General features: G+C 71.7%; 108 protein-coding genes and 1 tRNA gene (2 of these 109 cut by a window edge). 72 read left to right on the forward strand and 37 right to left on the reverse strand.

Going from position 1 to position 113,407, the window contains the following annotated elements:
* Positions 1–328 carry the 3' portion of a hypothetical protein gene (locus AB5J73_RS12685; RefSeq protein ID WP_370973118.1) on the forward strand. The gene continues 278 nt to the left of window position 1, outside the view, so only the last 328 of its 606 coding nucleotides appear in the window; its start codon lies beyond the left edge, outside the window; its stop codon occupies positions 326–328.
* 69 nt (positions 329–397) lie between these two features.
* Complete coding sequence (locus AB5J73_RS12690; RefSeq protein ID WP_370969908.1) at positions 398–1,918, forward strand: serine/threonine-protein kinase; 1,521 nt, start codon at positions 398–400, stop codon at positions 1,916–1,918.
* On the opposite strand, the gene AB5J73_RS12695 is transcribed toward AB5J73_RS12690, so the two are convergent.
* Positions 1,903–2,574, reverse strand: a complete 672-nt coding sequence (locus AB5J73_RS12695; protein WP_370969909.1) for an alpha/beta fold hydrolase — start codon at positions 2,572–2,574, stop codon at positions 1,903–1,905. The genes AB5J73_RS12690 and AB5J73_RS12695 overlap by 16 nt on opposite strands.
* A 134-nt stretch (positions 2,575–2,708) precedes the next feature.
* Between AB5J73_RS12695 and AB5J73_RS12700 the strand changes: the two genes are divergently transcribed.
* From AB5J73_RS12700 to AB5J73_RS12710, 3 genes are all read left to right on the forward strand, one after another.
* On the forward strand, positions 2,709–3,248 hold the full coding sequence (locus AB5J73_RS12700; protein ID WP_370969910.1) for a DUF2716 domain-containing protein: 540 nt from the start codon (positions 2,709–2,711) through the stop codon (positions 3,246–3,248).
* A gap of 33 nt (positions 3,249–3,281) precedes the next feature.
* Complete coding sequence (locus AB5J73_RS12705) at positions 3,282–3,680, forward strand: Imm7 family immunity protein (protein ID WP_370969912.1); 399 nt, start codon at positions 3,282–3,284, stop codon at positions 3,678–3,680.
* 68 nt (positions 3,681–3,748) lie between these two features.
* Positions 3,749–4,042, forward strand: coding sequence for a YiaA/YiaB family inner membrane protein (locus AB5J73_RS12710; protein ID WP_370969913.1), 294 nt, complete (start codon positions 3,749–3,751; stop codon positions 4,040–4,042).
* A 92-nt stretch (positions 4,043–4,134) separates the two neighbouring features.
* Here AB5J73_RS12710 and AB5J73_RS12715 read toward each other — a convergent pair.
* Positions 4,135–4,207: transfer RNA gene (locus AB5J73_RS12715), tRNA-Gly, on the reverse strand.
* 188 nt (positions 4,208–4,395) lie between these two features.
* On the opposite strand from AB5J73_RS12715, the gene AB5J73_RS12720 reads away from it, so the two are divergent.
* From AB5J73_RS12720 to AB5J73_RS12785, 14 genes are all read left to right on the forward strand, one after another.
* Entirely contained in the window at positions 4,396–5,925 is a 1,530-nt protein-coding gene (locus AB5J73_RS12720; protein WP_370969915.1) for a sigma factor, read from the forward strand.
* Between the two features lie 103 nt (positions 5,926–6,028).
* On the forward strand, positions 6,029–6,469 hold the full coding sequence (locus tag AB5J73_RS12725) for a DUF983 domain-containing protein (RefSeq protein WP_370969916.1): 441 nt from the start codon (positions 6,029–6,031) through the stop codon (positions 6,467–6,469).
* A gap of 39 nt (positions 6,470–6,508) precedes the next feature.
* Positions 6,509–7,369, forward strand: a complete 861-nt coding sequence (locus tag AB5J73_RS12730; protein WP_370969918.1) for an Fpg/Nei family DNA glycosylase — start codon at positions 6,509–6,511, stop codon at positions 7,367–7,369.
* A 247-nt stretch (positions 7,370–7,616) separates the two neighbouring features.
* Positions 7,617–8,930, forward strand: coding sequence for a histidine kinase (locus AB5J73_RS12735; protein ID WP_370969920.1), 1,314 nt, complete (start codon positions 7,617–7,619; stop codon positions 8,928–8,930).
* Between the two features lie 20 nt (positions 8,931–8,950).
* Entirely contained in the window at positions 8,951–9,796 is an 846-nt protein-coding gene (locus tag AB5J73_RS12740; protein WP_370969922.1) for a S49 family peptidase, read from the forward strand.
* A gap of 43 nt (positions 9,797–9,839) precedes the next feature.
* A complete protein-coding gene (locus AB5J73_RS12745; protein WP_370969924.1) occupies positions 9,840–10,295 on the forward strand; it encodes a hypothetical protein in 456 nt (151 codons plus the stop codon).
* Positions 10,296–10,762: 467 nt separating this feature from the next.
* Entirely contained in the window at positions 10,763–12,148 is a 1,386-nt protein-coding gene (locus AB5J73_RS12750) for a carbohydrate-binding protein (protein ID WP_370969925.1), read from the forward strand.
* Positions 12,149–12,236: 88 nt separating this feature from the next.
* Positions 12,237–13,070 (forward strand): LytTR family DNA-binding domain-containing protein, encoded by an 834-nt coding sequence (locus AB5J73_RS12755; RefSeq protein ID WP_163046789.1) that lies wholly within the window; start codon positions 12,237–12,239, stop codon positions 13,068–13,070.
* Positions 13,071–13,083: 13 nt separating this feature from the next.
* The gene (locus AB5J73_RS12760) at positions 13,084–13,614 is read left to right on the forward strand and encodes a hypothetical protein (protein ID WP_370969926.1); all 531 of its coding nucleotides are present in this window, start codon (positions 13,084–13,086) and stop codon (positions 13,612–13,614) included.
* Between the two features lie 30 nt (positions 13,615–13,644).
* Positions 13,645–15,435, forward strand: coding sequence for a cation acetate symporter (locus AB5J73_RS12765; protein ID WP_370969927.1), 1,791 nt, complete (start codon positions 13,645–13,647; stop codon positions 15,433–15,435).
* A gap of 116 nt (positions 15,436–15,551) precedes the next feature.
* A complete protein-coding gene (locus AB5J73_RS12770) occupies positions 15,552–15,902 on the forward strand; it encodes a DUF485 domain-containing protein (RefSeq protein WP_370969928.1) in 351 nt (116 codons plus the stop codon).
* Positions 15,899–17,527, forward strand: a complete 1,629-nt coding sequence (locus tag AB5J73_RS12775; protein ID WP_370969929.1) for a cation acetate symporter — start codon at positions 15,899–15,901, stop codon at positions 17,525–17,527. The genes AB5J73_RS12770 and AB5J73_RS12775 overlap by 4 nt, the downstream gene beginning before the upstream one ends.
* Before the next feature lie 53 nt (positions 17,528–17,580).
* Complete coding sequence (locus AB5J73_RS12780; protein WP_370969930.1) at positions 17,581–17,940, forward strand: rhodanese-like domain-containing protein; 360 nt, start codon at positions 17,581–17,583, stop codon at positions 17,938–17,940.
* 2 nt (positions 17,941–17,942) lie between these two features.
* Complete coding sequence (locus tag AB5J73_RS12785; protein WP_370969931.1) at positions 17,943–18,965, forward strand: DUF4328 domain-containing protein; 1,023 nt, start codon at positions 17,943–17,945, stop codon at positions 18,963–18,965.
* Here AB5J73_RS12785 and AB5J73_RS12790 read toward each other — a convergent pair.
* A complete protein-coding gene (locus AB5J73_RS12790) occupies positions 18,962–19,552 on the reverse strand; it encodes a TetR/AcrR family transcriptional regulator (protein ID WP_370969932.1) in 591 nt (196 codons plus the stop codon). The genes AB5J73_RS12785 and AB5J73_RS12790 overlap by 4 nt on opposite strands.
* A 96-nt stretch (positions 19,553–19,648) precedes the next feature.
* On the opposite strand from AB5J73_RS12790, the gene AB5J73_RS12795 reads away from it, so the two are divergent.
* Together AB5J73_RS12795 and mca are read left to right on the forward strand one after the other, a co-directional pair.
* Positions 19,649–20,995, forward strand: a complete 1,347-nt coding sequence (locus AB5J73_RS12795) for an MDR family MFS transporter (RefSeq protein WP_370969933.1) — start codon at positions 19,649–19,651, stop codon at positions 20,993–20,995.
* The gene (gene mca / locus AB5J73_RS12800; protein WP_370969934.1) at positions 20,992–21,837 is read left to right on the forward strand and encodes a mycothiol conjugate amidase Mca; all 846 of its coding nucleotides are present in this window, start codon (positions 20,992–20,994) and stop codon (positions 21,835–21,837) included. Before AB5J73_RS12795 ends, mca begins: the two co-directional genes overlap by 4 nt.
* A 510-nt stretch (positions 21,838–22,347) precedes the next feature.
* Here mca and AB5J73_RS12805 read toward each other — a convergent pair.
* Positions 22,348–23,514 carry a cytochrome P450 gene (locus tag AB5J73_RS12805; RefSeq protein WP_370969935.1) on the reverse strand — a complete coding sequence of 389 codons (1,167 nt, stop codon included), beginning with the start codon at positions 23,512–23,514 and terminating at the stop codon, positions 22,348–22,350.
* Between the two features lie 53 nt (positions 23,515–23,567).
* Between AB5J73_RS12805 and AB5J73_RS12810 the strand changes: the two genes are divergently transcribed.
* The 4 genes from AB5J73_RS12810 to AB5J73_RS12825 all read left to right on the forward strand — a co-directional run bounded on the left by AB5J73_RS12810 (position 23,568) and on the right by AB5J73_RS12825 (position 26,438).
* On the forward strand, positions 23,568–24,449 hold the full coding sequence (locus AB5J73_RS12810) for a DUF5926 family protein (protein ID WP_370969936.1): 882 nt from the start codon (positions 23,568–23,570) through the stop codon (positions 24,447–24,449).
* Positions 24,450–24,552: 103 nt separating this feature from the next.
* Positions 24,553–24,906, forward strand: coding sequence for a DUF952 domain-containing protein (locus AB5J73_RS12815; RefSeq protein WP_370969937.1), 354 nt, complete (start codon positions 24,553–24,555; stop codon positions 24,904–24,906).
* A gap of 198 nt (positions 24,907–25,104) precedes the next feature.
* On the forward strand, positions 25,105–25,617 hold the full coding sequence (locus AB5J73_RS12820) for a SigE family RNA polymerase sigma factor (RefSeq protein ID WP_370973121.1): 513 nt from the start codon (positions 25,105–25,107) through the stop codon (positions 25,615–25,617).
* Positions 25,614–26,438, forward strand: coding sequence for a hypothetical protein (locus AB5J73_RS12825; protein ID WP_370969938.1), 825 nt, complete (start codon positions 25,614–25,616; stop codon positions 26,436–26,438). The genes AB5J73_RS12820 and AB5J73_RS12825 overlap by 4 nt, the downstream gene beginning before the upstream one ends.
* Before the next feature lie 83 nt (positions 26,439–26,521).
* Here AB5J73_RS12825 and AB5J73_RS12830 read toward each other — a convergent pair whose 3' ends face one another.
* From AB5J73_RS12830 to AB5J73_RS12840, 3 genes are all read right to left on the reverse strand, one after another.
* Positions 26,522–27,076, reverse strand: a complete 555-nt coding sequence (locus tag AB5J73_RS12830; RefSeq protein ID WP_370969939.1) for a ferritin — start codon at positions 27,074–27,076, stop codon at positions 26,522–26,524.
* Positions 27,077–27,225: 149 nt separating this feature from the next.
* On the reverse strand, positions 27,226–28,413 hold the full coding sequence (locus AB5J73_RS12835; RefSeq protein WP_370973123.1) for an arginine deiminase: 1,188 nt from the start codon (positions 28,411–28,413) through the stop codon (positions 27,226–27,228).
* Between the two features lie 40 nt (positions 28,414–28,453).
* Positions 28,454–29,266, reverse strand: a complete 813-nt coding sequence (locus AB5J73_RS12840) for a CPBP family intramembrane glutamic endopeptidase (protein ID WP_370969940.1) — start codon at positions 29,264–29,266, stop codon at positions 28,454–28,456.
* A 22-nt stretch (positions 29,267–29,288) separates the two neighbouring features.
* Between AB5J73_RS12840 and AB5J73_RS12845 the strand changes: the two genes are divergently transcribed.
* A complete protein-coding gene (locus tag AB5J73_RS12845; RefSeq protein ID WP_370969941.1) occupies positions 29,289–29,750 on the forward strand; it encodes a PPOX class F420-dependent oxidoreductase in 462 nt (153 codons plus the stop codon).
* Here AB5J73_RS12845 and AB5J73_RS12850 read toward each other — a convergent pair.
* Entirely contained in the window at positions 29,742–30,536 is a 795-nt protein-coding gene (locus tag AB5J73_RS12850) for a DUF2470 domain-containing protein (protein ID WP_370969942.1), read from the reverse strand. The two genes, AB5J73_RS12845 and AB5J73_RS12850, sit on opposite strands and share 9 nt — an antisense overlap.
* A 156-nt stretch (positions 30,537–30,692) precedes the next feature.
* On the opposite strand from AB5J73_RS12850, the gene AB5J73_RS12855 reads away from it, so the two are divergent.
* Positions 30,693–31,715: a hypothetical protein gene (locus AB5J73_RS12855; protein WP_370969943.1), complete on the forward strand. Its 1,023-nt coding sequence runs from the start codon at positions 30,693–30,695 to the stop codon at positions 31,713–31,715.
* Positions 31,716–31,762: 47 nt separating this feature from the next.
* Here AB5J73_RS12855 and AB5J73_RS12860 read toward each other — a convergent pair whose 3' ends face one another.
* The gene (locus tag AB5J73_RS12860) at positions 31,763–32,680 is read right to left on the reverse strand and encodes a LysR family transcriptional regulator (protein WP_370969944.1); all 918 of its coding nucleotides are present in this window, start codon (positions 32,678–32,680) and stop codon (positions 31,763–31,765) included.
* 92 nt (positions 32,681–32,772) lie between these two features.
* Between AB5J73_RS12860 and AB5J73_RS12865 the strand changes: the two genes are divergently transcribed.
* Positions 32,773–33,984, forward strand: a complete 1,212-nt coding sequence (locus AB5J73_RS12865; RefSeq protein ID WP_370969945.1) for an MFS transporter — start codon at positions 32,773–32,775, stop codon at positions 33,982–33,984.
* On the opposite strand, the gene AB5J73_RS12870 is transcribed toward AB5J73_RS12865, so the two are convergent.
* The 3 genes from AB5J73_RS12870 to AB5J73_RS12880 all read right to left on the reverse strand — a co-directional run bounded on the left by AB5J73_RS12870 (position 33,981) and on the right by AB5J73_RS12880 (position 37,976).
* Positions 33,981–34,718 carry a hypothetical protein gene (locus tag AB5J73_RS12870; protein WP_370969946.1) on the reverse strand — a complete coding sequence of 246 codons (738 nt, stop codon included), beginning with the start codon at positions 34,716–34,718 and terminating at the stop codon, positions 33,981–33,983. The two genes, AB5J73_RS12865 and AB5J73_RS12870, sit on opposite strands and share 4 nt — an antisense overlap.
* Before the next feature lie 13 nt (positions 34,719–34,731).
* Positions 34,732–36,540: a substrate-binding and VWA domain-containing protein gene (locus AB5J73_RS12875; protein ID WP_370969947.1), complete on the reverse strand. Its 1,809-nt coding sequence runs from the start codon at positions 36,538–36,540 to the stop codon at positions 34,732–34,734.
* Between the two features lie 137 nt (positions 36,541–36,677).
* Positions 36,678–37,976, reverse strand: a complete 1,299-nt coding sequence (locus tag AB5J73_RS12880; protein WP_370969948.1) for a hypothetical protein — start codon at positions 37,974–37,976, stop codon at positions 36,678–36,680.
* 280 nt (positions 37,977–38,256) lie between these two features.
* Between AB5J73_RS12880 and AB5J73_RS12885 the strand changes: the two genes are divergently transcribed.
* Positions 38,257–38,619, forward strand: a complete 363-nt coding sequence (locus tag AB5J73_RS12885) for a hypothetical protein (protein WP_370969949.1) — start codon at positions 38,257–38,259, stop codon at positions 38,617–38,619.
* 49 nt (positions 38,620–38,668) lie between these two features.
* On the opposite strand, the gene AB5J73_RS12890 is transcribed toward AB5J73_RS12885, so the two are convergent.
* Entirely contained in the window at positions 38,669–39,841 is a 1,173-nt protein-coding gene (locus tag AB5J73_RS12890) for a homogentisate 1,2-dioxygenase (RefSeq protein WP_370969950.1), read from the reverse strand.
* A gap of 86 nt (positions 39,842–39,927) precedes the next feature.
* Here AB5J73_RS12890 and AB5J73_RS12895 point away from each other — a divergent pair, with 86 nt between their 5' ends.
* Positions 39,928–40,782 (forward strand): hypothetical protein, encoded by an 855-nt coding sequence (locus AB5J73_RS12895; protein WP_370973125.1) that lies wholly within the window; start codon positions 39,928–39,930, stop codon positions 40,780–40,782.
* The gene (locus tag AB5J73_RS12900; RefSeq protein WP_370969951.1) at positions 40,779–41,420 is read left to right on the forward strand and encodes an IclR family transcriptional regulator; all 642 of its coding nucleotides are present in this window, start codon (positions 40,779–40,781) and stop codon (positions 41,418–41,420) included. The genes AB5J73_RS12895 and AB5J73_RS12900 overlap by 4 nt, the downstream gene beginning before the upstream one ends.
* On the opposite strand, the gene AB5J73_RS12905 is transcribed toward AB5J73_RS12900, so the two are convergent.
* Positions 41,417–42,064, reverse strand: coding sequence for a DUF998 domain-containing protein (locus tag AB5J73_RS12905; protein WP_370969952.1), 648 nt, complete (start codon positions 42,062–42,064; stop codon positions 41,417–41,419). The two genes, AB5J73_RS12900 and AB5J73_RS12905, sit on opposite strands and share 4 nt — an antisense overlap.
* A gap of 56 nt (positions 42,065–42,120) precedes the next feature.
* The gene (locus AB5J73_RS12910; protein ID WP_370973127.1) at positions 42,121–42,708 is read right to left on the reverse strand and encodes a TMEM165/GDT1 family protein; all 588 of its coding nucleotides are present in this window, start codon (positions 42,706–42,708) and stop codon (positions 42,121–42,123) included.
* Positions 42,709–42,894: 186 nt separating this feature from the next.
* Here AB5J73_RS12910 and AB5J73_RS12915 point away from each other — a divergent pair, with 186 nt between their 5' ends.
* From AB5J73_RS12915 to AB5J73_RS12935, 5 genes are all read left to right on the forward strand, one after another.
* Complete coding sequence (locus AB5J73_RS12915) at positions 42,895–43,887, forward strand: S41 family peptidase (protein WP_370969953.1); 993 nt, start codon at positions 42,895–42,897, stop codon at positions 43,885–43,887.
* Positions 43,888–43,925: 38 nt separating this feature from the next.
* Positions 43,926–45,398: a cytochrome ubiquinol oxidase subunit I gene (locus AB5J73_RS12920; protein WP_370969954.1), complete on the forward strand. Its 1,473-nt coding sequence runs from the start codon at positions 43,926–43,928 to the stop codon at positions 45,396–45,398.
* 114 nt (positions 45,399–45,512) lie between these two features.
* Entirely contained in the window at positions 45,513–46,520 is a 1,008-nt protein-coding gene (gene cydB, locus AB5J73_RS12925; RefSeq protein ID WP_370969955.1) for a cytochrome d ubiquinol oxidase subunit II, read from the forward strand.
* On the forward strand, positions 46,517–49,738 hold the full coding sequence (gene cydD, locus AB5J73_RS12930; protein ID WP_370969956.1) for a thiol reductant ABC exporter subunit CydD: 3,222 nt from the start codon (positions 46,517–46,519) through the stop codon (positions 49,736–49,738). Before cydB ends, cydD begins: the two co-directional genes overlap by 4 nt.
* A 38-nt stretch (positions 49,739–49,776) precedes the next feature.
* Complete coding sequence (locus AB5J73_RS12935; protein ID WP_370969957.1) at positions 49,777–51,219, forward strand: GAF domain-containing protein; 1,443 nt, start codon at positions 49,777–49,779, stop codon at positions 51,217–51,219.
* Positions 51,220–51,427: 208 nt separating this feature from the next.
* Here AB5J73_RS12935 and AB5J73_RS12940 read toward each other — a convergent pair whose 3' ends face one another.
* On the reverse strand, positions 51,428–52,054 hold the full coding sequence (locus tag AB5J73_RS12940) for a response regulator (RefSeq protein ID WP_370969958.1): 627 nt from the start codon (positions 52,052–52,054) through the stop codon (positions 51,428–51,430).
* Positions 52,055–52,338: 284 nt separating this feature from the next.
* Between AB5J73_RS12940 and AB5J73_RS12945 the strand changes: the two genes are divergently transcribed.
* Complete coding sequence (locus AB5J73_RS12945) at positions 52,339–52,830, forward strand: excalibur calcium-binding domain-containing protein (protein WP_370969959.1); 492 nt, start codon at positions 52,339–52,341, stop codon at positions 52,828–52,830.
* On the forward strand, positions 52,827–53,477 hold the full coding sequence (locus tag AB5J73_RS12950) for a class F sortase (protein WP_370969960.1): 651 nt from the start codon (positions 52,827–52,829) through the stop codon (positions 53,475–53,477). Before AB5J73_RS12945 ends, AB5J73_RS12950 begins: the two co-directional genes overlap by 4 nt.
* Here AB5J73_RS12950 and AB5J73_RS12955 read toward each other — a convergent pair.
* The 4 genes from AB5J73_RS12955 to AB5J73_RS12970 are packed head-to-tail and all read right to left on the reverse strand — an operon-like array spanning position 53,447 to position 60,780.
* A complete protein-coding gene (locus AB5J73_RS12955; RefSeq protein ID WP_370969961.1) occupies positions 53,447–55,705 on the reverse strand; it encodes a helicase-associated domain-containing protein in 2,259 nt (752 codons plus the stop codon). The two genes, AB5J73_RS12950 and AB5J73_RS12955, sit on opposite strands and share 31 nt — an antisense overlap.
* Before the next feature lie 40 nt (positions 55,706–55,745).
* On the reverse strand, positions 55,746–56,957 hold the full coding sequence (locus AB5J73_RS12960) for an McrC family protein (RefSeq protein WP_370969962.1): 1,212 nt from the start codon (positions 56,955–56,957) through the stop codon (positions 55,746–55,748).
* A complete protein-coding gene (locus tag AB5J73_RS12965) occupies positions 56,944–59,043 on the reverse strand; it encodes an AAA family ATPase (RefSeq protein WP_370969963.1) in 2,100 nt (699 codons plus the stop codon). Before AB5J73_RS12965 ends, AB5J73_RS12960 begins: the two co-directional genes overlap by 14 nt.
* Before the next feature lie 36 nt (positions 59,044–59,079).
* Entirely contained in the window at positions 59,080–60,780 is a 1,701-nt protein-coding gene (locus AB5J73_RS12970; RefSeq protein ID WP_370969964.1) for a DNA/RNA helicase domain-containing protein, read from the reverse strand.
* Between the two features lie 334 nt (positions 60,781–61,114).
* Here AB5J73_RS12970 and AB5J73_RS12975 point away from each other — a divergent pair, with 334 nt between their 5' ends.
* Together AB5J73_RS12975 and AB5J73_RS12980 are read left to right on the forward strand one after the other, a co-directional pair.
* Positions 61,115–61,666, forward strand: a complete 552-nt coding sequence (locus AB5J73_RS12975; RefSeq protein ID WP_370969965.1) for an AAA family ATPase — start codon at positions 61,115–61,117, stop codon at positions 61,664–61,666.
* Between the two features lie 23 nt (positions 61,667–61,689).
* A complete protein-coding gene (locus AB5J73_RS12980; protein ID WP_370969966.1) occupies positions 61,690–61,992 on the forward strand; it encodes a DUF3024 domain-containing protein in 303 nt (100 codons plus the stop codon).
* Here AB5J73_RS12980 and AB5J73_RS12985 read toward each other — a convergent pair.
* Entirely contained in the window at positions 61,989–62,306 is a 318-nt protein-coding gene (locus tag AB5J73_RS12985; RefSeq protein ID WP_086857376.1) for a nucleotide pyrophosphohydrolase, read from the reverse strand. The genes AB5J73_RS12980 and AB5J73_RS12985 overlap by 4 nt on opposite strands.
* Positions 62,307–62,440: 134 nt before the next feature.
* On the opposite strand from AB5J73_RS12985, the gene AB5J73_RS12990 reads away from it, so the two are divergent.
* From AB5J73_RS12990 to AB5J73_RS13000, 3 genes are all read left to right on the forward strand, one after another.
* Entirely contained in the window at positions 62,441–63,361 is a 921-nt protein-coding gene (locus AB5J73_RS12990; RefSeq protein ID WP_370969967.1) for a nitrate- and nitrite sensing domain-containing protein, read from the forward strand.
* A gap of 88 nt (positions 63,362–63,449) precedes the next feature.
* Positions 63,450–64,772, forward strand: a complete 1,323-nt coding sequence (locus tag AB5J73_RS12995) for a hypothetical protein (RefSeq protein WP_370969968.1) — start codon at positions 63,450–63,452, stop codon at positions 64,770–64,772.
* A gap of 186 nt (positions 64,773–64,958) precedes the next feature.
* Entirely contained in the window at positions 64,959–66,467 is a 1,509-nt protein-coding gene (locus AB5J73_RS13000) for a hypothetical protein (RefSeq protein WP_370969969.1), read from the forward strand.
* Positions 66,468–66,470: 3 nt separating this feature from the next.
* On the opposite strand, the gene AB5J73_RS13005 is transcribed toward AB5J73_RS13000, so the two are convergent.
* From AB5J73_RS13005 to AB5J73_RS13015, 3 genes are all read right to left on the reverse strand, one after another.
* A complete protein-coding gene (locus AB5J73_RS13005; protein WP_370969970.1) occupies positions 66,471–66,629 on the reverse strand; it encodes a hypothetical protein in 159 nt (52 codons plus the stop codon).
* A 167-nt stretch (positions 66,630–66,796) separates the two neighbouring features.
* Positions 66,797–67,729 (reverse strand): type I pantothenate kinase, encoded by a 933-nt coding sequence (coaA, locus tag AB5J73_RS13010; protein ID WP_125306249.1) that lies wholly within the window; start codon positions 67,727–67,729, stop codon positions 66,797–66,799.
* A gap of 115 nt (positions 67,730–67,844) precedes the next feature.
* Positions 67,845–68,465 (reverse strand): macro domain-containing protein, encoded by a 621-nt coding sequence (locus AB5J73_RS13015; RefSeq protein WP_370969971.1) that lies wholly within the window; start codon positions 68,463–68,465, stop codon positions 67,845–67,847.
* A gap of 99 nt (positions 68,466–68,564) precedes the next feature.
* Between AB5J73_RS13015 and pheA the strand changes: the two genes are divergently transcribed.
* The 3 genes from pheA (at position 68,565) to AB5J73_RS13030 (ending at position 70,852) form a co-directional block, all read left to right on the forward strand.
* Entirely contained in the window at positions 68,565–69,473 is a 909-nt protein-coding gene (pheA, locus tag AB5J73_RS13020) for a prephenate dehydratase (protein WP_370969972.1), read from the forward strand.
* Positions 69,470–70,087 carry a histidine phosphatase family protein gene (locus AB5J73_RS13025; protein ID WP_370969973.1) on the forward strand — a complete coding sequence of 206 codons (618 nt, stop codon included), beginning with the start codon at positions 69,470–69,472 and terminating at the stop codon, positions 70,085–70,087. Before pheA ends, AB5J73_RS13025 begins: the two co-directional genes overlap by 4 nt.
* A gap of 123 nt (positions 70,088–70,210) precedes the next feature.
* Positions 70,211–70,852, forward strand: a complete 642-nt coding sequence (locus AB5J73_RS13030; RefSeq protein WP_370969974.1) for a DUF4232 domain-containing protein — start codon at positions 70,211–70,213, stop codon at positions 70,850–70,852.
* On the opposite strand, the gene AB5J73_RS13035 is transcribed toward AB5J73_RS13030, so the two are convergent.
* From AB5J73_RS13035 to AB5J73_RS13050, 4 genes are all read right to left on the reverse strand, one after another.
* Positions 70,849–71,337 (reverse strand): hypothetical protein, encoded by a 489-nt coding sequence (locus AB5J73_RS13035; RefSeq protein WP_370969975.1) that lies wholly within the window; start codon positions 71,335–71,337, stop codon positions 70,849–70,851. The genes AB5J73_RS13030 and AB5J73_RS13035 overlap by 4 nt on opposite strands.
* Before the next feature lie 45 nt (positions 71,338–71,382).
* The gene (locus tag AB5J73_RS13040) at positions 71,383–72,618 is read right to left on the reverse strand and encodes an MFS transporter (RefSeq protein ID WP_370969976.1); all 1,236 of its coding nucleotides are present in this window, start codon (positions 72,616–72,618) and stop codon (positions 71,383–71,385) included.
* Between the two features lie 87 nt (positions 72,619–72,705).
* Complete coding sequence (locus tag AB5J73_RS13045) at positions 72,706–73,056, reverse strand: metallopeptidase family protein (RefSeq protein WP_370969977.1); 351 nt, start codon at positions 73,054–73,056, stop codon at positions 72,706–72,708.
* Complete coding sequence (locus AB5J73_RS13050) at positions 73,056–74,084, reverse strand: septum formation family protein (RefSeq protein ID WP_370969978.1); 1,029 nt, start codon at positions 74,082–74,084, stop codon at positions 73,056–73,058. Before AB5J73_RS13050 ends, AB5J73_RS13045 begins: the two co-directional genes overlap by 1 nt.
* 154 nt (positions 74,085–74,238) lie before the next feature.
* On the opposite strand from AB5J73_RS13050, the gene AB5J73_RS13055 reads away from it, so the two are divergent.
* The 4 genes from AB5J73_RS13055 (at position 74,239) to AB5J73_RS13070 (ending at position 77,438) form a co-directional block, all read left to right on the forward strand.
* Entirely contained in the window at positions 74,239–74,790 is a 552-nt protein-coding gene (locus tag AB5J73_RS13055; protein ID WP_370969979.1) for a hypothetical protein, read from the forward strand.
* Positions 74,791–75,957 (forward strand): glutathionylspermidine synthase family protein, encoded by a 1,167-nt coding sequence (locus AB5J73_RS13060; protein ID WP_370969980.1) that lies wholly within the window; start codon positions 74,791–74,793, stop codon positions 75,955–75,957.
* A 45-nt stretch (positions 75,958–76,002) separates the two neighbouring features.
* A complete protein-coding gene (locus AB5J73_RS13065) occupies positions 76,003–76,455 on the forward strand; it encodes a DUF350 domain-containing protein (protein WP_370969981.1) in 453 nt (150 codons plus the stop codon).
* A 68-nt stretch (positions 76,456–76,523) separates the two neighbouring features.
* Positions 76,524–77,438 carry a haloalkane dehalogenase gene (locus AB5J73_RS13070; protein ID WP_370969982.1) on the forward strand — a complete coding sequence of 305 codons (915 nt, stop codon included), beginning with the start codon at positions 76,524–76,526 and terminating at the stop codon, positions 77,436–77,438.
* Positions 77,439–77,800: 362 nt separating this feature from the next.
* On the opposite strand, the gene AB5J73_RS13075 is transcribed toward AB5J73_RS13070, so the two are convergent.
* A complete protein-coding gene (locus AB5J73_RS13075) occupies positions 77,801–79,090 on the reverse strand; it encodes an aspartate aminotransferase family protein (protein WP_370969983.1) in 1,290 nt (429 codons plus the stop codon).
* A gap of 119 nt (positions 79,091–79,209) precedes the next feature.
* Here AB5J73_RS13075 and serS point away from each other — a divergent pair, with 119 nt between their 5' ends.
* Both serS and AB5J73_RS13085 read left to right on the forward strand, forming a co-directional pair.
* Positions 79,210–80,472 carry a serine--tRNA ligase gene (gene serS, locus AB5J73_RS13080; protein ID WP_370969984.1) on the forward strand — a complete coding sequence of 421 codons (1,263 nt, stop codon included), beginning with the start codon at positions 79,210–79,212 and terminating at the stop codon, positions 80,470–80,472.
* 70 nt (positions 80,473–80,542) lie between these two features.
* On the forward strand, positions 80,543–81,538 hold the full coding sequence (locus AB5J73_RS13085) for a DUF3558 family protein (protein WP_370969985.1): 996 nt from the start codon (positions 80,543–80,545) through the stop codon (positions 81,536–81,538).
* Here AB5J73_RS13085 and lhgO read toward each other — a convergent pair.
* On the reverse strand, positions 81,535–82,722 hold the full coding sequence (lhgO, locus tag AB5J73_RS13090; RefSeq protein WP_370969986.1) for an L-2-hydroxyglutarate oxidase: 1,188 nt from the start codon (positions 82,720–82,722) through the stop codon (positions 81,535–81,537). The two genes, AB5J73_RS13085 and lhgO, sit on opposite strands and share 4 nt — an antisense overlap.
* Positions 82,723–82,833: 111 nt before the next feature.
* Positions 82,834–85,923, reverse strand: a complete 3,090-nt coding sequence (locus tag AB5J73_RS13095; RefSeq protein WP_370969987.1) for a BTAD domain-containing putative transcriptional regulator — start codon at positions 85,921–85,923, stop codon at positions 82,834–82,836.
* 127 nt (positions 85,924–86,050) lie between these two features.
* Between AB5J73_RS13095 and AB5J73_RS13100 the strand changes: the two genes are divergently transcribed.
* Genes AB5J73_RS13100 through AB5J73_RS13115 form a run of 4 tightly spaced genes read left to right on the forward strand, consistent with a single transcriptional unit; the run spans position 86,051 to position 89,980 of the window.
* Positions 86,051–87,184, forward strand: coding sequence for a DegT/DnrJ/EryC1/StrS family aminotransferase (locus AB5J73_RS13100; protein ID WP_370969988.1), 1,134 nt, complete (start codon positions 86,051–86,053; stop codon positions 87,182–87,184).
* Between the two features lie 24 nt (positions 87,185–87,208).
* Entirely contained in the window at positions 87,209–88,138 is a 930-nt protein-coding gene (locus tag AB5J73_RS13105) for an NAD-dependent epimerase/dehydratase family protein (RefSeq protein ID WP_370969989.1), read from the forward strand.
* A gap of 32 nt (positions 88,139–88,170) precedes the next feature.
* Complete coding sequence (locus AB5J73_RS13110) at positions 88,171–89,367, forward strand: glycosyltransferase family 4 protein (protein ID WP_370969990.1); 1,197 nt, start codon at positions 88,171–88,173, stop codon at positions 89,365–89,367.
* On the forward strand, positions 89,354–89,980 hold the full coding sequence (locus AB5J73_RS13115; RefSeq protein ID WP_370969991.1) for a DapH/DapD/GlmU-related protein: 627 nt from the start codon (positions 89,354–89,356) through the stop codon (positions 89,978–89,980). Before AB5J73_RS13110 ends, AB5J73_RS13115 begins: the two co-directional genes overlap by 14 nt.
* A gap of 169 nt (positions 89,981–90,149) precedes the next feature.
* Here AB5J73_RS13115 and AB5J73_RS13120 read toward each other — a convergent pair whose 3' ends face one another.
* Positions 90,150–90,737 (reverse strand): hypothetical protein, encoded by a 588-nt coding sequence (locus tag AB5J73_RS13120; RefSeq protein ID WP_370969992.1) that lies wholly within the window; start codon positions 90,735–90,737, stop codon positions 90,150–90,152.
* 92 nt (positions 90,738–90,829) lie between these two features.
* On the opposite strand from AB5J73_RS13120, the gene AB5J73_RS13125 reads away from it, so the two are divergent.
* From AB5J73_RS13125 to AB5J73_RS13140, 4 genes are read left to right on the forward strand one after another with little or no spacing between them, the layout of a single operon-like run.
* Positions 90,830–91,339, forward strand: coding sequence for a SigE family RNA polymerase sigma factor (locus AB5J73_RS13125; protein ID WP_370969993.1), 510 nt, complete (start codon positions 90,830–90,832; stop codon positions 91,337–91,339).
* A complete protein-coding gene (locus AB5J73_RS13130; protein WP_370969994.1) occupies positions 91,336–92,055 on the forward strand; it encodes a hypothetical protein in 720 nt (239 codons plus the stop codon). The genes AB5J73_RS13125 and AB5J73_RS13130 overlap by 4 nt, the downstream gene beginning before the upstream one ends.
* A 40-nt stretch (positions 92,056–92,095) precedes the next feature.
* Positions 92,096–93,484 (forward strand): M20/M25/M40 family metallo-hydrolase, encoded by a 1,389-nt coding sequence (locus AB5J73_RS13135; RefSeq protein ID WP_370969995.1) that lies wholly within the window; start codon positions 92,096–92,098, stop codon positions 93,482–93,484.
* A 32-nt stretch (positions 93,485–93,516) separates the two neighbouring features.
* The gene (locus tag AB5J73_RS13140; protein WP_370969996.1) at positions 93,517–94,458 is read left to right on the forward strand and encodes a PH domain-containing protein; all 942 of its coding nucleotides are present in this window, start codon (positions 93,517–93,519) and stop codon (positions 94,456–94,458) included.
* Here AB5J73_RS13140 and AB5J73_RS13145 read toward each other — a convergent pair.
* Both AB5J73_RS13145 and AB5J73_RS13150 read right to left on the reverse strand, forming a co-directional pair.
* Positions 94,439–95,395, reverse strand: coding sequence for a Gfo/Idh/MocA family protein (locus AB5J73_RS13145; RefSeq protein ID WP_370969997.1), 957 nt, complete (start codon positions 95,393–95,395; stop codon positions 94,439–94,441). The genes AB5J73_RS13140 and AB5J73_RS13145 overlap by 20 nt on opposite strands.
* Entirely contained in the window at positions 95,392–96,498 is a 1,107-nt protein-coding gene (locus AB5J73_RS13150) for a DegT/DnrJ/EryC1/StrS family aminotransferase (protein WP_370969998.1), read from the reverse strand. The genes AB5J73_RS13145 and AB5J73_RS13150 overlap by 4 nt, the downstream gene beginning before the upstream one ends.
* Before the next feature lie 149 nt (positions 96,499–96,647).
* Here AB5J73_RS13150 and AB5J73_RS13155 point away from each other — a divergent pair, with 149 nt between their 5' ends.
* The 8 genes from AB5J73_RS13155 to AB5J73_RS13190 all read left to right on the forward strand — a co-directional run bounded on the left by AB5J73_RS13155 (position 96,648) and on the right by AB5J73_RS13190 (position 103,623).
* Positions 96,648–97,367 carry a UDP-N-acetylglucosamine acyltransferase gene (locus tag AB5J73_RS13155; protein WP_370969999.1) on the forward strand — a complete coding sequence of 240 codons (720 nt, stop codon included), beginning with the start codon at positions 96,648–96,650 and terminating at the stop codon, positions 97,365–97,367.
* A gap of 10 nt (positions 97,368–97,377) precedes the next feature.
* Positions 97,378–97,623, forward strand: a complete 246-nt coding sequence (locus AB5J73_RS13160) for an acyl carrier protein (protein WP_206784047.1) — start codon at positions 97,378–97,380, stop codon at positions 97,621–97,623.
* Positions 97,616–98,347 (forward strand): SDR family NAD(P)-dependent oxidoreductase, encoded by a 732-nt coding sequence (locus AB5J73_RS13165; protein ID WP_370970000.1) that lies wholly within the window; start codon positions 97,616–97,618, stop codon positions 98,345–98,347. Before AB5J73_RS13160 ends, AB5J73_RS13165 begins: the two co-directional genes overlap by 8 nt.
* The gene (locus tag AB5J73_RS13170; RefSeq protein WP_370970001.1) at positions 98,344–99,738 is read left to right on the forward strand and encodes an AMP-binding protein; all 1,395 of its coding nucleotides are present in this window, start codon (positions 98,344–98,346) and stop codon (positions 99,736–99,738) included. The genes AB5J73_RS13165 and AB5J73_RS13170 overlap by 4 nt, the downstream gene beginning before the upstream one ends.
* The gene (locus tag AB5J73_RS13175; protein ID WP_370970002.1) at positions 99,735–100,787 is read left to right on the forward strand and encodes an acyl-protein synthetase; all 1,053 of its coding nucleotides are present in this window, start codon (positions 99,735–99,737) and stop codon (positions 100,785–100,787) included. The genes AB5J73_RS13170 and AB5J73_RS13175 overlap by 4 nt, the downstream gene beginning before the upstream one ends.
* Positions 100,784–102,028, forward strand: coding sequence for an acyl-CoA reductase (locus tag AB5J73_RS13180; RefSeq protein ID WP_370970003.1), 1,245 nt, complete (start codon positions 100,784–100,786; stop codon positions 102,026–102,028). The genes AB5J73_RS13175 and AB5J73_RS13180 overlap by 4 nt, the downstream gene beginning before the upstream one ends.
* 12 nt (positions 102,029–102,040) lie before the next feature.
* Positions 102,041–103,009, forward strand: coding sequence for a lysylphosphatidylglycerol synthase transmembrane domain-containing protein (locus AB5J73_RS13185; protein WP_370970004.1), 969 nt, complete (start codon positions 102,041–102,043; stop codon positions 103,007–103,009).
* A 128-nt stretch (positions 103,010–103,137) separates the two neighbouring features.
* The gene (locus tag AB5J73_RS13190; protein WP_370970005.1) at positions 103,138–103,623 is read left to right on the forward strand and encodes a GNAT family N-acetyltransferase; all 486 of its coding nucleotides are present in this window, start codon (positions 103,138–103,140) and stop codon (positions 103,621–103,623) included.
* Here AB5J73_RS13190 and AB5J73_RS13195 read toward each other — a convergent pair.
* On the reverse strand, positions 103,605–105,491 hold the full coding sequence (locus AB5J73_RS13195; protein ID WP_370970006.1) for a DUF6541 family protein: 1,887 nt from the start codon (positions 105,489–105,491) through the stop codon (positions 103,605–103,607). The genes AB5J73_RS13190 and AB5J73_RS13195 overlap by 19 nt on opposite strands.
* A 277-nt stretch (positions 105,492–105,768) precedes the next feature.
* Between AB5J73_RS13195 and AB5J73_RS13200 the strand changes: the two genes are divergently transcribed.
* From AB5J73_RS13200 to AB5J73_RS13210, 3 genes are all read left to right on the forward strand, one after another.
* Positions 105,769–107,427 (forward strand): hypothetical protein, encoded by a 1,659-nt coding sequence (locus AB5J73_RS13200; RefSeq protein WP_370970007.1) that lies wholly within the window; start codon positions 105,769–105,771, stop codon positions 107,425–107,427.
* Positions 107,424–108,860: a hypothetical protein gene (locus tag AB5J73_RS13205; RefSeq protein WP_370970008.1), complete on the forward strand. Its 1,437-nt coding sequence runs from the start codon at positions 107,424–107,426 to the stop codon at positions 108,858–108,860. Before AB5J73_RS13200 ends, AB5J73_RS13205 begins: the two co-directional genes overlap by 4 nt.
* A 69-nt stretch (positions 108,861–108,929) precedes the next feature.
* Entirely contained in the window at positions 108,930–109,670 is a 741-nt protein-coding gene (locus AB5J73_RS13210) for a lysophospholipid acyltransferase family protein (protein ID WP_370970009.1), read from the forward strand.
* On the opposite strand, the gene AB5J73_RS13215 is transcribed toward AB5J73_RS13210, so the two are convergent.
* Positions 109,667–110,467, reverse strand: coding sequence for an HAD family hydrolase (locus AB5J73_RS13215; protein ID WP_370973130.1), 801 nt, complete (start codon positions 110,465–110,467; stop codon positions 109,667–109,669). The two genes, AB5J73_RS13210 and AB5J73_RS13215, sit on opposite strands and share 4 nt — an antisense overlap.
* Positions 110,468–110,563: 96 nt before the next feature.
* Between AB5J73_RS13215 and AB5J73_RS13220 the strand changes: the two genes are divergently transcribed.
* Positions 110,564–111,445, forward strand: coding sequence for an LLM class flavin-dependent oxidoreductase (locus tag AB5J73_RS13220; RefSeq protein WP_370970010.1), 882 nt, complete (start codon positions 110,564–110,566; stop codon positions 111,443–111,445).
* Between the two features lie 138 nt (positions 111,446–111,583).
* Here AB5J73_RS13220 and AB5J73_RS13225 read toward each other — a convergent pair whose 3' ends face one another.
* Positions 111,584–113,407 carry the 3' portion of a DUF6541 family protein gene (locus AB5J73_RS13225; protein WP_370970011.1) on the reverse strand. The gene runs 186 nt beyond the window's last position, so the window shows 1,824 of its 2,010 coding nt (coding positions 187–2,010); its start codon lies beyond the right edge, outside the window; the stop codon is at positions 111,584–111,586.

Raw genomic sequence — 113,407 nt, forward strand, 5'->3', positions numbered from 1 at the left:
GAGGCTGGTCGAGGTCGGCCGCGGCCGCTGCCGGATCGGCGAGCTGGAGATCGGCGTGAGCCCGCAGATGGGGCTGCGCAAGAGCGACGGCCGCCGCTACGCGACCTGGCTCTACTTCAAGGAGGAGCCGTTGACGAAGTCCTCGGCCCAGCTCGCGCTGTGGGTGCTGGAGCAGGCGATGCCCGACGTCCTGCCCGGCGGCGAGGCGCTGGTGATCGACGTCCGCCGCGCGAAGGAGTACCAGCTCTCCGCCCGTGATCGCGAGCGGCTGAGGCCGTGGGCGCGCAGCGAAGCCTCGGCGTTCCTCACGCTCTGGGACGCCGCCTGAGCCAGGGGAGGCGCCGGGTCGACCCGGCGCCTCCCCTAGCATCGCCCCCGAGCTTTCAGGGGGGCGACGATGAGGGTGGTCGCGGGGCGGTACGCGATCTCGGCCGAGCTCGGCCGCGGCGGGATGGGCGTGGTCTGGCGCGCCGAAGACCGGGTGCTCGGGCGCCCGGTCGCGCTGAAGGAACTGGCCACGCCGCCGGGCACCAGCCTCGACCGCGTCATGCGCGAGGCCCGGACCGCGGGCCGGCTGAACGACCCCGCCGTCGTCACGGTGTACGACGTCGTCAGCGAACAGGGCGCCACGTTCATCGTCATGGAGCTCGTCGTCGCGCCCACGCTCGCCGACGTCGTGGGCCGCGAAGGGGCGCTGGCGAACGACCGCGTCGCCGCGCTCGGCCTGCAGGTGCTCGGCGCGCTCGAAAGCGCGCACCGGGCCGGGATCGTGCACCGGGACGTCAAGCCCAGCAACATCATGGTGCTGCCCGGCGACCGCGTGAAGCTCGCCGACTTCGGCATCGCGCGGGCGATGGACGACCCGGGCCTGACCCAGACCGGCGGCGTCATGGGCTCGCCCGGCTACATGGCGCCCGAGCTGTTCGCCGGCGCCGGCCCGGCACCGGCGTCGGACCTCTGGTCGCTCGGCGCGACGCTGTTCCACGCCGCCGAAGGCCGCGCGCCCTTCCAGCGCACCACCACGGCCGCGACGCTGCACGCGATCATGTACGACCAGCCGGTGCTGGAACGCTGCCGCGGCCCGCTCGCCGAGGCCGTCCGCGGCCTGCTCACGCAGTCCACATCGGACCGGCTGACCGCGGCCGGCGCGCGGCGCCTGCTGGAAACCGCGCGCACGGCGATCACCGACTCGCCGACGCAGGCGGTCGACCCGGCGTCGCTGCCGACGATCGTCTTCGAACCGGTGACCGCGAAGGTCGCCGCGCCGTCACCGACCACAGTGGACTGGGACCGGCCGCGCAAGAAGCGCTTCCCGCTGGTGCTGGCCGGCGTCGCGGCGGCCGTGGTCGCCGCGCTCGGCGCGATCTTCCTCCTCAAGCCGACGGCCTCGACCCCGGTGGCGGACGCGGGCGTGACCTCGGAACCGGCGGCCACCTCGGCGCCGTCGAAAACCGCGTCGCCGAGTCACAAGAAGTCTTCGTCCCCGAGCGCGTCCGCGACCACCACACCGACCACGAGCACCGCGGCGAAGCCCGACCCGGCGAAGGTGCCGCTGATCCGCTTCCACCAGAAGGACGGCGGTCACTTCAGCGGCACGAAGAAGGTCGGCCCGCCGGGCGGCTTCACCAAGGAAGGCATCTTCGGTTCGCTCGTCGCGACGGCCGAGCCGGGGACGCGGAAGTTGTTCGCCTGCAAGGTGAAGGACCAGAAGGACTGGTTCACCTCGCCCGACCAGAGCGGGAAGTGCGAGGGCCAGCAGGCACTCGGCCTGCTGGGGAACATCTACGCCGACCCGCCGTCCGGGGCGAGCGCGCGGGCGCTGTACCGCTGCAACGCGGGCGCGAGCCACTTCGACTCCCTCGACGCCGGCTGCGAGGGCAAGAAGAAGGAGTTCCTGATGGGCTACCTCGTCCTCTGAAGCAGCACGTCGGCGACGAGCTCGGGCCGCGTGACGAACGGGTGGTGCGCCACCGGCAGCTCGACGACCTCGGTCGCCCGCGCGGCGTGCTCCCGCTGCTTCTCGGGCGGTGTCGCGAGATCGTCCCCGCAGACGACGTAGGTCGACGGCTTCCCACGCCACGCCGCCTCGGTGGTCCGCTGGCCGAACACGACCTTGTTCTGTGCGGCGAGCCTCGCCGCGGCCGCCGCGTAGGTGGCGTCGTCGAAGTCCTGGGCGAAGAGCGGCCGCACGAGTTCTTCCCGGACGCTCGCGGTGCCGTCGCCGTGGCTGACGTGCCGCGGCTCGCCGCCGCCGAAGTCCGCGAGCGCTTCGCCGACGTCCGGCAGGAACGACGTCACGTAGACCAGCCGGCGGACCGCGGGGTGGCGGCCGGCCTGTGTGATCACCATCCCGCCGTAGGAATGCCCGACCAGCAGCGCGGGCTCATCGGCGGCGTCGAGCAGCGCGCGAACGGCCGCGACGTCGTCGAAGAGATCACCCCGCGGCTCGGCCTCGCAACTCGGTAAAACGGCCGCTGAGCTGCGCAAACCCCGCCGCGCGAGGAGGTCCGCCGTCGGCCGCCACCACCAGGCGCCGTCCCGGACGAAGGCGCCGTGGACGAAGACGATTCGCATGGTGACAACCTGACAGACTCCACCCGGTCGAGTGACACAGTTCGCGGCGAGCGGACGGGGACTGGACAAACCAGGGGCCGAACACGAAGCTTTCGCGTGTTCTTCTCGCCTGGCCAAACTTCGAGGTCGTAAAAGTGAATGCTGCCTGGGAAGCCGTCTCCCGCGTCGCCGACGAGCCCGCCTGGTACTGGGTGTACGACAAGCTGGCGTTCTGGCCGAGCACCTACGCCCACGCCTGGCCGGGCTTCCGCGAGCCGGCGCCGTCGCGCACCTGGGACCTCTCGCCCGGCGACCTGGACCGCGCTTCGGCCGAGTTCCGCCTCGGCCCGTACGCGGTCGAGGAGCACCAGGTGGCCGCCATCGCGCTGGCCGCGTTCCGCGAGGTCTGCGGCCCGGACGACTGGCTGTGGGCGCTGCACTGGCAGCACCAGTCCTACCGCGTCCGCCCGCACCTGATGACCGACGGCGCCCGCTGGCCGGTGCCGGCCTTCCCGCGCGCGGACTACCACCTGTTCCTGGCCGCCGACTTCTCGTTCGGCACGCTCGGCCACCCGTGGGAGCGCACGCTCTGCGTCTTCGGCGAGAAGCTGGTGCCGGCGTTCGAGCGCCACGGCGAAGGCGTGCTGACCAACGTCCTGCGCCGCGACGGGAAGCCGTCCGCGCTGGCCCGCTGAACCCGGCGTTGATCTCTTGCTACCGTTCTCCGGGTGTTCGAATTCCACGGCTGGGTGACCATCCAGGCGACCGCGAGCGGCGACGACGACGCGGCCCTCCTGGAGCGCCTGGTCGACCGCGTCCACCGCGCGATCCGCGATGCGGGCGACTTCGACCTGATCGACCTCCGCTGGAGCGGGGGCATGCCCATGCTCCACATCGCGGGCTTCGACAAGCACGGCGGCCGCGGCCTGGAACTCCTCGACCTCTTCACGAGGGTCAGTGAACTGGCGGCGGGCTCGTACGGCCTGCTCCACGTCTGGGACGACCAGGACACCGAGCACGACAACGAATTCCGCGTCTACCGCATGGCCCGTGGCCAGGTGACGGAACGCGAAGACCCCCACCTGACCCCGGTCGCCCCGACGGTCCTGGACGTCTACGAGCTGTAGCCACATCGAAACCGCGCCTGAGTAGTACTGCTCAAGACGCCGCGGCCGCCGGACGAGACCGTGGTCACATGACCAAATCCGGAACCACGTCCCCCACCACGACGGCCTTCTACATCCAGGCGGCGCTTTCGTTCGGCCTGGCGCTGGCGGCGGTCGCCGGCGGGATCGCGTACCTCCCGGTCGACGGCTGGGTCCGCGGCTTCCTCGCCCTCGGCATGCTCTACCTGGTCACCTCGACGTTCACGCTCGCCAAGTGCGTCCGGGACAGACAGGACGAGACCTCCGTGGTCTCGCGCGTCGACCAGGCCCGGCTCGACAAGCTCCTCGCCGAGCACGACCCCTACCAAACCCACGCCGTGTGACCCGGGGACGGCGGCCTGTGACAGCGATCACGACCCACGAAAGACTGAAGGCCGCCTCCCCGGGTGAACCTGGGAAACGGCCTTCGATCTTGAGCGGATGACGGGATTCGAACCCGCGACCCTCACCTTGGCAAGGTGATGCGCTACCAGCTGCGCTACATCCGCACTGCCTTGCTGATGGATATAACTCTATACCCTCCCTTCAGTGGGCCGAACGCCGGGTCCCCCGGTGCCCTGACCCGGTGCTTCGGTGTCACAGCTGGCGTACAAGGGGTGACGACGGCTGATTCCCTCCGTATGGTGTCCCCATTCGACCGAATGGGGAGACCTTCGGGGAGGAGGTGCCGGGCCGGATGACCGAGCTGGGCACGGTGCCGCCACCAGCGGCCTCGGAATCCGACGAGCAGGCACTGCTGCAACGGCTCCGCAACGGCGAAGACGCCGCGTTCGGGGAGCTGTTCGAGCTGCACGCCGCCGCCGTCCGCCGGCTCGCGCAGAGCCTGGCCGCCGACCGGTCCGAGGCCGAGGACATCACCGCGGAGACCTTCTTCCGCGTGCTGCAGGCCCTCCGCCGCGGCGCCGGACCCCGCGACTACGTCCGCGCCTACCTGCTCACCGTCGCCCGCCGCGTTTCGTGGGAGTGGCACGGGGCCCGCCGGGACGTCCCGGTCTCCGACGACGAACTCACCTTCCGCGCCGGGGCGGGCGCCGACACGCACGCCCGCGCCGCGGAGCACACGCTGATCACCACCGCGTTCACCAGCCTGCCGGAGCGCTGGCGGACGGTGCTGTGGCAGACCGAGGTCGAGGGCGAGCAGCCCGCCATGGTCGCGCCGCACTTCGGGTTGAGCGCGAACGCCACCGCGGCGCTGGCCCGCCGGGCGCGCCAGGGGCTGCGCGCGGCTTACCTGCAGGCACACCTTTCGGTGAACCGCGGGCCGGACTCGTGCCGCGCGGTCGTCGAGAAGCTCGGCGGGTTCACCGCGGGCAGCGTCACCGGTGCCGAGGCCGAGCGGATCAAGGCGCACCTGCACGGCTGCTCGTCGTGCCGCGCCACCCAGGACGAGCTCCGCGACGTCTGTTCGTCGCTGCGCGCGCACGCCGGCGTGCTGGTGCTGCTGGTGCCCGCCGCCGCGTCGGTCGGCGGCAGCGGGGTGCTGGCCGGGATCGGCACGACGATCAAGGGTGTCCTGGTCGGTTCGAAGGTCAAGATCGGGCTCGCGCTGGCGTCGACCGCCGCCGTGGGTGCGGTCGGGGTCGCGGCCGGTCCGGTGCTGTTCGGGCCGGCGGCGGTCCAGGACGTCGGGCTGACCGGCGGCGCGCCGGAGCTCGTGGTGGTGCCGCCGACCGAGACGCACCACCAGCCGCCACCGCAGCCGCAGCCCGATCCCCGGATCGGCATCGGCGTGCTCAACGGCCGCGGCACGGGGGTCGCCGTGCCGATCCGGCCGCGCGCCGGCGCCGGCGCCCGGCAGCTCGGCGCGAACGAGGTGCCGTCCGTGCCCGCGGGCGACGTCCCGGCCGGGGAAGTCGGCGGCAGCGCTGGCGACGGGCTGACCCCGCGCGAAGACCTCACGTCGTCGACCTTCAGCGCGCCCGACCACCCGGCGACTTCGCCGCGGCTCGACACGACGACGACCCCGGACCTGACGATGACCACCGAATCGAGCGACTCGCCGGAGAGCGCCGAGGTGCCCGAGCTGTCGCCGACCGACGGGTCGACGTTGTCGAAGGACAAGCCGACCGACAGCACCACCGGCACGGCCGAACCGACGACGACGGTGACGCCGACGTCCGGAAAACCGTGCCCGAGCAGCACCTCCGACGTCACTGGTTCGGGCGAACCCGCGGAATCGACGCCGACCGGCTCCGAACAGCCGTGATCCACTTCGCCGGGTGGGATGTCCGATTCCTCCCTCGCGCGGTCGCGGTCGCGCACGGTACCGTTGTGCTGCTCACCCTGCGGGCGGCCCTGGAGGCAACTGAATGAACCGGCTGGTGCGCGGCGAAGACGGCCGCGACTGGGTGGTCCGTGCCCAGATGGAATGGCGTGCGCCGGCGACGGCCGACGACTTCGAGCACGACGTCGCGGGCAGCTACGGCCCCGGCATCGCGATGATCGTGGTGACCGTGCTGCTGGCCGTCATCCTCGTCGTGTGGACGCCGGACCAGGTCAACATCCCCGCGTGGGTGCTGCTCGCGCTGCTGCTGGTGGTGCTGTTCTTCCCCCTGCGGTGGATCCTGCGCCGGCCGTGGACGGTCGTCGCGGAGACCGAGGGCGACGTGACCGGCGACCGGCCGTCCGAGCGCTGGGTCGGCACCATCCGCGGCATGTTCACCGTGCAGGGCGAGGTCAAGAAGATCTCCAAGACCATCCAGCGGCACTCGCTGCCGGACTTCGACGGGCCGCTGCACCCGGTCGAATAGCCAGTACCGGAATTCGGCCGAAGGGGTGAAACTGGGGGCATGCCCGAGCTACCCGAGGTCGAAGCGCTGGCCCACCACCTGCGCGAGAACGCGGTCGGCCAGACGATCTTCCGCATCGATGTCGCATCGCTGAGCGTGCTGAAGACGGCGACCCCGCCGTGGACGGACCTGCACGGCCGCGAGATCACCGGCGCGACCCGGCACGGCAAGCACCTCGACGTCGTCGCCGGCGACCTGCACCTGGTCGTCCACCTGGCGCGCGCGGGCTGGCTGCGCTGGTCCGACGGCCTCGCCGCGGCGCCGCTGAAGCCGGGCAAGGGGCCCATCTCGCTGCGCGTGCACCTCGAGTCCGCGACCGGGCCCGGGTTCGACCTCACCGAAGCGGGCACCAAGAAGGGTCTCGCGGTGTGGATCGTCAAGGACCCCCAGGAGATCGCGAGCGTGGCGCGCCTCGGCCCGGACGCCCTCTCCCTCGACGCGACCCAGCTGCGTGAGCTGTTCGCCGGCAAGAACACCCGCCTGAAGTGGGCGCTCACCGACCAGTCGCTGATCGCCGGGATCGGCAACGCCTACTCCGACGAGATCATGCACCGCGCGAAGCTCTCGCCGTACGCGACGATCGGCAAGCTCGACGACGGCGCGCTGGAGACCCTTGCCGAAGCGATCGTCGAGATCGAGTCCGACGCGGTCAAGCGCTCGGTCGGCCAGAAGGCCGCGCGGCTGAAGGGCGAGAAGCGGTCTGGCCTGCGGGTCCACGCGCGGACCGGCCTGCCGTGCCCGGTCTGCGGCGACACGATCCGCGAGATCTCGTTCGCCGACAAGTCGTTCCAGTACTGCCCGACCTGCCAGACCGGCGGCAAGCCGCTCGCCGACCGCCGGATGTCGCGGCTCCTCAAGTAGCAGATTCGCCCGTTCGGCCGCAGGTGCTGCGCCGGGCGTCGCCGACCGCGGGGCCGAAGGCGGCGAAACCGCGTCCTTCCTGCTGCTTTCGCCGGAAGGGGTGGAACAGGCGCCGCCTCCCGCGTGTTGCGGACAGTGACCGCGAGGGCTCGGTTCCGACTCTCGGTAGGGTCCCATCAACCCTCGGTCATCACAGTTGGACAGAAAGTGGGAACAGGCCTTGCACCCGGTTGGTCGAGCGCAGAGCATGGACGCCGTGTCCGGGTTTCCGCTTGCGCAGATCATCCCGTGGGGTGTCGCGGTACTGCTCCTCGTCGTGGTGATCGTGCTGCTCGTGAAACAGCGCAAGCCGGCCAGCGTGGTGGAGGACGCCATGCTGCAGGCCGTCCACCGGATGTCGAAGGCGGCGCCGAACCTCCGCTCCGGCCTGGACGAGGACGCCGCCGACAAGATCACCACGCAGCTGCTGCAGATGCTCGACTGCGTCGCCGTCGGCATCACCGACAGCGAAGGCACGCTGCTGTCCTGGGACGGCGAGGCCAACGAGCACTACGTCGACCTCGTCGACGCCATCGGCGCGGCCATCCGCAAGCACCGCCGCGAGGTCGTCGCGCACGACCGGATGCCGTGCAACCACCGCGGCACCTGCCGGATGAAGACCGCGGTCATCGTGCCGCTGCTGGTCGAGGGCGAGACCGAGGCGGCGCTGATCGTCGTCGGCCGCACCCGCGGGCGCCTGGTGCAGATGGCCGACGCGGTCGCGCAGTTCGTCTGCACGCAGTTCGAGCTGTCCCGGCTCGACGAGTCGAAGCAGCAGCTCCAGCAGGCCGAGATCAAGGCGCTGCGCGCGCAGATCTCGCCGCACTTCGTCTACAACGCGCTGAACACGATCTCCGCGCTGATCCGCACGGACCCCGAAGAGGCGCGAGAGCTGCTTCAGGACTTCGCCGACTTCACGCGCTACTCGTTCCGGTCGTCGGGCATGTTCACCTCGCTCGCCGAGGAACTGCGCAACATCGACCGCTACCTGACCATCGAGAACGCCCGCTTCGGCGGCCGGCTCGAGGTGCGGATGAAGATCGCGCCCGAGGTGCTCAGCGTCGTCGTGCCGTTTCTGATCATCCAGCCGCTGGTGGAGAACGCGGTCAAGCACGGCCTGGCCAGCAAGCCCAGCGGCGGCTGCGTCACGGTGATCGCGCAGGACCACGGCACCGAGGCGCTGATCAGCGTCGAGGACGACGGCATCGGCATGGACCCGCGGCGGCTCAACGACGTCAAGAACGCGCACAGCACCGGCGCGCACGTCGGGCTCGGCAACATCAGCCAGCGCATGCAACAGGTCTTCGGCAACGACTACGCGGTGATGGTCGAGACCGCGCCCGGCGCCGGCATGAAGGTGACGCTGCGGGTGCCGAAGTTCGTCCCGGGCGTCCGCCCGAACATGCCGGACTACAGCTCGGAGGACGCCGACGTCCCGGCGCAGAGCGGCCCGGCCCAGCTGAACGGCGCCGACAGCGGCGGGGTCAACGGCTCGCGTTCGGGCATCCTCCCCATGGGCTGAGTCCCGGCTAGCCTGGCTTCATGAGCGTTACGAACAAACTGGCTTCGCGGATCCCGGTGCTCGCCGACCGGGTCGAGCGCAAGGACGTCGTGGCCGTGGTGAAGCTGCACGGCGTGATCACGCCGTCGCCGTCGCCGCTGGCCAGGGGCGCGATCAACCTGAACGCCGTCGAGTCGGCCTTGACCAGGGCGTTCGGCCACGAGCGGCTGAAGGCGGTCGCGCTGCTGGTGAACTCGCCCGGCGGCGCGCCGACGCAGTCCGGGCTGGTCGCCGAGCGCGTCCGCCAGCTGGCCGACGAGAAGCAGGTCCCGGTGCTGGCGTTCTGCGAAGACGTCGCCGCGTCCGGCGGCTACTGGCTGGCCTGCGCGGCCGACGAGATCTACGCCCACCGCACGTCCATGGTCGGCTCGATCGGCGTGATCAGCGGCGGCTTCGGCTTCACGGGCCTGCTGGAACGCTTCGGCATCGAGCGCCGCCTGCACACGGCGGGCGCCAACAAGTCGCGCCTCGACCCCTTCTCGCCGGAGAAGCCGGAAGACGTCGAGTGGCTGAAGAAGATGCACACCCAGCTCCACGACCTGTTCGTCGGCTGGGTCAAGGAACGCCGCGGCGACCGCCTGACGGCCGCGGAGGACCTGTTCACCGGAGACGTCTGGCTCGGCGCGAAGGCGCTGGAGCTCGGCCTGATCGACGGCCTCGGCAGCCTCCGCCAGGTCCTCACCGAGCGCTACCCCGACGCGGAGATCTCGGTGGCCGAGCCGAAGCGCCCCTTCCTGGCCCGCCTCGGCGTCGGCGCCCCGGCCGCGGCCTCGGCGGTCCTGGAGGCGGTCACGCAGAAGGCGGCGTGGTCCCGCTTCGGCCTCTGACGAGTGACTTGCGCACACTTCTGAAAAAGTTCGGAATAGTTCCATGGCCACCGAGGTGCAGTGGAGCGAGTTGCAGCGCGATCCCAAGGGTGTCGCTGCGCTCGCCGACGAGGGCGGCGTCCGAGTTCGTCGCCGTGACGGTGCTGCCCTGCTGTTGACCAGGGAGGACAGGGCGCACTCGGCGTCGGAAGGCTCGGTGGCCGCGGCGCGTGCGCTGCGCAACGTGCTGGCTCACCTGCCGTCGGACGTGGCGGCGGCGCTCCTCGACGAGTTCCCCTGGGTCGATGTTCTGCCGGCGGCGGAACAGACGCAGTTCGTCCGCGACTTCGCGCGTGCGTTCCAGGCTTCCGCGGAACCGGGGCAGTGGTCGGTCCTCGCGCAGACGATCACGGAATGGCGCAGCACCGCTGCCATTCACGCTGATCCGGTACTCGCCGGCAAGCTCGGTGGTCCGATCGACGAGGACTTCGGTCCGGTGCCGGGTCCCGCGGAGGCGTGAACGCTGCCCGCAAAACGTGGCGACCGCATCGCGCCGCCCGCGCGGACCGGCGGCTGGGAGGCGCGCTTCGCGACTTCCGAGGCGGCGAAGGGGCGGGAGGCCCTGTGTCAGGCCGCGAGGTCGAACACGTGGGAGGTATGGATCGTCCTACCGAACGGCCGACGGCTCCGGAGAACCCCGCGCGTCAGCACAGGCTGAAGGGTTCTTTCGCCACACGCGAAGTCGGTGGGCGAATGCTTGAGCAGTGGCAGTACGAGGTCACTGGGGGCGGTCGGATCTGGTACTGCCCGGATCCGGCCAGGCCTCTGAACACCGCTGTCCGGTTTGGGTACTTCCGGGCAGAATTTGTGACCTGCATCACCCTTCCCTCGTAACGCCTCTGGCTCCGGGGTGGGGCGTCGGGTCTCCTTGTCGACGGGCTTTGTTGCGATCGGCAACAAATCCGGACGACGAGGAGGTCGTACCCGATGCCCCACTCCCGAAGACTCGCCATCGGTGCCGCGTTCGGCGCCGCGCTCATCGCCATCCCGCTGACCATTCCCGCCGCGGCGTCGATCCCGCCGCCGGAGTCGGGCTGGACCACCGTCTTCGCCGACGACTTCACCGGCAGCTCCGGCGCACTCCCCGCGAGCGCGAACTGGATCATCGACACCGGCCACAGCTACCCCGGCGGGCCCGCCAACTGGGGCACCGGCGAGATCCAGAACTACACCGCCAACCCCGGCAACGTCTCCCTCGACGGCGGCGGCAACCTCCGCATCACGCCGCTGCGCGACGGGTCGGGCAACTGGACGTCGGCGCGGATCGAAACGCAGCGCACGAACTTCAAGCCGCCGGCGGGCGGGGTCATGCGGATCGAGAGCCGGATCCAGATGCCGAACGTCACCGGCGCCGCCGCGCTCGGGTACTGGCCCGCGTTCTGGGCGCTCGGCGGCCCGTACCGCGGCAACTGGTGGAACTGGCCCGCCGTCGGCGAGTTCGACATCATGGAGAACGTCAACGGGATCAACTCCGTCTGGGGCGTCCTGCACTGCGGCGTCAACCCCGGCGGCCCGTGCAACGAGACCACCGGCATCGTCGCCAACCGGGCGTGCCCCGGCAGCAGCTGCCAGTCGGCCTTCCACACCTACCGCTTCGAATGGGACGCGAGCACCAGCCCGCAGGTGTTCCGCTGGTTCGTCGACGGCCAGCAGTTCCACTCGGTGAGCCAGAACCAGGTCGATGCCACGACCTGGGCGAACATGACCACTCACCAGGGCTACTTCGTGTTGCTGAACGTCGCCATCGGCGGCGCGTTCCCGAACAACAACTCCGGCACCACGACGCCGGGGCCGGGGATCGTGCCCGGGCACCCGATGGTCGTCGACTACGTCACCGTCACCACGCGCGGCGGGAGCACGACCACGACCCCGCCGACCACGACCACGCCGCCCGGGAACGGCGGCAGCGCGTACAGCACCATCCAGGCCGAGGCGTACAGCCAGCAGAACGGCCTCGCGAAGCAGACGACCACCGACACCGGTGGCGGCCAGAACATCGGGCCCGCGGGCAACGGCGACTGGGCGCTCTACCCGAACGTCGACTTCGGCGGCTCCGCCGCGACCAACTTCCAGGCGCGGGTGGCGTCCGGCGCCGCGAACGGCGTCAGCGGATTGGTGGAAGTGCGGCTGGACAGCCTCGCCAACGCGCCCATCGGCAGCTTCGCCGTCGGCAACACCGGCGGCTGGCAGAGCTGGCGGACCGTCCCCGCCAACATCAGCGCGGTCACCGGGGTGCACAACGTGTACGTGACGTTCACGAGCGGCCAGCCCGCCGACTTCGTGAACCTCAACTGGTTCACGTTCGTGCACTGAGACAGGAGGGACCCGCGGGCGGGGCCGTCCGCGGGTCGTCCCACTTCAGGCAGACGGGGGCTGGACATTGCACTCGGCAATGGGCAGGATGCGTTTCACTGTGAGTGCTCACGATGACACCCGGAAACTCGTGGTCCTGGCTGTGGACGACGAGCCGAACGGTCTTGACGAACTCGTCCACTGCCTGCGCAACAGCCCGCACGTGGCGAAGGTGTTCCCGGCGATCGACGCCTCCGAGGCGCTTCGGTTGCTGTCCACCGACGACCCGCGGCTGCGCGAGCGCAAGGACCGCGGCCTGCCGATCGTCGACGCCGTCTTCGCGGACATCGACATGCCCGGCCTGTCCGGCATGGAGATGTCCCGCGTGTTCGCCGCGCTCCGGCCGTCGCCCGCGCTGGTCTTCGTCACCGGGCACGCCGAAGAAGCGGTCAACGCCTTCGACCTCGGTGCGCTCGACTACGTGCTCAAGCCGTACCAGCAGGACCGGCTCGACCGCGCCATCACGCGCGTGATCGACAAGCTGGCCTCCGCCGCGGCGCCCCCGCCCGGCGCGCTGGGCGGCGAGCCGGTGAAGAACGACGACGAGGTCATCCCGGTCGAGCTGGCCGGCACCACCAAGCTCATCCCGCGCTCGTCGGTCCGCTGGGTCGAGGCGCAGGGCGACTACGCGCGGCTGTTCACGACCGAAGGCAGCCACCTGGTCCGCATCCCGCTGGCGCAGCTCGAGGAACGCTGGGAGAAGGCCGGCTTCGTCCGGATCCACCGGTCGTTCCTGGTCGCGCTGCCGCTGATCACCGAACTGCGCATGGGCCAGGGTGGCTACCAGGTCGTGATCGGCAACGAGGAGAAGGTGCTCCCGGTGAGCCGGCGGCACACCCGCGCGCTGAAGGACCGGCTGGTCGGTTCGGGCCGGAACGGCTGACCAGGGCCCGGTCATGACCGACGACTTCTACGAGCGCCGCGCGAACGGCGTCCGCGAACCGGATCCGACGCTCGGCAGGCGGGCCCGCCAGCGGCCCCTGCCGCAGCCCACCGAGCGGGCCGTCGTCGAATCCCTGCCGCCCGCGCCGGAACCGGAGAAGCAACCGAAGCCGGAGCACCACGCGAAACCCAAGCGGGAGCGGGTGATCCTGGCCGACCCCCGGCGCGCCGGCGGCACCCTGCGCGCCCGCGTCGAGCTGGAAGAGCAGACCAGCTGGGGGAAGCTGCTCGTCCGCGACCACCTGGTGAAGGTACAGCTGCGGACAGCGGTGCTGCTGGCCCTGCTGGTCGTCGCCGTGTTCGGTTCCCTGCCGGTGCTGTTCTACCTGGTTCCCGGGTTTTCCCGGGCGAGCCTGGGCGGCATCCCGGTGGCCTGGCTGATCCTCGGCGTGCTGCCGTTCCCGTTCTTGTTCGGCGTCGGAATCTGGTACAACCGGCTGGCCGAACGCAACGAGCGCGCGTTCGTGGACATGATCGAGAACTAGTTCCGCACCGAGTCGTGCGAGGATTCCCCCGTGCAGCTGAACCCGTGGGCCTTGACCGGCATCGTGCTGGTCGCCGTGGTGACGTTCTTCATCGGGCACCGCTCCGCGCGTTCGGCCACGAGCACGCACGACTTCCTGGTCGCCCGCCGCACCGTGCGGTCCCGCCGCAACGCCGCCGCGATCTCCGGCGAATACCTGTCGGCGGCGTCGTTCCTCGGCATCGCCGGGATCGTGCTCAAGGACGGCGCCGACGCGCTGTGGTTCCCGATCGGCTTCACCGCGGGCTACCTCGCCCTGATGCTCTTCGTCGCGGCGCCCCTGCGGCGCTCCGGTGCGTACACGCTGCCTGACTTCGTCGAAATGCGGCTCGGCTCGAAGGGCCTGCGCCGGTTCTCGACGGCGTTCGTCGTGTTCATCGGGATCCTCTACATGGTCCCGCAGCTGCAGGGCGCCGGCCTGACGCTGGCGACGATCCTCCCGGTGCCGGTCTGGGCGGGCGCGATCGCGGTGATGGTCGTGGTGGCGATCAACGTGATCGCCGGCGGCATGCGCGCGATCACCGTCGTCCAGGCCTTCCAGTACTGGCTCAAGCTGTTCGCCATCGCGGTGCCCGCGTTCGTGCTGTGCATGGTCTTCTTCGCCGGCGGTGGCCCGGACGGCTTCCGCCCGCTCGGCGCGGCCGCGCCGCCGGTGTTCACCAGCGACACCACGGTGTCCGTGCAGACCGACGTCACGCTGCACGTCACGTCGGACACCTTCCTGTACGCCTACGGGCGCACCGACAACGGGCCGGCGGCCGGGCCGACGCACTGGACCCCGCTGGCCCCGCACGTCGTTTCCGAAGGCACGACGCTGAAGTTCCTGGCCGGCACGCCGGTGCCGGTGGTCAGCGATTCGGTCGCGGAGAACGCGAACTGGCTGCACCCGGGGTCGGGCAGCCTCACCGACCTGCTCCAGACGTACTCGCTGATGTTCGCGACGTTCCTCGGCACGATGGGCCTGCCGCACGTGCTGGTCCGCTTCTACACCAACCCCGACGGCAAGGCCGCGCGCCGCACCACCGTCCACGTCCTGCTGCTGCTGGGCCTGTTCTACCTGTTCCCGACGCTACTGGGCGCGCTGTCCCGGATGTACGTCCCGGAGCTGCTCGTCACCGGCAAGACGGACGCGGCGATCCTGCGGCTGCCGTCGGCGATCCTGCCGGGTGTCGGCGGGCAGATCCTCGGCGCGGTCACCGCGGCCGGCGCGTTCGCCGCGTTCCTCTCCAGCACGTCCGGGCTGCTGGTGAGCGTCGCCGGGGTGGTGTCGACCGACCTGCTGCCCGGCCGGGTGCGCGACTTCCGCGTGGCGACCGGGCTGGTCGCGCTGTTCCCGATCGCGCTGGCGCTCGCGCTGCGGTCGGAGGACATCTCGCTGTCGATCGGGCTGACGTTCGCGCTCGCCGCGTCGACGTTCAGCCCGCTGCTGGTGCTGGGCATCTGGTGGCGCAAGCTGTCCTGGCCCGGCGCGCTGGCCGGGATGTTCGTCGGCGGCGGGCTGGTGGTGGCCGCGCTGGTCGTCAACGTCGTGAGTGGCTACACCGGCGGCTGGGCACCGTGGTTCGTCAACCAGCCGGCGCTGATCACGGTCCCGGCCGCGTTCGTCACGACGTACTTCGTCAGCCGCGCGACCGGCTACGGCCGCCCGGAGCACGTCCACGACATCATGCTGCGGCTGCACGCGCCCGATCCGCTCGGCTTCATGCGGGACAGGGCGGTCGCGCGATTCGGACAAGCCGAAGAAAAGACGCGAATCGCCGGCCGGGGACGGCATCGCAAGTAATGCGCTGACAGTCAGTAAGAAATTGATACCCGATCGAGGGATTACGAACTACACGGTCGACCCATACGTTCCGTTGGTTTCTACCAGCAAGAAATATGGGAAGGTGGAGATCCGCCGTGGGCAGCACCGAACAAGACGTCGGTGGCGCGGAGCCGCAGACCGACTGGGAGCAGATCCAGGGGAGTCCCGAATTCACGGACCTGCGCCGCCGGTTGCGGGTGTTCGTGTTCCCGATGACCGCGCTGTTCCTGCTCTGGTACCTGCTGTACGTGCTTCTCGCGGACTACGCGCACGGGTTCATGAGCACCAAGCTGTTCGGGAACATCACCGTCGGCCTGGTCTTCGGCCTGCTGCAGTTCGTCTCGACGTTCGTCATCACGGGCTTGTACGTGCGCTACGCCAACCGGAAGCTCGACCCGGTCGCCGACGGGATCCGCGCCGAAATCGAAGGGGAACCGCGCCGATGAACCTCGCGGCGGGCGTGGAGGGCAGCAACTCCACCCTCAACATCATCATCTTCCTGGTCTTCGTCGCGATCACGCTGGTGATCGTGTTCCGGGCCAGCCGGAACACCAAGACGGCGTCGGACTACTACGCCGCCGGGCGCGCCTTCACCGGCCCGCAGAACGGCATCGCGATTTCCGGCGACTACCTTTCGGCGGCGTCGTTCCTCGGCATCGCCGGCGCCATCGCGATCAACGGGTACGACGGCTTCCTCTATTCGATCGGTTTCCTGGTCGCGTGGCTGGTCGCGTTGCTGCTGGTCGCGGAACTGCTGCGCAACACCGGCAAGTTCACGATGGGCGACGTGCTCGCGTTCCGCATGAAGCAGACGCCGGTGCGCGCGGCGGCCGCCGTTTCGACGCTGGCGGTTTCGTTCTTCTACCTGCTGGCGCAGATGGCCGGGGCCGGTGGTCTGGTCAACCTGCTGCTCGGCATCGAAGGCGAGGCCGGGCAGGACGTCGTGATCGCCGTCGTCGGCGTGATCATGATCCTGTACGTGCTGATCGGCGGGATGAAGGGCACCACCTGGGTGCAGATCATCAAGGCCGCGCTGCTGATCGTCGGCGCGTTCGCGATGACGCTGTGGGTGCTCGGCAAGTACGGCTTCAACCTGTCCGACCTGTTCCAGGCCGCCGTGGACAAGGGCGGCAAGGGCGGGGCGGCGCTGCTCGACCCGGGCAAGCAGTACGGCAAGACGGGCACGACCAAGCTCGACTTCCTGTCGCTGGGCATCGCGCTCGTCCTCGGCACCGCCGGCCTGCCGCACGTCCTGATGCGCTTCTACACCGTGCCGACCGCCCGCGACGCGCGCCGCTCGGTGGTCTGGGCGATCGTGCTGATCGGCGTGTTCTACCTGTTCACGCTGGTACTCGGCTACGGCGCGGGCGCGCTCGTCGGGCCGGACAAGATCTCGAAGGCACCCGGCACGACGAACTCGGCGGCGCCGCTGCTGGCGCTCGAACTGGGCGGCCCGGTGCTGCTCGGGTTCATCTCCGCGGTCGCGTTCGCGACGATCCTCGCGGTGGTGGCCGGCCTGACCATCACGGCGTCGGCGTCGTTCGCGCACGACGTCTACGCCAACGTGATCAAGAAGGGCCAGGTCTCCACCGGCGGCGAGGTGAAGGTCGCCCGGATCACCGCGCTGGTGATCGGCGCGCTGGCCATCGCGGGCGGCATCCTCGCGAAGAGCCAGAACGTGGCGTTCCTCGTGGCGCTCGCGTTCGCCGTGGCGGCGTCGGCGAACCTGCCGACGATCCTGTACTCGCTGTTCTGGAAGCGGTTCAACACCCAGGGCGCGCTGTGGTCGATCTACGGCGGCCTGCTCGTCACGATCGTGCTGATCGTCTTCTCGCCCGCGGTGTCCGGCAAGCCGGTGGACGCCAAGACGGGCAAGAGCGCGTCGATGATCCAGGGCGTCGACTTCCACTGGTTCCCGCTCGACAACCCGGGTCTCGTCTCGATCCCGGCCGCGTTCCTGCTCGGCTGGCTGGGCACGGTGCTGTCGAAGGAGCGCAACCCGAAGAAGTACGCGGAGATGGAGGTGCGCGCGCTGACCGGCGCGGGTGCCGAGAAGGCCGTTACGCACTGACCGCTTTGCGGGGGCGTCCACCTCACGCGCGGGCAACGCCCCCGCATGGCAGCATGGAGATCGTGGTGAGCCCTGCTGAACTGCCGACCGCCGAGGTCCGCGACCTGCCCAAGGACGGCCTCGTGCTGCTCGACGTCCGCGAAGACGACGAGTGGGCCGCGGGGCACGCGCCCGGCGCCGTGCACATCCCGATGGGGGAGCTGCCCGCCCGCGTCGGCGAGCTGACCGACCTCCCCGACGACCAGCCGATCCACGTGATCTGCCGCAGCGGCGGCCGGTCCGCTCGCGCGGCCGCGTGGCTCAACCAGAGCGGCTGGGACGCGGTGAACGTCGCCGGCGGCATGGGGGCGTGGCAGCGGGAAGGCCGGCCGATGGTCGGCGAGCACCCCGGCATCGAACCCGAAGTGATCTAGCCTTGCAGCCGGGTCCGCCTCCCCCTCCTGGGTACTGGCCTCGCCAGGCCCCGCCGCCGTCCGCCCAGCAGCTGCAGGGCCGGACGCTGGCCGCCCAGCCGGAGCCGTACCCGTACCACCGCCGCCCGTCCCACCGGCCGAAGCTGCGCTGGGTGGCCACCCCGCCGCCCGGCGCGTGGCCGCGGCGTCGCGTGGTGGTGCCCGAGCGGTACCTCGGCCCGCCGTCGTACCCCGTCCCGCCGCGCTGGGGCTTCCCGAACCTGGTCTGGCGCCGCCCGACGTCGGTGCCCGGCACGGCGTCCGACGAGATCCGCCCGATCGACCGCGTGCCGGTGCTCAGCCGCAGCCTGCTCGCCGTCCTGTTCGGGTTCGCCGCGCTCGCCGTGGTCGCCGCCGGCGCGGAGATCTGGCGGTACGTGCTGCTCGTGCAGGGGCGCGAAGCCGCGCTGTCCCGCTCGGTGGTGGCGTTCTCCGACGGGTTCGTGCTCACCGCGGGCCTGCTGGCCTCGATCCTCGCGCTGCTGCCGGCCGGCCTGTCGCTGTGGTGGCTGCTGGTCGCGCGCCAAGCGGCGGCCGACGTCTCGGGCGACGACCCGCCGCGCCCGGTGTGGCAGGTGCTCGTCGGCGTGCTCGTGCCGGTGGCGAACCTGCCGATGGCGCTGTCGGTCGTCGGCGAGCTGGAGCACGCGGTGCTGGGCCGCTCGCGTGACGTCCGCCCGAAGCCGTCGCGCCAGGTGCTGGTGTGGTGGGGCGGCTGGCTCCTGAACTGGGTGCTGCTCGGCGTGTCGATCGTGTGGCGCTTCCGCGACGACGTGCAGTCGATGGCCGACAGCGTCGTGCTGGTCGCGCTGACCGACCTGGCCGCGGCCGCGCTCGCCGTGGTGACCGCGCTGGTGGTCCGGCGGTTCACGGCCCTGCTGGCGCCGTCGGACGCGCGGGCCGTGCGCTCGATGCGCGTGCTCAAGGTGGCCGGCGCGCCCGAGCCCGAGCTGCGGACCGCGCGGCCGGCCGGGGCGGCGCGCTAGTAGCCGCCGAAGACCGGTTCCAGCTGGTCGAAGGCCTGTTCCGCGACCGGCCACAGCTCGTCGACGATCGCTTCCCCGTTCTCCAGCGTCCGGTCGAGCACCTCCTGGAAGAGCACGCGCAGCAGGGTGGTGAGGTGCGCGGCGGCGAGCACCGGGGGCAGGTCCTCGCCGGGGTGGCGGCGGACCAGCAGGTCGGCGAGGTTCGCTTCGCGCTCGCGGTGCATTTCGTGCAGCGCGTTCGTCAGGACCGGGCTCTCCTTGATCATCCGCACGAAGCCCGGCCCGGAGAAGCCGACCAGTGCGTGCCGGGCGCCCAGTGCTTCGAAGTAGAGCTCGCGGGTGTCGTGGAAGGCGCTGTCGCGGATCAGCGACGACGGCCACGCCGTGAAGTCCGCCCGGATGTCGAAGACCAGGTCTTCCTTGCGCGGGAAGTGGTTCGTGACGGTCATCTTGGCCACGCGCGCCTCGGTGGCGATCTCGGCGATCGTCACGTCCTCGAAGCCGTTGCGGATGAACAGCCGGGTGGCCACGTCCGAGATGGTCTTCCTGGTCTCGTGCTTCTTCTGGGCACGGAGTCCCTCGCTCATGCCCGTCACCCTACTGGGTCGGACCCAAGATTGTGCTTGACCCAACGAGTGGGTCGGACCTAATCTGAGGTTCGACCTAACGAAGGGGGGGTGGGCATGACGACGGCAGTCCGGCCGGACGCGGCGCTGTGGCGGCTCGGCGGGGTCCTGATCATGGGCGCGGTGCTGTCGATCCTGGACGCGACGATCGTGACCGTCGGGATCGACTCGATCGCCCGTGACCTGGAGAGCCCGCTGACCACGGTGCAGTGGGTGGCGAGCGCGTACCTGCTGGCGGCGTCGGTGGCGATCCCGCTGTCGGGCTGGCTGACCGACCGCTTCGGCGGCCGCGCGGTGTGGCTGACCGCGGTGGCCCTCTTCACGGCCGGCACGCTGCTGTGCGGCTTCGCCTGGTCGGCGCCGGCGCTGATCGCGTTCCGGGTGCTCCACGGACTGGGCGGCGGGCTGATGCAGCCGGTCGGCCAGGCGGTGTTCGCGCAGGCCGCGGGCCCGGCGCTGGGCCGGATGATCGGCGTGATCACCCTCCCGGCGACGGTGGCCCCGGTACTGGGCCCGATGCTCGGCGGTGCCCTGGTGGCGGACTTCGGCTGGCGCTGGATGTTCTTCGGCATCGTCCCGCTGGGCGTGGCGACGTTCCTGTTCGCCCGCCGGCTGCTCCCGGCCCCGGAGCCCGGCGGCGTCCGCGCACCGCTCGACGTGGTCGGCATCGTGCTGCTGTCGCCGGGTCTCGGCGCGCTGGTCTACGGCTTGTCCGAGGGCGTCCTCGTGGCCGCGGCGGCGGGCGCGGTGCTGTTGCTGGCGTACGGCGTCCACGCGGCCCGGACGCCGTCGCCGGTGCTCGACCTGACGCTGTTCCGGAACCGCGGGTTCGCGGTGGCGAGCGCGAGCACGTTCCTGCTCGGGGCGTCGCTGTACAGCTCGATGCTGCTCTTGCCGCTGTACTACCAGCAGGTCGAGCAGGCGAGCGCGTTGCGCGCCGGCCTGCTGCTGGCACCCCAGGCCCTGGGCTCGGCGGCGGTGATGCTCGCGGGCGGGCGCCTCTTGGCCCGCTTCGGCCCCCGCCGGATGATGCTGACCGGCATCGGGCTGTCGGTGCTGGGCACGATCGCGTTCACGCAGCTCGGCGCCGAGCCGGGCGGCCTCCTCCTGACGGCGTCCCTCCTGATCCGCGGCGCCGGCCTGGGCGCGGCGACGACCCCGGGCATGACAACCCTGTACGGCTCGCTGGAGCGCTCCCGCATCCCGCGCGCGGCCAGCGCGTTCAACGTGGTCAACCGCATCGGCGGCTCCCTCGGCACGGCCCTGCTGGCCGCGATCCTGCACCACGCACTGACCGCGTCGGCACCCCCGGCGGCGTTCGGCACGACGTTCACGTGGGCGTTGGCGCTGTCGGTCCTGACCCTGATCCCCGCCGCCTTCTTCCCCCGGAGGAGCCCCCGATGAAGCTTCGCCTCCTGGCCGTCCACGCCCACCCCGACGACGAATCCAGCAAGGGCGCGGCCACCTTGGCCCGCTACGCCGCCGAAGGCGTCGACGTCCTGGTGGCCACCTGCACCGGCGGCGAGCGCGGCGACGTCCTGAACCCGGCCGTCGACACCGAGGAGACCCGCGCGAACCTCCCGGCGATCCGCCGCCGCGAAATGGCGGCCGCCGCCGAGATCCTCGGCGTCCGCCACCGCTTCCTCGGCTTGACCGACTCCGGCCTGCCGGCCGAAGGCGAGCCCTTGCCCGAAGGCAGCTTCGCGGCCCTCCCCCTGGCGGAGGCGGCGGCCCCGCTGGTCGCGCTGATCCGCGAGTTCCGCCCCCACGTACTGATCACGTACGACGAAACAGGCGGCTACCCCCACCCGGACCACATCCGCACCCACGAGGCGACCGTCGAAGCCTTCACCGCCGCGGCCGACCCCGCCCGCTACCCGGGCACGGGAGCCCCGTGGCAACCGCAGAAGCTGTACTACCAGGCAACCTTGAGCCGAGCGTGGTTCGTCGCCCTCCACGAGGCCACCCTGGCCGCCGGCCTCGAGTCCCCGATGACCGAGGTCCTGGCGGAACTCCCACCCGAGGACACCCTGACGGTGACAACCCGAATCCGCTGCGAGGCCCACTTCGCCACCCGCGACAAAGCCCTCCTGTCCCACACCACCCAGGTCGACCCGGCCCACCCGTTCTTCGCCCACTCACGCGAGATCGAGCGAGAAGCCTGGCCGTACGAGGACTACCACCTGGCCCACCCCACCCCAGGCCCCGAACCGGAGGACGACCTCTTCGCAGGAGTCACCCCATGACCGCGGCCCCTCCCAGCTCAGCCACCCGCGCCCGCCCCGGGCTCGCCTCCGCCGGCCAAGCGCAGGCCCGCCGGCCCCGGCCCCAGCACCTTCGGCCGCTGCTCGGCCTGGTCTCGTGCGCCACCCCGGCTTGCTTCAGCCGGCCAACTGTGGGCCCGTCGGTTGCGGTTCCCGCGCCGTCGGCCGCTGCTCGGCCTGGTCTCGTGCGCCGCTCCGGCTTGCTTCAGCCGGCCAAGCGCAGGCCTGCCGGCTCCGGCCCCGGACACCGTCGATCGCCGCCCTGCCCAGCCCAGGGGCCGGCTTCGGCTCCCGCCGTGTCGATCGCTGCCGGGCCCGGTTTCGCGTGCGCCGCCCCGGCTCGCGTCGAGCGGCTCGGTCAGGCGCGGGCCCACCGGCTCCCGGCACCGTCGGCAGCTGCCCGGCCCGCCCGGTCCGACCTGCCCCGCTTCAGCCGACCAACCGCAGGCCCGCCGGTTCCGGTTCCCGCACCCTCGGCCGCCGCACCTCAGCTCACACCGTGACCCGCAGCTCCTTCAACCCGCGAATCACGAACTCCGGCCGCCGCGGCGGTGCCTCCACCAACCGCAACCCCGGCAGCTTCTCCGCCAAAGCACTCAGCGCGGCCGCGATCTCCACCCGAGCCAACGGAGCCCCCACGCAATAGTGAATCCCCAGCCCGAAACCCAAATGGGCATTCGGCGTCCGCCCGATGTCCAGCCGGTCCGGCTCGTCGAACACCTCCGGGTCCCGCGCCGCGGCGCCCAGCAGCGCCCCGATCTTCTGGCCCTCCGAAACGGCGTACCCGCGGATCGTCACGTCCTCGGTGGCCGTCCGCTCGAACAGCTGCAGCGGAGCGTCGAACCGGATCAGCTCCTCCACGCACGAATCCAGAAGGGACGGTGAGGCCAGCAGGCGCTCCCACTCCGCCCGGTGCGTCAGCAGCGCCGTGATGCCGTTGCCGAGGACGTTCACCGTCGCTTCGTGGCCCGCCATCAGCAGCAGCACCGCGGTGGCCACCAGCTCGTCGGGCGTCAGCTCGCTGCGCAGGAGGTCGCTGATGATGCCGTCGCCCGGGGCCGAAGCGCGGGCCGAAGCCACCGACCGGACGTACTCGACGAACTCGGCGGAGGCCTGCTCGGCGGCGTCGCGGTCCGACTCCGGGCGCCCGAACTCGTACATCTTCACGATGGCGTTGGACAGCTCGACCATCCGCGGGCCGTCCGACCCGGGCACGCCGAGCAGCTCGGCGATCACCGCGACCGGCAGGGGCTGGGCCAGGTGCTCGAGCAGGTCCGCGCTGCCGTCGGCGGCGATCGCGGCGGCCAGGTCGTCGACCATGTCGGCGGCCAGCGAAGCGACCATCGGGCGCAGGCGCTGGACGTGGCCGCGGCCGAAGGCGCCCGCGATCAGGCGGCGGAGACGGGTGTGCGCGGGCGGCTCGTTCTCCAGCAGGGAGTTGCGGTGCAGGAGGTTGAACGACGCGAACCGCTCCAACGGCTGGGCGTCCTGCCAGATCCGGCCCAGGCCGCGGTGGCGCAGGACCGCCGACGAAGCCGCGTGCGACACCGCGACGGCCATGCCGAGGCCCTCGTGGAAATGGACGTCGCCTTGGGTGCGGAGGGCGGCGAAGGCCGGGTACGGGTCTTCGAGGAACTCGGGATCGCGGGGGTCGAACACGTCGCGAGACTAACCCTTCGATAGCGTTCCAGGCCGAGCCAGAGGAGGCAGCAGTGGGCAAGGGCGCGCGCAAGAAGGGTCCCAAGCAGGCGTCGGACCGCAAGCCGAAGGTGCGCGACGTCTTCGTCGGTCAGCCGTTCGAGGGGCTGGCGGCGGAGCCCGAGCTGATCGCGCTGCGCGAGTTCGTGCCGTCCGCGACCGCCAAGCTGACCCTCGCCGACGGCGGGGACGTCACGCTCGGCACGGTGCTGCCGATGGCGGCCGCCGCGTTCGTGCGGTCGGACGGGGAGCGCTACCTCGGCCTGCAGGTCCAGACCCGCTCCTCCGACATCAGCCGTGACCTCGGCCGGTCGCTGAAGTGGCTGCTCGACGCCAAGGAGGGCGACGTCCTCGGGGTGCCGGACACGACCACGCCGCCGGCCGCCGACGAGCACGCGCGGCTGCAGGACCTGCTGGCGCCGGGTGCCGAACTGGACGTCACGCTGCACACCGACTTCGCGTGGTGGCTGCCCGAGGACGCCGACGCCACCGGGGACGTCGCGGTGTCGCTCGAGCGCGCGAACGCCGCGATCATGCCCACCGAGCGGCTCGGCGCGGGTGCCTACTGGGTCCTCGCCGGCGAGAAGGCGCACCTGCGCTGGGTGCGTCCGGAGCCGGAGAACCTGCTGCTCCAGGCGCTGGCGCGGCTGTCCGCGGCCGGTGAGCTCGGGCTCGGCGAGGGCACGCGGTACGCGGGCTCCTTCCGGGCGCACGGCCTGCTGGTCCCGGTGTGGGACCTCGACCCCGAGGCCCACGCCCGTGAGTGGGCCGAGGCGAAGGACGCCCTCGGTGCCCGGCTCGAGACGGCGCTCAAGTCGCTCGACGACGAGCCGCTGAACGCCGCCGAGCGTCGGGCGCGCGACGGGCTCATCGGCCGTCAGCTCACCCTGCGCTGACCGGCGCTCACCGGGTGGTCGACCACTCGGTGAGCGTTCAACCAGGGCTTTTGTGGCGCACGAGACACCGCCGACCGAACGCGCCGGTGGGACGATTCTCGGCGTGATACTCCACATCTGCGGGGCGGCCGACTGGGCCGAAGTGGGCGAGGGCGGGGAGTACCGGCCGCCGTCGCTGGACGACGTCGGGTTCATCCACTGCTCCGACTTCGGCACGGCGCACCTGCCGGCCAACGCGCTCTACCGGGGCCGCACCGACCTGGTGCTGCTCGAGATCGACCCGGGGAAGGTCGGCGTCCCGGTCCGCTGGGAGGACGGCGAGCCGCCGCACCCGGCCGGGGTCTGGTTCCCGCACGTGTACGGTCCGCTGCCGCACGCCGCGGTCGTCGGTGTGCACGAGTTCGGCGAGGTGGACGGCGGCGGTTTCCGGCTGCCGTCCTCGCTCGCGCACCGCTGACGTGGGCAGATCGAACCGCCCGGATTCGGGCGGCAACGCAGGCAACCTGAGGGGGCTGTGATGCGTGTTGGGGGAGAAAGCGACTCGGCTTCTGGCTATCCGACCCCGATGGGAGGCGATACGGTGACCGCTGCGGCACCAGTCCTCACCGGGGGAGAGACCTGGGTGACCAGCGCAGGCCGAGGGAGGGCCGCGACGTTGGCGGGCGAGTTCACCGACTTCGGCGACTTCGTGCAGGCCACCCTGCCGGGGCTGCTGCGGTACGGCCACGCGCTCACCGGCAACCCGCACGACGCGGCCGACCTCGTGCAGACCGTGCTGGAGAAGATCGGCTCGCGCTGGCACCACGTGCACGAGAAGACCGGTGACCCGCTGGCCTACGTCCGCCGGTCGATGGCGAACGCGCACGTCAGCCGCTGGCGTCGGACGCGCCGCGAGAACCTGGTTGCCGACCTGCCGGACACCACGCCGCACGTGCCGGCCGACCCGTTCGAGCACGAGCCGCTGTGGCGTGCCTTACGGACGCTGCCGCCGCGACAACGCGCGGTGATGGTGCTGCGTTACTACGAAGGTCTCTCGGAAGCGGAGATCGCCGGGGCCCTCGGCGTCACGCAGGGCACCGTCAAGAGCCAGGCCAGCAAGGCGATCACGTCGCTGCGGACGAAACTCAAGGCGACCGGCAACGAAGGCGAAGGGAGTGACGCGGGTTGAACATCTCCGAGGAGGAGCTGGAACAGCGCCTGCGCGCGATGTTCGCCGATGAGCGGCTGGACCTGCCGCCGCCGGCGGAAGCGGGCGCGGCCATCGTCGCCGGTGCGGGACGCCGTCGGCGCCGGCGCCGGAACCTGCAGGCCGTCACCGGTGTCGCCGCGGCCGTGGTCGTCGTCTCGGCCGGGCTGACCATGGTGCGGATCCACACCGAGGACGGCACCGCGGTGATGTCCGCCGACGGGACCGACATCAGCGTCAAACCGCCCGAGAACCTGACCCAGGGACATCCGGCGCAGCCGCCGGCCCCGGCGCCGACCGGCACCCAGAGCATCGAGGTTTCCGTGCCGCCGGGCACGCCGACGTCGACGCCGTCGCGATCGTCGTCCTCACGCCCGCCGACGGCCTTGCCGAGCGTCTCGACCGGTCCGCTGCTCGCGGCCGACGGCTTCGGCCGGCTCAAGCTCGGCATGTCGGAGGCCGAGGTCACCGCGCAGGCCGTCACGCTCAGCGAGGCGCAGGCCGGGGCGAGCTGCACCGTCTACAAGGCGGATGGCGGCGGGGTCCCCGCCACCGCGAGCGTCGTCATTTCGAAGGCGGTCGGGCTGGTCGTCGTCACCCCGGACGTCGTCGCGCACACCGCCGAAGGCATCGGCGCCGGAGCCACCAAGGAGCAGGTGCTCGCTGCCTACCCGGCGGCCAAGGACGAGACCGGTGGCGTCGTCGCCCCGGCGAGCGCGACGGCCGACTACCACTTCCTGCTCGGTGCCGCCGGAGTCGCCCAGACGAGCTTGATGAGCGTCAACCAGGACTGCGCCGGCTGATCGGCCGGCCGCATGCGGAAGCCCGGGCTATCCACAGGGGGAGAGCCCGGGCTTCCGGTTTTCTCGTGGTGGGAGCGAAGCTCTTAGAGCGCGCCGCCGGCCACGGGCGGCATCTGCGCGTCGGCGCCGCTGTCACCGACCGACTCGCGGTGGAGGTGGTTCTCGACCTCGAACAGGTTGCCGTTCGCGCGCTTGACGACGTTCAGCAGCGTGCTCATCTGGGAGATCTCTTCGACCTGTTCCTTGAGGAACCACTGCGTGAACTGCTCGCTGATGTAGTCCTCTTCGGCGCGCGCCGCCTTGGCCATCGCGGAGATGTCGACGGCGACCTCCTTCTCCTGCGCCAGTGCCAGCTCGATGAGCTCGGTGACGCCCGAGAAGTCGTTGCGCACCTCGCCGGTGCCGGGGATTTCGACGTGGTGGTCGCGGTCGAGCATGTACTGCACGAGCGCCATCGCGTGGTTGCGCTCTTCGACGGACTGCTTGTAGAAGTGCTTCGCCAGCTGCGGCAGGTCCTCGGCGTCGAACCACACCGCGAGCGCGATGTACTGCTGTGACGCGTTGAACTCGTTGTGGATCTGCGCCTGCAGCAGTTCGAAGAACTTCGAGCGCGGTTCTTTCTTCTTGGTGAGGGCCATGGAGATCAGAATAGATCAAGATTGTCGAAAATGCCAATCGGGACTGGTGATCCGCCCCCTATTAGGGTTACCATTCCTAAAGAAGACGAACCTAATTTAAGTAAGCCTTCCCTAAATTGTCGCGCGCATTTAGGGAAGGCTTACTTCATTTATCGCAACGGTTCGCGGCGGATCGGGCAGGACATGCAGCGCGGCCCGCCGCGGCCGGAGCCCAGCTCCGAGCCCGCGATCGGCAGCACCTCGATGCCCGCCGCCTCCAGCCGCTCGTTCGTCTCGACGTTCCGCTCGTAGCCGACGACGACGCCCGGGGCCAGCGCGAGCGTGTTGTTGCCGTCGTCCCACTGCTCGCGCTCGGCGGTCACCGGGTCGAGGCCGGTGTCGATGACCCGCAGCCGGTCGATTTCCATCGCTTCGGCCGCGGCCACCAGGAACGGGGCCGGGCCGGCCACCTTCACGCCGCCGTCGCCGGTCGGGCGGAGCGTGAACGCCGTCAGGGAGTCGCGCGCCAGCGGGTACATCACGACCGCGTCGGCGTCGACCATCGTGCACACCGTGTCCAGATGCATGGTCGCGCGGGACTGCTCGATCGGCACCGCCAGCACGGTGTGCGCGATGCCGTCGGCGAACACCGAGCGGGCGAGGGACTCGGCGCCGGCCGCCGTCGTCCGCTCGCCGACGCCGATGGCCAGCACGCCCGGGGCCAGCAGCATGACGTCGCCGCCTTCGATCGGCGCGGAATGCGCGCCGTACGCGCGCGCGGCGTGCCGGAACCGCGGGTGGTAGGCGTAGATCAGGTCCAGCACCGCGGTTTCCCGGCGGCGCGCGGGCATGGTCAGCGACGAGACCGCCACCCGGTCGGCGATCCACGCCGACGAGTCGCGGGTGAACAGCAGGTTCGGCAGCGGGTCGACGGCGAAGTCGTGCGGGTGGTTCATCATCCGCACCAGCGACGCGCCCTCCGCGGACGGCAGCTCCTCGAACGTCATCCCGGCCATCAGCACCTCGGCGAGGCCGGGCGCGCTGACGCCGGACAGGTGCGACCGCAGCGAGTCGGCCAGGTCGCCGCCGAGCCGCCGGTCGTCGACGGCCGCGTGGACGCCCGCCGCGTGGGCGCGGTCGTCCTCCAACGCCGTGCGGAGCGCGTCGGCCAGCAGCAGGACCTCGACGCCGCGGCTGCGCAGCACTTCGGCGAACGCGTCGTGCTCGGCCTGGGCCCGGTCGACCCACGGGATCGAGTCGAACAGCAGCTGGTCGTTGTTGCGGGGCGTCAGCCTTTTGAGCTCGTTGCCGGGCCGGTGCAGCAGCACCGCGCGCAGGGGTCCGACTTCGCTGTCCACCCGGGGAGGTGTCGTTTCGTCGCTCACCACCCGATCCTATTCACGGCAGCCAGGAAACGTGACCTTTGAGCAGCGAATACCCGACGAACGACACGAAGTCGAACAGCGTGTGCGCGGCCACGAGCGGCCACAGCCGGTTCGTCTTCTGCCACAGCCGCCCGAACACCAGCCCCATCACGAAGTTGCCGACGAACCCGCCGAAGCCCTGGTACAGGTGGTACGACCCGCGCAGCACGGCGGCGCCGAACGCGGCGTTGTTCTCGCGCACGCCGAGCTGCCGCAGCCGGGTCAGCAGGTAGCCGACGACCAGGACTTCCTCGGCGAAGGCGTTGCCGAACGCCGACAGCGTCAGCGTGACCGGCCGCCACCACGTGTCGTTCAAAGTGGACGGTTGTACCGCCAGGCTGAAGCCGAGGTGGTAGGAGATGAAGTAGAGCGCCAGGCCGGGGATCCCGATCAGCGCGGCCAGCCCGAGCGTCAGCAGGGCGTCGCGGCCGGGGGCGCGGCGGTCCAGCCCGACCTGCGCGACCTTGATCCCGGCGCGCCACAGGAAGTACAGCCCGAGCGCGCCCCAGCCGACCAGCTGGGCGGCCGAGAGCAGCTGTTTGAGCAGGTCGATCAGGCTCGCCGCGGCCTGGGGCACGTTGAGCTGGACCTGCTGCTGGGCCAGCGGCGTCGGCTGCAGCAGCGAGTCCACAAGGGACAGCAGGCTGCGCACGCCGGACAGGCCGAGCGTGATCCCGAAGACGATCACCAGCTCGACCTTGATCGCGCGGCGCTCCGCCGGGTCCTCGATCGTCCCGGGGAACTCGGGGCGGGCCGGGGCCAGCCACGATCGCGCGGTGAACGTCATGTGCGCACGCTACCTTCGGGGTATGCCGAGGAGCATCGCCACCAACGAAACCGTCGACCGCGCCGAGCTGGTCGAGTTCCTGTCCACCCGCCACCGCGCGATCCTGCTGACCACGAAGGCCGACGGCGGGCCGCAGCTGTCGCCGGTCACCTGCGGGGTCGACGCCGAGGGCAGGCTGGTCATCTCGACCTACCCGAAGCGCGCCAAGATCGTGAACATCAAGCGGAACCCGCGGGTCTCGGCCTGCATCCTGTCCGACGAGTGGAACGACCGGTGGGTGCAGCTCAACGGCACCGCCGAGGTCCTCGACATCCCGGATTCGGTCGAGCCGCTCGTCGAGTACTTCCGGGCCATTTCCGGCGAGCACCCGGACTGGGACGAATACCGCGAAGCCATGGTCAAGCAGGGCAAGAGCATCATCCGGGTGACCATCGAGAGCTGGGGCCCGCTCGCCAAGGGCGGCTTCCCCGCCGAACTAGCCTGACGCGCCCCGCAGGAACGGGCAGCCGACCAGCCGCCGCAGCTCCATCGCGAGCTGCGGCGGGCTGTCGACGGACTTCGAGAACGCCAGCCGGACGTCGTGGTCGCCCGCCTCGGACTCGACGCGCAGCCGCAGCCCGAACCGGTCGAGGCCGAGCGGGCGGATCCGGCCGCCGCGCAGGTCCGCCGGCAGGTGCTTCGCCAGCTGGTCGACGACGTCGGAGTGGTCGCTCTCCAGGTGCCGCAGCCACTGGGCCTCGTAGTCGTGGAACGGGTCCGGCGGCGCGGCGCTGAACATGTGCGGGCGCAGCGAGTGCGTGCCCTCGGCGTCGGCGAGCACGAGCGACGCCGGGGTGAGCCGCAGCAGCGTGACGCCGTGGCCGACGTCGAGCAGCCGCTCGTCCGGCCGCGCCTCGGCGATCGCGACCGCCCGGGCCCGGGCCGACACCGGCGAGAGCGGCCGCAGCCAGCCGGTGATCCACAGCAGCCCGCGGATCGGCTCCCGCAGGGCGACCGGCGCCTGGTCGGCGAGCTCGACCATCACGGCCAGCTCGCCGCGCTGGGTCTGCTTCGCCGCGGTGACCATCGGGTGGTCGTCGGCCAGCAGCACGCTCACGCTGCCGCTGTGGTGCACGTGGTGCAGGACCGGGACGACGCGCTCGCCGTCGAGACCGGCGCGTTCGCAGGTGGGCAGCAAGGACGCGGGACCGTTGCGGGTCGCGATCGTCTTGGCGCGCTCGGCGGGGTTCGGCGCCGGCGGGCGGCGGATGGATGCGGGTGCCTGGGTCACGGCTCACCTCCTACTTAGGTGAGCCTAACCTGAATTCGACGGTCTGGGTAGTCACCCGGGTCACGTGGCCGTTCCGCTGAACGGAGTATCCGGTAACGCCGGTGACCGGTTCACCGAAAAGGCCGTAGACCAAAGCCGACACGGTGGGGGCCCAGCGTGCAGATCGTCCCGGTTCCCGAACGCGTGCCGGCGTTCGAACTCGACCCCGCGATGCCGTCCGGGGCCCTGCCGATCTTCGGCGAGTACCTCGACCGCATCGGCCGGAGCACCGCCGACCAGCGGCTGCTGTCCTGGCTGTTCCTGGTGTTCGGGGTCGCCCAGTTCTTCACCGGCGCTGGTGTCGCGCTGCCGGTGGGCACGCTCGCGCTGGCCGGCTCGGTCGAGGCGTGGTGGCTCTACCGCGCGTACGTGAGGGTGCCCGAAACGCGGCTGAAGCGGGAAGCGTTCCGGCAGGTGGACGTCACCGCCTTGGTCGCCGCCGGACGGACCGTCGGCGTCCGCCTGCCGGACGGCCGCTGGCTGCGCGTCCGCCTCGACGAGGCCCACCGGCTGCTGCTGGCCGGCCACCGGCGGGTCTGGCTGCTGGGACGCGGCCCGAAGGTCTTCGTCGGCTTCTCCGGGCTGGTCCGGGTCCGCCGCGCCCGGGTCCACGAGACGCCGCCGCCGGGCGCGGTCCCGGTCCCGGTACCGGCCGGCTCGGGGTCGCCGCGGCTCGACCCGGTGCTCACCGCGCACCGCCGCCAGCTCGCCCGAGAGCTGCGCACGACGGCGGCCTTCCTGCTGGTCCTGGCCGGCTTCGCGCTGTGGGTCCGGCTCGACTTCCCGGTCCTGGGCTGGATCGCGTCGGCGTTCGCGACCGGCGCGCTGCTGGGCGCGCTCGCGGCGGGGCTGCGCTCGATCGCCCACGGCCGCCCGCTGCCGGCCGACCACTGGACGGAACTGCGCGCGGTCCTGGACGGCCCGGTCCGCATGGGCCGCCGCGGCACCGCCCGCCTGAGCGGCCTGACGATGCTGGCCGACGGCACGGTGGTCGCCTTCCGCCTGCCCAAGGCGGACCCGTCGATGGCCGCGAACATCGCGGCGACGGGCCGCCTGTGGATCGCGGGCGTCCCGAGGCCGGGCGCGGCTCGCACCGGCCTGCCGGGCTACCCGGTGCTGGGCACGGTCTGGCTGGGCTGACCGACCCACCCCGGCCGCCTTCGCTGAACCGCCGGAACCCGCTCGGGCTACCCGGCGCTCGGGACGGTCTGCGCGGCCCATTCCGGCCGCCAAGCGCCGGCGACGCCTCGGCCGGGACGCAGGTAGCCGGTCAGCGTCCCCAGGGCGGGGTGTGGGTCGTCCCGGCGCCAGACGAGCGAGTGCGGGTACACCGGCACCGGCCGTTCGATCTTCACCCGCCGCAGGTCGTACTCCGCCGGCCAGCGCAGCCGGGCGCCCGTCGGGAGCAGCGTCGCCACCTCCGCCGACTCCGCGATCGTGTCCAGCACCACCTCGGTGCCGAAGTTCGGTCCGGCCGCGTCGATCGACAGCCCGAACGCGGTCGCGAACGCGGCGTAGTACGCGCCCCACTCGGTTCCGGGCACCACGCCGGGCAGCCAGAGCCGGTGCCCGGCCAGCTCGGGCGGAGCCACCGAAGCCGCTCCGGCCAGCGGGTGCCGGGGGCCGCAGAGCAGCTCGATGGGCTCGTCGAACACCCACTGCGCGTCGAGGTCCGCCGGCCGCTCGACGAGCGCGCGGAACGAGGCGTCGATCGAGCCGTTCCGGAGCGCGGCGACCGCGGTGTCGAAGAGGGTCACCACCTCCAGGGCGACCTCCGGATGCGCCTCGTGGAACCCGCGAAGCAACATCGCCGGGCACAACCGCCGGCCGATGACGTCGACCCGCAGCGGGCCGGTGCGGACCGACGCGAGCGCTCGCGCCTCCGCCGACAGCAGCTCCCTGGCGTGCGGCAGGAACGCTTCGCCCTCGGCGGTGAGCCGGGCGCCGCGGGCCGTGCGCGTGAACAACCGAGCCCCGAGCGCCTTCTCCAGCACCGCGATGCGCTTCGAGACCGCCTGCTGCGTGATCGAAAGTTCCACCGCGGCGTCCTGGAACCGGCCCGCCGCCACGGCGGCCACGAAGGTGCGCACTGCCTCGAGGTCCACGGCGACCGACTCTAAGTCCACAACCCCGCGTTGTGGCTCGCCGACGCGTCGGTTGTTTGCTTCGCCGGGCCCTTCCTCGCTTTGATCTCCCGGTGATGCGGAGGCGGCTCGGGCGGCGGTTCAGGTGGCTTTGGTCGGCGTACGCCGTGAGCGCGTTCGGCACCTGGCTCGGGTTCGGTGCCTTCCCCATGCTCGCCATCCTCGTGCTGCACGCCGGACCGGCGGCGGTGTCGGCGCTCGCCGCGGCCGGGCCGGCCGTCGGGGCGCTCGTGGCCGTGCCGCTGGGGCCGTGGGTCGACCGGCGCCGCAAGCGGCCGGTCATGGTGGCCATGGACCTGGTCCGGTTCGGCGCGCTGCTCAGCGTGCCCGCCTGCTACGCGCTCGGCCTGCTGAGCTTCGTCCAGCTCCTGGCCGTCTCGGTGGTCGTCGCCGCGGCGGACATCACCTTCACGTCGGCGAGCGGCGCTTTCCTGAAGGGGCTCGTGGCGCCGGAAGACCTGCTCGTGGCCAACGGCCGGTTCGAATCGACGAACTGGACGGCCACCGCGCTCGGGCCGCCGCTCGGCGGGGCCGCGTTCGCGGTGCTCGGGCCGGTGACGTCGGTGGCCGCCAACGCCGCCAGCTTCCTGCTCTCCGCGCTCGGGATCCGGGCGATCGGCGGGACCGAACCGCGTCCGCGGACCACCGAACGGCCGCGCGCGCGGGACTTGGCGAACGGGTGGCGCTTCCTGCTGGCCCACCCCGGGCTGCGGCCCCTCCTGCTCAACGCCATGGTCTTCAACGGCTTGGTGATGGCGACCGAGCCGCTGCTCGCGGTGCTGATGCTCGGCGAGCTCGGGCTCACGCCGTGGCAGTACGGGCTCGCGTTCGCGGTGCCGTGCCTCGGCGGGCTGGCCGGTTCGCGGCTGACCCCGCGGCTCGTCGCCCGGTTCGGGCGGCACCCGGTGCTGCTGACGTCGGGCGCGGTCCGGGCGTGCTGGCTCCTCGCGCTCGCCTTCCTGCCCGGCGGCACGCGCGGGCTGGTCTTCGTCATGGTCGTCGAGCTGGGCCTGATCGTCAGCTGCAGCGTGTTCAACCCCGTGCTGGCCACCTACCGGCTGGAACAGCTGCCGGTGGACCGCGCCGCCCGCACGCTCTCGGCGTGGTCGGTCAGCACGAAAGCGGCGATCGCCGCGCTGACCGCGGTGTGGGGCGGGCTCGCCGGCTTCGCCGGCCCGCGGGTCGCGATCGGGATCGCCGGGGTCCTCGTGCTGGCGACGCCGCTGCTGCTGCCCCGGCGCGACCGGACGCCGGTCGCCGTCTAACCCAGCGACTTCCGCGTCGCCTGCTCGGTCTCCAGCACGCCCTGCCGGATGCCTTCCAGCTGGTCGCTCAGCTCCCGCACGGCGCCGGTGTCCACGGCGACGTCCGTCGTCGCGGCCGTCAGCTCCGCGACCCGCGCCACCAGGCTGTCCAGGCCGAGCGCACCGGACTGCAGCTGCGCCAGCAGCTTGTCGCGCGCGCCGGAGAGCCGGGCGTGCACGTCGGCTTGGGCCTGCACCGCCGTCAACGCCTGCTCGAGGTCGCCGTGCACCGCCGCGCTCGCCGAGCGCAGCTCGCGTTCCAGCCGGCGTCGCTCCTTCGCGACCGCGTCGAGGTCCACGCGGGAGAGGGCTTTCCCGGTCGCCGACGCGCGCCCGGCCAGCCGCTGCAGCGTCACCAGCGTCTCCTGGACCACCGGCTCCATGTCCGCGACGCGGTCGGCGAGCGGCCCCGAGCCGAGGGAGTCGCTGAGCGAGCCGAAGCCTTCGGCGGCGCTTTCGGCCCGGCGCAGCCAGTTCTCCTCGGCCGACCCGGCCACGACGTCGAGCACCCGCGCCTCACGTCGTTCCGGCTCCTTCTCGCGGGTCGCGACGGCGACGCCCGCCCGCGCGGCGAGCACCGCCACCCCGACCCCGATGGCGGCGGCGACCGGCAGCTGCACGGCCCACGCCACCCCGGCCGAGGTGGCGGCGAACAGCAGCCCCCACGGTTCGGCGAGCTCACGCGCGAACTTCATGACCGCCAGGATCTCAGAAATTCGAGATCACGGAGGTGAAGACCTGGTTGATCGAGTCCGGTTTGGACGAGTCGTACTCCGATCCCTCGGTCGCTTCCGCGATCTGCTTCAGCACGTCCTGGTCGGCGTCCGAGCCGTAGGCGATGGTGAACAGCCGGACCGTCTCCGCGTTGCCCTCCGGTCGCAGCTGCGGGACCAGGTGCTCGAGGTCGACGCCGTCGGGGTCCTCGTTGCGGCCGTCGGTCAGCACCACGACCGCGTTGATCGCCGCCGGGTCGACGCGGCCCTTCATGTACTCGTACGCGGCCAGCGAGGAGTCGTACAGCCCGGTGCCCGCCTGCGGCGTCAGCCCGCTCAGCCGCATGGCGAGCGTTTCCTTGCCGGCGGTGCCGAGCGCCTGCACCGGGAGCAGCTCCTGGTAGTCCTTGTCGCCGTCGAGGCGGGTCGAGAACTGCCAGAGCCCGACCTGGTCGCGCGGCACGAACTGGCCGAGCGCGTCGATCGCGGCCTGCTTGGCCAGGTCGATCTTGCTCTTGCCGGTGCCCTTGACCTCGTCGCCCATCGAGCCCGAGACGTCCACGACGAGCAGCACGTTCGCCTTCTTGCGCAGCTCGGTCCAGGTGGTCAGCAGCTTCGAGAGCACCGTCGGCGACGGCGGCCGGATGAAGTTGATCTTCGCGTCCGGCTGGACGCCGTTCGCGGTGGTCGCCTGCGGGCCGGGCTTGCCGTCGAACGACCGGAAGCCGAGCGCGGCGAACCGCTGCTGCGTCTCCGGGCCGCGCAGGTAGCCGAGGAAGTCCGCGGCGATCTGCTTGCGCGTCGGGTCGGCCCAGTTCAGCGTGACGAACGGGTGGTCGGAGTTGAGCGTGCCGTCGGCCGGGTAGATCGCGACGATCGGCACCTTCGGCGGCGCGTGCTGGCCGACCTTCGCCGGGTCGTTCGTCGGGTTGCCCTGGTTGTAGCCGATCAGCGAGCTCTCCTCGACGGTCACCGCCGAGATGTAGGACAGCGCCGCGCCGCGGTCGTCGGCCTTCTGCAGGTTCGTCAGGAAGGTGAGCGTGTTGTCGCCGTAGTGCACGATCGCCTGCTCGATGTTCGAGACGAACTGCTTGGCCTCGGGCTTCTCGAGCGCGGCCGCGGTGAGGTCGGACGACGTGCCGGTGGCCGCGTAGTAGGCGCCGATGGTGGCGTTCAGGCCCGCGGTGGAGATGTTCGGGTTCGTCTTGCCGAGCCGGAACTTGCCCCACTCGGGGTGGCCGTACTTCGCCCAGCCCGCCGGGTCGGTCGCCAGCGTGGCGAGGTCCTTCCAGCCGATCGGCTTGGCCGGCCAGCCCAGCGCCTCGGCCATCGGCTTCGGCATCGCGACGGTCAGCGGCGAGTTCGCGATCGACTGCGGGTCGCCGTCCGGCACGATCGACGCCGAGTCGCCCTTCGCGTTGACGCGCAGCAGGTTGACCCAGCCGCTCGCGGCCGGCGTCCAGACGTCCGGGCGCGGGCCGTCGGTGGCTTCGTTCCAGCCGTTGGCCAGCGCCTGCATCGCGATGCCCGACGACTTCGACTTCACGGCGACGTCGACGCAGTGCCCGGCGACGGTCCGTCCGGAGTAGGCCTTGGCGGCTTCCTGGACGATGCCGACCTTCTCCGGTGACGACGCGACGTTGAGCGAGACGGCGTCCGAGCCGGTGCACTTCGGCTCGTCACCGTCGCCGCCCGAGTCGCTGGTCCAGGCCCGGATCCCGATGATCAGCCCGGCGGCGACCACGATCGCGGCCAGGAAGGGGAGAATTTTTCTCTTTCGCCGCGTTGGTTGGGAATTGATCATCGAACCCTCCCCGTTCCGCCAGTCCGACCATTATCCGGTGGGAGCGTGGTGGCCGGGGGTACGTTGCCGAACCGTTGCCCAGTGCGGCGGGGGCTGACGGCCGAAATGCCGCCATGGAATTTGTTTTGGTCCGGCAATCATTTTCTGGTCGAAAACCTCGATCGCCGGCCGCGGTGGTGCTGCAGAACTGCCGTCACCGCCGAGGCCGCGGCGACCACGGTGGAAACGGCGGTGGCCGCGGAAAGGCGCCGTCGCCGGATCGCCGTCCGGCGGCGCGCTGTTTCTTCGGTCTCCCGGTGCCGCAACCCGGCGTCCAGGAACCGGCGCTCCCGCGCGTTCGGCCGGGCGTCCGGCCGCCGGGCCCAGTCCGCCGCCTCGGTCAGCCGGACGCCCCGGTACAGCGCGGCCGGTTCGCGCTTCGCCGCCTCCCACAGCCGGGTGGCTTCGGTGAGCCGGCGCTGGACGTCCAGTGCCTCCCGGTCCTCCGCCAGCCAGGTGCGCAGCCGTGGCCAGCCACCGATCAGCCCGTCGTGCGCGAGTTCCAGCCCGGTCCGGTCGGCGGTGATCAGCCGGGCCCGGACGAACCGCTCGGCCACGGCCGCCGCGTCCAGCTCGCCGTGGGGCAGCCGCCGCCGGGTGTCCGCGGTGTGGTCGCCGAAGGTGACCAGGCGGAGGAACAGGTCCCTGACCACGGCCCGCTCGGCCGCGGGGAGCCGCCCGTAGACCGCTTCGGCGGTGCCGGCCAGCACGGCGGGGATGCCGCCGGTGGCGTCGTACCCGGCGAGCGTCAGGCCGCCGGCCCGCCAGGTCCGGCGCAACGCCTCCGTGGCGAACGGCAGCGCTCCCGGCTGCCGGACGACCTCGGCCGTGAGCGTCGCGAGCAACGCGTGCTCCAGCCCGCGCCCGGCGTCCGCCGCGGGCCTGCCGAGCGCGGCCCGCACCTGCTCGGCGGTCAACGGCCCCAGTGCGATCCGCGGGGCCGCGGCCAGTTCCGGGTACTGGCTCAGCGCGCCGAGGAAGTCGTCGCGCACGCCGACGGCGACCCGCGGCGAGTCCAGCACCGCCCGAGCCACGCCGCCGGTCAGGACGTCTTCGAACCGGTCGACGACCACCAGCGGCTCGCAGCGCTCCCGAACCGCTTGCAGCACCGACGTTTTCCCGCTCCCCGACGGGCCCGTGAGCACCACCAGCCGCTCGGTGGCGAGGCGCTTCAGCACGAGTTCGACGACGGCCTCCCGGCCGAAGAACCGCCCCGCGTCCCCCGGGCCGAACGCGGCCAAGCCGCGGTAGGGCGGCTCCGCGACGGAGCGGCGTAGCTCTTTCTCGGCCTGGTGCCACCGCTCGTCCCACGCGGAGACGGGTCCGTCGCACGCACGGACGTAGGCCAATGCGACGGCGCGCGTCGGCAGTTTCCGGCCGCTCGCCGCGTCGGACAATGTGCCCGCCGAGTAATGCGCCCGTTTCCCCAGTTCCCGATAAGGCGGACTCCCCGCGTGCTCCCGCAATCGCCGCAAATCCGCGGCGAACTGTGACAACACTTCTACGTCTGTATCGATCGGTCGTTCCCCACGCGACATCGTGCCACCCCCTTGGCACATTCCATTGTTCGGATTTTGTCGTTCGCTGTCCACAGAACCGGACAGAACATCGCCCGCGCACTAGACCGGAAGGTGCCGGATCGACCGGTCCGGCGACGGGGGAACACTGGAGGGATCGATGGACAGCAGCACGATGAAACGGGCCGGAGCCGCGGTGCTCGGGGCGGGCGCCCTGCTCGCCATCGGACTGGCCGGGGCCACCCCGGCCTCGGCCGACGAGCTCCCCAAGGGCGTGCACTCGGCGCTCGGCAGCACCGGCGGAGCGCAGGCGGACCACGTCCAGACCTGGGTGACCACCCACATCGACAGCGACGACTGGACGGCCAACGTGCGGATCGACTACGGCCGCAGCGGCGCCTGGACGCACTGTTCGGACGGCTCCGACATCCACGGGCCGCTGCAGGGGCCGGGCTACTGGGCCTTCGGCGGCAACTGCTACGGCCACGGGACGATCACCAACTACGGCTGGTACGACGGCTGATCCCGCGGCCGGGCCCTCCCTCGCGGAAGCGGGGGAGGGCCCGTTGCCGTCAGCCGGCCGGACCGCGCCGCGACCACGTCCACGCGTAACCGGGGTCCTCGGACGCGTCGGCGGCCTCGCCGAGCTCCAGCGGCGCGAACGTGTCGACCATGACCGCGGTCTCGTCGAAGAACTCCGCGCCGATCGACGCCTCCGCCGCGCCCGGCTGCGGGCCGTGCGTGAAACCGGACGGGTGCAGCGACAGCGAGCCGACGCCGATGCCCGAGCCCTTCCGGGCTTCGTAGTTGCCGCGCACGTAGAACATCAGCTCGTCGGAGTCGACGTTCGCGTGGTTGTACGGCACCGGGATCGAGTCCTCGTGGTAGTCGACCTTCCGCGGGCAGAAGGAGCAGACGACGAAGTTCGGGCCCTCGAACGTCTGGTGCACCGGCGGCGGCTGGTGCACGCGGCCGGTGATCGGCTCGAAGTCGTCGATGTTGAACGCCCACGGGTACAGGCAGCCGTCCCAGCCGACGACGTCGAACGGGTGCGTCGCGTAGGTGTAGCGCGTGAGGCCCGCGCGGTGCCGCACGAGCACCTCGACGTCCTCGCCGTCCACCACCAGCGGCGCCGACGGCCCGCGGATGTCGCGCTCGCAGTACGGCGCGTGCTCCAGGAACTGGCCCTTCGCCGACAGGTACCGCTTCGGCGGGCCGATGTGGCCGCGCGCCTCCAGCGTGAAGAGGTTGACCTCGCCGTGGGGGACGACCCGGTAGGTGCACGACGTCGGGATCACGAGGTAGTCGCCGTCGCCGACGTCGATGCTGCCGTAGATCGTCTCGACGGTCGCGGAGCCGCCGTGGACGTAGAAGAGCTCGTCGCCGGCCGCGTTGCGGTACAGCGGGCTGGGCGCGGTCGCGGTGACGAAGCCGATGGTGACGTCGGCGTTGCCGAACAGCCGGCGCCGGTCGGTCACGGCGTCGGTCTCGCCGCCGAACTTGAGGTCCTGGGTCTTGAAGGCCCGCGGCTTGAGCGGCAGGTTCGGCGTGAGCGACCCGCGGTCCTCCTCGACCGTGACGGCGTCGACGATCGCCGTCGGCAGGCCGCGGTGGTAGAGCAGGGCGGAGTCGGCCGAGAAGCCCTCGACCCCCATCAGCTCCTCCGCGTAGAGGCCGCCGTCCGGCTTGCGGAACGCGGTGTGCCGCTTGTGCGGGATCTCGCCTACTCGCCGGTAGTAAGGCATCGGCGTGCCCTCCTGAACGTGTCCGCTGTGCGGACGATTTTGTCCTCATGTCGTACGCTACTAGCGTGTCAGTCGTGTCAAGCGCTGTGGAACTCACGCCCCCCGGCCCCCGTGGGATTCCTCCCCTGTTCGCGAGGCTCGTCGACGACTCGGCGCTGTTCCCTCCGGGCGATGCGGCCATGCCCGAAGCCCTGCGCGCGCATTTCGCGAGCCGGGAGTCCGAACACGCCGGTGTCCTGGGGGTTTTTCTCTGTCAGGCCTCCCGGTTGCCGGAACTGATCACCGAGTTGATCAAGATCAAGCCGAAGCAGCCGCTGCCGCTGTCGCTGATCATCGACACCGGTCTCGGCGGCGTCCCGAAGGCCATCTCGATCGTCGAGTCGCGCAGTGAGCTGCTGGCGCTGCGGATGGTCGAGATGCCCGCGCCGTCGGACGTCGACGAGGTGTGGCTGGAGCGCGTCTCGGAGTTCGTCCCCGAAGACGTCATCCGCGTGGTCGAGCCGCGGCGCGGCGTCGGCTGGCTGGACGGCGTGCGCAAGGTGATCGAGCACGGCAGCTGGCCGAAGATCCGCTGCGGCGGCAAGGCGGGGGAGAACTTCCCCAACGTCGACGAGGTCGCGGACTTCCTCGCCGTGGTCTCCGGGTCCAGCGGGGCCTCGTTCAAGGCGACGAACAGCCTGCACCGCGCGGTCCGGCACACGGACCCGGACACCGGCTTCGTGCACCACGGCTTCCTCAACCTGCTCGTGGCGTCCGCGCGCAGCCTCGCCGGCGGGGACGTCCGGGCGGCGCTGGAGTCGACCGACGCCCAGGCGCTGGCCGACGAAGCCCGTGCGCTGTCCGAACCGGCCGCGAAGGCCGTGCGGGCGCTCTTCGCGTCCTACGCGGCGGCGTCGTTCGAGGAGCCGGTCGCCGACCTGGGCGAACTCGGCTTGCTGTGACCAGCCGGGAGGGGTCGCTGACGCTCGACCGCGGGTTGGCGCTGCTGCAGGCAGTGGCCGACGCCGGCGGCGACGCGGCGACCATCTCCGAGCTGGCGGTCACCATCGGGGCCAGCCGCGCGGCCGTCTACCGGCTGCTCGTGCCGCTGTCGGAGCGCGGGCTGGTCTGGCGCGACGGCACCAAGGTCCGGCTCGGCGTCGGGCTGCTGCGGCTGGCCGGGCAGGTGCTCCCGCAGCTGCGGGACGCGGCCGGCCCGGTGTTGCGCGAGCTGGCCGAGAAGGTCGGCGCGACCGCGCACCTGTCGGTCGCGCAGGGGACGCAAGCGCTTGCGGTGGCCGTCGTCGAGCCGTCCTGGACGAGCTTCCACGTCGCCTACCGGGTCGGGAGCCGGCACTCGCTGACGGCCGGCGCGGCGGGCAAGGCGATGTCGTTGCGGCCCGGCGGCGAGGGCTGGGTGACTTCGGCGGGCGAGCTGGAGGCGGGCGCGTCCGGCGTCGCGGCGCCGGTCCGCGGGGTACCGGGGCTGAAGGCGAGCGTCGGCGTCGTCTCGATGGAGCCCTTGAAGGCCGCCGAGGTGGGTCCGCAGGTCGTCGCGGCCGCGCTCCGGCTGGCCGACATCCTGAAGACCGACGGCTAACGCAGCGGCCGGACCATCGTCAGCAGCAGCGTGACGTCGACGGTGAACAGCAGCCGCTCGAACAGGCCGAGCGTGACCTCCTGGTTCGCCGGACCGAGCACGAGCGTGAGGACGAACCCGCCGAGCACCACGCCGACGCTGGCGAAGCTCGCCGTGGCCAGGCGCCGGATCGTCGTCCGGCGCGGCTCCCACGGGCAGCGCTCGCGCCCCTTCTTCGTCAGCACGAACGCGGCCGCGGGCAGCGCGACGAACGCCGTGAGCGCGGCGAGGTTGTGGACCTGCCCGGCCAGCGAGCGCGCCTGCCCGTCGGGGTCGACGGGCACGAGCCCGCACACGAGCAGCCCGGCCGACCACACGCCGAGCAGCACGCAGACGGCGGTGGTGCCCGGTCGGTGCGCTTTCGCGATGCCGGCGAGCAGGGCGACCGAGCCGAGCGAGAGCGCCAGGCACATCACGCTGAACAGCGGCGCCGCCGACGCCGAGCCGAGCTTGCCGTAGACGTACTCCGAGAGCGTCTGCCAGATCGGGCTGACCTGGCCGGAGAGCCGCAGGTGCAGGTCGATCGAGATGGCCACGGCGAGGCCGATGCCGCCGAGCGCGATCCGGCCGTGCAGCGGCGAGACCGCAGGCAGGGGCTTGTTCACCTGGCTTCCACCCTTTCGTTTCCGAAAGGTTACCCGGTGAACCTGTGAGGCAGCGGTCAGAAGGCCAGCTGGAGCAGGGCGAACGCCGAGAAGCCGGCGAAGACGAACCCGGCGCAGCGCTGGATCAGCTTCGGCTTGATCCGGCTGCGGATCTTCGCGCCGATGAACACGGCCAGCCCGGCGACGACGACGAGCGCGGCGAAGGCGCCGACGCCGACGGCGACCGGGTTGCCGATCCGGGCGGCGAGACTGGCGGTGGCGAGCTGGGAGGCGTCACCCCACTCGGCGGCGAAGAGCACGCCGAACGACGTCATCGCGGAGCGCAGGAAGGACAGCGGCGCCGGGCCGACGCGCGAAGCGTCTTCCCCGGCTTCGTCCGCTTCGCTGAATCCCTCGCGAAGGAGCATGAAAGAACCGAGGCCGAACATCGCCGCGACGACGAGGGAAAGAACGACGTCCGGCAACAGCGTCAGGAAGCTGCCGAACGCGACCGCGATGACGCATTGCACGGCGAACGCGGCGCACACGCCGGCGAATACCGGACCACCGCGGAAACGGGTGGTCAGGACCAGGGTCGCGACCAGTGTCTTGTCCGGCAGCTCCACGGCGAGGACCAGGCCGAACGCGCTGATCAGCGCCACCATCGCGGAAGTCATGTGATTTCTTCGCCCCTTTCACTGCAACGATAAAGGGGAGATTCAGAGAGCCGCAAGCTGATGGCGAACGCGAAATCGGCTGATCGGTGGTCATGAATTTGTCATCCTGGCCGGGCGCACAATTTTTTTCGGCGTGCCGAATTTTTGTTTGCGGGCTGCGGTAGGTTGGTGGGCATGGGGTCTGAGGCGCGTGCTGCGCAGGTCAACGAGGTCATCCGCCGGCTGGAAGCGCACTACGTGTTCCCCGACGTCGCCGCGAAGCTGGCGGACGCGCTCCGCGGTCGGCTTGGTGACGGTGCGTATGCGGACGTCGACGACGCCGAGTTCGCGACGCTCGTCACAGCCGACCTCCAGTCGGTCAACGGCGACCCGCACCTGCGCCTGCGCCACCACGCCGACCCGGTCGCCGACGACGGCGACGCGGCGATGAACTCCGAGGACTTCCGGATCGAGGCCGAGCTCGAGGGCTTCGGCGTCGCGGCGGTCCAGCGGCTGGCCGGCAACGTCGGCTACCTCGACACGACGATGCTGTACCCGGCGGAGCTGGCCGGTCCCGCGATCTCGGCCGCGATGACGCTGCTCGCGACGACCGACGCGCTGCTGCTGGACGTGCGCCGCAACCGCGGCGGCAGCCCCGGGACCAGCGCGCTGCTCCAGACCTACCTGGTCGACGAGCAGGTGCACTACCTCGACATCTACGAGCGCGAGGGCGACCGGACGACCCAGATGTGGACGCTGCCGTACGTACCGGGCCCGCGGTTCGGCGGCACGAAACCGATCTGGGTGCTGACCGGCCCGCGGACGTTCTCCGGCGGCGAGGACCTGGCGTTCTCGCTCCAGCAGCAGGGCCGCGCGAAGACGGTCGGCGAGGCCACCCGCGGCGGAGCGCACCCGCGTGAGCAGTACAAAGTGGACACCTACCTCGACGTGACGGTGTCGATCGCGCGCTCGCTCCACCCCGAGACGGGGGAGAACTGGGAAGGCACCGGCGTCCGCCCGGACCTCCCGGTGGCGGCGGACGAGGCGTTCGACACCGCGTACGAGCTGGCGCTGCGCCACGTCCTGGAACTGGGGGACGATGGCCCGCGCCGCGCGGTGGCGGACGAGGCCCGGCGGACGCTCGACCAGGTGAAGGACGTTGGTCCTGGGGTGGACAGGACCGTTTGATCTAGCTGCCCCGCCGGCGCCGGAGCACGCTGGACCACGTGGAGGTCCTTGAGCTAGCGCGGTGGCAGTTCGGCATCACCACCGTCTACCACTTCCTGATGGTCCCGCTGACCATCGGGCTGTCGATCCTGGTCGCGGCGATGCAGACCGCCTGGGTCCGCACCGGCGAGCTGCGGCACCTGAAGATGACGAAGTTCTGGGGCAAGCTGCTGCTGGTCAACTTCGCGATGGGCGTCGTGACCGGCATCGTGCAGGAGTTCCAGTTCGGGATGAACTGGAGCGCGTACTCCCGCTTCGTCGGCGACGTCTTCGGCGCGCCGCTCGCGATGGAGGGGCTCGTCGCGTTCTTCGTCGAGTCGACGTTCCTCGGCCTGTGGATCTTCGGCTGGGACCGGCTGCCGAAGAAGGTGCACCTGGCCTGCGCGTGGGCGTTTTCGCTGGCCACGATGGCCTCGGCGTACTTCATCCTCGCGGCGAACTCCTGGATGCAGCACCCGGTCGGCGTGACGTTCGAGAACGGCAAGCCGACGATGAACTCGATCTGGGCGGTGCTGACGAACAACACGGCGCTGGCCGCGATCCCGCACACCCTGGCGGGCGCGTTCTCGGTGGCGGCGGCGTTCCTGGTCGGCGTCGCGGGCTGGCACCTCTGGCGCAAGCGCGGCCACCTCGACGTGTGGCGCTCGTCGCTGCGCCTCGGCGGCTGGGTCGGCGTGGCCGCGTTCGCGGTCCTCGCGATCACCGGCGACGCGCAGGGCAAGCTGATGTTCGAGCAGCAGCCGATGAAGATGGCGTCGGCGGAAGCGCTGTGCCACACGGAGAAACCGGCGAGCTTCTCGATCATCGCGATCGGCGACGTCGCGGGGTCGAACTGCGAGGACGTCAAGACGTTCAACGTGCCGGCGCTGCTGTCCTTCCTGGCGCACAACGACTTCAAGACCGAGGTCAAGGGTGTCGAGGACCTGATCACGGAGTACCAGGCGAAGTACGGCACGAACTACCCGGACGACCCGGACCTCGGCTCGCTGGCCGGCAAGCCGATCGACTACGTGCCCAACCTCCCGGTGACGTACTGGGGCTTCCGCATGATGATCGGCTTCGGCGCGGTCTCGGCGGGCATCGGGCTCCTGGCCCTGTGGCTGACCCGCCGCGACCGGATCCCGACCGGCCGTTGGTTCCCGCTCCTGGTTCTGGGCGGCATCGCGACGCCGTTCCTCGGCAACAGCGCGGGCTGGATCTTCACGGAGATGGGCCGTCAGCCGTTCGTGGTCGCCCCGAACCCGTCGGGCGTCGACGGGGTGTGGATGTTCACGGCCCAGGCGGTGTCGCGGTTGACGACCGGCGAGGTCTGGACGTCGCTGATCGCCCTGACCACGGTGTACGCGGCCCTCGGCCTGGTCGAGCTGTACCTGATGCGCAAGTACGTCCGCGGCGGCGTCGAAGCGGTGATGCCGCCGGAAAAGAAGGATTCCGACAAACCGGGCGAGGACACGCTCGCCTTCGCCTACTGAGGTGCTGACGATGAGTGTCGATCCGATCACCCTCGTGGGTTACCCACAGCCAGCCTGTGGACAACTCCCCAGGCTGTGGACAACTCAGGGCAACCGTGTGGGAGGAGTGGCCCGATGACCCTCGAAGTCGTCTGGTTCGTCGTCATCGCCTTCTTCTGGCTCGGCTACCTGTTCCTCGAAGGCTTCGACTTCGGCGTCGGCATGCTGCTGCCGATCCTCGCCCGCGACAACACCGAGCGGCGCGTCATGGTCAACACCATCGGGCCGGTCTGGGACGGCAACGAGGTCTGGCTCATCGTCGCCGGCGGCGCGATGTTCGCGGCGTTCCCCGGCTGGTACGCGAGTCTCTTCTCGGCCGCCTACCTGCCGCTCCTGCTCCTGCTGCTCGCCCTCATCGGCCGCGGCGTCGCCTTCGAGTACCGCGGCAAGGTCGACTCCGACCGCTGGCGGCGCACCTGGGACCGCGTCATCGTGGCCGGCTCGTGGATCCCGCCGCTGGGTGTCGGGCTGGTGCTCGCGACCAGCGTCCTCGGCCTGCCGCTCGACGCCGAGGGCAACCGCGTCGGCTCCGCGTTCGCCGCCGTCCGCTGGGACACCCTGCTCGGCGCGGTCGCCATCACCGCCTTCTCGATCACGCACGGCGCCGCGTTCCTCGCCCTCAAGACCACGGGTGAGCTGCGGGAACGCGCCCGCAAGCTGGCGATCCGGCTGCTGCCGCTCGCGATGGTGCCGATCGTCGCGTTCCTGGCGGTCGTCCAGTGGCGCAATGGCACGCTGTGGACGCTGCTCGCGTTCGGCGTCGCCGCCATCGCCGCGGTCGTGGCCTGGTTCCGGCTGCGCGCGGACCGCGACGGCCAGGCGTTCGCGGCGCTCGGGGTGACGATCGCCGCGGCGGCCGTCGTGCTCTTCGGTTCGCTCTTCCCGAACGTCCTGCCCTCGACCCTCGACGCCGCCAACGACCTCACCATCGCGGGCACCGCGTCGAGCCCGTACACGCTGACCGTGATGACCTGGGTCGCCGTCTTCGGCGCCCCGGCCGTGCTGATCTACCAGGGCTGGACGTACTGGGTGTTCCGCAAGCGGATCGGCACCCAGCACATTCCGGCGGTCCACGCACCATGAACAAGCTTCCCGGGCGCGCAACCCTTCTCGCCTCGGAGTCCACAGTGGACTCGGCGCGGCCGGGAAAGGGCCCGCTCGGCGCATTGCCGGCCCTCGTGCCGGCCGTGCGCCGAGCGCTGGCCCTGGTGGGGTTCCTCTCGTTCCTCCACGCCGCCGCGCTGGTGGCACAGGCGTTCCTGCTCGCCGACGTCCTCGCGGCGATCGTCGGAGCGGGGTCCGGGGGACGCACCGCCCAGCTGGCCGCGCTGCTCGCGCTCGTCGCGACGCGCGCGTCGACCGGCTGGGCGGTGCGCACGGTCTCGGCCCGCGCCGCCGCGACCGCCCAACGCGAGCTGCGCGCCCGAGCCGTCGACCACGCGCTGCGCCTCGGCCCCGAGTGGATCGCCCGGCGCGGCCACGGCGAGCTGACCGCGCTCACCACCCGCGGCCTCGACGCGCTCGACGCCTACTTCCGCGAATACCTGCCCGCCCTGGTGACGGCGGCCGTCGTCCCGCTCGGCGCCGGCGCGGCGATCCTGTTCGCCGACTGGCCGTCCGGCGTGATCATCGCGCTGACCGTGCCGCTGCTCCCGATGTTCGCGATCCTCGTCGGCAAGTACACGGCCGGCCGGGTCGCCGGCGCGACCGACGCGACGCACCGGATGTCCGAGCGCCTGCTGGAGCTCGTGCGCGTGCTCCCGGTGCTGACCGCGTTCCGCCGCGCCGCCGCCCAGGCCGAGACGGTTCGTCGGCTGTCCGAACGCCACCGCCGCGCGACGCTCAAGACGTTGAAGGTCGCCTTCTCCTCGGCGTTCGTCCTCGAGCTTGCCGCGACGCTGTCGGTGGCGCTGGTCGCGGTCGTCATCGGCGTCCGGCTCGCCGGCGGTCACCTGCCGCTGGCCATCGGGCTCGGCGTGCTGATCCTCGCGCCGGAGTGCTACCAGCCGCTGCGCGCGGTCGGCGCCGCCTTCCACGCCAGCGAGGACGGCGTCGAAGCGGTCCGGCGCGTCGCCGACCTGCTGGCCACGCCGGCCCCCACGCCCGGCACGGAGATCCCCGCGCGTGACGAGCTTCGGGTGTCTTCGCTCCGGGTGGCGCGCCGCGGCGGGTTCGCCCCGGACGGCGAGACGTTCACGGTCCGCCCGGGCGAGACGGTCTGGCTCCGCGCCCCGAGCGGCGGCGGCAAGTCGACGACGCTCTCGGCCCTGCTCGGCTTCGTCCCGGCCCACGACGGCGCCATCACGGTCGGCGCGGTCGACCTCGCCGACGCCGACCTCGCGCGCTGGCGCGAGCAGGTCGCGTGGGTCCCGCAGTCGCCCGTGTTCACCGGCGGCACGGTCCGCGACGAGGTGGGCTCGGAAGCCCCGCTCGACGAACTCGGCCTGACCGGGCTCGCGGACCGCCCGGTCGCGAAGCTGTCGCTGGGCCAGCGTCAGCGCGTCGCCGTGGCCCGCGCGCTGGCCCGGGTCGAACGCGGCGCCTGGCTGCTGCTGCTCGACGAGCCGACGGCGCACCTCGACGAAGCCACCGCACGCCTGGTCCTCGACGCGGTCCAGCGCGCGGTCGACAACGGCGCCGCGGCCGTCATCGCGGCCCACGAGCGCACGGCCGCCGTCGACTTGCCACCCGGCACCGGCCCGGCGCTTGAAGTGTCCACAAAGGACTCGCAGGGTGAGCCGCTGAGCTGGCGCGCGCTCCTCGACGGCCGCTTGTTCGGCGGCGCCGTGCTGGGCGCGGTGGCGCTGCTGGCCGGGGTAGCGCTGACCGCGACGTCGGGCTGGCTCATCGCCAAGGCGTCGCAGCAGCCGCCGATCCTGACCCTGACGGTCGCGGTCGTCGGCGTCCGCGCGTTCGGTCTGGGCCGCGCCGGGCTGCGGTACGTCGAACGCCTGGCCACGCACGACGCCGCGTTCCGCATCGCCGGCCGGTTGCGGGTCCGGCTCTGGAATTCGCTGGTCCGCCTCGGCCCCGCGCGCGGACTGCGCGCGGGCGAGGGGCAACGCCGCCTGGTCGCCGACGTCGACACCGTGCGCGACCTCCTGCCCAGGGTGGTTTCGCCGCCGCTGGTGGTGGCGCTGGTCGCGGCGGGCGCGATCGCCGTCCAGACGTGGGTCCTGCCCGCGGCCGGCCTGACCCTCGCGGCGGCGGTCGCCGTCGGGCTGTGCGCACCGTGGGTCGCGCTGCGCACCGAACGCCGGGCGACGTCCGCGCTGGCGACAGGCCGCCGCGACGTGGCTTCGCGAGTCCTGGTCCTGTTCGAGGCGGCAGCCGAACTCCTCGCCTTCGGCACGGCCCGCGACCACCGCCGTGCCCTCGCGGATGCCGATACCCGCCTGGCCGCCCAGGCCCGCCGTCAAGCTTTCGGCGCGGGCGCGGCGGAAGCACTGGTGACGCTGGCCTGCGGGACGGCCACGGTCGTCAGCACGGCGTTCGCCGCTTCGGCGGTCACGTCCGGCCGGCTCGACCCGGTCCTGGCGCCCCTGCTGGCACTGGTCCCGCTCGCGCTGGCGGAGGTCCTCGCGCTGCTGCCGCCGGTGGCGCAGCACTGGGACACGCTGCAGCGCGCCCGCCGTCGCCTCGCCGACGCGCCCCCATCGCCGCCTCGCGCCGAGCACCCCGGAGCGGGCGTCCAGCTGCGGGGCGCGGACCTCGGCTGGCCGAACGGCCCGGTCGTCCTCCACGACGTCGACCTCGACCTCCCACCGGGCACGTACGCCGCGGTGGTCGGGCCGAGCGGCGCCGGCAAGTCGACGCTCGTCGCCGCGCTGCTGGGCTTCCTCGCACCGCGCGAGGGCGTGGTCACGGTCCCGGACGGGGTCGCGTGGGCACCGCAGGAGCCGATGCTCGCGGCCACGACGGTCGCCGAGAACCTCCGCCTCGCCCGCCCCACGGCAACCGAGGACGACCTCCGCCAGGCGCTCCACCAGGCCGCCCTCGACGACGTCGACCCGGCCACCCTGCTCGGCAGCGGCGGCACCGGCCTCTCCGGCGGCCAAGCCCAGCGAGTCGCACTGGCCCGCGCACTGCTCGGCGCGCCGACGGCGGGGCTCGTCCTGCTGGACGAACCGACCGCGCACCTCGACGAACCGACGGCCCAGGCCGTACGCGCCCATCTGCGCGAAGCCCTGACCGGCCGCACGGTGCTGCACGTGACCCACCGAGCCGACGAAGCCACCGACGCGGACGTGGTCCTCGAGGTCCGCGACGGCCGGGTCGTGACCCGCGTACCGGTGCCGTGATCGCACCCCCGCTGCGCCGCGCGATAATGGCGGAACTCATGGATCCGACGCTTGCCGCGCGGGCACTGTCCGCCGCCACCGAGATCACGAGCACCGCCCTGTCCGGCGACGACCCGGGAGCGGTGCTCGACACGGTCGTCGCCCGAGCAGCCGAACTCGCCGACGCCGACCTCGGCCTCGCGATGGTGAGCGCCGACGACGGCCGAGTGGTGGTCGAGGCCGCCCACTACGCGACGGCGCACCCCAGCGCGCACCCGACCGCGGGGTCGGGCAGCGGTGGCCTGGGCACCGGCGGCCAGGAGGTCGGTACCCGCACCGCCGACCCAGCCGCCTCGCATGGCGAGCGGAGCGCGAGCGCCAGCACGCCACAGGCCGACACGGGCGCCGCCTCCATCGCCGGCCAGGGCGCCGATCGCGCGGGCACCCGAGGCGCCGGTCCCGTGGTCAGCCAAGGCACCGACGCGTCGGTCGGCCAGGGCGCCGATGCACCAGCCGGCCGGAGCGCCGGTCCCGCGGTCAGCCGAGGCGCCGATGCGTCAGCCGGGGAATCCCTGCGAGGCCTCGCCCTGCCCGCCGACTCCGCGGCCGGGCACGTCGCTCGCGGTGGTGAACCGGTGGCCAGTGATGACTTCACCGTCGATCCGCGGACCGCGCCCTACGTTCCCGCCGAGCTTCACGGCTATGGGCCGTTCGCGGCGGCGCCGTTCGGGTCCGGGGGGCGGGTGCTGGGTGCGCTGACCGTCTACCGGAAGCGGGGCCGGGAGCCGTTCTCCGCGGGGACCGTCGAGATGCTCGTCGCCTTCGCCGCGCAGGCCGGGGTCGTGCTCGCGCTCGCCGAGGGAGCCAACGCGCGGCACCGGGTCGCGCTGTACGAGGAGCGCGAGCGCATCGCCCGCGAGCTCCACGACGTCATCGTCCAACGGCTCTACGGCGCCGGCATGCAGCTGGACCGGGTCCGGCGCAACATGCGCAAGCGGTTCGCCCAGGCCGACGGGGCTCGCCTCTCCGACGCGATCGACCAGCTCGACCAGACCATCGAGGAGATCCGCGGCACCGTGCGCGCGCTGCGGTCGCCGGAGCCTCGCCACGACACCGGCACGCCCACCGACCTCGCCGAGTCGGCGCGCGGCGAGGTCCGCATCGCCGGGGAGCTGCTCGGCTACCCGCCGACCCTGGAGCTGTCCGGCGAATTCGCCGACATCCCAGCGGAACGCGCCGACCACATCCGAGCCGCGCTGCGCGAAGCACTGTCCAATGTGGTCAGACACTCCGGTGCGAGCGAAACTCGTGTGACGCTGGCCAGGGACTCCGACGGTGTCAAACTCCGCGTCCGGGACAACGGTTCCGGTGTTCCCCAGGGCGTCGCCACCCGCGGTCTGCGTCATCTCGCCGAACGCGCGGACGCCGCGGGCGGCAAGTTCTTCCTGAACTCCTCACCCAGTCTCGGCACGCTCGTCGCGTTCGACCTCCCACTTGACTGACCGGTTCTCCTGCGGACTCAACCTTCTCGGGTCATCCAGCCTCCCTTCCACGCCCTCGAAATGATCGTACCGCTTGATCGAACACACATTCGACTCACGTTCGAGTGAATCTTGTGCGGCAAATGCCCAGGACGGCATGGCGGACCGTGACCAGTCCGCAAAGAGCAAGCAGCGAACGGCGGATTGCGGACGCGCCGGTCGCGGGGGGTTACTTCTCGCGCCGCGCGATCCAGGCGGCGGCCTGCGTCCGGCGCTGCATGCCGAGCTTCGCGAGCACCGAAGTGACGTAGTTCTTGACCGTCTTCTCCGCGAGGAACAGCCGTTCGGCGATCTCGCGGTTGGACAGGCCCTGGCCGATCAGCTCGAGCACGTCGCGTTCGCGCTCGGTCAGCGTCGCCAGCTCGTCCGTCGGCGGGTGCCGCATCTTCTCCAGCACCCGCGCGGTGCTCAGCGGGTCCAGCAGCGAGCGCCCGGCGGCGACCTCGCGCACCGCGTGCACGACGTCCTGCCCGCGCACCTGCTTCAGCAGGTATCCGGCGGCCCCCGCCATGATGGCGCCGACCATCGCCTCTTCGTCGTCGAACGCCGTGAGCATCAGGCACGCCGGCGGGTTCGGCTTCGACCGCAGTTCGCGGCAGAGGGTGATGCCGTCGCCGTCGCCGAGGCGGACGTCGACCACCGCGACCTCCGGTTCGACGTGCATCGCCACCGCCAGGGCCTCTTCGACGCTGCTCGCCTCGGCGACGACCTCGATGTCGGGCTCGTCGCCGAGGAGGTCGCGGAGCCCGCGGCGGACCAGTTCGTGGTCGTCGACGAGCAGCACCTGGATCGGCATACCCCGAGGTTACGGGGTTGCGGACCACCTGGTGACGGCCGGTCGGCGCCGTCACACGTGAATTACGTCAAACGTGTGACCGCTGCAGTCGTAACATTCCACCCGGTACGCATTTCCGGCGCGGATTTCCGCAGGTCGAAGCCGAATCGGGAAATAATCACGGAAATTCCGCGAAGTGGTGGATCGCTGTCCTTCCCGGAATTGCGAAATGGTCCGTAACAGCGTCGCCGGGGTCGCGATACTAACCACGCAATCGCACCGATTCCCCTCTGGAAGGACTTCCGTTGTCCTTGTTCCGTCGTGCCCTGACGACGTCCGTCGCCGTCGCCGGGCTCGCCCTCCTCGGTCCCGTCCCCTTCGCATCCGCGCAGCTCGCGACCCCGCTCGCGGCCGACGTCGACTGCGGCGACTTCAAATACCAGGAAGAAGCGCAAGCCGTCCTGGACGCGACGCCGGGCGATCCGAACCACCTCGACGACGACAAGGACGGCATCGCCTGCGAATCCCTGCCGCACCGCCCGCAGCCGGGCACGACCGCCCCCGCGCCGACGTCCGAGCGGCCCACCACCACGAGCAAGACCCAGCCGGCCCCGAAGACCACCACCAAGAAGCCCGCCACCGGCACCCAGGTCAAGGTCAAGCCGGTCGGCGGCGTGGCCACCGGCGGCGGTGAACCCGACGCCGACGTCCCCGGCTTCCTGCTGCTCAGCGGCGCCCTCGTCGCCGCGGCGGCGTCCGGCGGCATGGTGCTCTACCTGCGCCGGCGCCCGAGTTGAGGCACCCGCGCCTGTGGCCCGCGGTCACGGCGGTCGCGGCGGCGCTCGGCGTCGTACTGGCCGTGGCGCTCGTCCTCGTCCTGTCACCGCGCACACCGGAGCCGATCGCCCCGCCGAGCCCGGCGGTCCCGGCCGCCACGGGGACCTCGATCGCCCCGGGCACCGCGGCGGCGACCGCCGGCGGCCTGCCGGCGGCGAAACCGGCGTCGTTGAGCATCCCGGCGATCGGGGTCCGGGCCGACGCGATCGCGGACCTCGGGCTGACCGCGGACGGCGCGCTCGAGGTCCCGCCCGACGCCACGACGGTCGGCTGGTTCACCGGGGCGCCGTCGCCCGGCGAGACCGGCCCGGCGGTGCTGGCCGCGCACGTCGACTACCGGCACGTGCCCGGCGCGTTTTCCCGGCTCAAGGAGCTGCGCCCCGGTGAGCAGGCCAGGGTCGGCCGGGCCGACGGCCGGATCGCGGTCTTCACCGTCTACCGCGTCGACCGCTACGCGAAGGCCGACTTCCCGACCGGCCAGGTGTACGGCGACACCGCCGATCCCGAGCTGCGGCTCATCACCTGCGGCGGGGAGTTCGACCGCGCGACCGGAAACTACCTCGACAACGTCGTCGTCTACGCCCGGCTGAGCGCGGTCGAAGTCTGAGCCAGGTCGATCCGCGCCAGCTCGAGCCGCCGGTAGGCGCGCTCGCCGAGCGACCAGACGTCGAGGACGTCGCCGTCCAGCTCGGGGTACGCGATCACCAGCCGCGCGGGCTCGGCGCCGTCCTCGCGGTACACGATGTCGACCGGGATCCCGGCTTCGAGCTGCCAGCAGAGTTGCTGCTGCTTCGGCGTGAGCCGGCCCGCGTACCGGTCGCTCATCGCGCGGGCGAGCTGGCCGCGCAGCAGGGCCGGACCGCTCGCCGGGGCCGCCAGCAGCCGCTCGGCGTGGTCGACGGGATCGGGCCGGAGCTCGTCGGGGGCAGCGTCGCGCAGGACGGCCTTCGGTTCGGGCTGGTCGCGGGCGGGCAGCACGATGGTGCCGTCGGCGGCGTGGCGGGTCGGCGCGTAACCGGCTTCGCGCAGCGCTTCGAGCGTGCCCGCCGCGTCCACAGTGGACGTCAGCACGGTCGGCGCCACGGACCGCAGGCCGAGCTTGGCGAGCTTGCGGTGCGCGGCGAGTTCGGCCAGCACGGCGGGTTCCCCGACGACGACGCTCGCGACGTCGATCACCTGCGCTTCCCCGTGCCGCCGCGCGACGTCGTTGACCAGGTACACCAACGGCTGTGGCAGTTCGCCCGCCGCGCTCGCGCCGAGGTCGGCGAGCAGCTCGGCGGCCGTCGCGCCCTGGTCGAACGCGCGCCGGACGGACGCGGGGGAGAACCGCCAGCTGGTCGCGGTGCCTTGGGATTCGCGGTCGGCGGCGCGGTCGAGCAGCGCGGCCAGCCGGGCGTCGGGCGAACCGGGCACGATCGCCGTCAGGTCGGTGCCGAACAACGCCGTCGTCCGCGCGCGGGCGACGAGTGCGTCGGTGACCTCGACGAGCTCGTCCTCGGACAGCAGCGCGCGCCCGACGGCGGTGACCGCGCCGTGCGCGATGACGCCGAGCAGTTCACCCTCGGCGACCGCGGTCCCGACGTGCGCGGCGAAGTCGTCGGTCGGCAGCACCGGTGCGTGCCACTCGACGACGCTGGTCAGCTCGCCGGTGATCGCCGCACCGGGTTCGAGCCGCGCCAGCAGCCGCACGACCAGTCGCCGGACGAGCGCGTCGACGTCGGTTTCGTGCTCGAAGGGCGCCGGGTTCCACCAGGTCGTCAGCAGCAGGCGGTACAGCAGCGCCGGTGCGGGCCGGGCGAGGTCCGGGTCCGGCGCGAGCGTGGGCGGCGGCGCCTTCTGGCCGCGGCGCGGGGCCGGCGGCTCGTCGGCGAGCAGCAGCCCCGCCTGTGCCGCGAGGTCGATGGCCAGCTCGATCTCCGCCGGCGTCGCCCCGGTGTCCTTGGCGACCTTCTTGACCAGCCGGGCCCCGATCGTGCCGTCCTTGAGCAGCGGCAACGGCTCCGCGGCGGCCAGGTCGAGGATCGCCGAAACGCGGTCCAGCAACCGCAGCGCGGCGGCCGACGAAGTGGCCTCGGCCGCCTCGGTCCCGACGTGCGTGACCACGAATTCCGGCTCCGCGGGCGTGAACGGCAGCCGGTGGTCCGGACCACGCAGGGCGAGCGAGATCTCGACCGGCATGGCGGTACCGCCGTAGTAGGTGCCGAACAGGAACCCGTGGTCGAGCGCCCAGCCGAGCGGGGGCATGCCGTCGACCTCGGGGACGCCGTCGGCCATGTCCTGCAACACCTTCCGCGTCCGCTCGGGCGCGGTGGCGAACAGTGCGCGGACGCGGTCGCGGTCGCGGTAGTGCCGGACGAGGTCCCCGGGCGGCACCCCGAGGTTGCGGGCCAGGCGCGCCCGCTGGATCGTGGTGAGGTCCGCGAGCAGGTCGGCGACCGGCTGACCGAGCCCTTCGGCGTGGAAGTTGTGGCGCTGCAGCACTTCCAGCAGGACGACGTGGTCGGCTTCCCGCCACAGCAGGGCGCGCTCGGCGAGTTCGTCCACAAAGGACTCCACGTTGGCGCCGGCGAGCAGCTCGGCGACGTCGCCGAGCGGCACCGGCCCCTGCCGGAGCGCGTTGCACAGCTGGACGGCCCGCAGCACCTGCGCCAGCGGCATGGACAACCCGAGCAGGGCCTGGTCGACGGATTCGGGCGACACGAGCCGCGCGACGACGACGTCGAGCCGCCGCGGCCACGGCTCCGCCAGCACGTCCGGCCGGCGGGCCAGCACCTTCGCCAGCCCGTCCCGGTCCAGGCCCGCGAGCCTGCCGAGCAATTCCTCGGCGGTGGTCATCGCTGTCCTCGAGTGGGTCGGTTACGGGGGCCGCTCGAGCCTACCCCGGTCCCGTGGTGCCGGGCTGGGGCCCGGGGGCGGCGGGCAGGTGATCGGCGATCCGGTCGGCGATCCGGTCGATCGACGCCAGCAACGCCTGCCGCGGCGCGGTCAGATCGAGCGAGTGGACGAAGAGTTCCACACCGCCGTGCCGGACCTCGTAGATCGCGAGCGGCTCGGCACCCTTGGCGTACACCAGGTGCCCTTGGCGGAGGCCGAGAGCGGTGCAGTAGGCCAGCATCTGGAAGAGGTTGTCGTTGTTCCGCTTCCCCTTGTACTTGGCGTCGACGGCGGCCACCGGGCGCCCTCGGTGGTTCCACACCAGGTCGAGCTTGATCGTCACCTGGTTGCCCGTGTCGAGGTGCGACCAATGAGGAGCGCTCGGCCAGCCCTCGACCCGGGAGCCGAGCGCGCCGGCGATCGACCTCGTCACGAAGTCTTCGAAGATGGTCTCCAGGTTGAACATGAAACCGTTGACGCTGAGCTCGCCGGGGGAGAGTTCGGGGGAACGGGCCTGCAGGATCACTTCGGCCAGCCCGAGCACGGCGTGGTAGCGCTCGTTGAGGCGGTTGGCCGTCCACTTCGGCGGCTGCGCCCAGGGGCGCGGGAGCCGAACGCCTTCGAGTCTGCTCCGAAGCGCGTTCAGCCGTGCGGAGGACTCCTCGTCGACGCCGGGCACGGTCAGCATGTGCTCGATCGCAGCCAGGAGGATCCGGTTCTCGGCGATGTCCGGGGTGAAGTCGTCGTACTGGATCTCCATCGGCAACGGCTGGTCGAAGCGTCTCCGCAACTGGTCGGTGAGCCTGATCCGGCCACGCAGGGCAGTCGATGATTCGTCGCGTTGCCGATAACCGTGCAGCGGTCCGAGCCGCAAAGCCGCATCGGCTTGCCGCCACAGCATCTGGGCGATGGCCGGTACCACGCCCTCCGCGGTGCCGGTGGTGACCAGTTCGTCCAGCCAGCCGGCCGGGTTCCGGGCGTAGCCCGCCAAGAACAACAGCCGTGAGATCTTCATCTTGGGCATGACCCGGAACTCGAGATCGCCCACGCGGAAGGCGCCGACCCGGCCGCGCTTGCCCGCGACCGTCCACCAGCCGCTTTCCCTGCGCCGGGTCACGGTGACCAGCCCGGACGCCTCGAGCAGCGTCGCTTGGCGGTCGTCGAGCTCGACCGCCTCACCGCCACCGGTCTCGGTGAGGTCAATCGGTGACATCGTCCGGCAAATTCGCGCGAATGGCTGCCAGCCCGAAAGCGTCCAGGCTGTTTCCGCTGCCGTAGTGGTGCTCGGCGAGCAGCGGGAGGATCGATGCCTGCCACGCCCGATCGAGACCGTCCGGACGCCGGTAGATGCTTTCCCGCATCAGGAAAGAAGGCCCGACGGCGAGGTCGCGCTGGCGGATCATCCGGTTCAGCGCGTCGAGGACCTGGGGTGCGTCCCGGTTGAACTCGGCGCCTTCGATCCGGCCCAGCCAACGACCCAGCAAGCCGGCGGTCGGTGGCAGCGAGGGGTGCAACTCGGTGAAGACGAACCGCCGGCGGATCGCGGCGTCGACCTGGGCGATCGAGCGGTCGGTCGTGTTCATCGTGCCGATGACGAAGATGTTGGGGGGCAGCGTGAAGTCGGTCCGGTTCGAGTACAGCAGGCTGATCGCCTCGTCGCGGTACTCGAGCAGGAAGTACAGCTCGCCGAAGACCTTGGCCAGGTTCGCCCGGTTGATTTCGTCGATGATCAGGATGTGTGGTTCCGACGGGTTTTCGCGCGCCGCGTCGACGAGGTTCCGGAACGGGCCGCCGTGGAGGCCGAAGTCGACTTTCCCGTCCTCGCCCTGCTGTGGACGGAAGCCTTCGAAGAAGTCTTCGTACGTGTAGGAAGGGTGGAACTGCACCAGCTTGACCGCCGTGAGGTCGGCCAGCAGGTGCGCCAGTTTCTGCGCGAGGAAGGTCTTGCCGGTGCCCGGCGGCCCGTGGAAGATCAGTTGCTTGTACTCCCAGAGCAGGTCGGCCTGGCTCTGCAGCCACTCGTGGTCGACCAGGAGGCGTCCCGCCGCCTCCTCGGTGACGGTCGGGAAAGCCAGTTCGCGCTGCGGCTCGACAGCGGGGTCCTCGATCGTGACGCCCAGGTTCCGGAGCACCCGCTCGACGGTTCCCAGGTTGTCGGTCAGCTCGACGATGGCCGACTGGCTGCCGAGCTTCGCGCGGAGCTCCTGCGGCAGCTGGTCCACCGTGGGTGGCGCTTCGAGCGGGAACCACCGAGCGAAGCGGCGCAGGTTGGACCGGGTGCTCCCGGACAGGAAGCCGGCCGGGCCGTCGACGCGTCCGAAGTAGACGTGCTCGTGTTCGTCCCGCGTCAGGACGTAGTCGCCGACCTGGATCCGGTTGAGGAAGTCGTTGAACTCGGTGAAACGCTGCTTCTGCGCGTTGTAGGACAGGTGCTGGTAGTCCTGGTCGACCGCCTTCCGCAGGCGCTCCGCGGAAACGGGCAGCGCGAGCGGGCGGAGGTTCGACGGAAGCGATACGAAGCCTTCGTTCAGCCAACCGCCGACGAGCTCTCGCTCTTCCGCCGAAGTTCCTTGGACCAACCAAGCCCGGCGCAGCGGCGCCGGCTCGGCCAGTGCGTCTTCGTCCAGCTGCTCCCGCAGCCATCCGGCGGTGAGCCGGGCCCCGGGGGCGGCGTGCCCGAAGACGTCGAACTCCACCCCCTCGGCCTCCAAGCGCTTGCGCACGTCCATTCCGCGGTACCGGACGGGCAGCATCCCTTCGGGCGGGAGCGAGCCGTCCACCTCGAGGATGCGATGGGTCCCCACCAACCCGGCCCGGGCCAGGAAGTGCCCGATGTGACGGGTGGACTGCCCGGTGATCTCCGAGAGGTCGTCGTAAGAACTCCAGAAGCCGGGGCTGACTTCGCCGACGAGCTTGATGATGGTGCGCTCCGAGCCACTGAGCTGCGCGACCGCTTCGTCGCGCTGCTTGCGCAACTCGCCGAGGCGGGTCTTCAGCTCCGCGAGCAGCTCGTCTTCGGAATGCGTCTCCAGCGCGATTTCGCCGGCGTCGGTCAAGGACCAGCCGCCGATCTTGCTCATCCAGCCGATCGTCGCCGCGTCGCCGGTGTGGTAGCCGAGGTGGACGCGCCAGCGGATTCGCCCTTCGCGGTCCTCTTCCCGCTCGTACGGTGACAGGCGATCGCCGACCCGCTCTTCGACCCGGTCGTACACCTGCCCCGGTTTGAGCGGGCCGTCGGCGTCCCGGAGGACTTCGAGGCTCGTCCGGAGGAGGGGCGCTATGCGTACGGTGTCGGCCAAGGGTGCTCCAGTCGGCTGTGCATCGGGTCGGCGTCCCTAGGCCGTCATCGCTTCGAGGAACTCCTGGGTCTCCGGGTCGGTCGAGTAGACGCACGTTCCGCGCATGCCGCGGGTCAGCAACACCTTGTACGTGTGGGCGATGAGCGTCTTGAAGTAGAGGTCGTTCGCCTTCGCCTTCTTGACCTCGTCGTCGTGCGAGCTTTCGGCGTCGGCCACCCATTCGTCGCGCCGGCGCACGAAGTCGGGGCCGAAGATGACTCCCGACCAGTCGTATTCGAAGCCCTGCGCCGTGTAGACGCAGCCGACCTGGCCGAACCCGCGCGGGTCGGTCGCCCAGAAGTGCGAGGGCGGGACGCCGGGCACCGCTTTCTCCGGGCGCGCGTTCCACGGACGTTCCCACCCGGCGATGGTGACGTCCTTGGCCAGTTCGAGGCGGTCGCCCGTGCGGACCGGTTCCTTGCTCCAAGGCCAGCAGAAGCCGGCCGAGACGCGGGCGGTGCCGCCGTACTCGTTTCGCTGCCGGAGCAGCCAGTTCTCGAGCGACTCGGGCGTCGCCGCGGTGGCCACCACCAGGTTCTGGTCCTTCGGCGTGGCGATCTTGCTCCAGGGCACGGGATCGAGACCGCCGAGGCCGAGGAGCCGGGCGACCCAGGCGTCGAACCGGGGCGACCCGCCGCACCGGAACTGGCTTTCGAGCCGGACCACCTCGCACTCGTAGCCGTTCGCCGTCGCCGCGGCCTCGATCTCACGTCGCGAACCCATTTCCCCCGGCCGGACGGTCTGCTTCTCGTCGAGGAGGAAGACCGGCACCTTGGCCGCGGTGATGAGTTCGTCGATCTGTCTGCCTGCTTGCTCACGCACGTGCTTGGGGGTGTAGCGCTTCACGCTGGTTTCGCGGATGCGGTGCGCCTCGTCGCAGATGAGGGCGTCGAGTTCCCGAGCCGGAGCCGTCATGTAGTCGTTGAAGTACCGGAAGCCGCCCATCTTGCCGCCGGACCGCGAACCGCTGACCTTCCGGAGCGTGTTCGTGAACGAGCGCGAGCCGGTGGCGTGTTCGACGAGGTACCCGCGGCTGCTCAGGTCCTTCTTCAGCTTGAGGGCGATCGCGCTCTTCCCCGAACCCGGCCCGCCGAGCACGACCACCGCCTTGGGGGTTCCGGTGGCACGCGCGTGGTGGACGGCCCGGAGGACCTCCTGGTAGGCCACCTCCTGTTCGTCCAGGAGGACGAGGCTCTGGTTGACGGTCCTCGTTTCGACGTCGATCAAGAAGCCGGGATTGTGGTGGAGGCCCAGGAACTCGTCGCCCGCTTGCCGGGTCCTCGCCTGATCGTCGCCCGCTTTGAAGAGCGAACGCAAGTGGTACTGCAAGTCGGTACGGCGTTCCGGGGAAAACACGGCGACCAGGTCGGAATGGTCGTACCGATCGAACCAGGTGGCGTTGTCGATGCCGTACACGTACGCGAAGCCGTGCACGCTCCGCGGGTTTTCGGCGAGCTTGGGTGCCGAAGTGAGCAGGTACTCGCAGTACTGCCGCACCTGGGCGGCGGGATGCAGGACCAAGGCGTTCCCGACGCGGATGAGCTCGTCGGTCTCCTGCTCCACATCGTCCGGCGAGGCCAGCTTGACCAGCATGTAACTGGGTTCTTCGGTGTGCGGGTTGTGTCCGCAGAGCACCAGGTCGACATGCTTCGGGCTCTTGCCGAGTCGCGGCTCGACGATGACGTCCAGAGAGCCCAAGGAGGCGTCTACGAGATCCGACAAAAGGTTCGGAAGACCGTTCGTCCACCGCCCGGGCTCCGGTTCGCGACCGCCGGAATCGCCGACGGTGTCCGAACCCTCCGCCAATATCCGCTGGAGCCTGCCTGTCTTGGCGTCGGCCAGCAGTTCCCGGGCGGTGCGTCGGATGAGCGGCATTGTCCCCCACATGTGCACGCGTGATCTCATGCGCGGGTGGGGACAGCGACGGAGTTTCCTCCGGTGTCCGTCGGGCCGCATTCGGCGTCGATATTAGTGGATCAGTACCGGTTCCCGTGGGCGTGTTCCGCATCCGGATTTCGGTAGCGTCGGGGTGGTGCCGAGACTGATCCACTTGAACGGGCCGTCCGGGATCGGGAAGTCCACGATCGCGCGGGCCTACGCCGAGCGGCATCCCGGGGTGCTGAACCTCGACACCGATCGGGTCGTCTGCCTCATCGGGGGTTGGCGGGAGACCTTCTTCGAGACCTTCCGGGCCGCGCAGCTGCTCACCCGGGCCATGGCGGAGACGCACCTGAAGACCGGGCACGACGTCGTCATGCCGCAGCTCGCCACGCGCGTCGTCGACGTCGAGGCCTTCGAGCGCGTCGCCGCGGACTGCGGGGCCGAGTACCGGGAAATCCTGCTCACCGCCGGCAAGCCCGTTGCCACGGAGCGGTTCGCCGCGCGGGCCGCCGGTGGGGATGCCGCGACCAAGGGTGTCGACGACGTCGTGAACTCGCGGGGTGGCACCGCGCTGGTCGAGCGGATCCACGACCAGCTCGCCGCCTACCTCCCGCAGCGGCCCGGGTGCGTCGTCGTCGCGACCGACGGGCGGGCGCCCGAGGAGACCTACGACGCCGTCGTCGCCCACCTGCGCGGGCGGTGAGGCGGTCCGGTTCACTGGTCGGCATGGCGGGCATCCCGGAATTCGCGCTGCGGCAGATCGAGCGCTGGTGTGCCCGGCGCGTGCCCGAACACCTGCGGGACCAGCTGCGCGTCGAGTGCCGCACGCGGGGGCGGGCCGTCACCATCTTCGAGCTGCGGGCCGGGAGCGAGCAGAAGATCGCGCAGCTGCGCGTCGACGACTTCGGGATCTGGTCGGTGTTCTGGGCCGACCGGAACGGGCGCTGGCTGTCCCACCCGGACGCGCCCGTCGCCAGTACACCGCCGCCGTTGCTGGCCGAAATCGAACGGCGCTGCGAGCGGGACTAGGCGGGTGGCGGGAAGCGGACCTCGTTGCGGTCGATCTTCGCGTGCGCCGCGGCCGGCAGGTCGACGCCGAGGCGGTCCGCCAGCTGCAGCAGGTACAGCGTGACGTCCGCGATCTCGTCGAGCACCTTCGCCTCCAGTTCCGCGTCTTCGCGCCACGCGTCGGACTCCTCCGGCGTCAGCCACTGGAACAGCGAGGTCAGTTCGCCCACCTCACCCGAGAGCGCCATCACGAGGTTTTTCGGGGTGTGGAACGGCTCCCAGGCGCGGGCCGCCGCGAAGCCGCGCAGGCGCTGGGTCACGTCGTCGAAGGTCACGCGGCGATTGTGCCCGGTCGTCACGGTGCGCTAACGGCCGTATGGCGGATTGTCGTTGACCGGTGAATCTCTCACTCAATAGGTTGCACTTCGTCGGGGATGCTTGCGGGGCCCAGGGCTGGGAAAGGAACGTCTTGAAGTACCTGCGATCCGTCCGCGGCCGCATGCTGGGCATCGCGCTCATCCCCGGCAGTGCTCTCGTCGTCGTGGCGATCGTCATCACCGCTTTCCTGGTCCACCAAGCGGTTCGCACGCGCGACCTCGCGGTGGAGACGGCGAACGCGGCCGACCGGACGGCCCGGTCCGTGGTCGCGTTGCAGGCGCAGCGGAGCGCGGCGATGGCCGCGCCGGAACTGCGGACCGCCGCGTACGCGAGCTACACCCAGCGGATCGACACCGCCATCGCCGGGCTGCGCGACTACGTCCGCCGCGCGCCGGACGCCGAATCGGCCTACCAGCAGACAACCGCCGTCGAGCTGCTTTCCGTCGCCGAAGGCATGGACCGCTCCGATTCCCTCGCGCTGGCGGGGCTCGACGGTGTCACGCGGCGGCCGTACGCCTCCGCCGTCGCGGCGTACCGGGCCGGGCTGACGCGGGTCGCGCCGCAGCTCACCGACAGTGGCCGGACGGTTTACGAGTCGCTCACCCGCAGCGCCGACTGGAGCAGGCTGGCCGCCGCCGAAGACGCGTTCGCCACGGCCGAACCGCTGCCCGTGCCCGAATCCACGTGGCGCAGCGCCGCCTACACCGTTTCCGAGCAGCTCGGCCGGCTCTACACCCAGCAGAGCCAGTACGCCGTGCAGCTCACGCTCGACGACGGCCGCCGCACGCTCGCCGGCGCGCTCTCCGCCGGGACCGCGCTGCTGCTGTGCGCGGTGCTCCTGCTGATCGTCGTGCGGCGGCTCGTGGCGCGGGTGCCGGTGCCGGTCGTCCCGATCATGGTCCCGACGGTGCGCTCGGCCATCCCGCGACCCCGCCACGCACGGTCACGACGGCCGAAGGTGCCCGAGCCGTGGCCGCTGAAAGCCGTGCTCGACGACTTGCGCCGTCAGTGAAGGCCTCACCGAGAGTCACGGATTACTCCGAAAAGAGCACGCGGTTGGCCCACACGCCAGCTTGCCGGGCTCGGGCAGACTGGTGCGCGTGAGTCCCCACTCGGATCTTCGCCCCTACCTGCGCACTTTGGACGCGGAGACGCTGGCGGACCTGCTGCACGCCCAAGCCGAGCGTGACCCTGAGTTGCGGCACTCGCTCGAACTGCGCGCCGCGACCCAATCCGGTGACGTCAGCGAGGCGCACCGCCTGCTGGACACCGCGGTGACCGACGGGAACGTCGAGTACACCGCGAAGATCGGCGCCGTCCTGGACACGCTGCAGCGGATGCTCGACGCCGGCAGCCGCGCGGACCTGGCGCCGCTGGCCCGGCGCACGGTCGACGACATCAGCGAAGTGCTCGAACAGGCCGGTGACCACACCGGCGACCTCGGCGAGCGGCTGGACCGGGCCGTCGAGCTGTACGCCCGCGCGTGCGCCGCCCGGCCGCCGGATCCGGAGAAGCTGGCCGCGTGGATCGTCGAAGTCGAGTTCGACGGCCCGGGCTGGCCGGTGATCGACCTCGCCGACTTCGCGACCGCGCTGGGGGAACGCGGGCTCAAGCTGATCAAGACCGCGGTGGACGACGTGCTCGGCGCGAGCGGCCCCGGCCACCGCCGGGACGTGGCCGAACGGCTGCGGGAGCAGCTGGCCGAGGTGCTCGGCGACGTCGACGAGCTGGTCGCGATCCTGTCCGCCAAGCCGCCGCGGGTGGACGTCAGCCTCAAGATCGTCCGGGTCCTGCGGGCCGCGGGACGGCACAGCGAAGCCATCGCGCACGCCGCCCGCGCCCTCACCCACGACAAGCAGCCGGCGCCGCGCCCGGAGCCCGACGACGAGACCTCCCGCCGCCGCAAGGACTTCGACGCCCGGCCGGACCGCGAGACGTACGCCGCGCTGCGCGAAGCCGCGCAGGCCGCGGGCAAGTGGACGGCGCTGCGCCGGGACGCGCTGGCTAGCCTGCGCGAACGCGCCGCCGAGGGCGGGGCCGACGAGCTCGTCCGCGTCCTGCTCGACGACGGCCGGCCCGACGAAGCCTGGCGTGCCTGCGTCCGGTTCGGGGCGGCGCCGGAGCTCAAGCTCGAACTGGCCGAGCTGCGCGCCACCGAGCACCCGGCCGAGACCATCCCGGTCTTCCGCGAGCACGTCGACGAGCTGATCGAGCGCAAGGACCCGCAGGCCTACCAGGAAGCCGCGCGCCGGCTGAAGTTGTTGCGCGGCTTGCACAAGCGCGCCGAAACGGCGGACGAATTCACCGCTTACCTCGCCGCGCTGGTGGAAACCCACCGCCGGAAAACCCGCCTGATCACGGAAATCCGGGCCGCGCGAATCGCCTTGCCCAAAGCCGTAACCTCCGCGCGCACACCTCGTTGACCGGGGTGAACCGGTGTGCACGTGCACCGGGACACCGCGAGCCCGCCAGAGTGGCGACGCCCTGGCCAGCGACGTCGCGGTGGCCCTGTTCCGTCGCCCCCGCCCGGCGCCTCCCCGCCGGGCACGCGACGGGACCCGCGCCAGGGCCACCGCGACCGGCTCGCCGGTAGGTGAAAACATGAGTCCATGAGCCCGGTGAGTCGTGCCCGCAAGAGGCAGCCGCAGCCCGTCACCCACAGCGTGACCGGCCTGTTCAAGGACGTCCTGAACGACTTCTCGGCGCTGGGTGCCGAGCCCGCGCCGGTCGACGTCGAGCTGCTCGCTTCCGAGGTGCTCGGCCAGTTCCGCGACGTGCCCGTCGAGGACGGCGAAGAGTCCCTCGGCCTGGAGCTGATCGGCTTCGCGCAGCGCAAGATCACCCCGGGCGCCGCCGCGCTGCTGGCCGCGCTGAAGGTCGTCGCCGAAACCGACGTCGAGCGCAAGGCCGCCGAAGACGGCCTGCAGGTCGTGCTCGGCCGGGGCATCCCCGCCCCGGCCTGGGCCGCCGGCCTGGGCCGCGTGACCGCCGGCGAGTGCTGGCGGACCGGCGACGTCTACGGCGACGAGTCCTCCCTGCTCTGCGTCTTCTCCCACGGCGACCAGGCGTACGGCCTGCTCGCGCTGCTCGACTTCACCGAGGGCGGCCGGGTGCGGGACCTCGTCGTGATCGAGCAGCCCGCCGACGTCCTCGGCGAAATGCGCGAGCAGGCCGAAGCGGACCCGGAGCTGGTCGTCTTCGAAGCGGTCGCCCCGGCCGAGGCGCACCGCCTGATCGCGGACGGCCTCGCCGCGACCGACCACCTCGAGGACGCCGACGTCAGCGAGGACTACGCGCGCTTCCACGCGGTCGCGCTCACCTGGTGCCGCGCGCTGCCGGAGCCCGCGCTCGTGCCCGAGGTGGCCGTCTGGTCCGAAGCCGAGCGGGCCGCGGTCGTCGAGCAGTTCGTCGTGGCGAGCGAGGAGGACGCCGACGCCGCTCGCGCGCTCGGCCGCCTGCTGCTGGAGCACGGGCTGCGCACCGACCCGGCGAACCCGCTGCGCGTCGGCCCGGAGAAGATCGCGCGGTTCCTCGAGGGCCTGCTTGGCGAGGAGTACGAGCTCGACGCCGACCACGAGGAAGCCGTCGAGCCGGTCGTGCTGGCCTGGGTGCAGTGGACGGCCGAGCGGGCCGGGCTGACCGAGACCGCCGTCGCCGCGCTCGACGAGGCCGTCGCCGACTACCTCAGCGAGTACGCCGACGAGGACGACTCCCCGCTGGAGCGCTACTTCGGCGGCGTCGGCGACCTGTCGCCGAGCGAGCTGGCCGACGCGCTGGAGCGCCGGATGTTCGCCGTGCCGTCGCTGACCACGGAGATCGACGAAGAAGAGGTCGACCTCGACCCCACCGACCCCGAGCAGCGCCGGGCGCTCGTCATCGCCGAAGCCGACGAAGACGAGGAAGAGCAGCGGCTGATCCTGCGCGCGACCATCGTCGACCAGCTGTGGGACGACGAGCCCGCCGAGGTCTGGCAGACCGTGGAGCGCCTGCGGGAGGGCGAGCTCGACCGCGACGAGATCTTCGAGCAGCTGATCGACGCGCTGGACGGCAGCCTGGTGGACGGCGAAACGCTGGAGTACGACCCGGACGCCTACCTCGAGGCGCTCGGCGAACTCTGACGGCTACGGGAGGGGGCCCGCCGGCTCGGCGGGCTTCACCGCTTTGCGGCGGCGCTCCTGCAGCCGGTCGTCGAAGTCCACGACGAACGTCCCGGCGGCCATCGCGAGCAGCAAGGCCAGACCGAGCACCGCACCGACCCACGTGAGGATCATCGAGAACATCGTGGGCCTCCTCCCCAGCTCAGAGCCGTTTTCCGGACTCCTTCAGGGTCGCTTTCCGAACGGGCGTCCGGTATCGGCCAACCGGTTAGGCCTCACCGCACGCCCTCGGCCGATCGGCCGGTGTTTCGGGGCGCAGCGTGGGGATGGTGCGCGTGTGGGTGACGAAATCAGAGCTTGCGGAGCCGGACGCGGTTGATCGCGTGATCGCAGTCCTTGCGCAGCACGAGCGTCGCCCGGGGCCGGGTCGGCTTGATGTTCTCCATCAGGTTCGGCTCGTTGATCGAGCGCCACAGGTGCTTCGCCTCGGCGCGGGCCTCGTCGTCCGGCAGGCCGGCGAAGTGGTGGAAGTGCGACGCCGGGTCCGCGAACGCCGTGTGCCGCAGCTCCAGGAACCGCTCGATGTACCAGCGCTGGATGTCGTCGGTGTGCGCGTCGACGTAGATCGAGAAGTCGAAGAGGTCGGACACCATCAGCCGCGGCCCCGGCTGCAGCACGTTCAGGCCCTCGAGGATGAGGATGTCCGGCTGCTGCACGACCTGCTCCTGGCCGGGCAGGATGTCGTAGGCCAGGTGCGAGTACACCGGCGCGGCGACGCGCTCGGCCCCCGACTTGACGTCGGTGACGAACCGCAGGAGCGCGCGGCGGTCGTAGCTCTCCGGGAAGCCCTTGCGGTGCATGATCCCGCGGCGCATCAGCTCGGCGCGCGGATAGAGGAACCCGTCGGTGGTGACCAGGTCTACGCGGGGGTGGTCCGGCCAGCGGGCGAGCAGCGTGCGCAGGATGCGGGCGGTGGTCGACTTGCCGACCGCCACGCTGCCCGCGATGCCGATCACGAATGGGACCTTCGTGCCGCGGGAGTCGTCACCGAGGAACGTCGTCGTCGCTTCGTAGAGCCGCTGGCGTGCGGCGACCTGCAGGTTGATCAGGCGGGAGAGCGGCAGGTAGACGTCGGCGACCTCGGCCAGGTCGACCTGCTCGCCGAGCCCGCGCAGCCGCAGCAGCTCGGCCGCGGTCAGCGGCAACGGTGTCGAACTCCGCAGTTCTTTCCACTGTTCCCGGTGCAGCTCGACATACGGGCTGAGTTCGCGGACCCGGGTCATCGCACACTCCTCCGGCCGTCGCCTGCACTGGCGCACGTTTCACCTGCGTGATTAACGGTAGGGCTTACGACGGGTGAACGCGCTGTGATGTAGTCCACCCCCTGACTTTCAGGGGTTACCGCGGGTAACGGTTCTCGAAGACCTCGTCCCACGCGGCCGCGACCTGCCGGGCGCACGTCGCCGGCGCGACGCCGCCCACGCCGGTGCCCAGGCCCGGCATCGCGATGGTGCCGACGTGCTCGCGCACCGGCCCGTCGTCGAGTTGCCCGTCGCGCCACTGGAGGAACACGGCGCGGGCGGCGAGGTAGGGGTGGACGGTGTCGGCGGGCAGCAGCTCGCCGGGCCCGCGCATGGTCGGCGCGCTGATCAGCCAGGCCGGCTCGGGCTCGCCGGTCGGCACGACCACGGCCTCGCCGATCGGCAGCTCGCCGCCGTGGAAGGCCAGGACAGCGCTGCGGACGCGCTGCTCCACCTCGGGGAACGCCCGCGCGTAGACGGCGTCGATGCCGCCGCGCATCCAGCCGTAGGAGTTGGCCGGGCTGACCACGGCCTGCGCGACGACGTCGAGCACCGACCCGCGGTGCACCCGGACCCGGCCGGCCAGTTTTTCCACGGCGGCGGTCCAGGCGGTGGCGAGTGGTTCATCGACGGCGCACAGCACCAGCTCGGGGGTCCGAGGGGAGACCGGCGGGTGTGCGTCCCCGCGGCCGGTGTGCGTGCCGGAGTCGGCGGTCACACCCCCCAGCATCGCAAAAAACGCCACCCGGCGTAACCGCTTCGCGTACCGGCTGTCCGAGTGAAAGTCACCACCGTCGGGCCCCGTAACCTGGGCGCTGTGTCACGGATCGCATACTTCGGCCCCCGGGGGACCTTCACCGAACAGGCCGCGCGGGCGCTCGCCCCCGGCGAAGAGCTGCTTCCGGTCGAGACCGTCCGGCAGGCGCTGACGACCGTCCGGGACGGCGGGGCGGACGCCGCCTGCGTGCCGATCGAGAACTCGGTCGAAGGTGTCGTGCCCGCGACGCTCGACGCGCTCAGCGAGTCCACCCCGCTGGTCGCCGTCGCCGAAGCCATCCTGCCGATCCACTTCAGCGTGCTGACCCGGCCCGGCGGCGGCGAGATCCGGACCGTCGCGAGCCACCCGCACGCCTTGGCCCAGGTCCGCGAGTGGCTCGAAGCGAACCTCCCGGGCGCGCACCCGGTGGCCTCGTCGTCGACGTCGGCGGCCGCGGTCGGGGTGCTCGAGGGCCAGTTCGACGCCGCGGTCTGCGCGCCGGTCGCGGTCGAGCACTACGACCTGGAGGTGCTGGCCACCGAGGTCGCCGACGTCGGCGACGCGGCGACGCGGTTCCTGCTGGTCCGCCCGCCGGGCGAGCTGCCGGAGCCGACGGGCGCGGACCGGACGTCGGTGGTCGCCGCGGCCGTCAACCGCACCGGCACGCTCGCCGAGCTGCTCACCGCGCTGGCCGACCGCGGCATCAACCTGACCCGGCTCGACGCCCGGCCGACGCGCAACAACTTCGGCGAATACCGCTTCTTCATCGACTTCGAGGGCCACGTGGCCGAGCCGCGGATCCTCGACGCGCTGACGGCGTTGCGCCGGCACTGCCGCAACCTGCGGTTCCTCGGCTCGCACCCGCGCGCGGACGGCACCCGGTCCACGATCGAAGCCGGCGCCGGCAACGACGACTTCGTCGAAGCGGCGGTGTGGGCCGACGCGGTCCGCAAGGGGGAGCTGGCGTGAGGCTGCTGCTCATCCGCCACGGGCAGACCGACGGGAACGTCCGCGGCGCGCTCGACACCGCCCTCCCCGGGCCGCCGCTGACCGAGCTCGGCCGCCGGCAGGCCGCCGAGCTCGCGGAGCGGCTCGAGGGCGAGCCGCTGGTCGCGGTCTACGCGTCGCAGGCGACCCGCGCCCAGCAGACCGCGGCGCCGCTGGCCGCCCGGTTCGGCGTCGACGTGCAGGTCGTCGACGGTGTGCACGAGGTCGTCGCGGGCGATCTGGAGGGCGCGACCGACCACGCGTCCATCCGGGTCTACATGGAGACGGTCCGGCGCTGGACGCTCGGCGAGCTGGAGCCGGCGCTGCCCGGCGGCGAAAGCGGCACCAGCGTGCGCGCCCGGATGCTCGACGCGGTCGGCGCGCTGCGGGCCAAGCACGAGCAGGCCGACCCGGACGGCGTGGTCGCGCTGGTCTGCCACGGCGGCGCGATCCGGCTGGCCGGCGAGTGGCTGGCGCCGAACGTCCACGCCGACGTCGCCAACGCGGCGCTGATCCCGAACACCGGCCTGATCGAGCTGGAAGCGCGGCCGGGCGGGGAATGGCACTGCCTGACCTGGGTCGACACCCCGCTGTAAATCGCCACGAAAGTGTGATCCCGTCACGTTTGAGAAACGTTTGGTGGGGAATTAACGGTGCGAACCAACCTGCCGGAGATCCGTACGTCTACCCAGTAGCACCACACCAGGGAGGCGATTGACATGGTTCGGACGAAGCTTTCACGGTTTTTCCCGGTGGTCGCGGCTTCGGCGGGCGTTTTCGCGCTTTCCGCCTGCGGGGGCGGCGGGGCCACCCCCGCGGCGACCACTTCGACGCCGTCGACCTCGGCGTCGCCGACCTCCACCAGCGTCACCACGGCCACTTCGAGCCCCAGCAACTCGGCGCCGGCCTCGTCGCCGGTCGCCCAGCCCGCCGACAACGGGCTTTGCAAGGCCGGGGACGTCAAGCTCTCGCTCGGCCAGGGCGACGCCGGCGCCGGCTCGGTGTACCGGCCGCTGCTCATCACCAACTCGAGCGCCAAGCCGTGCACCATCCAGGGGTTCCCCGGCGTGTCCTACGTGGCAGGCGCGGACGGGCACCAGGTCGGCAAGGACGCGTTCCGCGAAGGCACCAAGGGCAACGCGGTCAAGCTGAACCCGGGCCAGACCGCGGTCGCCGACGTCCAGTTCGTCAACGTGCAGAACTTCGACCCCGGCACCTGCCAGCCGACCGCGGTGAAGGGCCTGCGGATCTACCTGCCGCAGGAGACGGCGTCGAACTTCCTGCCGTCCGAGGGCACCGGCTGCGCGAGCACGAAGATCCCCGGCAACCAGCTTTCGGTGAAGACCGTCCACCCCGCCTAAATGCGGCCGCAGATCTCCTTGGCCTCGGTCAGGTGCCGTTGCCCGGAGATGTCGTTGAAGTGCAGGCTCAGCACCATCCGGCTGACGCCGTCGATGTGGTCGGCCAGCGGCTGGTAGTTGGCGTTCACCTGGGCAGCGGCCGCGGAAAGGGCGCGGGCCGCCGTCATGCGCTGCAGCCGTTCCGCGCTGAGCCCGGGCGTCAGCGACGGCTGCGCGTCCCGGCTCGTGTCGGGCAGCTCGCCCACCCGGTCGAGCGCCTGGCACGCCGCGACGGCGTCGTCGAGCGCGCCGGCGTGCACCCCGGACAGCCCCCAGAGCAGCCCGAGCACGCTGCCGCCCAGCACGAACCCGGCGACCGCGCAGAGCACCAGCAGCCGGCGTGACGGCGGCGGTGCGGTGGGCTCGCCGGACTCACCGGACTCGGCCGGGGACTCGTCGAAGTCGGGACCGGCGTCGGTGCCGGTGCCGCTGTCCACGGTGCGCATGGTCGCCTCCTCACCACCTGGGTGAGGAGCTATTTCAGCTCACATTCACGGATCCTGGTGCATCAGCGCCGTGGCTGAGTCCGATTCGTCACCGAGCGGGAACCGCCGCAGCGCCCCGAACGCGAACGCGGCGATCACCAGCATGGCCACGCCCGACGCGGCGAACGTCCGCGCGGCCGAGCCGAGCACCCCGGTCAGCACCCCGCCCAGCAGGGCGCCGAGCGGGATCGCGCCCCAGACGACCGTGCGCCACACGCCGAGCACCCGGCCCAGCAGCTCGTCCGGCACGAGCGTGTGCCGCGCGGTCGCGAGCACGACGTTCACCGCGACGACCGCGGCCGCGAACAGGCCGAACAGCGCGGCCCCCGCGACCGGCGAGCGCACCAGGCCCATCCCGCCGAACCCGGCGCCGCAGCAGACGACCCCGCCGACGACCACCGCGCGCCGGCCGGCCGCGCGGACCAGCCGCGGGGCGAGGCCCGCGCCGGCGAGCCCGCCGATCCCGCCCACGAACGCGAAGAACCCGAAGGCCGCGTCCGACAGGTGCAGGTCGTCGAGCGCGTACAGCACCAGCTGCGCCTGCGCGAGCTCGCTGACCAGGCTGAGCAGGCCGGCGACGACGACCAGCCGCAGCAGCAGCGGGTGCCCGCGCAGCCAGCGCAGGCCGTCGGCCAGCTCGGTGCGCAACCGCGTCGGCTGCTCGTCGCCGCGGCCGCGGTAGGTACCGGCTAGCCCGAGCAGCACCGCGGCCGCGATCGCGAACCCCGCGGAGTTGAGGACGAACGGGAAGGCGGCGAAGAGGGCGAACGCCAGGCTCCCGATCGGGCCGCCGAGGAACGTCTGGCCGACGATCTCGCACGCCTGCAGCTTGCTGTTGGCCGCGTCGAGCGAGCCGTCGCCGACGACCGCCGGGACCAGCGCGTTCGCCGCGCTGTCCGCGATCGTCTCGGCCGTCCCGATGACCAGCGCGATCAGGTAGACCAGCCAGATCGTCATCCCGCCGGCGGCGACCAGCACGGCCAGCACGCCGACCGCGGCCGCGCGGGCGGCGTTCGCGACGACCATCGCGCGCCGCCGGTCGATCCGGTCGACCAGCGCCCCGGCGACGGCGGCGAACAGCAGCCACGGCAGGAACTGGGTGGCGGACAACCCGGCGATCAGCACCGGGTCGTGGGTGAGGGTCGTGGCCAGCAGGGGCAGCGCCACCTTGCCGATGCCGTCGCCGAGGTTCGAAACCGCGCTCGACGTCAGCAGCCACGGGAGTCTCCGCGGGTTGTCCATCGGGGCCCCCAGCACGTATCGCAGTCACCCAATGACTTCTGGTGACAGGATAAGCGTGCCGTCACCCGATGGGGTTACGGTGCGGGCTCAGCCCCAGCCGAGTTCGTGCAGGCGGGCGTCGTCGATGCCGAAGTGGTGGCCCAGCTCGTGCACCACCGTGATCAGGACTTCTTCGACGACCTCGTCCTCGTCCTCGCACATCGAGAGGATCGGCTGCCGGTAGATCGAGATCCGGTCGGGCAGCACCCCGCCGTACGACGACGTCCGCTCGGTCAGCGCGATCCCGTGGTAGAGCCCGAGGATGTCCGGCGCTTCGTCGTTGAACTCCTCGACGAGCACGACGACGTTGTCCATCGCCCGCGCGAACTCGGGCGGCACCTCGTCCAGCGCTGCCGAGACCAGTTCCTCGAACCGCTCCCGGCTCATCTCGACCGGCATCAGCCGTTCTTCTTCGTCGACGGCGGGGCCGAGCTCGACGTGGCCGGGCCGCCACCCCCGTCCGACGGTGGGCCGCCGTCCTGGGGCTGGCCGCCGTCGGGACCGGCGGGGGCGGCCTTGACGCTGCCGGTGACCGCCTGCAGGCCGCTCTTGTCCGGCAGGAGCGCCGCCACCTTGCAGTTGACCTTGGCCGAGCCCGCGTCCCAGCTCTCCTGCTCCCGCAGGTCCCAGGTCAGGATCAGCTTCTTCTGATCGAGGTCGGCGCCGCCGGTGTAGTCCGCCGCGGCCTTGTTGCACTCGGTGTCGAGCCAGGCCTTCTGGTCGTCCTGCTTCGGGTAGCCGTCCTTGAACTTCGTCTTGAGGTCGAGGGTCGCGACGATCTCGTAGGAGTGCGGCTTGGCGCAGTCGAGTGGGTCGCCGACGCCCTTGCCCTGCAGCGCCAGGCAGGTGCCGGGCTCGAAGACCAGCGACTGGTCCTGCTCCTTGGCCGGCCCGGTCGTCGGCAGCAGCTTGCCGCCGGGGCCCGCCCACTGCAGGCCGCACCGCAGCTGGCGGTCGCCGTCGTCCCACTGCGACGGCGTCGGGCGCAGCAGGTTCGTCGTGAGCTTCCCGTACGGATCGAGGTTGTGGCCGAGGTACGGCTTCACGTCCGCGGTGCACTTCTGCTGCGCGATCTGCTGCCACTGGTCGAGCGACGGCACCGGCGCGCCCTCGGGGAACTGGGCGCCGATGTCCGCCAGCGCGGTCACCTCGAACAGGTGCGGCTCGGTGCAGGCCACCTTCCGCGCGTCGCTCGCGTCCGGGTTGTCCCAGGTCAGGCAGCTGCCGGGCGGCGAGTGGAACGCCTCCTGGGCGGCCGCGGACAGCTTGCCGGCGCCACCGCCGGAGCCGCCGGTGATGCCGTCGCTCCAGGAGAACACGACGCTGAGGGCGAGCGCGATGAGCGCGCCCGCGAAGATCCCGCCCATCACGACGCGGGTGCGCAGCGTCTGCGTGGCGGTGGGGAACCGATCGGCGCTGGGAGACATCGCAGTCCATGATGCCCGCGCCGCGCGCGACGTGCGCGATCCGGGTGGTTAGGGTGGGTCACGGTTTCGTGGTGGCCGGGATTACGGAGCGCACATGACGCAGGACAGCAACACTGGGGACCAGCCGCCCCCCGAGCCGCCGAAGCGCGGTTCGATGAGATTCCAGGACTCGAACACGCAGCCCAAGCAGCCGTCGGTCGCCGAGCAGCGGGCGCGGCAGCAGGCGCTCGCGCAGGAGGAACGCGACCAGGAGCTGGCCCGCCAGGCCGACGCCAAGGCGGCGACCCGGCGCAAGATCCTGATCGGCAGCGGGGTCACGGTCGGGCTCGTCGGCCTGGTCGCGACGTTCTACACGGTCGCCAGGCCCACCGGCAGTGTCACGGCGGTCTGCACCGACAAGGACGGCATCGTCCAGAACGACGACTACTGCGACGACAACTACGTCACCAGCCACGGCGGCTACCACAGCGGCGGCTTCCTGTTCCTGCCGATCAACACCGGCGGCTACCAGAGCTACCGCTACAACTACGGCGGCACCGGCACGATCGGGCAGCGCGTCTCCGGGGGCTCGTACGACGCGCCCTCGTCGCGGACCAGCGTGAACACGAAGTCCGGCAAGTCCGTCCAGCGCGGCGGCTTCGGCATCAGCGGGAAGAGCGGCAGCACCGGGGGCACCGGCGGCAGCGGCAAGAGCGGGGGATCGTAGGTGTACCGGGACCGGCGCGAGCCGCGGCGTGACTGGCAGCGGATCGTCGAGGAGCAGGGACTCGTCTACGGCACGCCGGCCCGCGACAGCAGCGGCCGGGTGCGGCCGTACTGGGACGAGTCCGTGCACTACGTCTTCGAAATGGACGAGGTCCTCTCGCTCGAAGCCGACGTCGAACTGCTGCACTCGATGTGCCTCGAGGCCGTCGACAACGTCGTGACCACCGAGGGCTACCAGCGGTTCGGCATCCCGGAGTGGGTCTGGCCGCACATCGCCGAGTCGTGGAAGCGGCAGGACCCGCACGTCTACGGCCGGTTCGACCTGCGCTACGACGGCAAGTCGCCGGCGAAGCTGCTGGAGTACAACGCGGACACGCCGACCACGCTGCTCGAGGCGTCGCTGCTGCAGTGGCACTGGAAGACCGACGTCTTCCCGGACGACGACCAGTGGAACTCGATCCACGAGAAGCTCGTCGAGCGGTGGTCCGAGCTCCAGGACAAGCTGCCGTCGAACGAGCTGCACTTCACCTGGTCCGCGGCCGACCCGACCGGCGAGGACAACGTCACCACGGCGTACCTGCAGGAGACGGCGGCCGAAGCCGGGCTCGACACGGTGGGGCTGGCGATCGAGGAGATCGGCTGGGACCCGCTGCTCAAGCGGTTCGTCGACCTCGAAGAGCAGCAGATGGCGACCGTGCTGAAGCTGTACCCGTGGGAGTGGGTGGTCGACGAGGAGTTCGGCCGCCACGCCGTCGAGTCGCTGCCGCGGACGCTGTGGATCGAGCCGCTCTGGAAGATGATCCTCTCCAACAAGACGCTGCTCGCGATCCTGTGGGAGAACTACCCGGGCCACCCGAACCTGCTGCCCGCCTTCGCCGACGACCCGGGCCTGCTCACCGAGTACGTCCGCAAGCCGAAGCTGGGCCGCGAGGGCGCGAACGTCCAGATCGTCGCGACCGGCTACGAGACCCAGACCGACGGCGTCTACGGCGCCGAAGGCTTCGTCTACCAGGCGTTCGACCCGCTGCCCGAGTTCGACGGGTACCGGCCGGCCCTCGGCGCGTGGATCGTCGGGGACAGCTCCGCGGGCCTCGGCATCCGGGAAACCGGGGGCCTGGTCACCGACGACGGTGCGGCATTCGTCCCACATCGCATCGTCGAGTCGTGATAGAACACCGTCGCTGATCAGCTCTTTTCCCCTGGGAGACAACTCGTGAACACGACCCTTGCGCTGTCCGACACGTTCGGCTCCGACCTCGTGCGGGGGATCGGCGCGATCCTGCTGTACGGCGTCGTCGGCCTGCTGCTGATGTTCGTCGGCTTCTACGCGATCGACTGGACCACGCCCGGCAAGCTGTCGAAGCTGGTCACGCAGGGCTTGCCCAACGCCGTGATCGTGACGGCGTCCGGGATGCTCTCGATGGCGTTCATCGTCGTCGTGGCGATCTTCAACTCGGCGAGCGACCTGACCGAAGGCCTGATCACGTCGCTGGTCTACGGCCTGCTCGGCATCGTCGTCCAGGTCGTCGCGGTCCGCCTCCTGGAGTGGGCGACCCGCATCGACGTGGCGTCCACCATCGAAAGCGAGAAGTTCGCGCCGGTGAGCATCGTGGTCGCGGCCGCGCACCTGGGCCTGGGCCTCGTGGTGGCGGTCGGCATCTCCTGACGCCCGCCCCCAGACCGACGTGAGCCGGGTCACGCAGTGCGTGGCCCGGCTCTGCCATTCGCACTAGCGTGGGTCTGGTGCGCCTGCTGAGGACACCGGAAGACCGGTTCACGGACCTGCCCGACTTCCCCTTCGAGCCGAAGTACGCCGAGCTCGACGACCCCCACGGCGGCGTGATCAGAGTGGGTTACGTCGAGGCGGGCCCGGCCGACGGCCCGGTCGTCCTGCTCCTCCACGGCGAACCGAGCTGGTCGTACCTGTACCGCAAGGTGCTCCCGGTGCTCGCGTCCGCGGGCCTGCGCGCGATCGCGCCGGACCTGGTCGGCTTCGGCCGCTCGGACAAGCCGGGCGACCTGGCCGACCACACCTACGCCCGGCACGTCGAGTGGATGCGCGGCTTCGCGTTCGACGCGCTGGACCTGCACGACGTGACGCTCGTCGGCCAGGACTGGGGCGGCCTGATCGGCCTGCGCCTGGTGGCGGAGCACCCCTCGCGCTTCGCCCGGGTGGTGGCGGCCAACACCGGCCTGCCCACCGGCGACATCGACATGCCGCCGCAGTGGCACGCGTTCCGCGAGGCCGTGGAGAAGGCCCCGGTACTGGACGTCGGCCGCTTCATCCAGTCAGGCTGCCGGTCCTCGCTGACGGAGGCGGAGCGGGCGGCGTACGACGCACCGTTCCCGAACGAGATGTACAAGGCAGGCCCCCGGGCAATGCCCTCATTGGTGCCCTACCGGCCCGACGACCCGGCCTCGACGGCGAACCGCGCGGCGTGGCGGACGCTGACGGAGCTGGAGCTGCCGTTCCTGGTGGCGTTCTCCGACGGCGACCCGATCACGGGCGGCATGGCCCCGATCCTGCAGCGCTCGATGAAGGGCGCACAGGGGATCGAGCACCCGGTGATCGCCGGAGCCGGGCACTTCCTGCAGGAGGACGCGGGCGAAGAGCTGGCCGAGCAGGTGGTGCGCTTCGTACGGGGCTAGCAGTTCCCAGCCCAGTCGCGAGCGAACCGGCGGCCGGCGGCGCAAACCCGAGCGTCGACCGAGAATCCCACCGGAGGGGCGGGGGAGGTCGGACCCGCTCTCTCGCGGGAGTCTCTGGCAAGGAGAAAAGATAAAAGCTGTCCTCGCCGGACGGGCAGGCTCTGGGATGACCACCAGCCCCGCTGTTCTCCCACCTTTTCGAGGGGGTCGCTGGGTGGTCATCCCGTCGCCTGAGCGAGGCCTATCACTTTGAGCCGGGCCCGCAAGCTTGCGCTGTCTTCTCGCGTTGGGCTGTGGGTTGCGGGCCCGGCTCAAAGTGATTTGACGGCCTCAGGCGACGGGATGACCACCCAGCTCTTGGGTCAGAGTGCCGCGTGGGTTGCGGCCAGGGAGTCGAGCAGGATGTTCAGGCCCTCCTGGGCCTCGTCGGCGGTAAGGGTCATCGGGGGGCCCAGGCGCAGGACGTTGCCGTGCAGGCCGCCCTTGCCGATCAGCAGGCCGCGCTCCTTCGTCTCCTCCAGCATCCTTGCCGCCGCCGCCACGTTCGGCTCGGTCGTGCCCGGCTTGATCAGCTCCACGCCGATCATCAGGCCCTTGCCCCGTACCTCGGCCACCAGCGGCGAAGAAGCGGCGCGCAGCCCGTCGAGGAGCTGACGTCCTCGGGCCGCGCAGTTGGCCTGGAGGTCGTGGTCCTTGATGTAGTCCAGCACCGCCGTCGCGCCGGCCATCGAGACCGGGTTGCCGCCGAACGTCGAGAACGACTGGGCCTGGAAGCAGTCGAGGACGTCGCCGCGGGCCACGACGCCGCCGACCGCGAGGCCGTTCCCGAGTCCCTTCGCGAACGTCATCATGTCCGGGGTCACGCCGTGCGCGTCGATGCCCCAGAAGTGCTCGCCCGTGCGGCCCCAGCCGGTCTGGACCTCGTCGGAGACGAACAGCACCCCGTATTCGTCGAGGACCTCCTTCATCGCCCGGAACAGGCCGTCTGGCGGGAGGCTGAACCCGCCGACGCCCTGGATGGGCTCGGCGATCAGGCAGGCCACGTCGCCCGCGGTCGCCGTGTCCAGCACGTCCACCAGGTCCGCGACGCAGGCCTTGATGTAGTCGGCGTCGGACAGGTCCCGGAACGGGCTGCGGTAGCGGTAGCCGCCGTGGACGTAGTTGACCTTGACCGGGCTCAGCGCCGACGCCGACCAGCCGCGGTTGCCCGTGATCGCGACCGTCCCGAAGGACCGGCCGTGGTAGGAGTTCCGCATCGCCAGCACCTGGTTGCTGCGCCGGAACTGCGTCGCCAGCATCAGCGCCGTGTCGTTGGCCTCGCTGCCGGAGTTCGTGAAGAACACCTTCGCGTCCGGGATGTTCGACAGCTTCGCGATCCGCTCGGCCAGCTCCACCTGCGAGCGGATCAGGTACAGCGTCGAGGTGTGCAGGATGCCGGTGTCGAGCTGCTTGCGGACCGCGTCGCCGATCTCCGCGACGTCGTAGCCCATCGAGTTCGTCAGCACGCCGGCGAAGAAGTCGAGGTAGGTGCGGCCCCGCGAGTCCGTCATGCGCCGGTCGTGGGCGTGCACGATCTCGATCGGTTCGTGGTAGAGCAGCGACATCCAGGACGGCATCACTGCGCGGTGCCGGGCGAGCAGCTCGTCGGTCATCGGGGCGCCTCCTCCGTGTTTCCTGGAGTATGAGGACGCCGTGAACAGCGCTTCAACGATCAGACTGTCGGGATAACCCAGTAGGGCCGCACAGTCTGTACGGACTACCCTCTGTCTTCGTGATTGACCCCAGGACTCTGCGCGAAGACCCGGAAGCCGTGCGCGCGTCGCAGCGCGCCCGTGGTGAAGACGAGGGAGTGGTCGACAAGCTGCTCTCCCTCGACACCCGGCGCCGGTCTTCGATCGCGGCCGCGGACAAGCTGCGCAACGAGCAGAAGCTCCTGGGCAAGCAGATCCCGAAGGCCCCACCCGAGGAGAAGCAGCAGCTGCTGGCCACCGCCAAGGAGCTCGCCGCGCAGGTCAAGGCGGCCGAGGCGGAGCAGAACACGTCGTCGGAGGAGTTCGACCAGCTCTTCCGCTCCGTGCCGAACCTGGTCCACCCGGACGCTCCCGTCGGCGGCGAAGACGACTTCGCCGTGGTCAAGCACGTCGGCGAGCCGACGAAGTTCGACTTCACCCCGAAGGACCACCTCGAGCTGCTCGAAGCGCTCGGCGGCGTCGACATGGAGCGCGGCGCGAAGGTGTCGGGCTCGCGGTTCTACTTCCTCACCGGCGTCGGCGCGCAACTGCAGCTCGGCCTGCTCAACATGGCCATCGCGCAGGCGCTCGAAAACGGCTTCACGCCGATGATCACGCCGTCGCTGGTCCGCCCGGAGATCATGGCGGGCACCGGCTTCCTCGGCTCGCACTCGAGCGAGATCTACCACCTCGAGGACGACGACCTCTACCTGGTCGGGACGTCGGAGGTGCCGCTCGCCGGCTTCCACGCCGACGAGATCCTCGACCTGACCGACGGCCCGAACCGCTACGCGGGCTGGTCGTCCTGCTACCGCCGCGAGGCCGGCTCGTACGGCAAGGACACCCGCGGCATCATCCGCGTGCACCAGTTCGACAAGGTCGAGATGTTCGTCTACGCCAAGCCGGCCGACGCCGAGGCGGAGCACGAGCGGCTGCTCGGCTGGGAAGAGCAGATGCTCGCGAAGATCGAGGTGCCCTACCGGGTGATCGACACCGCGACCGGCGACCTCGGCACGTCCGCGCACCGCAAGTTCGACTGCGAGGCGTGGATCCCGACGCAGGACACCTACCGCGAGCTGACCTCTACGTCGAACTGCACGACGTTCCAGGCCCGCCGCCTGTCGGTCCGCTACCGCGACGAGAACGGCAAGCCGCAGATCGCCGCCACGCTCAACGGCACGCTGGCCACCACCCGGTGGATTGTCGCGATCGTCGAGAACCACCAGCAGGAGGACGGCTCCGTCCGCGTGCCGGCGGCGCTGCGTCCGTTCGTCGGCGGCAAGGAAGTCCTCACCCCTCGCTGAATCGGGCGGATCCGCGGTGCTCGTCCGTTCGTCCCAGTACAGTCCGGGCCGAACGGGAGGATCAATGCGCATGAAGTGGCAGGTGGCGGTGGCGCTGGCCGCGGCGACCGTGGTGACCGGGTGCACGGTGGCGGTCGGCGGTTCGGCGTCGCCGGTGCCCGGCCAGGGCCCGGTCGTCAAGGCCGTCGACGCCTGCAAGCTGCTCGACGAAGCCCAGGTCGACGCCCTCGGCTACCGGCAGCCGGGCCGTTCGGTGCCGGAGAACAAGGACCGGCTCCAGCCGCCGATGTGCCTGTGGAGCTTGAAGGACAACGACGACCTGTCGGCCGTGCTCAGCGTCGGTCTCGCGACGGACATGGACTTCAACGAGTACATCGCCGGCGCCGTCCCGAAGTCCTCGCCGCAGGAGATCGGCGGGCTCAGCTGGACGCAGTACGGCTCGATCCTCCCCGACGACTGCACGTTCTACGCGTCGCTCGGCGACAAGTCGTTCGCCTTCGTCGGCGTCTCGACCGGCAAGCTCGAGAAGTCGTGCGAACTGGTGAAGCTGGCGATCCCGCAGGCCGCGGCGCACCTGCCCGGTGGGCAGGACGCGCCGCCGATCACGCCGCAGACCTCGGCGAAGCCGGAGCCGGGCGGGCCGCTGCTGTCGGCCGACCCGTGCGCCACGCTCAAGCCCGACCAGGTGGCGCAGCTGAAGAACATCTCGCCCGACGGCGAGAAGACCAACTCGACCGTGATCCCGAACTCGACCTACTGCCTCTGGGACGACACCGACGGCGACGAGGGCCAGAAGGCCTTCGAGGTCTGGTTCGGCCCCAGCACGCCGGTGGCGGACTGGCCCGGCGCCAAGGGGGTCAACCCGACCGAGACCCTCGACGTCGGCGGCAAGAAGTGGGGCCTGTTCCCGAACATGGGCGGCCTGCGGGCGACCTGCGGCGCGACGCTGGCGATCACCGAGACGTCGTCGATCCAGGTGGTCAGCGGGTTCATCGGGGACGACACCAAGACCTGCGACGTCGTCAAGCAGGCCCTGCCGCTGGTGACGCCGAACCTGCCGGGCTAGCCCTCGGACACCTGGTCGGCGATGTGGCGCGCGATCTCCAGCGCGCTCGTCGCGGCCGGCGACGGCGCGTTCAGGACGTGCACCTGGTCGCGCGCGGTCTCGATGAGGAAGTCGTCGACGAGCGAGCCGTCGCGGCGCATGGCCTGGGCGCGGACGCCGGAGCCGTGGCGGACGATGTCGTCCTCGGTGACGGCCGGGACGAGCCGGGCGAGGCTGGCCGCGAAGCGCTTCTTCGAGAACGAGCGGCGGACCTCGTCGAGCCCGGTCGGGAACGCGTACTTCTTCGCGAGCCGCCAGACGCCGGGGAAGGCCGCGACCTCGGCGACGTCCTTCGCGGAGAAGTCGGCCCAGCGGTAGCCCTCGCGGCGCAGCGCGAGCACGGCGTTCGGGCCGGCGTGCACGCTGCCGTCGAGCATCCGCGTGAGGTGCACGCCGAGGAACGGCAGCGTCGGGTCCGGCACCGGGTAGATCAGGCCCTTGACCAGGCCGCGGCGCTCCGGCTTGAGCTCGTAGTACTCGCCGCGGAACGGCACGATCCGCGCGGACGGCGTCAGGCCGGCCAGCCGCGCGACGCGGTCGGAGTGCAGGCCGGCGCAGTTGACGAGGGCGTCCGCGACGACGACGTCGCTGCCGGTGGCGACCTCCACCCCGCCGTTCGCGCCGGCCCGGATGGCCAGCGCGGGACTGTCCAGCCGCAGGTCGACACCGGCTTCGTCGAGCAGCCGGACGAGCGCGTGGCAGACGGCGGGGAAGTCGATGATCCCGGTGGACTCGACCCGCAACGCGGCGACGCACGAGACCTCGGGCTCGTACTCGCGGGCTTCCGCGGGCGAGATCTTCTTGGCCGGGACGCCGTTGGCTTCGGCCCGCTCGGCGAGCGTGTCCAGCGCGGGGATCTCGCGTTCGTCGGTGGCGACGACGAGCTTCCCGCACACCTCGACCGGCACGCCGTACTGGCGCGCGAAGTCCACGATGGACCGGTTGCCGGCGACGGACATCCGCGCCTTGAAGGACCCGGGCTTGTAGTAGAGCCCGGCGTGCACGACGTTCGAGTTGTGCCCGGTCTGGTGGGCCGCCCACCGGGATTCCTTCTCCAGCACGGTGACGTCCAGCCCTCGCCTGGTGAGTTCCCAGGCCACGGCCAGACCGACGATCCCGCCCCCGACGACCACCACGTTGCGCACGATCGACCAGGCTACGCGAACGCCCGGCCCGGTGGACGCTGCCTGGCCGCAGCCCCGCCGCCGGCGGGCTGAAGGGGACTTTCGGCGCGTCTGATGCGAGGAAAGTCCCCTTCAGCCCGCCAGACCCGTCGCGGTCAGCGCCTTCTGTGCGCTCATCCCCGCCCCGGTCGCGAACGCCCGCTCGAAGCCCTCGGCGCCCAGTGCCTCCCGCACCCGGGCGCGCACCGCGCCGGCGTCCGGGTCGCCCGCGATCGCCGTGCCCCGGACACCCGTCGCCGCGCCGAGCAGGAGCGCCGCCTGTTCCGGTCCGGCCGCGCCGGCCAGGCCCTCCAGCGCGAACGCCACCACGTCCCCGGCGTGCCACCGGTGTCCCGTCAGCAGCGCCTCCCGGTGCAGCCGGGCCGCCTCGGCCGGGCGGCCTTCCGCCAGCGCCAGCCAGCCCAGCGAGATCATCGCGCCCGCCCGGACCGTCTCCGCCGCGAACGACCCGCCGGGGCACTCCGCCAGCGCGCGCTCGTTCAGGGACCGCGCCGCGGCCAGGTCGCCTTCGTGCCGGGCCAGGTTCGCCAAGCCGGTGTACGCCGCCGCGCGGGACTCCGGCATGCCCGCTCGCCGGGCCGTCGCCGCGGCCAGGTCGTAGTCGGCCTGCGCGCCCGCGCGGTCGCCGGAGAGCAGCCGGGTCCACGCGCGGCGGCAGATCAGGTCCGCCACGTCGTCCGTCGCGCCGATCTCGTGCATCAGGGCCAGCGCTTCGTCCATGAGCGGCAGCGCGGCCTCGTGCTCGCCCCGCCACGTCAGCAGCTGCGACAGGTGGTCCAGCGCCATCGACAGGCCCCAGCGCTCGCCCAGCGCGCGGAACTGCGCCGCACCCTCGCGCAGCCCGGCCTCGGCCTCGGCCAGCTCGCCGGTCATCATCGCCCGCAGGCCGACGCCCATCGGCAGCAGCGCCCAGCCCCACGCGTCGCCGCGGGTGAGCAGCCCCTTGCCGCGGCCGAGCATCTCGTCGTCGTCACCCGGCGGTCCGACGACGACGCCCATCAGCATCACCAGCATCGGGTTCCGCGGCGTCCAGTCGCCGTCCACCGCGTACCGGCGGACCAGCGGCAGGTACTGCTCCAGCGTCTCGTGGGGGTGCCCGGACAGCGCGCCGAGCACGCAGACCAGGAACTCCTCGGGGTACCGCTCCTGGATCTCCGGGGAACAGCGCGAAACGACCTCCAGCGACAACCCGGCCCCTTCGAACCGCCGCCCGCGCATCCACCAGTACATCGCCAGCAGCGGCACCAGCCGAAGCGCGAGCGCGACGTCGTGCGCGGTGGCCCAGCGCAGGGCGGCCAGGACGTTGTCGTACTCGGCGTCGATCCGGTCGAGCCACGCCAGCTGCGCCGCGGTCCGCAGCATCGGGTCCGCTTCCTCGGCGAACCGCAGGAAGTACTCGGCGTGCGCGCGGTGCACCCGCTCGGTTTCGCCCGCCTCGGCGAGCTTCTCCGCGCCGAACGCGCGGATCGTCTCCAGCATCCGGAACCGGCCGCCGACCGCCTCGACGAAGGACTTGCTCGCCAGCTCCGGCAGCAGGTCGACGTCGGCGCCGCACACCTCGGCGGCGGCCGCGGCCGTGGCGCCGCCGGAGAACACCGTCAGCCGCCGCGCCAGCTCGCGCTCCTCGTCGTCGAGCAGGTCCCAGCTCCACTCGACGACGCCGCGCAGCGAGCGGTGGCGCGCCTCGGCCGTCCGGCTGCCGCGGGCCAGCAGCCGGAACCGGTCGTCGAGCCGGGTCGCGATCTCGCCGGCGGGCAGGGCCCGGACGCGCGCGGCGGCCAGCTCCAGCGCCAGCGGCAGGCCGTCGAGGGCCGCGCAGATGTGCTGGACGTCGCCGACCGTGGTCTCGTCGAGCGCGAACGCGGGATCGCTCGCGGCGGCGCGGTCGGCGAAGAGCCGGATCGCCGGGAACGCACTCGCCTGCCGGGCGGGCGTCCCGGGCGGCGGGACGGCCAGCCGCGGCACCGGGGCCAGCTGTTCGCCGGTGATGCCGAGCGGTTCCCGGCTGGTCGCCAGCACCCGCAGCCCCGGGCACGCGGCGAGGAGCCGGGCGGTGAGCCGGGCGGCGACCTCGACGACGTGCTCGCAGTTGTCGAGCACGAGCAGCGTCGTCCGGTCGCGCAACGCGCCGATCAGCCGCTCGACCGGGTCCTGCGGCCCGCCGCGTGCGCTGTCCCGCAGGCCGAGCGCGGTCAGCACCGCGCGGACGACGCCGTCGCCTTCGTGCGGGGCCAGTTCGACGAACGCGACCGGTCCGGCGTCGGCGGCCGTGACCTCGATGGCCAGGCGGGTCTTGCCGGTGCCGCCCGGCCCGGTCAGCGTCACGAGCCGGTTGCGCCCGAGCAGCTCCGCCACCTGCCGCAGCTCGGCGTCCCGGCCGACGAAGCTGGTCAGCTGGGCGGGCAGCGCCGGGATCACCGGCTTCTCGGTGTCGCCCCGCAGCACGGCGAGGTGGGCTTCGGCGAGTTCCGCGCCGGGGTCGGCGCCCAGTTCGTCGGCCAGCGTGCGGCGGGCGTCCTCGAACGCGGCCAGCGCGTCGGCGGCCCGGCCCGCGGCGGCCAGCGCCCGCACGAGCTGCGCCCGCGGCCGTTCCCGCAGCGGCCGCGCGGCGACGGTCTCCCGCAGTCCGGTCAGGACGTCCTCGGCCTGCCCCAGCGCCAGCCGGGCCTCGACGTGGTCGTCGACCGCGTCCGCCCGCAGCTCCTCGAGCCGCGCGGCCTGCGCGGCGGCGAACGGCGCGTCCGCCAGATCGCTGAACGCCGGCCCGCGCCACAGCGCCAGCGCGTCGCCCAGCAGCTCCGCGGCCCGGGTGGCATGGCCGTTCTTCAGCAGCGCACGGCCTTCGCGCGCGAGGCGTTCGAAAGCGTGAACGTCCACTTCGTCCGGTCCGACGGCCAGCCGGTAGCCGGCCGCGGTGAACTCGACCGGGGCCAATTCCTTCACCGCCGTCCGCAGCCGGGACACCTGGGACTGGAGGGCGTTCGCCGCGCCGTCCGGCGGGTATTCGCCGTACATGCCGTCGATCAGCCGGTCGGCCGGGACGAACCGCCCGGCGTCCAGCGCGAGCAACGCCAGCAGCGTCCGCGAGCGCGGGCCGCCGACCGCCACCTGCGTGCCGTCCGGGGTCCACGCGGCGACGGCCCCCAGCACCCCGAATCGCATGTGCCCAGCGTAGGACGTCGATCGAGCCGCGACGGGCGTCACTCGAAAGTGGAGTACGGCGTGGGCCTGTGAATCAGCTGAGCGTGCGTATATACACTTCGCCGGGTCCCCACGCAATGGGAGAGGTATGTCGTCCGACAGCATTGCCCTCGGTCAGCCGACCGTCGGTGAAGAGGAGCTCGCCGCCGTCGCGGCGGTCTTCCGGTCCGGCTGGCTGGCCGGAGCGGGGCCCGCGTGCCGCCGGTTCGAGGAGCGGTTCGCCCAGGTCACCGGCACCGCGCACGCGTTGACGACCGCGAACTGCGGCTCGGCGCTCTTCCTGGGGCTCAAGGTCCTCGGCGTCCGGCCGGGCGACGAGGTGATCGTCGGCGACTACACGTTCCCGGCGACCGGTCACGCCGTCGTCCAGGCGGGGGCGAAGCCGGTCTTCGCCGACATCCGCCCGGACGTCTTCAGCGCCGACCCGGCCCACGTCGAAAGCCTGGTCACCGAGCGGACGGTCGGCATCCTCGCCGTCGACGTCGCCGGCCAGCCCGGTGACTTCGACGAGTACCGCGCGATCGCCGACAAGCACGGGCTCTGGCTGTTCGAGGACGCCGCCTGTGCCGCCGGCGCGACGTACAAGACGCGGCCCGCGGGCAGCCTCGCCGACCTCGCCGCGTTCTCCTTCCACGGCCGCAAGGGCATCACCGCGGGGGAGGGCGGCGCGCTCGTCTCGGACCGCGAAGACCTCATCGCGCACGCCCGCAAGCTGCACACCTACGGCATCGAGCCGGCGATCAGCCGCGAGGGTTCGGCCACGCTGCCGATCCCGGAGTTCCACGAGCTCGGCTACAACTTCCGCATGTCGGACGTGCAGGCCGCGATCATGAACGTCCAGCTCGACCGCCTGCCGGACCTCCTCGCCGCCCGCCGCTCGGTCGCGAAGCGCTACCACGAAGCGTTCGAAGACGTCGACGCGCTGACCGTCCCGGTGGAACTGTCCGATCGCGAGCACCCGTGGCAGGCCTACCTCCTCACGGTCGCGCCGGAGCTCAGCCGTGACGCGCTGGCCCTGCGGATCCGCGAGCAGGGCGTCCAGTGCAACTTCGGCACCTACGCCTCCCACCTCCAGCCGGTCTACGGCCCCCAGCCCCCGCTGCCCGTCTCCGCCGACGCGTTCGCGCGCCAGCTGGCCATCCCGATGCACGCGAACCTCACCGACGCCGAGGTCACGCGCGTCGGCGAGGTCGTGCGCGCCGCCGTGCAGTCCCTGTCCTGAAGCCGCCCGACCGAGGAGAAATTGGTGTCCGACAAGAAGGTGCTCTTCACCGGGGGCGGCGGCTTCATCGCCGCGCACGTCATCCCGCTCCTGCTCGAAGGCGGCTACACGGTCCGGATCTTCGACAACATGACCCGCGGCGACCGCGCCCGCGTCAACGAGTTCGTCGCGACCGGCCAGGTCGAGCTGGTCGAAAAGGACGTCCGCTACGGCGGTGCGGTGCGCGAGGCCATGCGCGGCTGCACGCACGTCATCCACTTCGCGACGGTGTCGATCAACAAGTCGATCGCCGACCCGCACGAGTCGATCGACATCAACATGATCGGCAACCACAACGTCTTCGCCGCGGCCGCGGACGAAGGCGTCGAGCGGCTGGTGTTCGCCTCGACCGCGTCGGTCTACGGTGACCCGAAGCGGCTGCCGATGCACGAGGACGACGAGCTCAAGCCGCTCACGCCGTACTGCATCTCGAAGCGCGCGGGCGAGGACATGCTCGGCTTCTACGAGCGCACCAAGGGCCTGTCCTGGAACGCGCTGCGGTTCTTCAACGTGTACGGCCCCGGCCAGAAGATCGAGGCCTACTACACCTCGGTGATCAACCACTTCATCCAGCGCCTGCGCGCCGGCCAGCCGCCGATCATCGACGGCCGCGGCGACCAGTCGATGGACTTCGTGCACGTCGACGACCTCGCGCGCGCGGTCGTCGCGGCGCTGGAGTCGGAGCGGGCGAACCTGCCGATCAACATCGGCACCGGCATCGACACGTCGATCGCGGCGCTGGCCAAGATCCTCATCGAGGCCGTCGGCGTCGACGTCGAGCCGCTGTTCAACGAGCGCGACGTGCTGGTCTCGCGGCGCGCCGCCGACATCACCCGCGCGCGTGACGTGCTGGGCTGGGAGCCGCGGATCACCGTCGAAGACGGGATGCGGGATTTGGTCAAGGAAACCGAGTGACGGCGACGGCGGGGCCGGCCCGGGGACGCGCCATGCGCATCGCGGTGGTGAACAACTTCTTCCCGCCCCGCGTCGGCGGCAGCGCGCACATGTCGGCGTCGCTGGCGGCGCAGTTCGTCGAGGCCGGGCACGAGGTCCTGGCGATCACGGCGGCCTACGGCGAGGCCCCGGCCGAGGAGGAGCGCGACGGCTACCGCGTCGTGCGCCTCCCGGCGGTGAAGATGCCGCAGATCGGCCTGTCGATCGACTTCGACATGAGCTTCGCCTCGCTGCGCCCGGGCAACTGGCGGCGGCTGTGGAAGCTGCTGGACGAGTTCAAGCCGGACGCGATCCACCTGCACGGCCAGTTCTTCGACCTGTCGTGGCTCGCGGGCATTTACGCGCGGCGGCACGACATTCCGACGCTGCTGACCATCCACACGCTCCTGATCAGCGACAACAAGCTGTACGGCGGCGTGTTCCGGCTGCTGGACGCGGTGCTCGTGCGGCCGATGCTGGCCTACATCAAGCCGCGGTACGTCATCCTCGACAAGCTGGGCGTCGACTACTGCGTCGACCGCTACGGCACGAGCGACGCGAACTCGGAGTACTTCCCGATCGCGGTCGACACCGGGCACTTCGCGAAGCCGGTGACGAAGGACGTCCGCGCGGAGCACGAAATCGGCGACGCACCGCTGATCGTCTCGCTGGGCCACGTCATCCCGCTGCGCAACCGGCTGCCGCTGATCGAGGCCCTGCCGTCCATTTTGGACAAGCACCCTGGCGTCCGGGTGGTCGTGGTCGGCCGCGTCTACCACGACGCGTTCCTCAAGCGGGCGGCGGAACTGGGCGTCTCGGACGCGCTGGTCGTCACGGGCGCGGTCCCGAAGGAGGACGTCCCGGCGTACTTCGCGGCGGCGGACATCGTGACGCACGACCTCAACGGCGGCTGCGGCACGGCGTCCCTGGAAGCGATGCTGTCGGGCACGGCGACGATCGCGTCGGTCACCGAAGACAACTACCCGGGCATCGAGCTGCGCAACGGCGAGAACGTGCTGCTGGTCCGCCCGGACGACGCGGAAGCCGTGGCCCGCACGGTGGTCGAGCTGCTCGACGACCCGGAACGGCGCGCGCTGATCGCGCAGCGCGAGAGCGAGATGGTGCGCTCGAACTTCGGCCTCGACGTCGTCGCGGAGGAGCACTTGAGGACGTTCGAGAAACTGGTGTCGGAAGCCGATGTTCTTCGATGACGAGCGCAGCCACCGGCTGCGCCCGCAGATCCTGACCGAGCTCGTCTCGCAGTACATGAACGACGCCGAGCGAGCTGCTTTCTACGGCCTGCCGCCGACGTGCCGGGTGCGCGAGCGCGTGAAGATCATCAGCCCCGAGAACCTCAAGATGGGCGACCACTGCTGGGTGGGCGAGGGCGCGGCGCTCGACGCGAGCGGTGGCCTGGAGATCGGCGAGCACACCAGCATCGGCCTGAACACGCTGATCTTCACGCACTCGAGCTGGCTGGCGAACATGACGCTGCAGAACCACTCGGGCAGCGACCTGATCGAACGCAAACCCGTGAAGATCGGCAAGGGCTGCTTCATCGGCGGCCTGGTGGTCATCATGGCCGGTGTGACGATCGGCGACTTCGCGACGGTGCAGCCGAATTCAGTGGTGGCGAAGGACGTCCCGCCGCGGACGCTGGTGGCGGGCAACCCGGCGCGGGTGTTCCAGCGGTACGACGAGGAGTACATCCGGTCCGAGGTGGAGCGGGTCCGCGCGGAAAACGCGCGGCGCCGGGAGATCGCGGAAGAGCGCGGCGGTGACGCTACCGGCTGGGGTGCGCCGTCCGGGGACTTCTCGGATTAGCTGGATGACGGCAGCGCCGGCGCCGACCGCCGGCGCCGCCGTCGTGAAACCGCCCGCGCGGACCCCGAAGCAGGTCAGCGTCCGCGCGGCGGCGAAGCTCGCGCACGTAAGCGCACGACCGACAATCTAGTCGCCTGTGACCGAGCGCGAGATATCGGTTACGCAACGTTTAAAGGCGCTCGCCGAGCAGTTTCGCGAGCGATTCGCAGACGTCGGCCCGGCTGCGCCCCATTTCGACCTCGGCGACCCGCAGCTGGCCGTGCGCGTGCTTGGCCACCACGACCAGCGAGCTGTAGCCCTTCCCGTAGCAATAGCTCGCCAGCTCACCCGCGCCCGCAACCGGCTTCGCGGGATCCGCGCACTCCGACTCCAGCTGCTTGACCATCGCGGCCGGCGACTTGCCGCCCGAAACCGCGAGGACGTACAGCTCGCCCGTCGGGTACGAGCACCGGAACGCCTTGCCCGGGCCGATCGGCTCGGGCGGCATCTCGCTCGGCTCCCGCGCGTTCCAGGCGACGCCGAGGAGCTGCGCGAACTCGACGTTGCCCAGAAGCGGGCAGGCGCCGGTCAGCTTCTCCGGCGACACCACCGGCGTGAACGTCGGCGTCGGCGTGGTGGTCGGCTTCGGCTTGCTCGTCGAAGTGGACGGCGGTGGCGGCGGAGGCGCGGCCGCGGTCGTCGTCGTGGAGCCGCCGGAACACGCTGCGACACAGGTCAGCAGGCATGCGGCGGCGAGGATCCCCCTCAGTGAACGCATGGGGTCAATCTAGCCCGCGCGTACGCTCGGAAGATCGACGAGCAACCTTTCCGCGGCCCGCCCGTCGCTGGGTGAGGAACAGGGGGTGACGCATGGCGCGCGGCGACGAGGAGTTCGCGGAGTTCGTCCGCGCGTCGTCGGCCCGGCTCACCCACGCCGCGTTCCTGCTCACCGGCGACCGCCACCAGGCCGAGGACGCCGCACAGACCGCCTTCACCCGCACCTACGCCGCCTGGTCGCGGGTGCGGCACAAGGACGCCTACGGCTACGCCCGGACCGTCCTCGTGAACCACGTCATCGACGGCTGGCGGCGCCCGATCCGCGAGTACGCCACCGAGGCGATGCCCGAGCGGCCCGACCGCCTCGACGTCGACCAGGCCGTCACCCAGCGGGCCTGGCTCACCGCCGTGCTCAAGACGCTCACCGACCGCGAACGCGCGGTCGTCGTGCTGCGGCACTTCTTCGACCTGCCGGAAGCCGACGTGGCCCGTGAGCTCGGCGTTTCGGTGGGTACCGTGAAGAGCACGAATTCGCGGGCGCTGGCCAAGCTGCGGATCGAAGCGGGCACCGAAGACACGCTGATCGGAGGGGGCGGGCGGTGAACGACCTCGACGACTTCCGCGCCGCGCTCCGGCAGCCGCCCGAAGAGCCCTTCGCCGAGCCGGACCTGGCCGCGATCATGGCCGGCGGGGCGCGCATCCGGCGTCGGCGCCGCGTCCTGACCGGCGCCGCCGGGGTGGCCGCCGCGGCCGTCGTCGTGCTCGTGGTCGGGTTCGCCATCCAGGTGCGGCAGCCCGCACCGGCCCCGGTCGCCCAACCGCCCGCCCCGGTTTCGAGCACGCTGACGACCGCGCCGACGACCGCGGCACCGGCCGAGGCGCCGCCGATCGGGGACGTCATCGGAACGGGGATCAAGACCGCCCGCGGCGAGATCGTCTTCTTCGCGCGGGCGGTCGACCTGCCGCAGCTGCCGGACATCCACTTCGGCCTGGTGGCCGGGTTCCGCTCCGGGGAGACGCTGCAGTCCGTGCTCATGACGAACGAGTTCCGCGGCTCCGACCGGTCGTTCGGCTTCCACGCCACCGACGGCGGCGAGCTCTCCGGTGACGAGGTCATCCCCGTCTTCGGCTACTTCGCCGGCCAGGCGGCGCGGATCACGACCACGGTGCACGGCAAGACCGTCGAAGCGAGCTTGGCGAGGTGGAGCGGGGACCCGAACGTGGTCGTCTTCTGGTTCGACCCCGCCGCCGTCCCGAACTCCGCCGTCCTGACGCCGCTGATCGCCTACGACGCCGCCGGGAAGCGGCTCACCAAGTAGGCGGTACCCGCCGGGGCGGTCCGGGCGTAAGAAACCGACCGTGACCTCTCGACGAGCGTTCCTCACCGCGACGGCCGCACTCGGACTGGCGGCGTCGGCGGCCCCGGCCGGTGCCGCCGAACTCGGGGACCGCGGGCCCGGTGCCCCGGTCCGCCCGCAGCGGCCCGGCCCCCAGCTGCGGGCCCTGCTCCGCCAGGTCGACGAACGGCGGATCGAAGCGACCGTGCGGCGGCTGGCCGCGTTCGGCACGCGGCACACGCTGTCCGCGCAGGACGACCCGGTCCGCGGCATCGGCGCCGCGCGCGACTGGCTCTTGGCGCAGTACCGGCAGATCGCGGCCGCGTCCGGCGGCAGGCTGACCGTCGAGCCGCAGTCGTACGTCCAGCCGCCCGCCGACCGGATCCCGGTGCCGACCACGATCACGAACGTCGTCGCGACGCTGCACGGGGCCACCGACCCGGGGCGCGTGTACGTCGTTTCAGGGCACTACGACTCGCGCCGCACCGACGTCATGGACTCCACCGGGGACGCGCCGGGCGCGGACGACGACGCATCGGGCGTCGCGGTCGCGCTGGAGCTGGCACGGGTGCTCTCGACGCGGCAACCGGCGGCGACGATCGTCTTCGCCGCCGTCGCGGGCGAGGAACAGGGCCTGTACGGCTCGCGGTTCATGGCGCAGCGGTTCAAGGCGGCCGGCACCGACGTCCAGGCGATGTTCACCGACGACATCGTCGGGTCGAGCCGCGCCGACGACGGCACGCGCGACCCGACGACGATCCGCCTCTTCGCCGAGGGCGTGCCGACGGCGGAGACACCGGCCGAGGCCGCGCTGCGCCGCAGCATCGGCGGCGAGAACGACTCCCCGCCGCGGCAGCTGGCCCGGTTCGTGAAGTCGGTGGCCGAGAACGACGCGACCGGCATGACGGTCCGGGTGATCTACCGCCGCGATCGCTACCTGCGCGGCGGCGACCACATCGGCTTCCTGGAGCAGGGCTACCCGGCGGCGCGTTTCACCGAGCCGAACGAGGACTTCGCGCACCAGCACCAGGACGTCCGCGTGGAGAACGGCGTCCAGTACGGCGACCTGCCGGAGTTCTGCGACTTCCCGTTCATCGCGCGGGTCGCCCGGGTCAACGGCGCGGCGCTGTGGTCCCTCGCGACGGCGCCGGGCACGCCGAAGGGCGTGAAGATCCGCACGGCGGCGCTGACGAACGACTCGGAACTGCTCTGGGACGCCACCCCGGGCGCCGCGGGCTACGAGGTCCTCTGGCGCGAGACGACGGCCCCGGACTGGACCCACGCGATCGACGTCGGCCCGGCCCGGACGGCGAAGATCGACCTGTCGAAGGACAACGTCTTCTTCGGCGTCCGCGCGGTGGGCCCGGACGGCAGCCGGAGCCCGGCCGCGTTCCCGGCGCCGGTCGGTTAGCGCGGCCCGCGGCCGGTCGGCATGCTGTGCCGATGACCGACCGGGTGCGCAGCAGCGGGGCCTACCTCGCGTACGCGGGGTTCCTGCTGCTGATCACGCCGACCGGCTGGCCGCTGCTCTTCGCCGTCGGCACGGCGATCTACGCGGTGGCCGAACAGGACTCCGAAGCCGCGGTCGCCGCGGTGGCCTTCGGCGTGCCCGCGCTGGTGCTCGGCTGGTTCGGGTGGCGGTTCCTCGGCCGGTCGTGCCGCCGGCTCCCGGACGGCCTGCGCGTGCGCGGGTTCTTCCGCACCCACCGCGTGCCGTGGCGGGACGTCGTCGACGTCACCGCGACGGAGTTCGAGTCCTACGGCCGGGGCTTCTCCTGGGCCCGCGTCCGGGTGACGTTCCGCCGGGCGGACGGCGAGGTCCGGACGGTCACCGTGGCGTCGAGCTACCGCTCCGCGACGGTGGGCCGGCGGATGATCCGCGGCTGGTTCCCGCCCGGCCACCGGCTGCACCGGCCCGCGCCGGGGCCGGTCGCGGCCGTCGACCTGAGCGGCCTGCCGGTGCTGGAGACGCTGCACCCGCAACAGGCCGTGCGCGCTATCCACACCGGCCTGGACGCCGCGGCCGGCGCCGGCGCGGTCTACGGCCTGGTGCGCGCTCTCGAAGCGGACCGGTACTGGGTCGCGGTCCCGTGCGCGCTCGTGCTCGCGGGCGTCGCCTGGCTGGCGCTGCGCATCGCGCGGGCGCGGGTCGACCTGACCGCCGAGGGCCTGGTCAACCACGGGTACTTCCACGACTTCACGGTCGCCGCCGCGGCGATCGACGACTTCGTGCTCGTCCCCAGCGGAGCCGGGCGAGCCGTGCGGGTCGTGACCACCGGCGGCTCGCGCCAGCCCGCCGCCGGTGCCGGGTTCGGGGACTACCCCGCCGCTACCCGGGACCGGCTGGCGGCCTGGCGCACCCGAGTCAGGCGGCGGCCTGCGTGAGCACCTGCTCGACCACGTGGTGCGACGGCAGGATCAGGTCGCGCTCGGTGTCGGCGTCGATCTTGCCCTCCAGCAGGTCGCAGAACCGGTCCAGCTGGGTGGCCAGCGGCTCGCGGGCGGTGACCAGCTCCGGGATCTCGATCACCGTCTGCTGGCGGTAGCCGAGGCCGTCCGGGGTGACGGAGTCGTGCGAAACGTGGCGGTAGATCGTGACGTCGCGGCGCAGCAGGTCGATCTCGATCAGCCGGTCCAGCTCCGAGACCACCAGCGACCGGACCTTCTTCTGGCCCAGCCGCGAGGCCGAAACCGTGGCCAGGCCGGTCGGGAACGACAGCACCGTCTCGATGGTGTCCTCGGCGCCCTCGACCGACGACGGGTGGAAGTACCCCGCGCCGGACGTCACGCGCGCCGGGGTCGCGCCGCCGAAGAACTGGATCGCCAGGTCGACGTCGTGCACCAGCAGGTCCCACGCGACGCCGGTCTTGATGCGCGGCGCGTACGGGCCGTGGCGGCGGGCCATCAGGTGCACCGGCTCGTTCACCAGCGCCCGCGCGGTCATGACCGCCGGGTTGTAGCGCTCCAGGAGCCCGCACATCAGCGGGACGTCCTTCTTCGCCGACAGGCCGACGATCTCCTGGGACTTCTCGTAGCTGTTGCAGACCGGCTTTTCCACCAGCATCGGCTTGCCCTGGCCGAGGATCTCCTGCGCCAGGTCGTGGTGCGCCTCGGTGGCCGACGCCAGCACGACGGCGTCCACATCGGACAGCGAGCCGATCTCCGGGGTCCACCGGGTCTCGTAGCGGTCGGCGACGGCCTTGCCCGCTTCCTCGCGCGGATCGATCACGCGGACCAGGTCGACGCGCTCGTTCCCGGCGAGCACGCGAGCGTGGAGGGAACCCATGTTCCCGGTACCGACAAGAGCGATCCGATGCGTCATGCGCCCAGTACCTCGCGAACGGTTTCGATGATGGTGTCCAGGTCGGACTCGGTCAGGTGCGGGTGCACCGGCAGCGACAGCGCCTGCTCCGAAACCGCGCGCGCCACCGGGAAGTCCTCGACGCGCGCGCCCGGGATCAGGTCGTGACCCGCGTAGCACTCGTAGTCGAAGACGATCTTGGGGTAGTAGATGCCGTTGCCGATGCCGCGCTCGGTCAGCGCCGCGGCCAGCTCGTCGCGCGAGAGGAACGCGTGCGGCCCGACCAGCACGGTGTACTGGTGCCACACGTGCTCGCGGCCCGGCAGCACCTTCGGGACGTCGAGGCCCGGCGTGCCCGCGAGACCCTCCGAGAGCCGCTTCGCGTTGGCCTGGCGGGCGGCGGTCAGCTGGTCGAGCTTCGCCAGCTGCGGGATGCCGACGGCGGCGTGCAGGTCGGTCATCCGGTAGTTGTGCCCGGCGACCTCGTACTGGTAGCGGGCGCGCATGCCCTGGTTGCGCAGCACGCGCAGCTTGTCCGCCAGCGCGTCGTCGTCCGTCGTGATGACGCCGCCCTCGGCGGTCGTGATGTTCTTCGTCGCGTAGAGCGAGAAGCAGCCGATGCCGAACGACCCGGCCTGCTTGCCCTCGAACGACGCCCCGACGGCCTGCGCCGAGTCCTCGATCACCTGGAGGCCGTGCTCGGCGGCCAGCGGGCCCAGCTTGCCCATGTCCGCGGTCTGGCCGTAGAGGTGCACCGGCATGAGCACCTTGGTGCGGTCGGTGACCGCGGCCGCGACGGCGTCGGGGTCGATCGCGAAGTCGTCGCGCCGGATGTCGGCGAACCGGACGGTCGCGCCGGCTTCGAGGATCGCGTTCAGCGTCGCGACAAAGGTGAACGGCGAGGTGATGACCTCGTCACCCGGCTTCAGGTCGAGGACCTGGAGGGCGGCGACCAGTGCGGTGGTCCCGTTGTTGACCGCGATCGCGTGCTTCGTCCCGGAGACGGCCGCGAAGGCGTCTTCGAAGCGCTTGACCATCGGTCCCTGTGCGATGGCGCCGGAGCGCAGCACCTCGACGACGAGGTCCTCCGCGTCGCGGACGTCGACCACAGTGATGGGGATCATGGGCAGTCTCTCTCGGCAGGCGATTTCGGCGCGTCCGGTACAGTGAGCCGCCGGTTCTGCGCCCGGCCGCCCTGCAACAACGCGGGCCACACGTTACCGGGCGCGGTAGCACGCCCAGTACCCAGCCGCCGACGAACGGACGACCACCCGTGGCCAACCGCATCCACCCGACCGCCGTCATCGGCGAAGGTGTCGAACTCGGCGAGGACAACGTGATCGGGCCGTTCGCGGTGATCGTCGGGCCCACCCGCGTCGGCGACGGCAACTGGATCGGCCCGCACGTGACGATCGGCACGCCCGGCGAGGACCGCGGCCGCCCCCACCCCGCCGCCTGGGACGAGGCGCCGACCGGTGACCCGGATCACGACGGCCACGGCGTGGTCATCGGCAGCCGCAACCGCCTCCGCGAGTACGTGAGTGTCCACCAAGGGACCTGGCGGACAACGACGATCGGCAGCGACGGCTACTACCTCCGCAACTCCCACGTCGCGCACGACTGCCTGGTCGGCGACGCCGTGACGATCGCCTCCAACGCCGTCACGGGTGGCCACTGCCACATCTGGGACGGCGCCAACCTCGGCATGGGCGCGATCCTGCACCAGAAGGTCGTGATCGGCCCCGGCGCGATGATCGGCATGGGCTCCGCGGTGCGCCGCGAGATCGGCGCGTTCACCATCGCCGTCGGCAACCCGGCCCGCGTGACCGGCGTCAACGTGGTGGGCCTGTCCCGCCGGGGCGTCGACGAGGCGACCGTCGAGGCGCTCGGGCCGTGGCTGAAGGGCAAGGAAGGTCTCCCGGACGTCGCGCTGCCCGAAGACCTCTCTACCTTGGTAAAGGCGTGGGACGCCCGCCCGCGCGAAGAGCACTAGGAGTCATCAGATGTCGGAAGTCGCCCCCAAGCTGCGCGAGGTCTTCGTCGAGGCGCTGGACCTCGACGGCGCTGTGGACGTCGAGAACCTGAAGTACCGCGACATCGAGGCGTGGGACTCGGTCGGCCACATGGCGCTGGTCGCGGCCATCGAGGACGAGTTCGACGTCGAGTTCGACACCGACCAGGTCATCGACATGTCGAGCTTCAAGGTCGCCGTGGACATGGTCACCGAGCTCCAGTCGAAGAATGACTGATCTTTCCGGTCGTGTCGCGCTCGTCACCGGCGGGACGCGGGGGATCGGCCTGGCCACCGCCCGCGCTTTGGTGGAAGCCGGCGCGACGGTGGTCCTCACCGGCCGTGACGAGGCCCGCGCCAAAGAGGCCGCTTCGGCGGCGGGCGCGGCGGCCGGGCTCGCGCTGGACGTCACCGACGCGAAGGCCGTGTCTTCGCTGGTCAGGGGCGTCGCGAAGGAGCACGGGAAGCTCGACATCGTCGTGGCCAACGCCGGGATCATGGAGGACGCGCTCCTCGGCATGATCAAGGAAGAGCTCGTCGACACGACGCTGAGCACGAACGTCGCCGGCACGCTGCACACCGTCCAGGCCGCGGCCCGGGCGATGATGCGGAAGAAGACCGGCTCGATCGTGGTGCTCGCCTCGATCGTCGGCGAGCACGGGAGCGCCGGTCAGACGGTGTACGCGGCCTCGAAGGCGGCGGTGGCGAACGTCGCGAAGTCGGCGGCGAAGGAGCTCGGCCGGTCCGGCATCCGCGTGAACGCGGTCGCGCCGGGCGTGATCGAGACCGACCTGACCGCGGGGCTGAGCGAAGACGCGAAGGCGGAGAACGCCGGCAAGACGCCGCTCGGGCGCCTCGGCCGCGCGGAAGAAGTGGCGAACGCGATCCGGTTCCTGGTGAGTGATGAAGCTTCGTTCATCACCGGTCAGGTGCTGGGCGTCGACGGAGGCTTGGTGCTGTGACGCTGTTGGGTGCGGGAGCCCGGCTGGTCGATGTGGCCGGGGGCCGCACGCTGGCGGGCGCGGAACTGTCGGCCGAGGTCGGCAGGCGGATGGACGAGCTGGCCGCACTGCCGGTCGGCGTCGTGTTCGCGCGGATGTCGGTCGACCTGCCGAGCGTGCTGACCTACCTGGGCGCGTTCGAATCCGGCCGGGCGATCGCGCTGATCGACCCGGCGCTGGACGCCGACGTGCTGGCCGGGCTGGTCTCGCGCTTCCGGCCGGCGGCGGTGCTGGCGGCTTCGGGCGACGCGCCGGACGGCTACACCGCGCAGGGCGCCGACTGGGTCCGGACGAGCGCCGAGGGCGTCCGGCCGCACCCCGACCTCGCCGTCCTGCTCCCGACCAGCGGGTCGACCGGCAACCCGAAGCTCGTGCGGCTCTCGCGGCAGGCGATCCTGGCCAACGCCGACGCCATCGCGCAGGTGCTGCACATCGACTCGGACGAGGTCGCGCCCACCTGCCTGCCGCTGCACTACAGCTACGGCCTGTCGGTGCTGAACTCGCACCTGGTGCGCGACGCGACCATCGTGATCGAGCCGTCTGGCGTGCTCGGCCGCGGCTTCTGGGACGCGGTGAACACGTACGGCGTCACGTCCCTTTCGGGCGTCCCGTACCACTACGAAATGCTGCGGCGGCTCAAGTTCGACCCCGCGAAGTACCCGACGCTGCGCACCCTGACGCAGGCCGGCGGGAAGCTGCGAGACGACCTGATCGCCGAGTTCAACGAGAAGATGCTGGCCGTCGGCGGCCGGATGTACGTGATGTACGGCCAGACCGAGGCGGCGCCGCGGATGACGACGGTGCCCGCCGAACGGCTGGCCGAAAAGCTCGGTTCCGCCGGGCCGGCGCTGCCGGGCGGCAAGTTCGCCGTCCGCCGCGACGACGGGTCGGAGACCACGCACCCCAAAATCGTCGGTGAGGTCGTCTACCGTGGGCCCAATGTGATGCTGGGTTACGCGGACGACGAGTCCGGCCTGGCCAAGGGCGACGAATACGGCGGCGTGCTCGCCACCGGTGACCTCGGGTACCTCGACGAAGAGGGGTACCTGTTCATCACCGGGCGGCTCAAGCGCATCGGCAAGGTGTTCGGCAACCGCGTGAGCCTCGACGACCTCGAGCAGGCGGCCCGCACGGCGGCGGTCGGGATCGACGTCGTGGCGGCGGTGCCCGCCGGCGACAAGGTCGTGCTGTTCGCCGAGGGTGTCGACAAGGACATCTGCAAGGACGCGTCGCGGGCGCTGTCCGAGCGGCTGCACCTGCACGCCAGCGGCTTCGACGTGCGCCCGATCGAAACCGTGCCGCTGCTGGCCAGCGGCAAGATCGACTACCGGTCATTGGAGGCGCAGGTATGAGCGTGTTCACTCGGTCGCAGGCCGACCGGGAGGCCTTGCTGCTGCCCGAGCTCGCCGCGCTGACGGCCCACCACCGGGCGAATTCCGAAGGCTACGAGCGCATCCTGTCGTCGCTGGGAATCGCGCCGGACGCGACTTTCGGCTCGATCGCCGACCTGCCGTGGCTGCCGGTGCGGATGTTCAAGACGCACGACCTCAAGTCGGTGCCGGACAGCGAGGTCTTCAAGACGCTGACGTCGTCGGGCACCACCGGCGCCGGCGCGTCGCGGATCTACCTCGACAAGGAGGCGGCGGGCGCGCAGACCAAGCAGCTCGGCGCGACCCTGCAGGAGGTCCTCGGCGGCGAGCGGCTGCCGATGCTGATGGTCGACACCATCGGCATCATCAAGAACCGGCGCTCGTTCTCCGCGCGCGGCGCGGGCGTGCTGGGCATGGCGAACTTCGGCCGCAAGCACACGTACGTGCTCGACGAGAACGACCAGCCGGACGTCGAGGCCGTCAAGAAGTTCCTGGCCGAGTACGGCGACAAGCCCTTCCTGATCTTCGGCTTCACGTTCATGGTGTGGCAGTTCCTCTACGAGGTCGCCCGCGACCACGGCCTCGACCTGTCGAACGGCATCCTCATCCACAGCGGCGGCTGGAAGAAGCTGATCGACCGCGCGGTCGACAACACCGAGTTCCGCCGTCGCTTCAAGGAGGACACCGGGCTCACCCGGATCCACAACTACTACGGGATGATCGAGCAGATCGGCACCGTGTTCCTCGAGGGGCCGTCCGGCAACTCGCTGTACTGCCCGGACTTCGCCGACGTCGTGATCCGGAACCCGGAGACGTGGGAAGAGCAGCCGGTCGGCGAGCCGGGCGTGATCGAGGTCGTCTCGACGCTGCCGCGGTCGTACCCGGGCCACGTGCTGCTGACCGAAGACCTCGGCGTCTACCACGGGATCGACGACGGCGACTGGCCCGGCAAGCACTTCTCCGTGCTCGGCCGGCTGCCCAAGGCCGAGGCCCGCGGCTGCTCGGACACCTTCTCGGGAGCGGCGGCGTGACTTCCCTGACCCAGCGTTTCCCCTCGGCGCCCGACGTCGAGGTCGGCGACCTCGTGACCCAGCTGCGCGCCGAGCCGCCCGGCGGCCGGCTGCGCGTCGGCGACCCGCGGATCGTCGAGTTCGTCACGAAGTTCGCCCGCAAGCTGCTGGCCCCGGCGACCGCGCGCCGGTTCCCGGAGCTGGCGTCGCTCGGCTTCTTCCTGCGCAAGGGCGAGATCGCGAAGGCGTTGTCCACTCTGGACACTTCCGGAACCGCGCTGCGGTTCCCGCGCGGGCTGGTGTTCCACGTGCCGCCGGCGAACGTCGACACGATCTTCGTCTACTCGTGGGCGCTCTCGGCGCTGGCGGGCAACCACAACGTCGTCCGGGTCTCGTCGCGTTCGGCGGGCGCCGCGGAGGCGGTGCTGGCGGCGTTGAACGCCGCACTGTCCGAAGTGGACGTTTCGGTCGCGGAGGCGGTCACGGCGACCCAGCGCATGGTGACCTACGACCGCAGCGACGAGGTGAGCGGCGCTCTGTCGCTGGCCGCCGACCTGCGCGTCATCTGGGGCGGCGACGGCTCGGTCGCGGCGCTGCGGAAGTACCCGCTGGCGCCGCACGCGCGTGACCTGACGTTCCCGGACCGCTCGTCCTTCGCCGTCGCGTCGGTGGCCGGCTGGCAGCGGGCGTCCGAAGCGGAGCGCCGCGCGGCCGCCGAAGGCTTCTACAACGACTCGTACTGGTTCGACCAGGCCGCCTGCTCGTCGCCGCGCGCGGTGTTCTGGGTCGGCGACGAGTCCGGGGCGCGCGAGGCGGGCCAGGAGTTCCGCACCTTGCTGGCCGCGGTCCTGGAGACGAAGCAGCACGTCACCGAGCCCGCGATGGCCGTCCAGAAGCGCGTCTCGGCGTACGGCGCGGCGGTCGACGGCCTGGTCAAGGAGATCGCCTTCCAGGGCAACGGCCTGGCGACCCTCGAGCTGGCCGACCCGGCGGTGCTGCCGCGCGAGTGGCTCGGCGCAGGCACCTTCGCGAACGCGCGGGTGTCCACTTTGTCTGATCTGGTGCCGATCGTCCTCCGCAAGGACCAGACGGTCAGCCAGTTCGGCTTCACCGCCGAGGAACTGACGGCGTTCGCGCACGAGCTGGCGGGTCGCGGGGTCGACCGGATCGTGCCGTTCGGCAGCGCCCTGACGTTCTCGGCGGTCTGGGACGGTTACGATCTGCTCTCCGAGTTCAGCCGCCTGGTCACGGTGCAGGCCTGAGGAGACCCGTCGATGACGACAGTTGAGGACTTGCCGGCCGCCGGCAAGCCGCCGAAGTCCACCAAGGCGAAGGTCCTCGACGTCGTCAGATGGGTCGCGATCCTGCTGGTCATCGGCTTCGCGGCCAAGCAGCTCGCCGCGAACTGGGGCGAGTTCTGGCACACCCTGCGTGACGTCGCCTGGCAGTCGTCACTGCTGAGCCTGCTCGCCCTGGTCGCGGCGATCATGGTGTCGACCTGGGGCTGGCAGGCGATGGTCGACGACCTCGGCAAGCCGATCGGCTACGCCCGCGGCGCCCAGATCTGCCTGGTCGGTTCACTCGGCAAGTACGTGCCCGGCTCGGTGTGGGCGTACCTGCTGCAGATGGAGCTGGGCCGCAAGGCGGGCCTGGCCAGGGCCCGGATCTTCACCGGCTCCCTGATCCAGCTCGGCGTGGGCGTGGTCTCGGCACTGGTGGTGTCGCTCCTGGCGGCCCCGGCGGTGTTCAGCAACAGCCCGCGCGCGCTGTGGCTGTTCGTGCTCATCCCGGTCGGCCTGGCCATGCTGCACCCGAAGATCCTGACCTGGGGCACGTCGCTGGTGCTGCGCATCCTCCGCCGCCCGCCGCTCGCGCACCCGCTGGGCTGGGCGGTGGTCGGCAAGGTCTTCGGCGCCTCGACGGCGGCTTGGTGCCTCCAGGGCATCCACCTCTGGCTGCTGGCCAACTCGGTGGGCACCCCGGGCTTCAGCGGCTTCGTGCTCTGCGTGGGCGCGATGGCGGTGGCGATGACGGTCGGCACGTTCGCGTTCATCCTCCCCAGCGGCGTGGGCGTCCGCGAGGTGGCCCAGGTCGCGGTCCTGACGGCCAGCGGCCTGACGGTCGGCCAGGCCACGGCGTTCGCGGTGGCCTCCCGCGTGATGTTCACGGTGGCCGACCTCCTGACGGCGGGCATCGCCGCGGTGGCGGCCCGCTCCAGCCGCCCGGTGACCGCCACCGCCTGACCGGAGTTGCCCACAGCCAAGAGCCGCCCGGCCCGACCCGACCACTGCCGGCCCCGGCCGAGGGTTGTCCACAGGTTGTCCACAGGGCTTACGCACATGTGGACAACCCAGCCGCTGGATTGCCCCGCATGACCGACCTCGGACCCCTCTGGCCGCCCGTCCCCCTCCGCACCGAGCGACTGGCCTTCGCGAGTCCGAGGCGCGTGATCGGGCGGCGTTCATCGAGCTGTTCGCCTCGCCGGAAGTCGGCACCCGGGCGGCGGCCCGGCTGCTTCGTGGCCGACCTCGACGGGGCGATGATCGGCATGATCACCCTCGACCGGCGGGACGCCGAGCAGCTGAAACCCGTCCGGACGGACGCCGGGCGGGTCGAACTCGGCTACCTGTTCCTGCCGTCGGCCTGGGGACGCGGCTACGCCGCCGAGGCGTGCGCGGCGGTGCTTGGCTGGTTCGACGGCGTTCGGCCCGGCGAGCCCGTCGTGCTCCGCACCCGGACCGCCAACGAACGAGGCCGGTGCCTCGCCCTGAAGCTGAGCTTCACGGAGGTCGAACTCTTCGAGGCGTACGGCGCCGAGCAGTGGTTCGGCGTCCGCGATCACCCCACCAGCCGGTAGATCACCGCGTCCGAGTTGCGGAAAGCCTCCTTCAAGAACGGCTCACCCGCCAATCCGATCAACCCCGGCTGATAAGGCTTTCCGGGCTCCGTCGACGGTTTGCCCAAAATCACCCAATGGACGTTCAACCGCCGCACGGCGGCACGCACCGCGGGATCGCTCTCGTAATCGTGAAAGCGGTCCGCGAGCAACAGCGCGTCCTTGGGTGGCAAAGTTTCGTCGAAATGCCCGGCGACCGTGCGAATACCCGACAACGCATAGGTCCACGCCGTTCCGTCGAAACGGTCGTTCATCGCCCACTCGCCCGGGCGCGCGAGCCGGCCGAGTTCTTCCATCGCGGCGATCTCGCCGGGGGTCGTGCGCAGCTTCGCCGGGTCCGCCGCTTGGTAGCCGGGGTACACGCGGGCGCCGTTGGAACGGACGTACAGGCCGTTGGACAGCACCACGAACCCCAGCAGCACCACCGCCGCGGTGGCGGCCGCCGGGACCCGGGCGGGCAGCCGGTCGCGCAGCCACGCCTGCGCCGACGCCAGGCCGTGCGCGGCCAGGACCGACAGCGGGATCGCCGCCATCGAGAAGAACCGGTACGGGTCGTCCCACCAGGGCCGGGACAGCGCCATCACGATCGGGGCGTTCGACGACGCCACCGCGATGTACGCCAGGCCCGTCACGGCCGCCGTCAGGCCGATCCAGCGCAGCGCGCCCGCCCGCGCGAAGAACACGATCCCGAGGAACAACGCCACCGACAGCCACACCTGCGGGTGCGGTTCGAAGTGCTGGAACCCCAGCAACGCGCCCAGCGCCGTCGACGCGCGGTATTCGCTCGGCCAGCCGTAGTACGGCACCGCGCCGGTGGCCAGGCCCAGCGCGCCGGACAGCTGCAGCCACGCCACCAGCAGCGACACCACCGCGATCGGCAGCAGCGCGAGCAGGTCGCGGCCGATCCGGCGCCACCCCGTGAGCCAGCGCTGCACCAGCAGTGGCCCGGCGAACAGGATCCCGCCGAACAACGTCGACGAGTGGACGCACAGCAAGCCCGTCCCGGCCAGCACCAGCAGCAGCCCGGTGTCCGGCGCGGGCCGCTCCAGGTACCGGTGCAGCGCCACCGCGCCCAGCGGCGTCAGCGCCACCCCCAGCGCGAACGGCAGCAGCGGGCCGCGGTCCATCGACTCGTAGACGCCCATCACCGGCGCCACCGCCGTCAGCGCCACCGTGCCGGCCAGCACCGCGCGGCCGCGGAACTCCCGAACCAGCGTCACCAGCGACAACGCGAGCAAGCCCGGCAGCAGCACGGTGTTCGCGTCCAGCGTCTCCGGGATCGACGCGCCGCTCAGCCGGTACGTCACCGAGGCCAGCAGGTGGTACGCGTTCGGGTAGAACACCGGCGCCGCGTCCCCGTACCAGTTCACGTGCCCGGTGCCGAACAGGCCGCCGTCGCCGGTGTCGGCGATGTAGCGGACCGCGTTGCCGTGGTAGACCGCGTCGAAACCCTGCGGCAGCGCGCCCAGCCGGCCCATCCCGAGCAGCGCGGCGGACAGGCCGGTGGCGGCCGCGACGAGCAGGCACGCCACCACCGCGAGGTGCCCGCGGCGCGCCCACAAGCCGGGCTCGGGCGCCGGCGGGTGGCGGCGCACCGCCAGTTTCCGGGCGCCGAACGCGAGCGCGGCGAAAAGGACGGTGGAAACGGCGTAAGTCACCGCGGTGAACGGCAATCCCAGCGCCGCGGTCCACGGTCCGGTCAGCCCGCCGATCGCGTAGCTCGCCAAGGGTGCCAGCCCGGCCAAGGCCCAGCCGCGCAAACCGGCCGCGAGACCGATCAGCAGTCCCGGGACGGCGATGACGAGAATGGCGGCGCTGACAGAAAGCACGGTGGAGAGTAAGCCGAGGAAGATCGGCCGGGCGTCGCGGGGTGAGGTGGCTGATCCGACAATTCGGCGACGTCACTTCGACCGTCGAGTTCGCCACCCGATCGGGTTATATTAACGAGTGCATTTCCCTGATTGACTAACGCGGAGTAAGTGATCTTCGGTTTTTTCGATCGGACGAGGCAAACCGAAGGAAACCCACCACCGCCGGTAGTCGATAACCTGGCGGTGCCGTCCCGCCCGGCCGGGCGGGACGCGGGGACGGACGTGAGGGGGACGGGTGGTCTACGCGGTCGTGGTGGCGTGGCTCGTCCTCGCCGCGATCGTCGTCCTGTCCTGGACCCGCCTCGACGCCGAACGCGGCTGGCGCGGCGCGGTCCTCGTGCTCACCCTCGGCCTCTCGCTGCTCCACCAGCTGCTGTTCGCGACCGTCACCGAGGACGCGCTGGTGTCGTTCCGGTACGCGCAGAACATCGCCGACGGCAACGGGCCCGTCTTCAACCCCGGCGAGCGCGTCGAGGGCTACACGAACTTCTTCTGGCTGGTGCTGATCGCCCTGCCGCGCGCCGCGTTCGGCGCCGACGTCGACACCACCGCCGTCGTGTTCGGGGTCGCCGCCGCGCTCGGCTGCGTGCTGCTGGCCTACTTCCTGGTCAACCGGATCGTCGCCGCCGCCGCACCCGAAGGCACCGAGCCGCGCGCCGCGATCGGCGTCGCCGCCGCGGTGCTCACGGCGAGCGCGGGCGGCCTGGCCGTCTACGGGCCGTCCGGCTCCGAGGTCCCGCTGTTCGTGCTGCTCGTCCTCGCCGTCGGCTACTCGCTCGCGGCGCGCCGCCCGGTCGTCGCCGGGGTGCTGGTCTCCTTCGCCGTCATGACCAGCCCGCAAGGGCTCGTGGTGGCCGCGCTGGGCGGTCTGTGGCTGCTCGGCGCCGCCGTGAAGAAGCAGCACAGCTGGTGGGCGCCGGTCGGCTACGTGCTCGGCGCGCTGGTGTTCCTGATCCCGCGGCTGGCCTGGCGGATGACGTTCTACCAGCACTACCTGCCCGCGCCGCTGGCCGCGAGGCTCGGCGCCCCGTTCGCCACGCAGGTCGCCACCGGCTGGCCGTACCTGTCCGGGTTCGCGCTCGCGCACCAGGGCTTCCTGCTGCTCGGCCTGGTCGCCGCGGTCGCGCTCCTGCTGCGGCGCGGCGAAGCGGGCGAAGCGCGGGCGCTGATCTGGCTGCTGTTCGCGACGGCGATCGGGCTCGCCGCCGCCGCGGTGCTGATCGGCGGCGACCCCGGCCCGTCGTGGCGGCTGCTGGCCCCGGTGCCGCCGCTCCTCGCCATCGCTGCCGTCGCGGCGTACGGCGTGCTCACCGCGGACGTCGAGGGCCGGCCGGCGCCCTCGCCGCGGTCGTGGCCCGCTGCGACGCGGCTGGTCCCGGTGACCGCCTGCGGGCTGGCCGGGATCGCGGTGCTCGTCTCGGTGTTCAGCCCCGAGATGCTCGACCGCGTGCGCGACTGGCGCGCGAACGGCACCCAGCTCGCCGAGATCGGCGGCTGGCTCGGCGAGTACCTGCCGCCCGGGTCCGTGGTCAGCGGCAGCGCGCCCGGCGCGCTCGCCGCCCACGGCGGTCAGCTGCTCATCGTCGACGTACTCGGCCGCACCGACGACCACATCGCCCGCGACGGGCGCCACGAAGGCGGCGTCTCGACCGACTACGACTACGTCGTCAACGCCCGCCGCCCGACCGTCGCCGTGCCGGGCGACGGCGGCTACGCCGACCGCCAGCACTGTGCCATCGACCCGGTCTACGCGGGCCAGTACCAGGTCGCGACCTTCCGCCGCGTCGGCACGCCGTACTGGGTCGCCGTGTACCCGCGCGCGGAACAGGCGAAGGCCGTGGTCGCCGACCTCGACAAGGGCCCGGACTTCCGCTACGTACCCTGTCCTACGTGAAGCTCGAGGCCCCGGTACGGCGGCTGCCCGCCGAGGCGTGGCTCGGGATCGGGGTGTTCGGCGCGTCGCTCGCCCTGTTCGTCGTGCGGTTCCTGGTGCCGCGCCCGATCGCGATGTCCAACAACGGCGACGGCGGCCGCGTGCTGTGCGGCGCCGGGATCACCTGGAAGGGCCTGCCGGAGGCGTTCGTCCACCTCGCCTACACGCCCGCGCCGGGGACGCCGCCGTGCCGGCCGACGTACCTGCTGACGCAGAGCTGGCTCGCGGACCTGGCCGTCCGGCTCGGCGGGCTGGCCGGCCGCCACGGGACGCTGAGCTTGGTCGTGCTGGGCCTGCTGAGCAGCGTCATCGCCGCGGCCGCCGTGACGGCGATCGTGCTCGGCCTGCCGCACGCGCGGCGCGTCCGGCTCGCGGTCGCGGCCGGGCTGCTGCTGGTCGTCGCCGACTCGGCGTTCTTCGGCTACTTCGCCGCGATCCTCGGCGAAGGCACGGCCTTCCTCGGCCTGCTGCTCGCCGCCGGCGGCCTGCTGCTGACCGCCCGCGAGGGCGCCTGGAGCTACGCGGGCATGGCGGTCACGTTCGCCGGCGGCGTCCTGGCGGTCAACGCCAAGGTCCAGACGCTGATCATCCTGCCGATCCTCGCGCTCGCGGTGCTGCTGGTCCGGCCGGGCTCGCTGCGCGGGGCCAAGCGGTGGGCGTCGGCGGTGCTGGTCGTCGGCGCCATCGGGCTCGTCACGCTGTCGGCGCAGCGGAGCGTCGAGCCCGCGCTGGCCCCCGACGGCACGTACAGCGAGTTCCCCGGGGACGACTCGCGCGAGATCAACATGTTCAACTCGATCTTCCTGAACATCGTCGACGGCAGGCACGACACCCGGGCCGACCTGGCCGCCCTCGGGCTGCCGCCGTCGTTCGCCCAGTACGCGGGCAACGGCTGGTGGCACCCGCACCCGGCCCGGATCGACCCGCTCTACCCCCGCTACCGCGAGCTGATGAGCCGCCCGAACGTCCTCGGCTACTTCGCGACCCACCCGGGCCGGACCCTCGAAGTCCTGAACCGGGCCGCGACCGACCAGCTCACCGCGCGGCCGGACTACCTCGGCAGCTTCGACCAGGAGGCCGGCTTCGCGCCGCACGCGCAGGAGCACCGGGTGCCGGTCGTGTCGTGGCTGACCGGCCTGCTCGCCCCGCTCGGGCTGTTCGCGTTGCTGCCGATCTGGGGGTTCGTCCTGGTCCGGGCCTGGTTCCGGCGGCGCACCGCGGTGGGCGTGGTGCTGGGGTTCCTGCTCGCCGTTTCGCTGACGCAGTTCGGCACCGCGGCGCTGGGCGACGGGATCGAGGGCGTCAAGCACCAGTCCGTCGCGCTGTACGCGCTCCTGCTGGCCGTGGTGCTGGCCATCCCGGCCCGGCGACGGGACGACGTTCAGCCGGCGTGAGCTTCGCCCGGTTTGTGTCCTTCGCCGCTGAACAACCGCCCGAAACCTACGGTCGCGTAACCTGGCGCGATGGCTGACTTCGTGTACCCGCCCGTGATCGCAGCGGCCCGGACGATGTTCTGGGTACTCGACAACCGCATCCGGGTCGACGGCGCGGAGCACATCCCGCGCCGCGGCGGCGCGGTCATCGCGTGCAACCACGTCAGCTACCTGGACTTCATCTTCTGCGGCCTCGGCGCGCGCCCGGCCAAGCGGCTGACGCGGTTCATGGCGAAGAAGGAGATCTTCGACAACAAGATCGCCGGGCCGCTGATGCGCGGGATGCACCACATCTCCGTCGACCGCTCGGCCGGCCTGGGCTCCTACCGCGAAGCGCTGGCGAAACTGCAGGCCGGTGAGGTCGTCGGCGTCTTCCCGGAGGCGACGATCAGCCAGTCGTTCACCGTCAAGGAGATCAAGTCCGGCGCCGTCCGGATGGCCGCGGCGGCCGACGTCCCGGTCGTGCCGATGGCGCTGTGGGGCACCCAGCGGCTCTGGACGAAGGGCCGGCCCAAGGACCTGACCCGGCGGCACGTGCCGATTTCGATCCTCATCGGCGAGCCGATGCACCCGGCGAAGGGCGACGACTGGGACGTCGTGACGAAGGAGCTGCGCACCCGGATGAGCGCGCTGCTCGACCGCGCCCAGGCCGAGTACCCGGACCAGCCCGCGTCCGACGAGGAACGCTGGTGGCTGCCCGCCCACCTGGGCGGCACGGCGCCGACCCCGGCCGAAGCGGCCGAGCTCGACCGCCGCCCCGACGCCGGCTAGAACCAGCGCTCGAGGACCTGCGCGACGCCGTCCTCCCCGGCCGGCCCGGTGACCTCGTCGGCCACCGCGAGCACCTGCGGGTGCCCGTTCTCCATCGCGACGCCGTGGCCGGCCCACCGCAGCATCTCGACGTCGTTGGGCATGTCGCCGAACGCGATCACCCGCTCGGGGTCGACGTCCAGGCGCCGCGCGAGGTCGGCCAGGCCGGTCGCCTTCGTGATGCCGTGCGCCGACAGCTCGACCAGGCCGCCCGACGACGAGTACGTCACGTCGACGTCGCGGTCGAACAGCGCGTTGACCGCTTCGGCCATCTCTTCGGACGACATCCCGCGGTGGCTGACCAGGAGCTTGATCGCCGGGTGCCCGAGCACCTCGGCCCGCGGCCCGGTCCGGCCTTCGCCGTCGCCCCACGGGTTGTGGTAGTCCGGCTCGATCACGAAGTTGCGCATGTCGTGGTCGACCGCGCCGGTGCTGACGCGCTCGGCGGCCAGCCGGCAGCCGGGCAGCGCCTTGTCGAGGGCGTGCGCGATGTCGTGCAGCAGCGTGGGCGGGAGCAGGCCGTGCACCTCGAGGATCTCCTCGCGGCCGCAGTCGTACAGCACGGCGCCGTTCGCGCACACGGCGTAGCCGGTCAGCTCGAGCGGCTTCGCGATCGGGGCGATCCACCGCGGCGGACGGCCACTGGCCAGCACGAACGGCACCCCCGCGTCGATCGCCCGGCGGACGGTCGCGATGGTGCGGGCGCTGAGGGTTTCGGAGGGGCCGAGCAGGGTGCCGTCGACGTCGGACGCGATCAACTGGGGTCTCTCCACCCCGCCATTGTCCCTGACACGTTCGGGGGAGAGCTTTCCCATCCGTGCGACTGTCGGTGGTGACCGATAGTGTCCGGCATTGTGCGAGTAGGCATCGTCATTCTTCCGGAAGATCGTTGGTGGGCCGCCGAGCCGAAGTGGCGCGCCGCCGAGGAGTACGGCTTCGACCACGCGTGGACGTACGACCACCTGGGCTGGCGCAACCTCGTCGACGGCCCGTGGTTCGCCGCGGTCCCGACCCTCACCGCGGCGGCGATGGTCACGTCCCGCATCCGGCTCGGCACGTTCGTGGCGTCGCCGGTCGCCCGGCACCCGGTGCCGTTCACGCGCGAACTGATCACCCTCGACGACGTCTCCGACGGCCGGTTCGTCCTCGGCGTCGGCGCGGGCGTCGACCACCTGCACTACGACGGCGCGGTCCTCGACGCCCCCGAGCTGTCGCCGAAGCAGCGCGTGGACCGCTTCACCGAGTTCGTCGAGGCGCTCGACGGGCTGCTCATGACCGACAAGTTCGACTTCGACGGCGAGTACTACCGGGCCCGCGAAGCCCGCAACCTGCCCGGCCCGGTGCAGCGCCCCCGGCTGCCGTTCGTCGTCGCGGCGAACGGCCCGCGCACGATGACGCTGGCCGCGCGCTTCGGCGCGGGCTGGGTGACGACGGGCAAGGGCGGCGCGACGGCCGACGAGTGGTGGGCCGGGATCAAGCAGCTCACCGAGGTCTTCGACCAGCGGCTGGACGCGGTGGGCCGCGACCGGGCGAGCATCCAGCGGCACCTGAACCTGGACTCGTCCCCGGTGTTCTCGCTGAGCAGCGTGGAGGCCTTCCGCGACGCCGTCGGCCGGGCGGGGGAGCTGGGCTTCACCGACGTGATCTCGCACTGGCCGCGGTCGTCGACGCCGTACGAAGGTCGCGAGGCCGTCCTGGAGCAGGTCGCGAGCGACGTCCTGCCGGAGCTGCACTAGGCCGAACGGGTGACATCCAGGCGGTCGGGAAACCGATTGCCTCCCCTCGGGCGTCCTGTCTTTCAGACGACCGAGATCACCCCGGGGGGTCGGGGGCCCTCGTGGCCGCGGAAGGGGCGCCGCGGCCACGAGGGCGCACTACTTCACGATCCGGTAGATCACGGCGCCCGGGTTCCGGTAGACCGGCCGCACGAAGTCGTGCCCGTCCAGGTGCTGCAGCCCCCGCGCGATCGGGGTGTCCCGGCGGATGGTGCCGCTGCCCACCAGCACGTAGTGGATGTTCAGCCGCCGGACCGCCGCCCGCGCTTCGGGGTCGGTGTCGTAGTCCGCGAAGTGCTGGGCCAGGTAGACCGCGTCCTTGGGCGCGACGCCGGCGTCGTAGTGGCCGGCCACCGGGTGCACGCCGGTCAGCGCGTACATCCAGGCCGTGCCGTCCAGCCGGTCGTTGAGCACCTTCTGGTCGGCGGGGATGCCGAGCGTGCCCAGCTTCTCCATCGCCTCGATCTCGTCCGCGCTCACCGGCGGGACCACCTCGCCGGGCAGGCCGTTGTAGTAGAGCAGCGACACCGTCTTGGCGTTGGCCGCGCGGTAGAACCCGCCGGTCAGCACGCCCATCGCGACGACCAGCAGCACCGCCGACGCCAGCCCGACCCGGCCGGTCAGCCACGGCCGCGCCCGCACCCACGCGCGGCTGCCGACGGCCTTCGCCAGCCACCGCTGGGCCTCGCTCATGCCGTGCGCGGCGAGCAGGCACAGCGGGATCGCGGCCAGCGCCATCAGCCGGAACCGGTCGTTCCACCAGGGCCGCGACAGGCTGATCACCCAGTCTTCGCCGCCGAAGCAGGCGACGACCACGAACAGCGCCGACAGCCCGAGCGTCGAGAGCACCAGCCAGCGCATCCGCCGCAGCGCGGCGAGCGTGAACACGCCGATCGCGAGGAACACCGTCAGCCAGATCTGCGGGACCGGCAGCACCTGCTTGAACGTCGCCAGCATGGCCAGCGCCTTCCACAGCGGCATGTGCGAGCCCCAGGCGTGGTACGGGTACGAGCCCGACGTGAAGCCGATCGCGCCGAGGATCATCGGCGCGGCCAGCAGCCCGGCCGCCACCATCACCGGCAGCATCCGCAGCACGTCGCCGCCGACGAGCCGCCACGCCGGCCGTCCCTCGGCGACGCCGTCGACGCGGCGGCCGCGCAGCGCCCGGTACCAGCGCTGCACCACCAGCGGGAACGCGAACAGGATCGCGCCGAACAACGCGCTCGAGTGCGCGGCGAGCAGGCCGGTCGCGCTCAGCGCCAGCACGGCGCCGGTGTCGACGCCCGGCCGCACGACGAACCGCTGCAGCGCGACCACCGCCAGCGGCGTCAGCACGATGCCGAGCGCGAACGGCAGCAGCCCGCTCGACACCGACTCGTACGCCCCGGTCGTCGCGCCGCCCGCGACCAGCGCGGCGCTGCCGGCGAACACCGCGCGGCCGCCGAGCTGGCGCACCAGCGCGACCATGGCCAGCGCGAACAGCCCGGCGATCGGCATCGTGACGGCGTTGAGCGTGACCGGGATCGACGTCCCGGACAGCTCGTAGACCAGCGCGCCGACCAGGTGGTACGCGTTCGGGTAGAACGAGCCTTCGGGGTACCAGTTGATGGTGCCCATGCCGGTCAGCGAGCCGTCGCCGGTCTCGGCGATGTAGCGGATGCCGTTCGCGTGGAACACGGTGTCCCAGCGCTGGAACACCGCGGTCGTCCCGCCGCGGCCGGAGACCACGACGGCGATCGAGACGGCGGTCGCGATCGCGACGCAGGCGCCGACGGCCAGGTGCGCGCGGCGCGTCCACGGCACCGGCGGCTCCTCGGCGCCCGGCGTCGACCAGCCACGGGCGGTGAACAGCCGGCGGAGGCCGTACAGCACGGCGGCGAGCAGCACGGTGCACGCGGCGACGCTCAGCGAGCCGTACGGGAC

Source organism: Amycolatopsis sp. cg9 (assembly GCF_041346945.1).
GTDB lineage: Bacteria > Actinomycetota > Actinomycetes > Mycobacteriales > Pseudonocardiaceae > Amycolatopsis.

Coding starts and splice junctions, on each gene's coding strand:
- AB5J73_RS12690 (WP_370969908.1), top strand. CDS start 398: ATGAGGGTGGTCGCGGGGCGGTACGCGATCTCGGCCGAGCTCGGCCGC.
- AB5J73_RS12695 (WP_370969909.1), bottom strand. CDS start 2,574: ATGCGAATCGTCTTCGTCCACGGCGCCTTCGTCCGGGACGGCGCCTGG.
- AB5J73_RS12710 (WP_370969913.1), top strand. CDS start 3,749: ATGACCAAATCCGGAACCACGTCCCCCACCACGACGGCCTTCTACATC.
- AB5J73_RS12720 (WP_370969915.1), top strand. CDS start 4,396: ATGACCGAGCTGGGCACGGTGCCGCCACCAGCGGCCTCGGAATCCGAC.
- AB5J73_RS12725 (WP_370969916.1), top strand. CDS start 6,029: ATGAACCGGCTGGTGCGCGGCGAAGACGGCCGCGACTGGGTGGTCCGT.
- AB5J73_RS12730 (WP_370969918.1), top strand. CDS start 6,509: ATGCCCGAGCTACCCGAGGTCGAAGCGCTGGCCCACCACCTGCGCGAG.
- AB5J73_RS12735 (WP_370969920.1), top strand. CDS start 7,617: ATGGACGCCGTGTCCGGGTTTCCGCTTGCGCAGATCATCCCGTGGGGT.
- AB5J73_RS12740 (WP_370969922.1), top strand. CDS start 8,951: ATGAGCGTTACGAACAAACTGGCTTCGCGGATCCCGGTGCTCGCCGAC.
- AB5J73_RS12745 (WP_370969924.1), top strand. CDS start 9,840: ATGGCCACCGAGGTGCAGTGGAGCGAGTTGCAGCGCGATCCCAAGGGT.
- AB5J73_RS12750 (WP_370969925.1), top strand. CDS start 10,763: ATGCCCCACTCCCGAAGACTCGCCATCGGTGCCGCGTTCGGCGCCGCG.
- AB5J73_RS12755 (WP_163046789.1), top strand. CDS start 12,237: ATGCGTTTCACTGTGAGTGCTCACGATGACACCCGGAAACTCGTGGTC.
- AB5J73_RS12760 (WP_370969926.1), top strand. CDS start 13,084: ATGACCGACGACTTCTACGAGCGCCGCGCGAACGGCGTCCGCGAACCG.
- AB5J73_RS12775 (WP_370969929.1), top strand. CDS start 15,899: ATGAACCTCGCGGCGGGCGTGGAGGGCAGCAACTCCACCCTCAACATC.
- AB5J73_RS12780 (WP_370969930.1), top strand. CDS start 17,581: ATGGAGATCGTGGTGAGCCCTGCTGAACTGCCGACCGCCGAGGTCCGC.
- AB5J73_RS12790 (WP_370969932.1), bottom strand. CDS start 19,552: ATGAGCGAGGGACTCCGTGCCCAGAAGAAGCACGAGACCAGGAAGACC.
- AB5J73_RS12795 (WP_370969933.1), top strand. CDS start 19,649: ATGACGACGGCAGTCCGGCCGGACGCGGCGCTGTGGCGGCTCGGCGGG.
- mca (WP_370969934.1), top strand. CDS start 20,992: ATGAAGCTTCGCCTCCTGGCCGTCCACGCCCACCCCGACGACGAATCC.
- AB5J73_RS12830 (WP_370969939.1), bottom strand. CDS start 27,076: ATGGCCCTCACCAAGAAGAAAGAACCGCGCTCGAAGTTCTTCGAACTG.
- AB5J73_RS12840 (WP_370969940.1), bottom strand. CDS start 29,266: ATGACGTTCACCGCGCGATCGTGGCTGGCCCCGGCCCGCCCCGAGTTC.
- AB5J73_RS12845 (WP_370969941.1), top strand. CDS start 29,289: ATGCCGAGGAGCATCGCCACCAACGAAACCGTCGACCGCGCCGAGCTG.
- AB5J73_RS12870 (WP_370969946.1), bottom strand. CDS start 34,718: ATGAAGTTCGCGCGTGAGCTCGCCGAACCGTGGGGGCTGCTGTTCGCC.
- AB5J73_RS12875 (WP_370969947.1), bottom strand. CDS start 36,540: ATGATCAATTCCCAACCAACGCGGCGAAAGAGAAAAATTCTCCCCTTC.
- AB5J73_RS12885 (WP_370969949.1), top strand. CDS start 38,257: ATGGACAGCAGCACGATGAAACGGGCCGGAGCCGCGGTGCTCGGGGCG.
- AB5J73_RS12890 (WP_370969950.1), bottom strand. CDS start 39,841: ATGCCTTACTACCGGCGAGTAGGCGAGATCCCGCACAAGCGGCACACC.
- AB5J73_RS12910 (WP_370973127.1), bottom strand. CDS start 42,708: ATGGTGGCGCTGATCAGCGCGTTCGGCCTGGTCCTCGCCGTGGAGCTG.
- AB5J73_RS12915 (WP_370969953.1), top strand. CDS start 42,895: ATGGGGTCTGAGGCGCGTGCTGCGCAGGTCAACGAGGTCATCCGCCGG.
- cydB (WP_370969955.1), top strand. CDS start 45,513: ATGACCCTCGAAGTCGTCTGGTTCGTCGTCATCGCCTTCTTCTGGCTC.
- cydD (WP_370969956.1), top strand. CDS start 46,517: ATGAACAAGCTTCCCGGGCGCGCAACCCTTCTCGCCTCGGAGTCCACA.
- AB5J73_RS12935 (WP_370969957.1), top strand. CDS start 49,777: ATGGATCCGACGCTTGCCGCGCGGGCACTGTCCGCCGCCACCGAGATC.
- AB5J73_RS12940 (WP_370969958.1), bottom strand. CDS start 52,054: ATGCCGATCCAGGTGCTGCTCGTCGACGACCACGAACTGGTCCGCCGC.
- AB5J73_RS12955 (WP_370969961.1), bottom strand. CDS start 55,705: ATGACCACCGCCGAGGAATTGCTCGGCAGGCTCGCGGGCCTGGACCGG.
- AB5J73_RS12960 (WP_370969962.1), bottom strand. CDS start 56,957: ATGTCACCGATTGACCTCACCGAGACCGGTGGCGGTGAGGCGGTCGAG.
- AB5J73_RS12980 (WP_370969966.1), top strand. CDS start 61,690: ATGGCGGGCATCCCGGAATTCGCGCTGCGGCAGATCGAGCGCTGGTGT.
- AB5J73_RS13000 (WP_370969969.1), top strand. CDS start 64,959: ATGAGCCCGGTGAGTCGTGCCCGCAAGAGGCAGCCGCAGCCCGTCACC.
- AB5J73_RS13005 (WP_370969970.1), bottom strand. CDS start 66,629: ATGTTCTCGATGATCCTCACGTGGGTCGGTGCGGTGCTCGGTCTGGCC.
- coaA (WP_125306249.1), bottom strand. CDS start 67,729: ATGACCCGGGTCCGCGAACTCAGCCCGTATGTCGAGCTGCACCGGGAA.
- AB5J73_RS13030 (WP_370969974.1), top strand. CDS start 70,211: ATGGTTCGGACGAAGCTTTCACGGTTTTTCCCGGTGGTCGCGGCTTCG.
- AB5J73_RS13035 (WP_370969975.1), bottom strand. CDS start 71,337: ATGCGCACCGTGGACAGCGGCACCGGCACCGACGCCGGTCCCGACTTC.
- AB5J73_RS13040 (WP_370969976.1), bottom strand. CDS start 72,618: ATGGACAACCCGCGGAGACTCCCGTGGCTGCTGACGTCGAGCGCGGTT.
- AB5J73_RS13045 (WP_370969977.1), bottom strand. CDS start 73,056: ATGCCGGTCGAGATGAGCCGGGAGCGGTTCGAGGAACTGGTCTCGGCA.
- AB5J73_RS13050 (WP_370969978.1), bottom strand. CDS start 74,084: ATGTCTCCCAGCGCCGATCGGTTCCCCACCGCCACGCAGACGCTGCGC.
- AB5J73_RS13055 (WP_370969979.1), top strand. CDS start 74,239: ATGAGATTCCAGGACTCGAACACGCAGCCCAAGCAGCCGTCGGTCGCC.
- AB5J73_RS13075 (WP_370969983.1), bottom strand. CDS start 79,090: ATGACCGACGAGCTGCTCGCCCGGCACCGCGCAGTGATGCCGTCCTGG.
- AB5J73_RS13085 (WP_370969985.1), top strand. CDS start 80,543: ATGAAGTGGCAGGTGGCGGTGGCGCTGGCCGCGGCGACCGTGGTGACC.
- AB5J73_RS13095 (WP_370969987.1), bottom strand. CDS start 85,923: ATGCGATTCGGGGTGCTGGGGGCCGTCGCCGCGTGGACCCCGGACGGC.
- AB5J73_RS13100 (WP_370969988.1), top strand. CDS start 86,051: ATGTCGTCCGACAGCATTGCCCTCGGTCAGCCGACCGTCGGTGAAGAG.
- AB5J73_RS13110 (WP_370969990.1), top strand. CDS start 88,171: ATGCGCATCGCGGTGGTGAACAACTTCTTCCCGCCCCGCGTCGGCGGC.
- AB5J73_RS13115 (WP_370969991.1), top strand. CDS start 89,354: ATGTTCTTCGATGACGAGCGCAGCCACCGGCTGCGCCCGCAGATCCTG.
- AB5J73_RS13120 (WP_370969992.1), bottom strand. CDS start 90,737: ATGCGTTCACTGAGGGGGATCCTCGCCGCCGCATGCCTGCTGACCTGT.
- AB5J73_RS13125 (WP_370969993.1), top strand. CDS start 90,830: ATGGCGCGCGGCGACGAGGAGTTCGCGGAGTTCGTCCGCGCGTCGTCG.
- AB5J73_RS13140 (WP_370969996.1), top strand. CDS start 93,517: ATGACCGACCGGGTGCGCAGCAGCGGGGCCTACCTCGCGTACGCGGGG.
- AB5J73_RS13145 (WP_370969997.1), bottom strand. CDS start 95,395: ATGACGCATCGGATCGCTCTTGTCGGTACCGGGAACATGGGTTCCCTC.
- AB5J73_RS13150 (WP_370969998.1), bottom strand. CDS start 96,498: ATGATCCCCATCACTGTGGTCGACGTCCGCGACGCGGAGGACCTCGTC.
- AB5J73_RS13160 (WP_206784047.1), top strand. CDS start 97,378: ATGTCGGAAGTCGCCCCCAAGCTGCGCGAGGTCTTCGTCGAGGCGCTG.
- AB5J73_RS13165 (WP_370970000.1), top strand. CDS start 97,616: ATGACTGATCTTTCCGGTCGTGTCGCGCTCGTCACCGGCGGGACGCGG.
- AB5J73_RS13175 (WP_370970002.1), top strand. CDS start 99,735: ATGAGCGTGTTCACTCGGTCGCAGGCCGACCGGGAGGCCTTGCTGCTG.
- AB5J73_RS13185 (WP_370970004.1), top strand. CDS start 102,041: ATGACGACAGTTGAGGACTTGCCGGCCGCCGGCAAGCCGCCGAAGTCC.
- AB5J73_RS13190 (WP_370970005.1), top strand. CDS start 103,138: ATGACCGACCTCGGACCCCTCTGGCCGCCCGTCCCCCTCCGCACCGAG.
- AB5J73_RS13210 (WP_370970009.1), top strand. CDS start 108,930: ATGGCTGACTTCGTGTACCCGCCCGTGATCGCAGCGGCCCGGACGATG.